Origin of the sequence: Streptomyces sp. CY-1, assembly GCF_047218265.1 — a bacterium.
Lineage (GTDB): Bacteria > Actinomycetota > Actinomycetes > Streptomycetales > Streptomycetaceae > Streptomyces > Streptomyces niphimycinicus.
Genome location: NZ_CP178393.1, coordinates 3,711,971 through 3,822,332, shown reverse-complemented (window position 1 = coordinate 3,822,332; position 110,362 = coordinate 3,711,971). Strand labels below are relative to the sequence as shown.

Here is a 110,362-nt window from a genome sequence, read left to right as displayed (position 1 = left end):
GGGAAGGGGAACGTGGAGGGGCCGTCCATGCGGTGGTTGGCGCCGTTCATGATGAACCGCACCCCTTCGCCCAGCGCGCAGAACTTCCCGATGACCAGCCGCTCGGGCCCGTAGTGGTACAGCACATTGCGGGTCTCGAACGCGGTGGGGTCATCCGGGTCGTCGTAGTACGAGAACTCCCCGACCTCGATCAGCGGCGAGGTGATCAGCGGCTTCAGCAGCACCACCCGTGGCTGCTCGGGCATCGGGTGCAGCACGGTCGGGTCGGCGGGTATGGCCGGCATCGGGCATCGCCCTTCTCGTCCGGGGAGGTTTTCCCGCCATGATCGCAACCTCGGTGCCCGGTGTCGCGTGCATTCCGCTGGGGCGTCGGCGGCGTCGGCGGGAGCGTCCGCGAGCAACCCGACCGTGCTTCCTGGAGTCCTTGAGCGGTGAAGCCTTCGTTCGCATCCGCGTTCGTACCCATAGCCGTGCCCGTTGTCCGTGTCCCCTGTCCGTGACCGCTCGATCCGCCTCGCGAGGTGCCGCCGTGCGTTCGTCCGTTCCCGTCCCCGTCGCCGCCGTGACCATGTCCGTGCTGCTGCTCGCCGGGTGCAGCGAGGGCGGCCACGGGGGCCCGAAGCCGGTCGAGGGGGCCACGAAGGGGGCGGCCGGTGCCTCGCTGGGGGACTTCAACGGCGACGGTTACGACGACTTCGCCACCGCCATCCGCCCCACCAGCGCCTCCCGGGGGCCGCTGCCCGCCCGGCTGGCGGTGGTCTACGGCTCGGCGCACGGCCTCGACCCGCGGCACCGCCTCGTCGTCGACGGCGCCGAGGACGACTACGTCGGACCCCTGCTGCGCACCGATCTCGACGGCGACGGCTTCACCGACCTGGTGACGGCGCGCTTCCGGCACGGGAGTTCGCCGCGCGGCGAGCGGACGGGGGAGACGGTGATATTGCGCGGCGGCCCCCGCGGACTGGCCGCGCCGCGCCCGCTGGCGAGTGGCGCGGCCGGATTTCTGGCCCTTGCCGTCGGGGACTTCGACGGGGACGGTACGGCCGATCTGCTGGCCTCGGCGGCCGACGGCCGGGGTGCGGTACGGATGCTGTACGGGCCGTTCGGCAGCAAGGCGGGCCCCGCCCGTACCACCCCGCTCCCCACCGGCCGGTCCCGCCGCGCGGCACCCGCCACCGCCACCGCCGGGGACTTCGACGGCGACCACCGCACCGATGTGGTGCTGACCTACCGCTACGACGCCACGCAGTCGGAACGGCCGGACCAGCCAGAACGACCCGACCAGCCCGATCAGCCGAATCACCCGGAACCCGACGACACCGCCCCCCTCGACACCCCCGTCGCCCACTACCGCGGCGGCCCCAAGGGCCTGGTCCGGGACAAGCGGCCCGAGGCGCGCCTGGCCCATGCCCTCGGCACGGAGGACGGCCCGCGCGAGCCCGCCGCCGGGGACGCCGACCACGACGGGATCGACGATCTCCTCGCGCCCGGCCAGGGCACCCTCGGCCCCGGGCGGCACCGCGGCTCCGGGCGGCTGACCGTCGTCCACGGCGCCAGGTCCGGCCTGGGCCGGGGGCGTCCGGATCTCACGGTCGATCCGTCCGGGCCGGGCCTGCCCGGCGACGCACGGCGCGGCGATGGCTTCGGCGGCTCCCCGTCCGTCGGCGACATCACCGGCGACGGCCGTCCCGACCTGGTGGTGGCCACCCCGGAGAAGAACTACGGCAACGGCCGGCTCACCCTGCTGCCCGGTTCACGGCGCGGGCACGGCGGCGAGTACGACCCGGCCGCGAGCGCGCCCGAGGGCGACGGCGGGGAGCAGAGCCTGGACCTGGACACCCCGGGGGTGCCCGGCCGCCACACTCCGTACGGCTTCGACGCCTTCGCCCCGCAGCCTCCACTCCTCGACGTCGACGGGGACGGCCACGACGATGTGATCGCCGCCGCGCCCGGCTACGGCCACGGCAGGACGGGTGGCTTCTGGGTCTTCCAGGGGACCGGCCGCGGGCTGTCCACCAGGGACGTACGCTGTTTCACCCCCGCCGACCTGGGCATACGCTTCCGGACCGGCTGACCCGCGGAGCAGCCGTAAGGGCGCCATGGCCCCGGAATAACGGCGGGCGGTGGCGGGGTTACCGTCCATGTGGCATCTGCCGACGTACGGAAGCGGGTAACGCAGGCATGAGCACTAGCACCGTTGAGCTCACCAAGGACAACTTCGACGAGATCGTGTCCGGGAGCGAATTCGTTCTGATCGACTTCTGGGCCTCCTGGTGCGGGCCGTGCCGGATGTTCGCGCCCATCTACGAGAAGGCCGCCGAGCGCCATCAGGATGTGCTGTTCGCCAAGGTCGACACCGAGGCGCAGCCCGAGCTGGCCGCCGCGTTCGACATCCAGTCCATCCCCACGCTGATGATCGTGCGGGAGAACATCGCGGTCTTCTCCCAGCCCGGCGCCCTCCCCGAGCCGGCCCTGGAGGACCTCATCGGCCAGGCCCGCGACCTCGACATGGACAGCGTGCGGGCCTCCATCGCCGCCGCGTCGAACGAGAAGCGGGCCATCGACGAGGAGAAGGAGCAGGCCGCCGCCGGCGACGGGAAGGCATCCGGCAACCGTGGCTGAGCTGGTGCTGATCCGGCACGGCGAAACCGGGTGGAGCCGGTCGCGCAAGCACACGAGCTGGACCGATGTGCCCCTGACACCGCGCGGTGCGGAGCAGGCCCGCGCGCTGCGCCCGCCGCTCGCCGCGCGGAAGATCGGGCTGACCTTGGTCAGCCCGATGGCGCGGGCCATGCACACCGCCCGGCTCGCCGGGCTCGAGGACCTCACGGTCGAGCCCGATCTGCGCGAATGGGACTACGGCGGCTACGAGGGCATCACCACCACCGAGATCCACCGCACCCGCCCCGACTGGAACCTGTGGACCGACGGCGTCCCGCCGGGCGGCCCCGACCACCCCGGGGAGTCGCCCGAGCGGATCGGGGTCCGGGTGGACCGGGTGCTCGACCGGATCGCCCCCGAGCTGGAGGCGGCGGACGGGCCCGATGTGGTGCTGGTGGCGCACGCCCACGTACTGCGGGTGCTCACCGCCCGCCGGCTGGGCCTGCCCCCGTCCGCCGGCGCGCTCTTCCGGCTGGACACCGCGACCGTGAGTCGACTCGGAACTGAGCATGGTCGCCCGGCCGTGGTCGCCTGGAACGTAGGCTCGGAGTCGATCTCCGGGCAGGAGGCGACCGGAAGCGGTGGCACCCCCGCCGGGTGATCACCTCCGACCGTCCACGCAGACCGAGACGCACGTCTCGTCCGGCGCTCCACCACCGACGGGTGGACGTCACCGACAGGAAGCAGGGAACAGCGAGCATGGCTACGACGCGCACCGCGCACACCGTCTGGCAGGGCAATCTGGCCCAGGGCCAGGGGACCGTCACCTTCGACTCCTCCGGCATCGGCGCGCAGCCGGTCTCCTGGCCGTCCCGCGCCGAGCAGGCAGGCGGCAAGACCAGCCCCGAGGAGCTGATCGCGGCGGCCCACTCGAGCTGCTTCTCGATGGCGCTCTCGCACGGCCTCACCCAGGCGGGCAACCCGCCCACCCAGCTCACCACCCAGGCCGAGGTCACCTTCCAGCCCGGCACCGGGATCACCGGCATCCACCTCACCGTCGAGGGCACGGTGGAGGGTCTGGACGAGGCCGCGTTCACCGCGGCTGCCGAGGACGCCAAGAAGAACTGCCCGGTGAGCCAGGCGCTCGCCGGTACGGAGATCACGCTGTCGGCGAAGCTGGCCTGACGTTCTCCATCCGCTGGAGCAGTCCCCAGGTGAACTCCGCCACATAGTGGCGGAGTTCACCCTTTCCCGCCTCCGGTGCGTCGAAGGCCAGCCGCCAGCGGGTGGGCGCCGAGCCCTCCATGGGGCGTGCGGGCGCGAAGGCGCGCGCCACCTCGTCCACCGTGCAGGACCAGGGCACGAGGTCGGCGGCCGTACCCAGCCGCGGCCCGGGCGCGCCCGGAGCGCGCACCAGCCACTCGTTCCACACCGCCCCGTTCGGCGCGGTGAGCACCTCGAACCGCAGATCCGGCCAGAGCGGCATGGACCAGCTCAGCGCCTCGCAGGTCAGATCGCCGATCCGGCGGACGGAGGTGGACTCGGGCGCGCCCAGCACGGAGCGGTAGCGGGCGACCGCCGAGCGCCGTCGCGGCGAGCGCTGCATGGCCTGCCAGCGGCGGTTGGCCTCGCGCATCACCGCCCGCCCGAAGCCCAGCTCGCGCAGCGCGTCCTCGACCAGCCCCGGCTGGTGGTCGGCCATCCGCCGCAGCAGCACGAGGACGAAGGGGAAGGGGGTGGGGAACGAGTCGGGCTGGGGGAACGAGCCGGGTGCGGAATCCATGGCTCCTACTTTGCCGGACCATTGCCGGAGGAAGTCCCCTCCGCATAACCTGTGTTCGCGATACCGGCCACCAGCCGGAATTTCGAACGCTTGCCATCTGACCAGAAGGGGAGGGCGAGCACTATGGGACGCCTGGTGCCCGCGGTGACACGGGCTCTGGACATACTCGAGCTCTTCCTGGACGGAGACGGCACCCTCTCCGCACCCGAGATCACCCGGCGGCTCGGCCTGCCCCGTACGACCGTCCATGAGCTGGTGACCACTCTGGCCGCCCGTTCCTATCTGGTCCAGGTACCCGACCAGCCCGGTCGCTATCGGCTCGGAGTACGGCCGTATCAGCTCGGCAGCCGCTACGCCGAGCAGCTCGACCTGGCCGCCGAGGGCCGGCAGGTGGCCCGGCGCGTCGCGGAGACCTGCGACGAGACCGTGCATGTCGCGATCCTCGAGGGCATGGACGTCATCTATATCGCCAAGGTCGACTCCACCCACGCCGTCCGCATGGTCTCCGCCGCGGGCCGCCGGCTGCCCGCCCACTGCACCTCGGTCGGCAAGATGCTGCTCGCCTCCCTGACGGACGACGCCCTGGACGCGCGGCTGTCCGGCGAGCAGCCGCTGGCCGCGATGACGGACAACAGCATCACCTCCCCCGTCGAACTGCGCCGCCATCTCCTCACCGTGCGCGAGCGCGGCATCGCGGTCGAGCAGCGGGAGTCCAACCCGGATGTGAGCTGCGTGGCGGCTCCGGTACGGGACTCCACGGGCAAGGTGGTCGCGGCGCTGTCCATCTCGGTGCCGACGATCCGCTGGAGCGAGGAGCGCCAGTCCGAGCTGGCGGAGCTGGCGGCCAAGGGCGCGGGAGAGCTGTCGGTACGGCTGGGACATCGGAGGCGGGACATATGAGCACACGGCCGTCGCTCGACATCGCGGTGCGCGCGAGCGCCGTGCTCGGGGAGGGACCCACCTGGGACGCCGCTGCCCGGCGGCTGATCTGGGTGGACATCCTCTCCTCCCGCGTCCACACCTACGACCCCGCCACCGGCCACCGCACCACCCTGGCCACCGAGCAGCATGTCGGCGCGGCCAAGCCCCGCGCGGGCGGCGGTCTGGTGGTCAACCTCCGCGACGGCATCGGGGTGTACGGGGCCGATGGCGGCTTCGACTGGCTGCTGCGCGAGGCGGTCCCCGGCCGCCGTGGCAACGACGCCGCGGTGGCGCCGGACGGCGCGCTCTGGGCGGGCACCATGCGCTACGACGAGACGGCCGGCGGCGGCACGCTCTCCCGGATCGGGGCCGACGGCTCCGCTACGGAGTTCCTGCCGGAGGTGACGGTCAGCAACGGCATCGGCTGGAGCCCGGACGGCCGCCTCATGTACTACATCGACACCCCCACCCGCCGTATCGATGTCTTCGACGTGGACGACGCCGATGGTCCGGTGGTCTCCAGTCGGAGGCCGTTCGCCGAGGTCGAGAAGGGCGCGGGCTTCCCGGACGGGCTGTGCGTGGACGCCGACGGCGCGGTGTGGGTCGCCCTGTGGGACGGCGCCGCGATCCGTCGCTACGCCCCCGACGGGACACTCGATCGGGTGGTGGAGCTTCCGTTCCCGCGCCCCACCGCGTGTGCCTTCGGCGGTGCGGACCTCACCGATCTGTATCTGACCTCGGCACGGGTCGGACTGGGCGCCGCCGCGCCGCCGCTCGCCGGGTCGCTGCTGGTCATCGAGGGTGCGGGGCAGGGTCTTGCGCAGCCCGCGTTCGCCGGCTGAGCGGGGCCGGGCGGGCATCGGCCGCCGGTGGGACAGGGGCTGACGAGGGCTTTCTTACGGTTCTTTGCACAGGATCCTCACACCCCGCGTCCTGCTGACCTACCCGTTGGTCACATAACCTGCCCGGCGAAATGGATTACTGCTCTCCCTGCCGCCGCCATCTCAACGGTGCCGTCTCCTGCCCCGGTTGCGGGACGCCCGCTGGGGAACTCGGCCTGCCCTCCGCCGCATCGGACACGGAGCGCGAGGGCGGGGCCGATACGCCCGGGCCCCGTGCGGAGCGGAGAGCCGACCGGCGTGCGGCGCAGGCGTCCCCCGCCTCCGGGGCCACGCGTGCTTCGCGCCGGAAGCCCAAGCCCCGCCTCATCGGCAGCGGCGCCCGTCGGGCCCGCCGGGGCCGTGGCCGCCGGGTGACGATCATGGCGGCGGTGCTCGGCCCGGTGCTGGCCGCGGTCTTCGTGGCCGAGCTGGCCACCGAGGGGCACTGGCGGGAGTCCTCCCCACCGCCCAGTCGGCAGGAGCCGGTGGCCGACCGCAGCGGCGGCGTGACGGAATCCGCCGAGACGATCGTCCAGGACACGACCGGCCCGAGCGGGCTCCCCTCGGCGGCGGACGGCGAGGACGGAAAGTCGTCCAAGGGCGAGGGCAAGGGCAAGGACGACGGGAAGTCCAAGGACGAGGACGACGACACCTCGCCCGGTCCGGACGGGGGCTCGTCCTCGGACCCGTCCGACGCCACCTCCTCGGCCCCGGGCGGCCCCGGCACGACCCAGGGCCCCACCACGCCGTCGCATCCGGGGTCCACCGCCCCGGCGACCGTCGCACCGACGCCGACCCCGTCGCCCTCGGAGACCTGCAATCGCTTCCTGTGGTGGTGCACCTAGCCGGGCATCCCGGCGCGCTAAGGCTCCGTCTTCGCCACGGCTCTGTCTTCGCTACGCTTCCGCCTTCGTTACGGCGCGACGCCCAGCATCCGCTTGAGCAGATCGCGCAGCACCGTGCGCTCCTCGTCCGAGAGCTCCGCCAGCGGTTCGCGCGCGAAGTCGAGCGAACCCCGGAGCCGGTCCGCGGTTTCCCGGCCCGCGTCGGTGGCGGCGGCCAGCTTGACCCGCCGGTCGGCCGGGTCGAGGCGGCGCTCGGCGAAGCCGCGCGACTCCAGGCGGTCCACGATCCCGGTGACGTTCGACGGCTCGCACTTCAGTTGCTGGGCGAGTCGGCGCATCGGCGTCGGGCCGCGGGACAGCAGGCCCAGCACCCGGGCCTGTGCCCCGGTCAGGGAGTGCTTGGCCGCGGCCTCCTCGTATTCCTGGTGATAACGGGCCACGATGGTGCCGATGAGCTCGACGACCTCGAGGGTCAGCGGGTCGATGCGGGACGTCATGGCAACCAGAGTACCCATTTACTTGACAACATGAAATATTCAGCAGCATGATTGTTTCATCTGCTGAAACGTATGAGAGGCACCTTCCATGTCCGTCATCCCCACCACCGGCCGTGAATGGCACCTGGTCGCCCGCCCCCAGGGGTGGCCGAAGCCGGAGGACTTCGCGCTGCGCGAGGCCCCGATCTCCGAGCCGGGCCCCGGGCAGGCACTGGTCCGCAATCTCTACATGTCGGTGGACCCGTATATGCGCGGGCGCATGAACGACGTGAAGTCGTACACGCCGCCGTTCCAGCTCGACCAGCCGATGGAAGGCGGCGCGGTCGGCAAGGTCATCGCCTCCAACGCGGAGGGGCTCTCCGTCGGCGACCATGTGCTGCACTTCGGCGGCTGGCGTGAGTACGCGACGGTGAGCGCCAAGAGCGCCGTCAAGGTCGACCCCGAGATCGCCCCCCTCCCCGCCTACCTCGGCGTGCTCGGCATGCCCGGTCTCACCGCGTACGCGGGGCTGCTGGAGGTCGCGTCCTTCAAGGAGGGCGACGCGGTCTTCGTCTCGGGTGCGGCCGGTGCGGTCGGCAGCGAGGTCGGCCAGATCGCCAAGCTCAAGGGCGCCTCCCGGGTGATCGGCAGCGCCGGTTCGGACGAGAAGGTCCGGGTACTGCTCGACGAGTACGGCTTCGACGCGGCCTTCAACTACAAGAAGGGCCCGGTCGCCGAGCAGCTCAAGGAGGCCGCGCCCGACGGGATCGACGTCTACTTCGACAACGTCGGCGGCGAGCACCTCGAGGCCGCCATCGGCCGCCTGAAGGTGCACGGCCGGATCACCGTCTGCGGCATGATCTCGCAGTACAACGTCACCGAGCCGCCCGCCGCCCCGCGCAATCTCGCGATGGTCATCGGCAAGCGGCTGCGGATGCAGGGCATGCTGGTCGGGGACCACCAGGCGCTTCAGGGGCAGTTCTTCGAGGAGGTCGGCGGCTGGATCCGCGAGGGCAAGCTGCACTACCGCGAGACCGTCATCAAGGGTGTGGAGAACGGGGTGGACGCCTTCCTCGGCATGCTCCGTGGGGAGAACACCGGCAAGATGATCGTCGCGTTCGAGGACTGACGAACGGAGGACCCGGCGAGGACCCGGGTCACGGATCCGACGCCCCCTGCCACCCGTTGGCAGGGGGCGTCGGCGGGTCGACTACGGCAGCACCACCGTCGTGTGGACATACGGATGGCCCGTGTGCACCGCCATGACCACCTGGACCGCCTGGCGCGGGGTGAACCGCATCGAGGCGTAGGACGTGGCGAGGGCCGGGTGGGTCAAGGGGGCAAGGGTTCGCTCAACAGGTGATGTGCCGGGGTCGGTGGGTACCCGAAGAGATCCGGCGTTCGCCGGAACCGTAAGAGCCGTAGGAGCCGGAAGAGACCGAACGGAAAGGTGGCCCCATGTCCACGATGGCCGGTCCGGAACAGCCTCGGTCCGCCTCGCAGGTGCTGGTGGCGGTGAGCGGAATCTCGCGATACGACGCCGAGGCCGTCTTCGGTGTGCTGCGCATGTGCTACGAGTCCGACGAGGCGACCACGAATCTTCCGCAGGACGTGGGGGAGGGGCGGCCCACGGTGTGGACCTCCGTCTTCGAGGTGGCCGACCCACGCGAACAGCCCCGCCCCGCCTCGCTGACGGCGCCCGTCACCGCCGACCTCCAAGGCGGCCCCCGTCAGGTGCAACAGGTGGCGGACGTCCTGGCCCACGCCTTCGAGGTGCGCGAACAGGGCACGGTGGCGGGCGACCAGGAGCGGGAGCTCCGGCTGAGGCTCTCCAGCACTGGCATCCGCCCGGAGTAGCGAGCGGACGGGAGCGTTCGGCCGGGCGGTGTGGCTGAGCGGCGCTCGGCCGGGCGGTGTGGCTGAGCGGTGTGGTGGTGTGCGGCGCCGTCTCGCGCCTTCGGCGCAATTGAGCAGCGGGGCAGGGGGTGCCGGGCCGGGCCCTCGCCGCCGGCCGCCGGGCCGGTGGGGGCGAGGGCCGGTGGCGGCTTCCCAGGCCGGGGGCTGGGACCGATGCCGGACAGCAGGGGGTTGGGGTACCCCTTGAAAAAACGCTTGATAAATTAGTTGCGCTGTATCAAGCGTTTTTCGGGGGTACCCAGACCCCCACCGGCCGGATGATCGGCGATGCGGCCGTGCCCGAAGGGCCCTGCCTCCGGCAGTCCGGCATCGGTCTCGGCCCCGGCCAAGGGCAGCCGCGACCGGGCCCCGCGTTCACCGGCCGTCAGTCGGCGACGTGTCCCGCGCCCCGGGACCCCGCCGCCGCTGCTCAATTGCGCCGAAGGCGCGAGACGAAACCCGCGCCCGACCGAGCCGCGCACCCCGAACAACGCACCCCCGCCCCGCCATTGACGCACGTGGCGGCGAGATCTTACGGTCTCGTTCGAAGAAACGAGCGCTGGTCGATATGCCGAATAGCCGCGATGTCGCGACGTCGCGGCACCCGAAGAGATGGGCCGCCATGCCGCAGATCCCTTCCGCCCCCGCCTCCGCCCGGTTCACTCTCGACCCCGCCTTCGCCGTCGGCGAGGTCAACCCCCGCCTCTTCGGCTCGTTCGTCGAGCATCTCGGCCGTTGCGTCTACACCGGCATCCATGAGCCGGGCCACCCGGCCGCCGATGAGGCCGGGCTGCGGACCGATGTCCTCGCGCTCATCCGCGAGCTGGGCGTCAGCGTCATCCGGTATCCCGGTGGCAACTTCGTCTCCGGCTACAAGTGGGAGGACGGCGTCGGGCCGGTCGAGTCGCGGCCGCGCAGGCTCGATCTCGCGTGGCGTTCCACCGAGACCAATCGGTTCGGTCTCTCCGAGTACATCGACTTCGTCCGCAAGGTCGACGGCGAGCCCATGATGGCGCTCAACCTCGGCACACGCGGTGTAGCGGAGGCCCTTGAGCTCCAGGAGTACGCGAACCACCCGTCCGGCACCGCTCTCGCCGACCTCCGGATCGGCCACGGCGACAAGGATCCGTACGGTATCGGGCTGTGGTGTCTGGGCAATGAGATGGACGGCCCCTGGCAGACCGGGCACAAGACGGCCGAGGAGTACGGCCGGCTCGCCGCCGAGACCGCCCGCGCGATGCGGCAGATCGACCCGGACGTGGAGCTCGTGGCCTGCGGCAGTTCCAACCAGTCGATGCCGACGTTCGCCACCTGGGAGGCGACGGTCCTGCGGGAGACCTACGACCTGGTCGACCACATCTCCCTGCACGCCTACTACGAGGAGCGCGACGGCGACCGCGATTCCTTCCTCGCCTCGGCCGTGGACATGGAGTCCTTCATCGAGAACGTCGTGGCGACCTGCGATCACATCGGCGCCCGGCTGAAGTCGAAGAAGAAGATCAACCTCTCCTTCGACGAGTGGAACGTCTGGTACCAGACCCACTATCACCACGCCGAGCCGCTCAACTGGGAGGAGGCCCCGCGCCTCCTGGAGGACAACTACTCCGTCACCGACGCCGTCGTGGTCGGCTCGCTGCTGATCGCCCTGCTCCGCCACGCCGACCGCGTCACCGTCGCCTGCCTCGCCCAACTGGTCAACGTCATCGCCCCGATCATGACCGAACCGGGCGGCCCCGCCTGGCGGCAGACCACCTTCTACCCCTTCGCGCAGGCGTCGGCCCATGGGCGGGGGAGGGTGTTGCAGGTCAACGTCGACAGCCCGGCGTATGAGACGGCCGTCTACGGCGAGGTCCCGCTGCTGCACGCCACCGCCGTCCTGGACGAGTCGACCGGTGCGGTGACGGTCTTCGCGGTCAACCGCGACCAGCACCGCCCCCTCCCGCTGGAGATCGCGCTGCATGCCCTGCCGGTGACCCGCGTGGTCGAGCACACCGTCCTCGCCGACGCGGACCCCGAGGCCCGTAACACCCTCACGGCCCCCGAGCGCGTCACCCCGCACCCCGGCGAGGGCACGGCCCTCGCGGACGGCACCCTGCGCACCACGCTCGAGCCGATGTCCTGGAACGTCATCCGCCTGGGGTGAGCGACTGGGCACGGACGGCGTCCGTGAAAGGGCCCCGCCCGGGCATGCCGGGCGGGGCGGGACGGGACGCGGACGGGGAGCGGACGGGGAGCGGGTCAGGCGTCCGGGTCGGCCCCGTCCGTGCCGGTGAGCACGGCACCGGCCCCGTCAACTCTGCTTATGGCCAACTCCCTTGCCATAGAAAGGTGTTGACAGTGTCACAAGCGCTTACTAGCTTCTTCCGGGATGGCTGCTGTCCGCCGGGGCGGTCCTGACCGCACCGCCCGGCGTCAGGGCCCCGCACCCGTCAGAGCCGCACCTTTGGCGATCTCCACCGGCCTTTGTGATCAGCGTGCTTGCCCGCTCGGCCGCGCTCATCGCGCAAGCGATTACCCCTCCCGTGTGGAGATCCTCCGAATGAGAGGACTCCCCTTATGCGCTCGACGCACGACCACGGCACCACGGACGACATCGGTGACATCACCGCTGCCACCAGCACCTTGAGTACCCCCGTCACCGCCCGCAACCGACGCCGACTGACGGCGGTCGCCGCGGGCGTCGCCGCGGCGCTGGCGCTCGGCGGTCTCTCCACGGTCTCCGCCCATGAAGCGGACTCGGCCGACTCCGCACGTTCCGCGAGCACCCGCGCCACCGTGGCGGGCTCCGCCACCGCCGCGCGTCTCTTCGCCGAGACCACCCCCATCGGCTTCGGCGCCGGTACCACGGGCGGTGGAAACGCCGCCGCCACCACCGTGACCTCCCTGGACGCCTTCAAGGCCGCCGTCACCGGCGACCAGGCCAAGGTGGTCAAGGTGTCCGGGCTGTTCTCCCTCACCGGCCAGGTGGACATCGGCTCCAACACCACCGTGCTGGGCGTGGGTTCGGGCTCCGGCTTCACCGGCGGCGGACTGCGGCTGAAGGAGGCGACGAACATCATCGTCCGCAACCTCAACCTCAGCAAGCCACGGAAGCCGTCCGACGCCATCACCGTGCAGAAGTCCACGAGGGTGTGGATCGACCACAACACCCTCTCGGCCGACCGCGACCACGACAAGGACTACTACGACGGTCTGCTGGACATCAGCCACGGCTCCGACAACATCACCGTCTCCTGGAACAGATTCGCCGACCACTTCAAGGGCAGCCTGGTCGGCCACAGTGACAACAACGCGAGCGAGGACACCGGCCACCTCAAGGTGACGTACCACCACAACTGGTTCTCGAACGTCTACTCTCGCATCCCCAGCCTGCGCTTCGGCACCGGCCACTTCTACGACAACTACGTCCAGGGCGCGGAAACCGGTGTGCACTCCCGGATGGGCGCGCAGACGCTGGTGGAGAACAACGTCTTCCGCGACACCGAGGTGGCCGTCACCACCAGCCGGGACAGCGACATCGACGGCTATGCGGTGCTGCGCGGCAACGACCTGGGCGGGGCGGCCACGGAGGTGTCCCGGACCGGCAGCTTCACCACCCCGCCGTACGCGTACACGGCGGAACCCGCGTCCTCCGTCGTGGCGAGCGTCACCGCCCGGGCGGGCGCGGGCAAGCTCTGAGACCCGGATGCGCCCCGCCCGGTCATCAGGACGTACGCACCCGGCCCAGCCGTCGGGACGTACGCACACGGCCCCGCCGTCAGGAGGGCAGCACCCACATGGGGTTGGCGTAGAACCACAGATCGCGCCAGGGATCCGCATCGCCCGGCACATCCATCGCCGGGCCGTGCGGATCCACCGCCGTCCGGTTGCCGTCGGTACCGCGCAGCCGTACGTACAGCGGACGGTCCACGGCGCCGAGGTCGTAGGAGAGCCGCACCGCCCCCGCCGTGCTGCCGGGGGCCGGGCGCCGCGCGGGTCGCCGCGACGGCGCGCGCAGTGCCGCCGTCCAGCACGCTCACGGCACCGAGCCCCGCGCCCAGCAGCCCCTTGTCACCGGTCATCAGCCGAGAGGATGCTCCTTGAGAATCACCGGACGCTTAGCCGTCGCGGCCGCGGTGGCGCTCACGCTCTGCGCGACCGCGACCGCGGTGGCGGACACCGGAACCCACCAGACCACCACCGGCACGTTCAATGTGCTCACCTACAACGTGGCCGGGCTCCCCGAGGGCCTCTCCTCCGGCCACCCCGCCAAGAACACCCCGCTGATATCGCCCCGGCTCGGCGCGTACGACATCGTCAATGCCCAGGAGGACTTCAACTACCACGCCGCGCTCTACGCCGGTGACGACCATCCGTACCGCACCCCCACCAGCGGTGGCGCCGGTTTCGGGGATGGTCTCAACACCCTCTCCGACCTGCCGTACGACGACTTCGAGCGGGTGAAGTGGAGTCGGTGCAACGGCACCGACTGCCTCACCCCGAAGGGCTTCACCCTCGCCCGGGTGCGGTTGGCCGAGGGCGCGTATCTCGACCTGTACAACGTGCACACCAACGCGGGGACGACGGACGCCGATCTCGCCGCGCGCCGCGCCAACATCACCCAGCTCTCCGACTACATCACCGCCAACTCCGCCGGCAACGCGGTGCTCGTCATGGGCGACACCAACACCCGCTACACCCGCGCCGCCGACAACATCCGCGACCTGGCCACCCGTAACGGCCTCACCGACGCGTGGGTGAACCTCGTCCGTGGCGGTTCGGCGCCGCCCGCCGGTTCCGACGCCCTCGTCTGCGACCCCGAGAACGTCACCGACACCTGCGAGGTCGTGGACAAGGTCCTCTACCGCTCCGGCCCGCTGCTCTCGCTCGCCGCCACCCGCTATCACAACGAGCACACGTCCTTCCTCGACGCCGACGGCAAGCCGCTGTCCGACCACTATCCGCACACCGTGGACCTGTTCTGGCGCACCTCCGGGGCCCTGCGGGCCGGCGACCAGTTCGGCGGCCCGCACGGCACGGCCTTCAACGACGCCGACGACCTGACCGCCGCACCGCCCGCGCCCCGCACCCTCACCCTGCGCGGCGGCTCCCGGCTGGACGCGGTGTCCTTGGCCATGGACGGCGGGGCGGCCCTCACCCACGGCGGCACGGGCGGCACCCCGGTCTCCCTCACCCTCGGCCCCGCCGAACACCTCACCTCCGTGACCCTCACCCGGGGCCGGAAGGACGGCCGTACCCGTGTCTTCTCGGCGGCGTTCACCACCGACACGGGCCGTACGGTGAGGGCAGGATCGCCCACCTCGGACACCGCCACCTACACCGCCCCCGCGGGCTGGCGGATCGTGGGCTTCACCGGCCGCGCCGGTGACGAGATCGATAAACTCGGCGTCCTTTTCGCGCCACGCTAGGCCAGTAGGCTTCGGCCCATGCGTGATCTTGTGAATGGCTTCGGTTATCTGATGAAGGGGCAGCGCTGGGCGGCCCGGCACGGGAGATGGTGGGGGTTCGGGATGATTCCCGCCCTGATCACCCTCGTCGGCTACGCGGCGGCCCTCGTCGCCCTCTTCTTCTGGACCGATGACGTCATCGCATGGGCCACGCCCTTCGCCGACGACTGGTCCTCACCCTGGCTCGGCATCTTCCGCGGCGCCCTCACGATCCTCTTCGCCGCCACCTGCCTCTTCCTCGCCGTCCTCACCTTCACCGCCGTCACGCTCCTGGTCGGCCAGCCCTTCTACGAGTCGCTCTCCGAACAGGTCGACCGCTCCGAGGGCGGCGCGGTCCCCGACTCCGGCCTGTCGATCTGGGCGGAGCTGTGGATAGGGCTGCGCGAGGCCATCGCGCTGCTCATCCGCGTCACCCTCTGGAGCGTGCTCTTCTTCGCGCTCGGCTTCATCCCGGGCGTCGGCCAGACCGTGATCCCCGCGCTGGCCTTCTGCGTGACCGGCTTCTTCCTCACCGAGGAACTCACCTCGATCGCCCTGCTGCGCCGCGGAATCCTGCTGAAGGACCGCCGCCGCATGCTCCGCTCCCGCCGCCTCCTCGCCCTGGGCTTCGGCGTCCCCCTGTCCCTCCTCTTCCTCCTCCCCCTGGTCGCGGTCTTCCTGATGCCGGGCGCCGTCGCGGGCGCGACGCTGCTGGTCCGCGATCTGACGGGCGAGGACGAGGACGCGGCGCCGCAGGGCGAGACGGCGGCGGGCCCGCCGGGAGCCTTCAACGGCGCGCCGTAACGACCTGCACCGCGATGGCTAACAGGCCGTCTTGGGCGCGGGCCACCAGTCGGCCTGCTCGACCGGGGTCGCGGCCGAGCCGGTGATCCGCGGGACGACATCGGTCACCGCGGACAGCTCACCGCTCGCGATGGCCTGGTACCACGAGATCCAGCTCTCGATCTGCACTCCGCTGACGCCCAGCCGCCACCGCCGCGCGAACGCTTCCGCCACGGTCTCGGGGACATAGCGGTAGGGCCGCCCGGTGGCCGCGGCGATCCGGCCGACCACTTCCTCAAGGGTGAGCGCCTCGGGCCCGGTGACCTCCAGGGTCGCCCCGTCGTGCTCCGAGCGGGGCCCCTCGTCGAGGGCGACGGCCGTGATCACATCGGCGATGTCGTCGTGGTGCGTTGCGATACGTGGCCGTGGGCGCCGCCCCGAGGAGGGATACGTACAGCACCCGCTCCACCCCGACCGCCATCCCCGCCTCGACCGCGCCGGCGTGCTCCTCCAGCCGCCGCCCCGTGGGGTGCCCCGAGATCAGCACGAGGGTCGACGCCCCCGTGAGCGCGGCGCGCATCGCGCCCGCGTCGGCATACTCGGCCGGACCGCGCCGCTGGGCCCCCGGCAGCTCGGGGATGCGGCCGGGGTCGCGCCCCACGAGCAGTTGCGGAACGCCGCGCTCGGCCAGCCTGGCCGCGATCCGACTGCCCAGCGCCCCGGTGACGCCCGTGACCGCCACTGTGGCGGTGCCTGCTCAGACATGGGCCTTCCTTCCACCGTTCAAGGTACGATGCCTCTCGTACACGGCAGTGGATCACGCATGAAGGTACGATACAAGTCGTACATGGGGGTGGTGGCGCATGACCAGAGAACCCGACGGCCCGGCGGTCGCCCAACTGGACCTGGGCGCCGTACTCTCCGCACTCGCCGACCCCCACCGGCGCCGCATCGTCACGGAGCTCGTGACCGCACCCGAAGACATCGAGCGCTCCTGCTCCTCATTCCAGGCCCCGGTCAGCAAGTCCACGATGACCCACCACTTCAAGGTCCTGTCCGACTCCGGCCTCATCCGCACCACCGACTACGGCAACCGCAAGGGCGTGACCCTCCGCCGCACCGACCTGAACACCCGCTTCCCCGGCCTCCTCGCCCTCCTGGCCTCCGAAGCGACCCCTTAGCCCTGCGGCGCCATCCTCCTCGTCACGCGGCCGCCCGGATGGCGCTCACGTGCGCTTGCCGTCCTGCTCGCCCCACTCCTCGCGAAGAACCCCATAGACGATGGAGTCGCGCCATGCGCCGCGCACGTGGACATGGCCGCGAATGCGTCCTTCTTCCATCAGGCCCGCCGCGAGCAGTGTCTTCTCCGAGGCGACATTGAGAGGGGCCCGGGCCGCCCAGACCCGGTGAAGGCCGAGATCGGCGAAGGCGAGGCCGAGAAGAAGGCCGACTGTCTCCCGTCCGTACCCCACTCCCCAAGTGTCCGGACGCAGGGCGAATCCGATGGTCGCGGCGCTTTGTTGATGGGGGTCCAGCGCAAGGCGGGCAAAGCCCACCAGCTCGCCGCCGCTGCGCGCGGCCACTGCGAGCGCGTACTCGTCGCGCGGGGTCGCCGACGCCGAGGCAATGGAACGCGCGACGATGCCGCCGACTTCGGCACGCGAGCGGGGTGTGAAGCTCAGGTGCTCGGTGGCGTCCGGGCTGCCGTAAATCGCGAGAACGGCATCCACGTCATCGATGGTGAGTTCGCGCAGCGAGAGGCGAGCGTCGTCGCGAAGGACCGGATACATGGCGGGACTCTACCGCTGGCCGTTCAGTTGGGCAGGGCGAGCGCAGGACGGCTACTGAAGACCTCGATCTCCGCACGCAACTCACGCGCCGCGGCGGCGTCCCGGACCATTCCGCGCATCAGCGATGAGCGCACGCGCTGAACGGAGCCGATGATGCCGGCGTTGCGCTGGTTGGGCGGGAGATCGAGTACTGGCTGGACCGCTTCGACGGCTCCGTCCAAGTCGCCCGTGGAGAGGCGAGCGAGAGCCAGGTCCGACTGCGTTCCGGCCAGGTCGCCGAATGCCCAGTACGGGTCGTTGGGGTCGCTGAAGCCATGTACGGCTTCCTCGGCGCGGGCGACGAGATGCGCGTTGCCATCACCGAGCAGTACACACGCTTCGACTTCGTAATAAGCCTGCTTGACCTGCGGAAAAAGGAAGTTCCCGCCAAGTGCGTCCAAGTCGTCCGGCAAGGTGCGTTCCCGCAGGTCCGCTGCGCGGCGGTTCGCCGCGTGGACGGATTCCGCATCGCCCAGCAAGGCTGCTGCTCGCGCTTCCAAGCCCGCCAGCCACACGTTGACACTGCCGCGCAGGTTGCCTCCTGCGGAGGTGCCCTTACGGGCATAGTGCAGGGCGTCCTCGGGGCGGTCAGCCCAATAGGAGATCAATGACTGGAGCCCTCGGACCCATGCGGCCATTCCTTGGTGCTCGGCCTGGTCGGCGCAGACGGCAGCAGTTCGGGCCTGCATCATGGCCGACTGTGGATCACCGAGGTCGTGTGCTGCCTTGGCCAGCATTCCCGACTGGAGCGAAGCGAGAAGGTACAGGTCGCGAATCTGTGAGGGCCTGGCGTGGCCGCTCTCCAGCAGACGGAATGTCTCGTCCTGAATGTGGGTGAGATCATCCAGGATCATTCCAAGGGGGACACGGACGTAGATCTCGGCGATGCGGCGAACCTCGTCCTGGAGATGTGCCAGCGTTTCCTGTCCTACTTCGTTTCGCTCCGCACCGATGGCAAATCGGATTGCGCGCCTTGCGGCCATAGCTGCGTGCCTTTCCATCCAGGGAAGGTCCGCGTCGGGACCGACGCGGAATTCGATGTGCTGCGGGCTGGCGGCGATGTGCCAGCGCTCGGGCGGTACGGGTTCGACCGTGGGAGGTACTTCGGCGAGGAGTTGGGTGATCGGCCGTTTGAAAAGATGGCTGAGTACACGTCGTGCGTCGTTTTGCGGCGTCACCTTCCCGAAGTACCAGCGTTCGAAGGTGCTCTCCGAGAGGGTGAGCGTGGCCAGGGATGACTCTCCTGTCTCCTGGGCCAGACTTCGAGCGGCCAGCCGATACTGATGAGCGAAGGCCGCGTAGTCCTTCCAACCCTGTTCGTCCAACAGGACCCGGAGGAGCGTTGCCATCGAAGCCCCCTTGCGCCGTGGTTCCCAAGCCCGTGTAGCGACGGTACGGCCGTTATTCCCGCGAAGTCGCGTGCTCACCGGTAAGTCAGCGACTCTGACCCAACTCTGACCGGAGTCTGCTCAAAGGCGTTCGTCCGGCCACCCAGAATGACGGCGGTCTGACGGTGGATCTGCACCGGAAGTGGTTGCGACGCTCGGTCCGGTACCTCGTTACGTGCACGAATGACGACTGACCGTAGTCGCCTTGAGGCGTAACAAGACCGCAAGCAAAATGCCTGGAGAGGGCCATGGACCAGCCCGAACGCTTCGTCGTGTCCTGTGCGCGCACACCTCAGCAGGTGGCGCGGTTACGTCGCCTTGGAGCGGCGCATCTCAGATTGTGGGGGCTCCACGACTGCGTTGAGACGGCGAAGCTACTCATCAGCGAGCTTGTCACCAACGCAGTTCGGTATGGAGAGGCGGATGAGATCGGCTTCTCCGTTTCCCGCTGGAGGAACGAACTCCGCATTGAGGTGAGTGACGGCAGTCCCGGCCACCCCATGGTCAAATGCCCGAACCCGGGAGAGGAAAGCGGCCGCGGGATGCTCATCATCGACGCCCTTGCCAAGAATTGGGGTACCAGCCTGGATGGCACCGTCACCTGGTGCACTATTGCCGCGCCGGAACCCATCGCAATGTCGCCGGGCTTCTGGTGCGAGTGGCGCTCGGGTGACGGAACATGGCTTGCCTCGAACGCATCGCCATCGCCGGATTCGGCGATCCACTGGGCGCGCGTTCAAGGGCGCGTCGTCGCGGTCACTTTGGGATTACCCGCCGTCGGCTACTTCTGGGATCTGCTGTCCGATGCGTGGCGTGGGCCCGCGGAGGCCCTGGAGCGGGGCGAGGCTTTCACACTTCGCATGACGGCTGGGCCATACACCTTCATCTGGCATGCACGCCCTGCGGTCTTCCTGCCGATCGCCGAGGGCGCACCGTCTCCCCACCATCCGCGAGGAGCGGCTGTCCTTCCTCCTGAGCGCCCCCATTGAGTCCGCCCACCTTTATGGAGGTTGTCGTGGCCCACACGCCTACCCCGCTCGCCACATCCGATGTCGACTGGACCGCCTTACAGAACTTCGCCGCCCTTCGCGGTCAGTTGAGGGTCTCGTTCGGCCCTCGTTGCAACATCGCCTGCTGGTTCTGCCACAACGAGGGTGATGTCCCGCCCCCGCTGACCCGTGTGGATCGCTCGCGGCAGCCCCGGCCCCGCCGTCTTGACGCCGATGAGTACCTCACCCTGATCACCGCTTTGCTGAGGGCGGGGATGAAGCGGGTCTACTTCACCGGCGGCGAGCCGTTGACCTCGCACCTCGCCCGCCCCGTACTGGCGCGGCTTCCCGAGCCCGGCCCCGATGTCTCGTACACGCTGATCACCAACGGCACCCGTGTCCGCACACATCGGTCATGGCTGGCCAAGACCCACCTGGACAAGGTGAAGGTGTCCTTGCACTACTTCTCCGACGAGTCTCTGCACGCCATCGCGGGGACGCGCGTGGGGATCAAAACGGTCCTCGACGGGATCGAAACAGCACGGGAGATCTTTGAGCGGGTCGAGCTGAATACGCTCCTGCAGAGGGAGAACGCTCATGAGGTCCGACAGATCCTGGACTTCGCGCTGGAGCGGCGGATGCCGGTGCAGTTCATCGAACTCGTCGGTACTGACTTCAATGAGGGCCGAGCCTCCTCGGCGGTGCCCGCTGACGCGATCATCGCGCATCTGCGCACACTCACCGCCGATGAGCACACCGAGGTGGCCGGTGTAGGACAGGGCCGCCGCGTCTTTCGTATCGACGGTGTCGAGATCGACGTCATCCATCGGAACCTGGGCCGCCACCACGTCGGCCAATGTGGAAGCTGCCCACTGCGCTCCAAATGCGGCGAGGGCTTCTGGGCCTTACGGGTTGACCATGACGGCGGCCTTCAGCCCTGCCTGCTTCGCGACGACCTGCGTCTGGACGTAAAGGAGAGCCTGGCCGATCCCGCGCGGCTCGCCGAAGCCGTGGCCCGGCACATCGCTTCGTTCACGGAGGGCACACTGTGAGCCTGCCGTTCGCCTATCAACCCCTCGGCTCGGGCGGACCCCAAGGCCCGTTCGTCGTCCTCGAAGGTGTCTCCGGGATCGGCAAGTCGACGCTTGCCCACGCGCTGACCAAGCGACTCGGCGGGACGGTCCTGCACACTCTGCCCCGCCCGCATTCCGGCTGGTCTGCTGCGGTGAATTCCCGACTTCGCTCCCTGCCGCAGTTCGCCTTCTACCTCTCCGGTCTCCTGCACGCTTCCGATTCGATCCGCCATTGCGGGGCGATCGGGCCGGTGGTCGCCGACCGCTATGTCGCGTCGGTGATCGCGTGTCACGCCGCCGTGCACGGTGTCGAGATTGAGACGGTCGCCACTCTCCTCGAACCTTTCCGCTTCTATCTGGAAACTCCGACGCGCACCTTCTATCTGTGCTGCTCGGAGACGGCTCTTCGGGAGCGGATGGCGAGCAAGGACGATGTGAAGCAGGACGACACAGAACTCTTCGCCGTTCCGGGTCGTCTGGCTCGCCTGCTGATCAACTTCCAGCAGATCGCCGACTCCGATCCCACAGCCGCACTGGTCGACACGGATGGCAGGACGCCCGACGACCTGGCCGACCAGATCATCGATCGGCTGGAGGCGTAGGGTGCTCAACCCCATCGACAGTGCAGCCGCCATTCGTGACGGTGGTGCGGTCGGCCGGTTCCCGGATGAGATCCACGAAGGGGTCGCCTGGTGGATGGGGGCCTGCCTCGTCGTCGTCACCCGAGCTGACCGGATCGTGGTCGCTCACGACGGTCATCCGACCAGCTCCAGGTTTCACGAGCGCTTTTGCCGGGGTGCTGTCAATGCCCGGCACTTCGGCTGCGTTGTTGTGGACCTCCGCGTCACCGACGACTCCGGGGTGATGCGGGCCACGCAGGAATTCGGCGCGGTGTCCGGCGCCCTGATCACCACCACTGGAGACGGCGTCGAGACGGTCAGGATCTCGTTGTACGACGGCGGAGGGCATCCGCTCGGTGAGCAATCCGGTTTGGCTGTCATTCGCGACATGATCGCTGAGGATCGGGTTCCGATTCCCGTCAATGAACAGGCCAGGGGGCGAGTGGAACGGTATCGGTCGCCGGCGAACGGGGGAGGGGCAGCGGAGTGATCAACGCGGCAGAGATCATCCGGGCCGGCACCAGCATTCTGTTCGTCACCCTCGACTCACTGCGGTACGACGTGGCCCGCACCGCGTACGACGACGGTCTCACTCCATATCTGGCGGGCCTGCTACCGGAAGGGGGCTGGGAGCGTCGGCACACCCCTGGCAGCTTCACGCTCCCGGCACACATGGCGTTCTTCTCCGGCTTCCTGCCCAAGCTGCCACAGCCCGAGCAACCGCCACGCCTGTGGGAATGCCGTCCGCCCGCCTTCAAAGCCGTCGCCGAGGAGACGTTCGTCTTCGAAGCCCCGAACCTCCTTCGTGGCCTTGCCGGACATGGCTATCGAAGCGTCTGCGTGGGCGGCGTCACGTACTTTTCGCGCGAGACACCGCTTGGTTCCGTCCTGCCCGACCTGTTCGACGAGGATCACTGGCGTCCCGAGTTCTGCTCCCCGGAGAGGGATTCGACCCGGCACCAGGTCGACGGTGCCCTGGCGGTCGCCGAGAGGTACGACCATCGTCCGCTATTTCTCTTCGTCAATGTCTCGGCCACCCACGTCCCCCACGGTCACTACATCGGCGAGAGCCGCGACACCTGCGCCTCGCAGCGTGCCGCACTCGCGTACGCGGACGAACACCTCGGACGGCTGATCACCGTGCTCACGGCGGAGCAACGCTGGTTGATCATCATGTGCGCCGATCACGGCGACGCCTTCGGCGATGACGGATTTCATGGCCGGGGGATCGCTCATCCCGTCGTGATGAACGTGCCGTACGCGGCGATGGTGCGATGATGGCCGCTACGCTCGCCGGCCATGAGCGACGATATCCAGGGGCATGGGCCGGTCCGTGACGCCTCTGTCGTGGTGGCCCGCGACGCCGATGGGCTGGTGGCCGTGTTGAGCGCGGATTTCCCCCGCCATGGCGGTGAGTATCTGTTCCTGCCGGGCGGGCGCAGGGAGGCGGAGGAAACGGCGGAGGAGTGTGCGCGGCGGGAGTTGCGGGAGGAGGCGGGGGTCATGGCGGAAACGTGGCGTTCGCTGGGGTCGTATGCGATGACCCTCGGCTCCACGGCGCGTGTGCATGTTTTCGAGGCCCGGCGGCTGACCGTCGGGCCTCAGGAACTCACCCCTGCTGAGCAGGACTTCAAGCTTTCGTGGTGGTCGATGGGGGATGCGATCGACGCGGTCGGGCAGGGCCGCTTTCTGCTTCCGGCTGGGCCCTTGGCCCTGTTGCTCGCCGATCGAGGGACCGGGGCGTCAGCGGGTCGTGGTCGCGACCACGGTGAGGATTGAGCGGACCTGGGCCGTGATGGCTTCGCGGTTGTGGACGAAGTCGGGGTCGGTGATCTGGCCCGTGGTGGGGTTGGTGTTGCCCGGGCCGAACTGGAGGACCGGGGTGTGGAGATGGCCGCCCGGGGCCTTCAGGGCGACCGCGTCGCGCAGCAGGGTGGCGCGGTAGGCGATCTCGTTGGAGAGGTAGTCGCCGCCACCGCCCGCGCGGGCCGTCGAGCCGGGGGTCGGGCCGTTCGGCCGGACCACCGGGGTTGTGGCGCCCGCCGGGATCTCGGTGACCTCGGTGTGGTCGTAGACGGGGGCGGGGCCGGTGTTCGCCGTGACGATCTTCTCGTGGGGGAGGGTGGTCGTCGTCCACTGGGGCTGGGGGTTCGGGGTCGGTACGCCGGACGGGATGGGCACGGTCTCGGTCCGGGAGATGTTCGCGTTGTCGGGGTAGCCGCCCCGCCAGGCGCCGTTGGTGCGCTCGACGTCGAAGCGGCCCACTCGGCCCTGGCTCACCGTCATGAACGCGTCCACCCGGCGCGGGCCCGACCGGAAGGCGGGCAGCAGGGTCCGCTCGACCGTGCCGTCCGCGAAGTCCGCCCAGCGGACGGGGAAGACGGTGGTCTCGACGCGGGCCGGGCCGTTGTCCGTACGGATCGTCGTGCCATCCAGGGCGAGCGCAGCCGCGCCCGACGGGTTGGAGCGGCGTACGTCGGCGTCCAGTTGGAACGGGTCGAAGCCGGTGACCACGATGCGCTTGATGTGCTTACCGGCGGGGAGGTCGAGCGAGTCCTGCCCGCGTGAGGTGCGCTCCAGCGTGGTGAGGAGCGCGGCGCGACGGGCGTCGGGGAGCGGGAAGCCCGGCTGCCACTGGCCGAGTGCGCGGGTCATGCCGAGCCGCGCCCAGTACAGCGGCCGGTCGTCGTCCCTGCTGAGGTCGCCGCCCGCGGGGCCCCGGCCCTGTACGCGGTCCACGGCCCGCTGCCATAGGGCCCGGCCCTCGCGGGTGATCAGGCGCTCGGCTTCCGTGGCGGAGTGCGTCTGCGCGAGGGCCCTGGCGAAGTCGGGTGCCACCTTGTCGAAACCGCTGCGGCGCAGGATCTCCTGGGGCGCGGCCTGGTCGAGGCGCTGCTCCTCGACCGTGGGTGTGGCGGTGGTGGTGGCGGCTTTCGGCGCGGCCACGGCGGGGGTGGCGACGGCCAGGGAGACGGCGGCCACGGCGATCAGGGTGCGTATCGGTCTCATGCGGGATGTCTCTCGGGTGGGTATGACGGGGCCCGCCCCGCGCTCCGATCGGGAGCGCGGGGCGGGCGGATGAGGCAGGAGCCGAAATCTCAGCGGGTCGAGAACGAGTGCACCGTCGTCGACCGGTACGTCTGTCCCGGCCGCAGCACCGTCGACGGGAACGACGGCTGGTTGGGCGAGTCCGGGAAGTGCTGGGTCTCCAGGGCGAAGGCGTCGCCCTGCCGGTAGACCTTCCCCGATGTGCCCGCGAACGTTCCGGTCAGGAAGTTGCCGGTGTAGAACTGCACACCGGGCTCGGTCGTGGCGATCCGCATCACCCGGCCGGACTCCGGCTCGGTCACCGTCAGGAAGTGCTCGGGACGGCTGGTGATGCCCTTGTCCAGTACGAAGTTGTGGTCGATGCCCTGCCCGTAGAGCACCTGCTGGTGCGCCTCCCGGATGTCCCGGCCGATCTCCTTGGCGCGGCGGAAGTCGAACGGGGTCCCGGCCACCCTGGCGAGTTCGCCGGTGGGGATGAGGGTCTTGTCGACCGGGGTGTAGCGGGCGGCGGCGATCTCCAGCCGGTGGTTGTAGACGGAGCCGCTGCCCTCCCCGGCCAGGTTGTAGTACGTGTGGTTGGTGAGGTTGACGACCGTGGCCTTGTCGGTCGTGGCCTCGTAGTCGATGCGGAAGTCGCCCTCCGCCGTGAGCGTGTAGTCCACGCGCACGGTGAGCGTGCCGGGGTAGCCCATCTCGCCGTCGGGGCTGATCCGGCGCAGGGTGAGCCCCACGTCCGCGCCCTTGCGGAACGCCGCCACGGACCAGACGTGCTTGTCGAAGCCCTTGTCGCCGCCGTGCAGGCTGTTCGGCCCGTCGTTGATCGGCAGTTGGTACTTCTCGCCGTCCAGCGTGAAGGTGCCGCGGGCGATGCGGTTGCCGTAACGGCCGATGAGGGCGCCGAAGTACGGGCTGTTGGCGACGTAGGAGTCCAGGTCGTCGAAGCCGAGCGACACATTGGCGCGGCGGCCGTGCCGGTCGGGGATCTCCAGGCTCTGGACGATGCCGCCGTAGCTGAGCACGCGCAGCCGGGTGCGGCCGTTCTCGATCGTCCAGCGGTCGACGTCCGTGCCGTCCGCGAGCGTGCCGAAGTGTTCCTTCACCGCGCCTCCCTTGCCCGCGGAGTCTCCCCCGCTGCCCGCGGAGTCTCCTCCGCTCTTCGCGTGGGCGGTGCCGGTCGTGGCGGCCGATGCCGCCAGTCCGGCCGCCGCCGCAGCCGTGATCACCGTGCGTCTGCTCGTGGTCATATGCGGCTCCCTAAGGCTAGATCCAAGAGGGACTGCTGACGGGTTATGACCCGGCGGCTGACGGGTCATAACCCCGCGGTGGACGGGTTACGACCCGACCTTGCGCTTGTTCCAGACATCGAAGCCGACCGCCGCCAGCAGCACCAGACCCTTGATCACCTGCTGGTAGTCGGTGCCGATGCCGACCAGCGACATACCGTTGTTGAGCACGCCGAGCACCAGACCACCGATGATCGCGCCGAGCACCGTGCCCACACCGCCGCTGGCCGAGGCGCCGCCGATGAACGCGGCGGCGATGGCCTCCAGCTCGAAGTTGAGGCCCGCGCTGGGGGTGGCGGAGCCCAGCCGGGCGGCGAAGACCAGACCGGCGAGGGCGGCCAGCACACCCATGTTGACGAAGACCATGAAGGTGACGCGCTTGTCCCGGACACCCGACAGCTTGGCCGCCGGCTGGTTGCCGCCGAGGGCGTACACATGGCGGCCGACCACGGTGTTGCGCATCACGAAGCTGAAGATGACGAAGAGACAGGCCAGGATCAGCAGCCCGTACGGCGCCCCGTGCCAACTGGACAGCGTCATGGTGAACGCCATCACGGCGGCCACGATCGCCGCGCACTTGACGAAGAAGAGGCCGAGCGGCACCACGTCCAGCTCATAGGCGGCCCGCTGCTGCCGGGCACGCCACTCCTGCCAGACGGCGGCGGCGCAGACGACGAGGCCGATCACCATCGTGGGGTTGTGGTACTGCGTGTACGGGCCCATCTCCGGGATGAAGCCGGTGCTCATCTTCTCGAAGCCGTCGGGGAACGGCGACAGGGACTGACCGTCCAGCAGGATCTGGGTGCCGCCGCGGAAGGCCAGCATTCCGGCCAGGGTGACGATGAAGGACGGAATGCCTATATAGGCGATCCAGAAGCCCTGCCAGGCTCCGGCCGCCGCACCGAGCAGCAGACAGAGGACGACCGCGAGGCCCCACGGCATATCGTGTTTGATCATCATGACGCCGGCCGCGGCGCCGATGAAGGCGACCAGCGAGCCGACCGACAGATCGATATGCCCCGCGATGATCACGATCATCATGCCGATCGCGAGGATGAGGATATAGCCGTTCTGCTGCACCAGGTTGGTGACGTTCAGCGGCCGCAGCAGGATGTCGTCCGACCAGATCTGGAAGATGACGATGATCAGGGCGAGCGCGACCAGCATTCCGTACTGCCGCATATTGGACCGCAGGCCCTGTAGCAGCAGCGTCCCGACGCTGGGCGAGCCCTCGGCCGGCGGTGGGGCCGGGCTCTCGGTCTTCTGGGTGGCCGTGCTCATCCTTCGTCTCCTCTGTCCCTCGTCATGTGGCGCATCAGAACTTCCTGGCTCGCCTCGTCCCGGGGAACCTCCCCGGTCAGCCGCCCGGCCGCCATCGTGTAGATCCGGTCGCACATCCCCAGCAGCTCGCCCAGCTCGGAGGAGATGAAGATGACGGCCTTGCCCTGGGCCGCGAGGTCGTTGATGACCGTGTAGATCTCGTACTTGGCCCCGACGTCGATGCCACGCGTGGGCTCGTCGAGGATGAGCACCTCGGGACCCGCGAAGATCCACTTACTGAGGACGACCTTCTGCTGGTTGCCGCCGCTGAGCCGGCCGACCCGCTCGAAGACCGTGGGGGCCTTGATGTTCATCGTCGTGCGGAACCGCTCGGCGACCCGTGACTCCTCGTGCTCGTTGACCACGCCGCGGCGTGCCACCTTCGTCAGCGAGGAGAGCGAGACATTGCGGCTGATGGTGTCGTCGAGGTTGAGCCCGTACGTCTTGCGGTCCTCGGTGACATACGCGATGCCGTGGTCGATCGCCTCCGGCACGGTGCGGGTACGGACCTCCTGGCCGTCCCGGAACACCCGGCCGCCCGCGTAGCGCCCGTATGCCCGGCCGAAGACGCTCATGGCGAGTTCGGTGCGGCCGGCGCCCATCAGCCCGGCGATGCCGACGATCTCACCGCGCCGTACGTTCAGCGACACCGCGTCCACGACCTTGCGCTGCTGGTCGATGGGGTGGTGGACGGTCCAGTCCTCGATGGCCAGGGCCACTTCGGAGGCGTCCTCGCCCTCGTACCGGGTGCGGTCGGGGAAGCGGTGGTCCAGGTCGCGGCCGACCATGCCGCGGATGATGCGGTCCTCGGAGACCTCGGGGTCGGCCTCGGGGGTCTCCCGGACGGTCAGGGTTTCGATGGTCTGGCCGTCGCGCAGGATGGTGACGGAGTCGGCGACGCGGCGGATCTCACCCAGCTTATGGGAGATCAGGATGCAGGAGATGCCCTGCGCCTTGAACTCCAGCAGCAGATCGAGGAGTTTTCCGCTGTCCTCGTCGTTGAGCGCCGCGGTCGGCTCGTCCAGGATGAGCAGCTTGACTTCCTTGGAGAGCGCCTTGGCGATTTCCACCAACTGCTGTTTGCCCACGCCGATATCGGTGACGCGGGTCTGCGGCGAATCCGTCAGACCGACCCGCTTCAGCAGGGCGGTGGCGTGCCGAAGAGTTTCGTTCCAACTGATGAGGCCGCGCCGGGAGTGCTCATTGCCCAGGAAGATGTTCTCGGCGATGGACAGATAGGGGATCAGGGCCAGTTCCTGATGGATGATGACGATGCCGCGCTGCTCGCTCGCGCGGATGTCCTTGAAGGCGCACGCCTCGCCCTCGAAGAGGATCTCGCCGTCGTAGCTGCCATGCGGATGGACGCCGCTGACCACCTTCATCAGGGTGGACTTGCCCGCGCCGTTCTCCCCGCACAGGGCGTGGATCTCGCCCTTGCGGATATGGAGATTGACATCGGAGAGCGCCTTGACACCGGGGAAGGTCTTGGTGATGGAGCGCAATTCGAGAATGGTGCTCATAGCCCGGAACCGCCCTACTTTAGCTGCGACGCGGTGTAGTAACCCTGGTCGACCAGTACCTGTGTGTTGGACTTGTCGACGCTGACCGGGTTGAGCAGAAAGGTCGGCACGACCTTTTCGCCGTTGTCGTACGACTTGGTGTCGTTGACCGGGGGCTTTCCGCCGGTCAGCTCCGCCTTGGCCATATCGACCGTGGCCTTCGCCAGCTTGCGGGTGTCCTTGTAGATGGTCTGCGTCTGCTGGCCCCGGATGATGGACTTCACGGAGGCCAGCTCGGCGTCCTGCCCGGTCACCACCGGATACGGCTTGGCCTTGGTGCCGTAGCCGACGCCCTTGAGCGCCGAGAGGATGCCGATGGACATGCCGTCGTACGGCGAGAGCACGGCGTCGACATCGCGGCTGCTGTACGCCTTGTTGAGCAGGTCCTCCATGCGGTCCTGGGCGGCGCTTCCGCTCCACTTCTCGGTGTAGAGCTGGTTGAGACTGGTCTGCTTGGAGCGGACGACCAGTTCGCCCTTGTCCATGTACGGCTTGAGGACGCTCATCGCGCCGTTGAAGAAGTACTTGGTGTTGTTGTCGTCGGAGGACCCGGCGAACAGCTCCATGGAGAACGGGCCCTTGCGGCCCTTGGACAGCCCCAGCTTGTCGGCGATGTACTGGCCCTGGAGCCGGCCGACCTTCTCGTTGTCGAAGGTCGCGTAGTAGTCGACGTTCTTGGTGCCCAGGAGCAGCCGGTCGTAGGAGATCACCGGGATATTGGCCTCATGGGCCTGCTTCAGGACGTCGGAGAGCGCCCCGCCGTTGATCGGCGCGACCACCAGCAGCCGGTGGCCCTTGGTGATCATGTTTTCGAGCTGGGCCACCTGGGTGCGTACGTCGTCCTCGCCGTACTGGAGGTCCGTCTTGTAGCCCGCCGCCTGGAACTGCTTGGCCATGTTCCGGCCGTCGGCGATCCATCGCTCGGAGGACTTCGTCGGCATCGCGATACCGATCGTTCCTCCCCGTTCCTTGCTCTTGTACCGGCTGCCGCCGACCGCCTCCTGGCCGCAGGCCGTGGCCGTCAGCGAGAGCGCGAGGAGGCCGGCGCCTATCGCCGCGGCTCGTGCTCCTCTTACCGTGCGCATGGTGTTGGGGTCCTTCCCTGGGGCGTCGTTGCGTCAGGAATTCAAGGGGGCCGGATCGGCGGTGAAACGCCGCAGCGGACCCGGCAGCCGGGAGCCGAGCGGGGACATCCCGCCGTCCGCGCCCAGCCGGCCCAGCAGGTCGAGCACGAGCCGCCCGCGGCGCACCCGCTCACGGGCGCTGCCCAGCGCCACGTCCCGCAACTGGGCGCCGTAGGGGTAGATCCCCGGGGATTTGCTGAGCCCGAACTTCAGATAGATGGGGGCACCGCGCCGGATCAGCTCCGCCGCGTCATAGAGCCGGACATAGCCACCGAGGTCGTCCGGGGCCTCGACATAGAAGTCCATCGGGGCCCGGGAGACCCGGCGGATCTCGGTGAGGTGCTCCAGCGTGAGGTCCGACGGGATGTTGATGGAGTCGGCCCCGAGCTGCTCGTACACCGCGAACGAGGCCGGGTTGACCGGGCCGACCAGCGCGGACAGCTTGAAGGTGGTGTCCGCGGGCAGCTCGCCGCGCTCCCGCAGCCGGTTCAGCAGCCACAGCACCCCCTCGTCGGCGACCAGCAGGCACTTCACGCCCAGCGAGACCGCGCGCAGCGCGTCCTCCACACATCCGGCCACCGCGTCATGGCCACGGGCGCGCAGGCCGCCGCCGCCGGAGTCGGAGCGGGTGGCGGCGCCGATGTCCCAGGTGCCGCGGGGGCCGGTGAACAGGCACAGCTCGGCGTTCCGCTCGGCGCAGGACTCCACCATCTCGGTGATCTCGGCATCGGTGAGCATCCATACGCCGCTGCCCTGGCTGATCCGGTGGATCGGCACATCGAGCCGCCCGGCCTCCTTGAACACGGTGGCCAGCGCCTCCGGACCCTCGACGGACGGGATCTCGGTGCGCCAGGTGCCGCCGTCGGGGAAGGTGTGCGCGGAGGCGTCGGCGGGGTCGGGGGCGGGCGTGGCGTGGCCGAGCGAGGCGAGGGCCGCGTCGGCGGGGCGGCGGGGGCCGGGAGTGGTGGGTGAGGCGGCGGTCACGGTGCTCCCTGTGGAGTGATGGCCGGTGGTTCGGCGTCCGGCTGGTGCTGCCCAGGACATCGTTGTCCGGGTGGGGCTGGGTGGATGACTAGAGACGGTCCGGGAGGCTGGTGGGAGGACGGGAGACGGGTGCGGGAGGCGTGCCACATGTGCTGATCGCGGCCCTTGCTAGTCGAGGCCCTGCGGACGCAGCAGCACCTTGCCGACGGCCGGATCGCCGCTGCCGACCAGCTCGATCGCGGCGGCGAAGTCGGTGAGCGGCAGCTCATGGGTGATCAGCGGCCGCAGGGTCAGCAGCCCGGCGTCGAAGACCCGTACGGCGTGCGACCAGGCGGCGGGCGGGGCCCCGAAGACGGTCTGCACCTCGATCTGGCGGACCACCAGATCGGTGGGGTCCAGCCCCTCGGCGCCCGCCGCCGGGATGCCGGTGAGCACCAGCCGGCCGCCCCGGCGCAGCAGCGAGGCGGAGCTACGGGCGGCGGAGGCCGATCCGGCGGTCTCGATGACCACGTCGTAGCCCGAGAGGTGGTCGGACAACTGGTCCCGGGTGCGGAAGTCGGTGGCGCCGAAGTCCAGCGACAGTTGCTCCCGGTCCGGGCGGGTGCCCACCACCAGCAGCCGCGCGGGGGAGACGGCGGCGAGGAACTGTACGGCGATCATGCCGAGAGTGCCGGTGCCGACCACCGCGACCCGCTCACCGGGCCGGGCCCGGGCCTTGAGCGCGGCGGCGGCGATACAGGCGGCGGGCTCCAGCAGGGCGGCCGCGCCCAGGTCGGCGTCGTCGGACAGCGGGTGCAGCAGCCGGGCCGGCAGGGTCAGGGTGTCGGCCATCGCCCCGGGCTGGGTGAAGCCGGTCTCCTCGTACCCGGCCGTGCACAAGGTGGTGTCCCCGGCGTGACAGCGGTCGCACACCTGGCAGTTGCGGAACCCCTCGCCGACGACCTTACGGCCGACGAGCGCCTCCGGGACGCCCGCGCCGACCGCCTCGACCGTCCCGGACCACTCATGGCCGGGGGTGACGGGATAGCGGACGTAACCCTCGGGCCGGTTCCCCTGGTACAGCTCGCGGTCGCTGCCGCAGATCCCGGAGGCGTGGACGCGCACCCGGGCGTCACGAGGGCCGGGTTCGGCGATCGCCCGGCTCTCCAGCCGGTGGCTGCCGGGATTGTCGAGCACCAGGACGTCTTGCACCAGGGTGTCCTCCGTGCGGCTCATATCAGCGGCTCCCCTCGGTACCGCGCGTCTCCGGCCGGTTCTGGCCCCGGCCCCCCGGCCCCTGAGCGAGGCGCGTGCCGACGGGGCGAAGCCGGGCGGCCCCGGCCACGGGCGGCCGTATCTTGACGGCGGCGCCACGTTCCACGGCGCTCATTCGCCTCGCCCCCCGGAGGGATTCCGCTTCTCCCAGCCCTCGGCCCACAGGTCGAAACGGGCCTGCTGCTGGGGGAATTCGGCCGCCGCCTCGGCGTCCAGCTCCACGCCGAGACCGGGCTCGTGGGAGAGCTGGAAGTAGCCGTCCACGACCTGCGGGGCGCCCTTGACCACCTTCTTGATCTCCGCGTCGGCGAAGTCGTTGAAGTGCTCCAGGATCTTGAAGTTCGGGGTGCAGCCGGCGAGCTGGAGCGATGCGGCGGTCAGCACCGAGCCGCCCACGTTGTGCGGCGCGATCAGTACGTAGTGCGTCTCGGCCGTCGCGGCCAGCTTGCGCGCCTCGCCGATGCCGCCGATATGGCCGACGTCGGGCTGGATGATGTCGGCGGCCTGCGACTCGAACAGCTCGCGGAACTCGATGCGGTCGTGGATGCGCTCTCCCGTGGCGATCGGCAGGCGCGTCTTCTCCGCGACCTTCGCCAGCGCCTTGAGGTTCTCCGGCGGCACCGGCTCCTCCAGCCACGACGGATGGAACCGCTCCAGCTCCCCGGCGATACGGACGGCGGTCGCCGGGCTGAACCGCCCGTGCATCTCCACCAGCAGCTCGGCCTCCGGCCCGATCGCGTCCCTCACGGCCTCCACGAGGGAGATCGAATGCAGGGTCTCCGCGTGGTCCAGCTCGAAGTGGCCGGTGCCGAACGGGTCCAGCTTCAGCGCCCGGTAGCCGCGCTCGACCACGGTGGAGGCCGCCTTGTGGAACGCCTCGGGGGTGCGCTCGACGGTGTACCAGCCGTTGGCGTACGCCTTGACCTTGTCCGTCACCTTTCCGCCGAGCAACTGCCAGACGGGCACCCCGAGCGCCTTGCCCTTGATGTCCCAGCAGGCCATCTCCACACAGGCGATCCCGGACATCACGATCTCGCCCGCCCGGCCGTAGTCGCCGTACTTCATCCGCCGGACCAGGTCCTCCACCGCGAACGGGTCCGATCCGGCGAGGTGGTTGAGCTCGGCCTCGCGCAGATAGCCCAGCAGCGCGTCGGTCCGTCCGAGCATGCGGGTCTCGCCGACGCCGGTGATCCCCTCGTCCGTGTGGACCTGCACATAGGTGAGGTTGCGCCAGGGGGTGCCGACGACATGCGTACTGATACCGGTGATGCGCACAGCAATCGACCCTTCGCGATGTTCGATATTTCGTCACACGTTCGAAATCTTGGCGTGACCGTAGTCAGCCCCCGTCAGGGGTGTCAATGGTTGTGCGTCGAATGACATTCGAACGTGACGAACCATCATGACCGATCAAGAACCATCATGACCGATCAGCTCACTGGACAACATGGGTCCAGGGATGTTCGTTGCTGTGCTGGTGCGAGGACTAGGCGGTTCGCTGGGCCTCGACCAGCACCTCGCCCGCCGTCGTCCGGTCGTACAGAACCGACCGCCCCGCCCGGCGCCGCCGCACCAGACGGGCCTCGCGCAGGACGCGCAGATGGCGGCCGACCGAGCCCAGGGTCTGACCGGTCAGGGCCACCAGATGGGTGGTGCTCTTCGGGGTGTCGAGCAGCACCAGGACGCTCGCGCGGGCCGGGCCGAGAAGGCGGGCCAGGGAGTCCGGGGCCGGGGGAGGGCCGGGGGTGGTCAGGGCGCCGGCGCAGGGGTAGATCACGGCGTAGCGGTGCGGCGCGTCCCAGGAGACCCAGCCGGTGGCGGGGGTGACGGGGACGAGGAGCAACTGGGCGCCGTGGACCGCGCGGGGCGGGTTGTCATGGGCGTTGATCCGCAACCGGCTGCCGCCCAGCCACCGCATCTCCGGCCGCAGGCCGTCCAGCGTCGCCGCCCAGCCGCCCTGGCTCACCTGGCCGGTGCGCGCCACCACATCGGCCTCGATGATCCGGCGGCGGCGCGGCCAGGAGGGCCTTACGGCTTCCGTCCACACCCACTCCAGCAGCTCCGCGAGCCGCCCCGGCAGATCGTCGCGGCACAGCGCGGCCGGGAGCGGGGAGCGGCCGAGTGAGACGGTGAGGTCGCGGCGCGCGGCGGCGGGGGATGTGGCACGCATCCGGGCCAGCTCCTCCTCGAAGGACGGCTCGCCCTCGCCCGGCGTCTGGGTGAGGAAGTCCGCGAGCCAGGCCCGGCCCAGCGCGGCCCGGACGAGCAGCGCGGTGACCGGGTCACCGGCCAACCGCGCCCGGTAGGCGGGCAGATGGGCGTCGAGCCAGGCCCGCTCGCCCGGGTGCGCGGCGCTCGCCCGCTCCAGGGTGACCAGGGCCGCGGTGGTCTCGGCCAGGGCGGAGCGGACGAACCGGCTGCGCGCGAGCGTATCCGCGTCGACCAGCCACAGCCCCATCGGCCACCCCCGCCGTCACCGCGTCGTTCCGCGTCGTTCCGCGTCGTTCCGCGTGGTTTCGCGTCCGCGCGAAACATTAACGCCAGCGCGCGGAGACTCCCGAGCCTGAAGGCCATGCGCACCTATTCGGAAGTGTTCCGGACCCCGGAGTTCACCCCGCTGTTCCTGATCTCCGCCACCCAGGTGGCCGCCTCGACCGCGAGCGGGCTCGCCCTCGGCACCCTGGTCTACGCGGCGACCGGCTCACCGCTGCTCTCGGCGCTCAGCATGTTCGGCCCCTCGCTCGCCCAAGTGGCGGGCGCGCTGGCGCTGCTGTCGGCGGCCGACCGGCTGCCGCCGCGCACCGCGCTGTCCGGGCTGGCGGTGCTCTTCGCCCTGGGAACCGCCGCGTTGGCCCTCCCCGGGCTGCCCGTGGCGGCCGTCTTCGGCCTCGTGTTCGGGATGGGCGCCGCGGCGGCCCTCGGTGGCGCCGTCCGCTATGGACTGCTCACCGAGATCCTGCCCAAGGAGGGCTATCTGCTGGGCCGTTCGGTGATCAACATGTCGGGCGGCACAATGCAGATCGGCGGCTACGCGGCCGGTGGCCTCCTGGTGACCGCCCTCTCGGCACGAGGCACCCTGCTCACCGCCGCCGCGCTGTATCTGCTGGCCGCGGGCGTCGCCCGATTCGGCCTGAGCGGGCGTCCGGCCCGGGCCGGCGGACGGCCCTCGGTCACCCAGACCTGGCGGGTCAACGCCCGGCTGTGGTCCTCCGCGCCCCGGCGCCACGTCTATTACGCGCTCTGGGTGCCCAACGGGCTGATCGTCGGCTGTGAATCCCTCTTCGTGCCCTACGCGCCCCGGCACGCCGGACTGCTCTTCGCCGCCGGTTCCCTCGGCATGCTGATGGGGGATCTCCTCACCGGACGGCTGCTGCCACCGCACCGGCGGGAGCGGCTCGCGGCGCCCCTGCGGCTGCTGCTCGCCGTGCCGTATCTGGTCTTCGCCCCGCATCCGCCGCTGCCCCTCGCGCTGGCCGCCGTCGCCCTCGCCTCGATCGGCTTCTCGGCCACGCTGCCGCTCCAGCAGCGGCTGATGGCCCTGACCCCGGACGCGATGAGCGGCCAGGCCCTGGGGCTGCACTCCTCCGGGATGCTCACCATGCAGGGCGTCTCCGCCGCCCTCGCGGGGGCGCTGGCCCAGCCCACCTCGCCGGCCGTGGCGATGGCCGCGATGGCGGCGGCCTCGGTCGCCGTCACGCTGGCCCTGGCCCCGGGGCTGCGGGGCGATCCGGCGGCGCCGCGCCAAGTGGACGCGTCCACGGGGCGGTTCGAGGAGGCGGCCCCGGAGGAACGAGCACCGTAAGAGCGCTTCGGAGGACGGTAAGGGCGCGCCGCGCGAACACCGTAAGGGCGCCGCCGGGTCAACCGGCTGCCCGGTGGCCACCCGTTGGGCGGTGCCGGACACGCCGCCCGGGGGTGAGATTCCCCCGGGGGGGTTCTTGCCCCCGGTAGCTGTACGGGGAAATGAGCACTCGCTCTCCGCCCCAGGAGGTATGTACGTCCATGCGCAACCGCCGCGCCCTCGGCGCCCTCACCGTTCTCCTCATGGCGGCTCCGGCCGCCCATGCCATGCCCGCCGGGCCCAACCGCCCGGAGCTGCGCCCCGACTCGGGCCTGGCCGGCCGGGGAGAGCTGCCCGACCGGCCCCGGCTGCCCCTGCCCTGGACCGACGATCTGGCCATCGACCGCACCGGGGACGTCACTCCGGACGGGGCCGTCACGCTGTACGGCAGCTACCGGTGTGTCCGGGGAGAGTCGGAGAACCCGCGGGCCAGCGTGCTCGTCACGCTCACCCAGGGCCGGGAGCGGCACGGCCTCGGCGGCCACAGCGCGGTCTGCGACGGACAGCGGCACCGCTGGGTGATCGACGCGGCGGACGTGGGGTCGTACGAGCCGGGGTCGGCGCAGGCCGAGGGCACGCTGCTGAGGTTCGACACCGTCGGCGTCTCCGCCGCCGACACCGCCTTCGTACCGCTGCCGAGGAACGCGGTCGGGGTCGAGCGGGAGGTCAGGCTGGTGGCGGACCACGGCTGAGCCGCCGTCACGAGACGGCCCGCACGCGAAGTCCGCAGGGCGGGACGTCACCCCTCGGCCGCTTCGTCTCCCTGTCCCAGCAGGGAGACGAAGGCCCGGAAGAGGGCGGGCATGTCCACCGCGTCCCGGTCGTGCAGCCACTGGAACTGGAGTCCGTCCATCACCGCCACCACCAGCGGCGCGGCGGCCTCGGGGGTGAGCCCACCGGGAAGCCGGTCGCCGAACTCGCCGCGCAGGGTGGCCGCCATGTCGGCGCGCACGTTCTCATAGCGCTGGGTGAAGAAGCCGCGTGCGGGGTGCTCGTCGGTGACGCTCTCGCCGAGGAGCGCCGAGAAGGTCTGGACGATGCCGGGCCGCATCGCGTTGTACTCCACCAGCGAGGCGAGCAGGTCCAGCGGCCATACGTCGCCGCCGTCGCGCCTCGCGGAGCCGGTGTCCCACTGGTCGCGCTCCTTGAGCACGGCGATGAGCAGGGAGTCCTTGGTGGGGAAGTAGTGGAGCAGCCCCTGTTGGGTGAGCCCCACCCGCTCGGCGACCGCGCCGAGGGTCGCGCCCCGGTAGCCGCGCTCGGCGATCACTTCGAGCGCGGACCGGACGATCTCCGCCCGCCGTTCCGCACCGCGTCGGGTACCGCGCTCCATCGCCCTGTCCATCCTCGTACCGTAGAGCATGTTTGATTACGAATCGATAACGGTACCTACCTGGTGACAGGTAGTCGGGTCCAGGATGGCCCCGGACGAGGACCGGGCAGGACCCGCACCGGGAGGGGCGAGCGATGGCGGACGCGATCGGCGAGGACGGCACGGCGGAGGCCGTGGAGAAGGCCCTCGGCCTGCTGGATCTGGACACCAAGGCGCGGCTGTTGTCCGGGCAGGACATGTGGAGCCTGCCCGCCGTTCCGGCGATCGGGCTGCGCTCGCTGGTGATGTCGGACGGCCCGATCGGCGTCCGCGGCGTCCACTGGACCGCCGACGACCCCTCCATCGCCCTGCCCAGCCCCACCGCGCTCGCCGCCACCTGGGACCCCGAGCTGGCCCGGCGGGCGGGGCGGCTGCTCGCACAGGAGGCGCGGCGCAAGGGCGTCCATGTGCTGCTCGCGCCCACGGTCAATCTGCACCGCTCCCCGCTGGGCGGGCGGCACTTCGAGGCGTACAGCGAGGATCCGTATCTCACCGGCGAGATCGGCACCGGCTATGTGACGGGTGTGCAGGACGGCGGAGTGGGCACCACCGTCAAGCACTTCGTGGCCAACGACGCCGAGACCGAGCGCTTCACCGTCGACAACGAGATCGGTGCGCGGGCGCTGCGCGAGCTGTATCTCGCCCCCTTCGAAGCCATCGTCAAGAACGCCCGCCCCTGGGGCATCATGGCCGCCTACAACGGGGTCAACGGCTCGACCATGACCGAGCACCGTGAGCTCCAGCAGGGGGTGCTGCGCGCGGAGTGGGGCTTCGACGGCTTCATCGTCTCCGACTGGCTGGCGGCCCGCGACACCGTGCGCGGGCTCAAGGGCGGGCTGGATGTCGCGATGCCCGGCCCGCGGACCGTCTACGGCGAGGCGCTGGCCGCCGCGGTGCGGGACGGCCGGGTGACCGAGGCGGAGCTGGACGAGGCGGTGCGCCGGCTGCTCACCCTGGCCGCCCGGGTCGGCGTGCTGGACGGCGCGGCCCCGGCCGTCGCCCCCGCCGACCGGCCCGGCCCGATCGACGGGGAGGCGCTGGCCCGCGAGATCGCCCGGCGGTCCTTCGTGCTGCTGCGGAACGAGGGCGCGGACGGCCGGGGCGCGGTGCTGCCCCTCGACGCCGGTGCCCCCGGCGGGGTGCGGTCGCTGGCCCTGATCGGGGCGGCGGCGCGCGACGCCCGGGTGCTGGGCGGCGGCTCGGCGGTGGTCTTCCCCGACCATGTGGTCTCACCGCTCGACGGGCTGCGGGCCGCCCTGCCGCCGGAGGCCCGGTTCAACTACGCGGTGGGCGCCGACCCCACCGACGAACTCACCCCCGCCGCCCAGGGGTTCGAGCTGCGGGCCGTGGTCCGGGCCGCCGACGGGCGGGTGCTCGGCGAATCCCGGCTGCCCGGCGGACAGGTGCAGTGGATCAGCGACTTCCCCGAGGGCGTGAGCTACGAGGAGCTGCACACCGTCGAGACGGTCGGCACCTTCACCCCGCGCGAGAGCGGCGCGCACTCCTTCGGCACCCGGGGGCTGGGCGGCCTCCGGCTGGTCGTGGACGGAAAGGTGCTCTTCGAGGGGGAGCAGCTCCCGCCGGACGGCGGCGACCCCTTCGAGGCGTTCATGGGCTCGCCGGTGCCCCGGGGCCAGGTGGAACTGACGGCGGGCGCACCGGTGGAGGTCAGCCTCACCTGTGCGGTGGCCCGCCCCGAGGAGGCCCTTCTCGACGCCGTCTGCTTCAGCCTGCTGCACCGGGCCCCGGAGCGGGACGCGGAGGAGCTGCTCCGGGAGGCCGTCGCCGCGGCCTCGGCGGCCGAGGTGGCCGTGGTGGTGGTCGCCACCACCGAGCGGGTCGAGAGCGAGGGGTTCGACCGCGGGCATCTGCGGCTGCCGGGCCGTCAGGACGAGCTGGTGCGCCGGGTCGCCGCCACCGGCACCCCCACCGTGGTGGTGGTCAACGCGGGCTCGCCCGTCGAGATGGCTTGGCGGGAGGAGGTCGCCGCGGTGCTGCTGAGCTGGTTCCCGGGCCAGGAGGCGGGCGCCGCGCTCGCCGATGTCCTGCTGGGCGCGGAGGAGCCCGGCGGACGGCTGCCCACGACCTGGCCCGAGCGGCTGGAGGACGCCCCGGTCAGCGCGGTGACGCCGAGCGAGGGCCGACTGGTCTACGACGAGGGCGTGTTCATCGGCTACCGCGCGTGGGAGCGGCGGGCGGGGATCGCTCCGGCGTACTGGTTCGGGCATGGCCTCGGCTATACGGACTGGGCCTACGAGGCGATGGACTTCACCCCGGGGGCGGTTAGGGGAGCGCTGGGAACGGTGACGGTACGGGTCCGCAACACCGGGTCCCGGGCGGGGCGCGAGGTCGTGCAGCTCTATCTCACCGTGCCCGAGGGCGACGGCGGGGGCGACGGCGAGGAGCGGCCGGTGCGGCGCCTCGCGGGCTTCGCCTCGGTCACGGCGGGCCCGGGGGAGACGGCGGAGGTGTCCATCCCCGTGCCCCGCCGGGCGGCGGAGATCTGGGACGAGACGGAGGGCGCCTGGCGCCTGATCCCCGGCACCTATGCGGCAGAAGCAGGCCGCAGCGTAGCCGACCGCCGTCTATCGGCCCCGGTCCCGGTGCGAACGACGGCCTGAGCCCGCCCGGCGCGTGCCGCCCCTGCGGCCCGGGGGCCGCGTGGGGCGTACACCCGCCTGCGCCACCCGCCCCGGTGGGGCCACACCACGCCTGAGGCGGTGGGGCCCACCCGGGTTGATGTGGATCCGTGCCCCGGCCGCTGGGACTACCCCCGCCCGGTGTGTGGTGGGGTGCTCCCGGGTGGTTCCGTGGGGCTGTCTTCGTCCGAGGCGGTGGGGCGGCCCGGCGCGTGGTGTGGGTCCGTGTCCCGGCCGTTGGGGCTGGCCTGCCCGGTGTGTGGTGGGGTGCTGCCGGGTGGTTCCGTGGGGCTGTCTTCGTCCGAGGCGGTGGGGCGGCCCGGCGCGTGGTGCGGATCCGTGCCCCGGCCGCTGGGCTACCCCTGCCCGGCGTGCGGCGAGGCTGCTCGCGTCCGCCGGGCCAGTGCACCTCGCCCGGCTCGGTGGGGTGCCCCCTTACCCGGTCGGGCAGACTGCGTGGGGCGTCCCTTCACCCGGTCGGGCAGACCGCGTGGGGCGCCCCCTCACCCGGTCGGGCAGACCGCCCGCGCCCCCGGCCCCGGCCCCCGGCCGGGAGCCGGGGGCCGCGGCTCGGGGTCAGGACGCGGAAGCGGTAATGCGGCGGTACGCCATCTCGGCGAGCTGCTGCTGGCCCGCCTTGCTGGGGTGGAACCAGTCCCACTTGCTGAGCTGGGACGTGGTGAAGCGGTATTCATGCACCGCCGGGTCGTACCGGCACAGCACATCGCGCCCGCAGACGTCCTTCAGCACCTTGTTGTACTCCGTCACCCGGTCCGCCACCCGCTGGCGGCGGTCGTTGGAGGCGGCGTCCAGGTGCTCGGAGTTCTTCAGCATCGACGGGCAGATGCCCAGCTTCCAGATCTGCCTGCCGAAGACGTTCTTCCGCCCCTCCGACCACAGCCGCTTCAGATCCGGCACGCTGGCCACATACACCTGGGTCTTCGGCAGGTCACGGCGGAGCCGGGTGAGCGCCGAGGTGAAGGTGGAGCGGAACTGCTCGGTGGAGGTCATCTCGTCGACCGAGTCCCGGCAGGCGTCATTGGCGCCGATCATCACGGTGATCAGCTTCGGCTTGCGGGCCGCGGCCGCCTCGATCTGGCCGGGGAGATCGGCCACGACCGCGCCGGTCTTGGCGAAATTCCAGCTATGGGTGCCCGAGCGGGCGGAGGTGGCGGGCAGCAGCCGCTGGGCGAGGCTCTGCACATCGGTGCCGGTGGACCAGGACACCTCGGGGCAGTCGGAGAGCACCGAACAGGCGTCGAAGCCACGGGTGATGGAGTCGCCCAGGGAGGCGATCGAGCTGGGCCGGGTGTTCCAGACGACCGTCCGCTTGGCGCCGGGGGTCTTCCCGGCACGGGTCGGACCGTGCCGGGACGGGTCGTCCGAGCTGCCGAAACAGCCCGCCGAACTCAGCACGGCGGCGGTGGTGAACAGCACCACGCCGGCGCGCCCGGCAGTGCGCCCGGCCGTGCGCCGGCCGGTGCGCGAAGTGGTGCGCGGGGTCGGGCGCACGACCGTACGCATGGTCGAGGAAGCGGCCGCCGATCGCTTCCGGCGTGTCGCGCTGACCCGCATGGCTGTTCCCCCTCCGGCTGTTGGGTGATATCTATCCGGACCGACGGTACGTCACTCCTCCGGCTGGCTCGCACGGTACGTTTTTCTTGTGTCCGATGAGCGTCATCCCGGCGACATTGGCGCGCTATGCGGTACCAGCACATTACTCCCCGTCACATCCTGTCCACTTTCTAGAGAATTCTGCACGATAAATTTCACTGAAGGTGACGTCGAGACTGGTGTGGGAGTGATCACTAGGGCAGAATGTGATCCGATGTCCCGGGCGGGACCGGTACGGGCGCGAGGCCGCTGGGGAAGGCGCACCTCGAACCGCACAGGAGGCACCGGTGACGACACGTGGAGTTCTGTATGTGCACTCCGCTCCGCGCGCGCTGTGCCCGCATGTCGAATGGGCCATCGCGGGCGTCCTCGGCGTGCGTGTCACCCTCGACTGGATCAAGCAACCCGCCGCGAACGGCACCTGGCGGGCCGAGTTCTCCTGGCAGGGTGAGGTCGGCACGGCCTCCAAAATGGCGTCCGCACTCCGCGGCTGGCATCTGCTGCGCTTCGAGGTGACCGCCGAGCCCTGCGCCACCGCCGAGGGCGAGCGCTACAGCTCCACCCCCGAGCTGGGCATCTTCCACGCCGTCACCGGAATGCACGGCGACATCCTGATCCCCGAGGACCGGCTGCGCGCCGCCCTCGCCCGTTCCGTCCGCGGCGAGAGCGACCTCGAGGCGGAGATCGCCAAGCTGCTCGGCAAGCCCTGGGACGACGAGCTGGAGCCGTTCCGCTACGCGGGTGAGGGCGCCCCCGTCCGCTGGCTGCACCAGGTCGTCTGAGTGGCTGACGCGCCGCCACCCCTTTGTCCCGGAGCACACTTCAGGTCTTAGCGTGGCGGCATGACCGAACAACTCCCGGCAACGTCCGTCGCGGTCCTCGGCACCGGCATCATGGGCTCCGGCATGGCCCGCAACCTCGCCCGCTCCGGGCTCGACGTCCGTGCGTGGAACCGCACCCGGTCCAAGGCCGAGCCGCTCGGCCAGGACGGCGTACGCGTCACCGACACCCCGGCCGAGGCCGCGGACGGTGCCGATGTCGTTCTGACGATCCTCTACGACGGCGCCGCGGCCCTCGAGACGATGCGGCAGGCCGCCCCCGCGCTGCGCCCCGGGACCGTATGGGCGCAGGCCACCACGGCGGGGCTGGAGGCGATGGAATCGCTCACCGCGTTCGCCCGAGAGAAGGACCTCGTCCTCATCGACTCGCCCGTCCTCGGCACCAAGCAGCCCGCGCGGAGCGGACAGCTTCTGGTGCTGGCCGCGGGCCCACAACCCGTCCGCCCGGTGGTCTGGCCGGTTTTCGACGCCATCGGCAGCCGTACGGTGTGGGTCGGCGACAGCGCGGAGGGCGCCGCCGCCACCCGGCTCAAGCTGGTGCTCAACAGTTGGGTCCTCAATATCACCCACGCCACCGCCGAGGCGGCCGCCCTCGCCAAGGGGCTGGGTGTGGACTTTCAGGGCTTCCTGGACGGGGTGGAGGGCGGACCGCTGGACAACGGCTATATGCGGGTCAAGTCGGGTCAGCTCTTCCGGGGCGACCTCGAACCCAGCTTCGCGACCAGGACCGCCGAGAAGGACGCCCGGCTGATCGTGGAGGCCGGAGAGCGCGCCGGAGTGCGGCTGGACCTGGCGGCCGCGGGCCAGGAGCGGTTCCGCCGCGCCATCGAGGCGGGCCATGGCGACGAGGACATGGTGGCCTCGTACTTCGCCAGCTTCGACGGCGAGGCCCCCTGACATACGAACGGCCCACATACGAACTCCCACACATGAACGGCCCGCCCCCGGCCGGAGCCGGAGGCGGGCCACACCCGCGTATCAGCGCGTCAGACCGCGCGGAAGGCCAGCACCACATTGTGGCCGCCGAAGCCGAACGAGTCGTTCAGCGCCACGATCGGGCCCTCGGCCGGAAGCGCCCGCGCCTCGCCGGTCACGACGTCCGCGTCCGCCTCCGGGTCGAGCGAGCCGATGTTGATCGTCGGCGGGGCCAGCCGGTGGTACAGCGCGAGCACGCTGGCCACCGTCTCCACACCGCCCGCGCCGCCGAGCAGATGGCCCGTCATGGACTTGGTGGCGGAGACCGCCATGTGGTCCACGTCGTTGCCGAACACCTTGCGCAGCGCCTTGATCTCCGCCAGGTCGCCCTGCGGCGTCGAGGTCGCGTGCGCGTTGACGTGCGCGATCTCGGTACCGCTGATGCCGGTGTTCTCCACCAGGTTCTGGAGCGCGTTCCCGATGCCGTTGCCGGACGGCTCCGGCTGGGTGATGTGGTGGGCGTCGGCCGAGATGCCCTGGCCGATGGCCTGCGCGTACACCCGGGCGCCGCGCGCCGCGGCGTGCTCCGCCGACTCCAGGACGATGGCGCCCGAGCCCTCGCCCATCACAAAGCCGTTGCGGTCGACGTCGAAGGGGCGCGAGGCGCCCTGCGGGTCGTCGTTGTTCTTGGACATCGCCATCATGTTGCCGAAGGCGACCATGGGCAGCGGGTGGATGGACGCCTCGGTGCCGCCCGCGACGACCACATCGGCGCGGCCGGTGCGGATCATCTCGATGGCGTAGCCGATGGCCTCGGCGCCGGACGCGCACGCGCTCACCGGAGTGTGCGCGCCCGCACGGGCGCCCAGGTCGATGCTGACGTTCGCCGCCGGGCTGTTGGGCATCAGCATCGGCACGGTGTGCGGGGAGACCTTGCGGACGCCCTTCTCGCGGAGCACGTCGTACTGGTCGAGCAGGGTGGTCACCCCGCCGATGCCGGAGGCCACGACCGCGCCGAGCCGGTCGGGGTCGACCGACGGGTCCTCGCCCGCCCGGGCGGTGAAGCCCGCGTCCGCCCATGCCTCACGGGCCGCGATCAGGGCGAACTGCGCCGACCGGTCGAGCTTGCGGGCCTGCGGGCGAGGGATGATGGTGCCCGGCTCCACCGCGATCTTCGCGGCGATGCGGACCGGCAACTCGGCCGACCATTCCTCCTCCAGGAGGTTCACGCCGGACCGGCCGGCCAGCAGGGCCTCCCAGGTCGTCGAGGCGTCGCCACCCAGCGGCGTCGTGGCACCAACACCGGTGACGACCACGGTGCGATTGGTCGAGTTCACAGGAATTCCTACTCCACGTGTAGAAGGTGCTGGACCCGCCACCGCATGGGTGGCGACAACGGCCTTGAGGGGGCTCAGCCCTGGTGCTTGAGGATGTAGTCGACGGCGTCGCCGACGGTCTTGAGGTTCTTGACGTCGTCGTCCGGGATCTTCACGTCGAAGCGCTCCTCGGCGGCGACGACCACCTCGACCATGGACAGCGAGTCGACGTCCAGGTCGTCGGTGAAGGACTTGTCCAGCAGGACGTCCTCGGTCGGGATACCGGCGATCTCGTTGACGATCTCGGCGAGACCTTCGAGGATCTCTTCCTGAGTGGCGGCCATTGCGGCGCTCCTTCTTCGGTGTGTTGCGGTGGTGGCGCAGCGTCCGACTTCTGCCGAGCTGCGTGGATATGGACTATGGAGCCTAAGGGAGGGTAACGACCGTCGCTGCGTAGACGAGACCCGCTCCGAATCCGATGACGAGCGCGGTGTCGCCGCTCTTCGCCTGCCCCGTCGCCAACAGCCGCTCCATGGCGAGCGGAATGGAGGCGGCCGAGGTGTTGCCGGTGGTCTCCACATCACGGGCGACCGTGACGTGCTCCGGCAGCTTGAGGGTTTTGATCATCGAGTCGATGATCCGCATATTGGCCTGGTGGGGGATGAACGCGTCGAGGTCCTCCGGGGCGACCCCGGCCTCGTCCAGGGCCTGCTGGGCGACCTTCGCCATCTCGTAGACGGCCCAGCGGAAGACCGCCTGGCCCTCCTGGCGCAGCGCCGGGTAGCGCACCTCGGCGGAGTCCTGGTCGCGGTAGACGTCCCAGGGCAGCGTCTGGGTGATGGTGTCGGACTTGTCGCCCTCCGAGCCCCAGACGGTCGGGCCGATCGCGGGCTCCTTGGAGGGGCCGACCACCACGGCGCCGGCGCCGTCGCCGAACAGGAAGGCCGTCGCACGGTCCTCCAGGTCGGTCAGGTCCGAAAGCCGCTCGACGCCGATGACCAGCACATGCTCCGCGCTGCCGTCGGTGATCATGCCCTTGGCGAGGGTCAGCCCGTAGCCGAAGCCGGCACAGCCCGCCGAGATGTCGAAGGCGGCCGGCTTGCCGGTGCCCAGCAGATGCGCGATCTCGGTCGCGATCGCCGGGGTCTGCTTGAAGTGCGAGACCGTCGAGACGATCACGGCGCCGATCTGCTCCGGGCTCAGGCCGGCGTCGGCGATGGCCTTGCCGCCCGCCTCCACGGACATGGCGGCGACCGTCTCATCCGGACCGGCCCAGTGCCGGGTGGCGATGCCCGAGCGGGAACGGATCCACTCGTCGGAGGAGTCGATGTGCTTGAGGATCTCCTCGTTGGGCACCACCCGGGTCGGACGGTAGCCACCGACGCCGAGAATGCGCGCGTACGGGGCGCCCTTACTGGGCTTGATCTTCGCGGTCATGCTTCTCGGAGCTCCTCTTCGGCCGGTGTGGCGAGGGCGGGAATGGCGTGCTCCTCGATCAGCGCACGGGCCGCGTCGAGATCGTCCGGAGTCTTCAGCGCCAGGTTGGTGACGCCCGGCAGCGCACGCTTGGCGATGCCGGTGAGCGTGCCGCCCGGGGCCACCTCGATCAGCGCGGTGGCGCCCAGCTCCTGGAAGGTCTCCATGCACAGGTCCCAGCGCACCGGGTTGGACACCTGGGCGACCATGCGCTCGATCACCCCGGCTCCGGACGCCACGACCCCGCCGTCCCGGTTGGAGACGTAAGCGGTGCGCGGATCGGCCACCGGAACGCCCGCGACCAGGGCCTCGAGGGCGGCGACCGCCGGGGTCATATGCTCGGTGTGGAACGCGCCGGCCACCTTGAGCGGTACGACGCGGCGCACCCCCTCGGGCTTGTCCGCGGCCAGCGCCGCCAACTGCTCGGCGGTGCCCGCTGCCACGATCTGCCCGGCCCCGTTGACGTTCGCCGGGGTCAGCCCGTGCTTGTCGAGATGGGCGACGACCTCGTCCTGCTCACCACCCAGTATGGCGGCCATTCCGGTCTCGGTGCGGCTCGCGGCCTCCGCCATGGCGAGCCCGCGCCTGCGGACCAGCACCATGGCCGCCTCGTCGGTGAGTACGCCCGCGGCCACGGCCGCGGTGATCTCGCCGACGCTGTGGCCCGCGACCGCGCCGATACGGCTCGGCAGCCCCGCGAGACCGGTCGCGCCCTCGATGCCCTCGCCGAACAGCGCGTGGGCGGAGACCAGACCGGCGGCCACCAGCAGCGGCTGGGCCACCGCGGTGTCGCGGATCTCCTCCTCGTCGGCCTTGGTGCCGTAGTGGATGAGGTCCAGCCCGGACACGGCCGACCACCACGTCAGGCGTTCGGTGACGCCGGGCAGGTCGAGCCAGGGGGTGAGGAAGCCGGGCTTTTGAGCGCCCTGGCCGGGAGCGACGAGTACGAGCACTCTCACACTCTCTCTTGTGGATGGTCCGACTCGCCCGTGAGGACAAGGACGAAGAACCGTCAGGGGAATTGTGGAGGTCCAACAAACGGTCAGGGCAATATGTTCGCGTCGGCGAGACGGCCCAGGATCAGGGCTATGCGCAGAGTAAACGCCGACCTGACGTCGGAAGGTGACCATCCGGTGACGTCCGTCACACGTCGTAGCCGGTAGCGGACGGTGTTCGGGTGAACGAAGAGCATCCGGGCCGCCCCCTCCAGACTGCTCGCCTGTTCGAGGTACACACTCAGTGTCTCGAGCAGTGCCGACCCGGCTTCCTCCAGCGGTCTGTAGATCTCCTCCACCAACTGCTCACGGGCAGCGGGGTCCCCGGCCATCGCGCGCTCGGGCAGCAGATCGTCCGCGAGCACCGGACGGGGCGCGTCCGGCCAGGCGGTGCACGCCTTCAGCCCGGCCGCCGCCGCCCCCGCCGAGCGGGTCGCGGCCAGCAGGTCGGAGACCACCGGACCGGCCACCACCGGACCCGGGGCATACGGCCCGATCAGCGCCTTCGCCGCCTGGAGCGGATTGTCCGAACCGCCCGCGACCACCACCAGCCGGTCGCCCAGCACCCCGGTGAGGACTTGCAGCTTGGCGTGGCGGGCGGCCCGCCGGATCGCCTCGACCGTCAGCTCGCTGTCCCCGTCGGGCGCGGTGCCCAGCACCACGCACACATGCTCGGGGGAGTTCCAGCCGAGCGCCGCGGCGCGGGACAGCGCCCCCTCGTCCGCCTCCCCGGACAGCACCGCGTTGACCACCAGCGACTCCAGCCGGGCGTCCCAGGCACCGCGCGCCTCGGCGGCCTGCGCGTACACCTGGGCGGTGGCGAAGGCGATCTCCCGCGCGTACACCAGCAGCGCCTCGCGCAGCACCGACTCATCGCCCGGGGCCGCCACGTCGTCGATCGCCGACTCCATGACCTCGATGGTCGTGCGGACCATCTCCACGGTCTGCCGCAGGGTGATCGCCCGGGTCAGCTCGCGCGGGGCGGTGCCGAACACATCGGTACTGATCGCCTGGGGTGCCTCGGGGTGGCGAAACCATTCGGTGAAGGCCGCGATGCCCGCCTGTGCCACCAGCCCGATCCAGGAGCGGTTCTCGGGCGGCATCGCGCGGTACCACGGCAACTGCTCGTCCATGCGCGCGATGGCGTTGGCGGCGAGCTTCCCGGAGGACTTCTCCAGGCGGCGCAGGGTGGCACTGTGCGGATGCGGGGTGTTCGAGGCTGGTTCAGGCACGAGGACAAGACTGCCTTATCGGATGGTGAGCGCTGGGGGCGGGAGGCTACGCGGGGGTAGGGACGGGGCCGGGGCGGACGGGTCGGGGCGCACTACCGTGGACCGGGTGATGTGGATACAGCGGTCCGGTGCACGGTATCCGGGTGGGGACGGCGCGGGCATCGAGACGCGCCACGCCTTTTCCTTCTCTGGGTACTACGACCCCGGCAACGTGCGGTTCGGGTCCCTCGTCGCCTGCAACGAGGAGCGGCTCGCCCCCGGTGCGGGCTTCGCCGAGCATCCGCACCGCGATATGGAGATCGTCACCTGGGTCGTCGAGGGCGAGCTCACCCACGAGGACTCCACCGGTGCGCGGACCGTGGTGCGCCCCGGCGATGTGCAGCGGCTCAGCGCCGGAAGCGGAGTGCGTCACACCGAGCGCAACGCGGGCGCGGAACCGCTCACCTTTGTCCAGATGTGGCTGGTGCCGGGCCCGGGCGCCGCGACGGAGCCCGGGTACGAGGTGGTACGCGGCATCGCCGACGGCACCCCGTACGCACTGGAGCGCACCGAGGCGGTGCTGCATGTGCGGCGGCTGGCGGACGGCGAGCGCACCGCGCTGCCGGACGCGCCGTGGGTGTACGCACACGCGGTGCGCGGCGCGGCGCGGATCGAGGGGGAGGGACTCGGACCCGGCGACGCGGCCCGGATCACGGGTGCCGAGGGTCTGGAGGCACGCGCCGAGGGCCCCGCCGAGCTGCTGATCTGGGAGCTGCGCGCGGAGCCGGTCTACGGCTGAGGGGCTTACGGCCGAGGGGTCCTACGCGGTCAGCTCGGTCAGGACCGCGTCGGTGAGCGTCGGCCAGACCTCGACCGCCCAGGGGCCGAAGGCCCGGTCGGTCAGGGTGACGCAGGCGGCGCGGGCGTCCGGGTCGACCCACAGGAACGTCCCGGACTGGCCGAAGTGTCCGAAGGTGCGGGGCGAGGAGGTGGCGCCGGTCCAGTGCGGCGACTTGCCGTCGCGTATCTCGAAGCCGAGTCCCCAGTCGTTGGGCCGCTGATGTCCGTAGCCGGGCAGCACACCCGTGAGACCCGGGTGGACCACGGAGGTGGCCTCGGCCAGCGTCTCGGCCGCCAGCAGCCGCGGGGCCTGGAGCTCCGCCGCGAAGCGCACCAGGTCGTCCACGGTCGAGACGCCGTCCTTGGCGGGCGAGCCGGTCAGCTCGGTGGCGGTCATGCCGAGCGGCTCCAGCACCGCCTGGCGCAGATACTCCGGGAACGGGATGTCCGTGGCCTTGGCGATGTGATCGCCCAGCACCTCGAACCCGGCGTTGGAGTAGAGCCGGCGATTGCCCGGCGCGGCGACCGAGCGGTGCTCGTCGAAGGCGAGCCCGGAGGTGTGCGCCAGCAGATGGCGCACCGTGGAGCCCTCGGGGCCGGCCGGTTCGTCCAGCTCCACCGCGCCCTCCTCGACGGCGAGCAGCGCGGCGTAGGCGGCGAGCGGCTTGGTGACCGAGGCGAGGGGGAAGCGATGGCCGGTCGGGCCGTACGATCCGGCCAGGGTGCCGTCCGCGCGTACGACGGCGGCCGCCGCCGTCGGGACCGGCCAGTTCTCGATCATCCGCAGGCTCTCCATGCCCCAGAGCCTAGTGGCGGGGGCCGCGCGGACTCACGGCACCCAAGGTTCCGCCAAATCTTCCCTTGCTTGGAGTGCACTCCAAGTCAATAGCGTTGAAGACGTCGATGAGGCGTGCGGCTCTGCGACCTGCGAGAGGTGAATCGGCATGACCCTGATGGAGAGCGCCCCGGTGAAGGTACGCACCTGTGCGGGGCGGGGCGGGCGCCCCCGGCCCAGCGGGCGGGACGGCTACACGATCAGTGAGGTGGTCGCCCATACCGGGCTGACGGCGCACACCCTGCGCTGGTACGAGCGGATCGGGCTGATGCCGCATGTGGACCGTACGCACACCGGCCAGCGCCGCTTCACCAACCGCGACCTGGACTGGCTCGACCTCGTCGGCAAGCTGCGGCTGACCGGGATGCCGGTCGCGGACATGGTCCGCTACGCCGAGCTGGTGCGCGAGGGCGAGCACACCTTCGCCGAGCGTGAGGAGCTGCTGACCACGCACCGCGCGAATGTGCGGGAGCGGATCGCCGAGCTCCAGAGCACGCTCGAAGTCCTCGACTACAAGATCGATGTCTACGCTGACGCCCGACGGGCGTCGGAGAGGTTTGACCCCGTATGAGCAACAGCACCAATCAGACCATCGCGACCGTCGGCCTGGGGACCGGCGGACCGGAGGTCGGCGTCCAGGGCCTGGGCTGCATGGGTATGAGCTGGGCCTATGGACCGACCCATGACGAGGCGGAGGCACGGGCCACGCTGGAGCGGGCCCTGGAGCTGGGCGTCACGCTCTTCGACACCGCCGATGCCTACGGCTCCGGGCGGAACGAGGAGTTCATCTCCCCCTTCGTCCGGGCCCACCGGGACCGGATCACCCTGGCCACCAAGTTCGCCATCGAGCGCGACGAGAGCGATCCGTTCGGCAACCAGCGGATCCGCAACGACCGCCCGTACCTCCGCCGGGCCATCGAGGGCAGCCTGCGGCGGCTGGCGGTCGACCATGTCGACCTGTACTACATGCACCGGCGCAACCCCGAGGTGCCGCTGGAGGAGAGCGTCGGCGCCATGGCCGAGCTGGTGGCCGAGGGGAAGGTCAAGCACCTCGGGCTGAGCGAGGTCACGGCCAAGGAGCTGCGCGCGGCGCACGCGGTGCATCCGATCGCGGCGGTGCAGTCGGAGTGGTCGCTGTTCAGCCGCGATGTGGAGGACGGCGGAGCGAACAGCGTCGCCGCCACCGCCGCCGAGCTGGGCGTCGCCCTCGTCCCGTACTCGCCGCTCGGCCGCGGCTTCCTCACCGGCTCCTTCGTCCAGGCCGAGCAGGAGCTGGGCGAGGGCGACTTCCGCCGCCGGCAGCCCCGCTTCACCGGCGACAACGCGGCCGTCAACGCCGCGCTGCTGGAGCCGATCCGCAAGATCGCCAAGGCGCGCGGGGCCACGCTCGCCCAGATCGCGCTGGCCTGGGCGCAGCAGCGGGCCCAGGTCCACGGGCTCGCCGTGGTGCCGATCCCCGGCACCCGCACCCGCGCCCGGATCGAGCAGAACACCGGCGCGACCCGGATCGAGCTGAGCGCGGACGAGCTGGCCGCGCTGGAGCCGATCGCCGGACAGGTGGCGGGCGCCCGCTACGCCGATATGAGCGCGACGAGCGCGGGCCGGGAGTAGCTGCGCTCGGCTCAGCGGCGCGGGTTCGGCGGCAGCCACCGCCGGCGTGGTCGTCACACACCGAGTGACGACCACGGCGGCGGGGCGTCGCGGCACGTCTGGTGGGTCCGGCGCGTCGCAGCACCCCGGCGGGTCGCGCGCGTCGCCTCGCCCGAGCCCCCGTCCGGGCGGTCCGGTGCGAAGAAAACGGTCCGGTGCGAAGGTACGGGTACAGCGCGGTCCCCGCGCGATGGCCGCGGTCAGATGAGGCCGTGGCGGCAGTCCGGCCCCGTGCCCGGACTGCCGCCGTCCTCCTCGGCGCATTGCACATCGTCGAAGTCCCCGAGCGCGATCCGCGAGAAGTTGCGCAGCGAGTCGGTCCCCGGCGCGAAGTAGCCGGTGTGGCCATGGGCGCTCTCGGAGGAGACCACCCGGGCCCCGAAGGACGGATCGGTCGGGTCCTCGCCATGGCCAAGGCCCAGGAAGTCATAGCCGGTCACCCGCCGGATCCAGTCGGTGCGGTCCCGCGCCGCCCAGACCCGGGCCCCGGTGCGCAAGCCGTCGGCGCTGTCCGCGCGCATCCCCGGGCTGCCCAGCACCACCAGGTCGGAGACGCGGGCGCGGTCCATCGCGGAGGCGGCGAGACCGCAGACCACCGAGCCGTAGCTGTGGCAGAAGACGGCGGGCGGGGCGTCGGCGGTGGCCGCGGTGGTCACGGCGAGCCCCGCGAGGAACCGGTCCAGGCGGGGCGCGCCCGCCTTGGCCAGCCGGCTGGTGGCGGCGTCCGGGCCCAGCCCGGCCGGGGTCGTATAGCCGACCCAGGCGATGACGGCGGTCGGGGTGGCGGGCGCGTCCTCGGCCATCCGCGCCCGCAGCGACCGCGCCATCCCGGCCGGGGCGCCGTACGGGTCGCCCGTGCGGTCGAAGGCGTCCAGGTCGATGTCCGAGCCCGGCACGATCACGGCGGTGCGCCGGGCCCTCGCCAAGTCCCCGTACACCTCCGCCACTTGGCCGCGCCCCCGCGGATCGAAGGCGAGGATCCGGCGGCCGGGTGCGAGCAGCGCCGCGTATCGCTCGGCGAGCGCGCTCGCGGGGTCGGCCTTCCGCTCCTTGTGCCAGGCGGCCCGGATCGCCCGGGAGTTGGCCTCGTACCGCAGGCTCGGCGGTGCGCCGTCCAGATTGCCGACCACGTCGGGATGCCGGATGACCAGCGCCTTCCGCTGGACGTCGGTGAGCCGGTCGAAGAACCGGGCGATCTCGGCGGGCGAGGTGGCCGCCGGATCGGGCAGTTCGCGCCCGGCCCCGCCCAGCGAATGGTCCGCCAGCCAGGCGGCGGTGCCGGGCGGCGGGCCGGTGATGGCCTGCTCCTCGTGGGCCACGGTCCAGCCTGCCGTCCCCGCCATGACGGTGATGGTGAGCGCCGCGGTGATCAGGCGTCGTGCGTAGTGCCTGGTGCGTAGCGTCTGGGACATGGCCGGGGCTTCCCCTCTTCCCTCAGCGGTTTCGTCGGTGAACGGAGGGAAAGGTAGAGAGCCGTCGGGTGGCGGTACGTCACACCCCGGTGCCAAGTGGGATGTCATACCCCAGTAGGGGGTTGAGCGATATCGGCTGGTCCGGACAGCGAGAAGCCCCTGCCGTCCGGATGTGGGGAATGGAACGACAGGGGCGAGAGGGGATTGACGGGTAGCTCGTGGCTACTGCCAGGTGAGGCGCTGTCCATCGGATTCCACGTGCAGCCTCAGCCGCTCGGCGGGCGGCCTGTCGGCATGGTGCCACTGCCTGATCTGGTCGCTGATGGAGTCCCACAGGCGGGCTGGGCCGCCCTGGCGGACCATCCATCGCCCGTCGTCCTCGAACACGGCTGCCCACGCTCCGGCCTCCACGTCGATGATGACGTGTTCGTCTCGGCCGTTGCGGGACAGCGTGAAGCGCTGGGCCTGTGGCGCCGCGAACTGCGCGACGAACCGCACTGTCCAGTCGTCCAGTACGTCACCGCCGATGTCCGTCGGCATGGCTTCCCCCGAGTCGAGATCCGGCAGTGTTCCCAGAGCCGGAGGAGTGTGGGGCCGCGCGAGCATGAATGAGACTTTTCCGCCAAGAACAGGGCCACTTGCTGTTCCGTCTTCCGCCACGGTCAGGCGTACCAGCTCAGACGCGTTCATCCACCCGCAGACAGTCACGAGGATCTCGCCTCCTACGCGGGTCTGAGTGATCCACTCCGAGGGGACTGTGTGCACTCCACATGTCGCGATCACGCGGTCATAGGGGGCGCTGTCCTCATGACCGGACAATCCGTTACCGACAATCAAGTCAGGCCAGTAACCGAGTCCACCCAGGGCCATACCAGCGTGAGCGGAAATATCCGCGTCCACCTCAACTGACGTCACATTATCCCCACCGGCCACATGCGAAAGAAGCGCCGTTGAGTAACCCGTTCCAGTGCCGATTTCGAGTACACGGGTGCCCTCATCTACGTGCAGCTCTTCGAGCATGCGGACCACGAGACTCGGGAGGGTGGAAGACGAGGAGGGGCGGTGCGAGATACGGCCCTCGATTTGACGCGGGGTCACCGACTCCGCAACCTGGGTGGTCAGCGTGTCATCCTCGTAGACGCGGCGTAGCCGTTCGGGATTGTCGGCGAGAAACACGGGGCGGTACCAGCCCTCGTTTTCGTATTCGAACCACCCATCAGATAGAAATGCTTCGCGGGGAACAGCCATCATGGCGGCTTCCCATTCCGAACTTCGCAATGCTCCGGATTCGGTAAGTTGCCGCGCGAGAGCCGCCCGCAGCCTCTCAGAGGAAAAGTCGTCGGTCATGCGTTACTCTCTCCGTTCTCCAACAGATCGGCGATAGCTGCCGTGATGGGAAGTCCCGCCGCATCTTCGAGCCACGCCCATTGTCCATTCGGGTTGCATTCGAGAAACCACCATGTGCCGTCTGTGGTTACCGCGAAATCGAATGCTCCGAAGCTGAGCCCGAAACGAGCGAGGAACCGAACCAGTGTGCGCCGCATGCCGTCCGGGCACCGGATCGGTTCGTACGTAAGGTTCCGGTATTCGGCGCGCCAGTCGAGCACGCCAGGCGGGGCGGTAATCTGTGCGCAGAAAACCTGTTCACCAACAACAACCGCCCGTACATCGAAATCCTTGGGAACCTGAGCCTGAAACAGATGCGCGCAATGGCGTACCGCGTTGTCTACCTCGTCGGGATCAACGGATGATGCCCAAATACCGGCAGGCTCACCCTCAATGTCGTAGGCACCTGCGTGCATCGGTTTATAGATAGTGGGTTGCTCCGAGGCAAACGACTTTGCCTCGGCTGGATCACTTGTTATGAGAGTGGTGGGAACGCTGAACCCCACTTTCATTGCTGCTGCAAGTTGTGCGGGCTTGTACTCGGCTCGAGCGATGGCTTGGGGATGGCTGAGGTAAAGGCAGCCAGGAAGGGAGGACAGAACTCCGCCGAGTCCACGTCGGTTTTCCTGAGCCATAAAGCGCGCTGTTTGATCGTCTCGATTCGGTGTGTAACTGCTCGGGCGCCGATGGTACAGCGAGCGAATGCTTCCCAGCTCTGCCGTCCGCTCGCCAACGCGGAGTTGCCCGCCCCAACCGTCCGGACTCAACCGGGCTGTAAGAACGCAGGAGTCAGGGAAATCGCGACCGGGATCGAATCGTAGGACGGGCGCCCGGCGCCGGTTTAACTCCGTGATGACCAAATCTGCAGTGGGGTCCTCATATTCGGTGGCGACCAGCACCGGGTACCCGTTCATCTCTTACGACTGCCCTTCGTCCTGCTCGGCGTCGTGGCCGGTGTCAGAGTCCATCTTGCCGTCTTTGGACACCTGTGTGGGCGGGTAGGTGTTGACGGACGTCCCGTGTTTGCCGAGTTCCACAGGAGTCGGCATGCCGTCACCACCCACCCATCGGCCCGTCTGTGTTCGCGGGTCGATTCCCACATACCGCCACGGGGAACGCTCCCCATTCTGCAGCGGAGCCATGCGGCTAATGCCCCACGGAATCGGCGCTGCCGACTCCGCCCTGACAGAGTTACTGGCCAATGTCCCTCCAAGATCGTTGGTGCTGGTACTTGGAGCCCATCCCACCACAACAGCGGGAGAGCTTCGTCTCCCTTCGGCCAGTGTGCATATGCCGAGAGGAGGAACCCCGCACCGGTGTCGTCGATTGAAGACGTGGGCCGGAGCGGGGAGTCGCTCGGTGTGTACGCGTCTTCCCTGCTGCCTCTAATCCGACCAGGGAGTCGCAATCGCCATATTTGAAGGGCGACTGACCAGATCACGGCAACACATCTCGATGGGATACAAGCCGTTCAGTGCGCGGCACAGCGACGCGTGATGTAACTCCGCCTCAGCCAGTGTCAGCTCCAACTGGTAGAGGGCTCTGCCCAAACCAGGCCGTGAGAGCCAGAGTTTCAGTGCCACGCCCTTTTCTGTGCGGACAAAGCGCTCTGCGGGATCGAACTCAATTCCATACGAGTCATAGTCTGGAATCTCCATCTCTTGCTCCTCGCGCACTTCCTTCATCACCTAGGCTTGTAAATCTGCTCTTGACAGTTCGGGCAGTGCGTCGCCCCCGGCGGAAATGGGCCCTCATGCAGGCACGTCTTCGGTTCCTCGGACGGCTTCGGGGGCTCAGGGGGCTTCAACTTCCTCACTGCCCGCCCCCTTTCGAATAGCGGCGGTGATTCGACGTGCGTCGTCAGCCTTAAGGCGGGCAACCTCAAGCCACGCCGAGCGACGGTTGGGCGAGAAAATCCAGATATCCAGATTCACGCCAATACCAGCCATAGCCTCGCGAAAATCCTTCATGGCCTGCGTCGCATCGCTCACCCGATCGTCACTCACCCGACCACACCCCCCGTGTGCGGGCGCACCACACGACGCACGCGAGCGCACCCGCCCACCATGGGTGCGTCCGGGGGCATGGGCACCAACGGGCGCGTTGGTGCCACCGGAGGCATGGGCACCGAGTTGGGCACCCGGGGCAACACCAGTGTGGGCCGGTCCAACGGCCGATACGGGGGCAGCGAATCGCCGCACCGATGCCTACCGCGACCACGCCGTAACGGGCCGCGTACCGCCTTCCAAAGCCTTGAGATACGTTGGCTCACGCCAGCGCTCCCTTCCGAGCCTGGCCACGCCCCCGGACCGCTCGCAGCGCGGTTGCGGGGGTCCTTCGTGGCTGTCCAGTTGTCGACTTCGCCCCGTAGTGGGGCGTGTCGACACTTGCGCTGAACATCGGTTGAGTCCATCCCACGGTCCTATAGGGCAGCCCTATATTTGAGACATGGGAGACGATCCCGGGGCCCTCTGGTCCCATCCGCAACTAGCGGCAGCCGTCCTCAGCGAAGATTGGGGCGCTGTCTTTCGCGCGTATCGGAAGCTCACCGGCCTCAGCCAATCGAGGCTCGGGGAACGCGTCGGGCTGGTCCAGCCTGACGTGTCGGATATCGAACGCGGGCGTCGTCAGGTGACCTCCGTAGAGGTTCGACAACGCATCGTGGAGGGGCTGGGCATACCCTCCCGTCTCCAAACGGCAGCCGCCACCACCAGCAGAGCCCCCGTCGCGAGCCTGACGCTATCCGGCCCCGCTCCCGACGAAGACCTATTGGCTCGTGTGACGAGCGTGGTTGACTCCGCTCACCGCGTGGACGCTCCCACCCTGGATTGGCTTGATGGGTTGCTTGCCACACACCGCCGAGCCGAAGACCGAATTGGGGCCCGGCCGCTTGTCGACGTGATGCGCCAGCAACTCCGCACGGTCGTCGACATGTACTCAGGCGCACGCGGCCCCCTCGTCAACCGTGTGGTCCGGCTGGCTTCCGAACACGCGCAATTCCTGGCATGGATGGCACAGGATCAGGCAGAGACAGCCGCTGCTCTCGCCTGGTACGACCGCTCACACGAATGGGCGTTGGAAGCTGGAGACGCCAATATGGCCGCCACGACGCTCAGCATGAAGGCGCACATGGCGTGGTCAGGCGGGCGCGGCGGCCGGTGCGTACGACTCGCTGAGGCTGCCCGCTGGTCGGCCCCGGGCACATCGCTGGGTGTGCAAGGTATGGCCGCTCAGATGGCTGCAAGGGGGTACGCCCTCGACGGTGAGGCTGACAGCGCCCGCCGCATGCTGGATGAGGCACAGGGGCTCATTAGCCAGGCGTCCGAGCATCCCGAGGATGAGCCCGTGTGGATGTACTTCTACGACGAAACATGGTTCACCCTGCAACGCGGCATGGCGGCTATGCATCTGCGTGACTGGCGAACTGCCGTCGAACACATCACGGTTGGGCTCGACGCGTTGCCAGACGAGTACCGCCGTGACAAGACCTGGTATCGCTCCTGTCTCGCACATGCGCTTGCTGAGATGGGTGAGTCAACTCAAGCCGCCTCTGTGGCTATGGCGAGCATCCCCGACGCTGCCGCTGTCGGCCGCCCACATTCGTGGAACGAGTTGCACGCCATGGCCGCTGTGCTGCTGCGCCGAGGGGCGAAAGAGAGTCAACAGACCATCGCAATGCTTCGCGAGTACGACTGAAGAATGGCCAGTTCCACGAACGGCTAACTGATTCAGCGGCTGCAACAACGGCCACCCTCCGTCACACCACAGAGGGTGGCCGTTGTCACAGCCAGTCATGGTGGCCGTCCGTGCGTGGACGGTTACAGGGTGGGTCAGACAGGGAGGCCCATCACTTAACCCCGTACCCCCAGTAGGGGGTCGCGGCCCGGCCCGGGTCACTGACCGGGCGTCACCAGGCCCGATTCATAAGCGAAGATCACTGCCTGGGCGCGGTCGCGCAGGCCCAGCTTGGCCAGCACCCGGCCGATATGCGTCTTCACGGTCTGCTCCGCGAGCACCAGTGACTCGGCGATCTCCTGGTTGGACAGACCCCGCGCGATCAGCTCCAGCACCTCGGTCTCACGCGGCGTCAGCCCGCTGCGCCGGGCGGACGGGCCGTCGCGGCGCGGGGCCGGGCGCTGGCGGGCGAAGTCGGCGATCAGCCGGCGGGTGACGGACGGGGCGAGCAGCGCCTCGCCCGCCGCCACCACCCGGACCGCGGAGATCAGATCGGCCGGCGGGGCGTCCTTGAGCAGAAAACCGCTGGCCCCGGCGCGCAGCGCCTCGTAGACGTAGTCGTCCACATCGAAGGTGGTGAGCATCAGGACCTTGGGCCGGTGGATGACCCCGCGCGGCGGGTCCAGCAACCGCCGGGCCGCCTCGAGCCCGTCCATCTCGGGCATCCGGACGTCCATCAGCACCACATCGGGGTGGGCCCGGCGGCTGACCTCCACACCCTCCCGCCCGTCCGGCGCCTCGCCGACGACGTCGATATCGCTCTGCGCGGCGAGCAGGGCGGCGAACCCGGCCCGCACCATCGCCTGGTCGTCGACGATGATCACCTTGATGGTCATGACGGGTCCGTCTCTTCGAGGTCTACCAGGGGGAGCCGGGCCGCGACGCGGAAGCCGCCGTCGGGAAGCGGGCCGGTGTCGAGCATGCCGCCGACGAGCCGTACGCGCTCGACCATGCCGACGAGGCCATGGCCGGTGCCGCTGGTCTCCAGGGGCTTGGTGGGCGCGCTGACCGGCGGGCCGTTGACCACCAGCAGGGTCAGCGCCGAGCGGTCCTCGGCCGCCGAGATGGCCACCCGGGTGGCGGCACCCGGTGCGTGCCGCACCACGTTGGCCAGCGCCTCCTGCACGATGCGGTACGCGGACAGCCCGACGGCCTGCGGCAGCGGTTCGAGCTCGGCCACCTCGTCCGCGATGGTCAGCGTGGTCGGTATACCGGCCCGTACCGTCGCCTCGACCAGTTGCGGCACCTGCCGCAGCCCCGGCTGCGGCGCCCGCTCGCCGCGGGTCTCCTCGCTGCGCAACACGCCCAGCAGCCGCCGCATTTCGGCGAGGGACTCCCGGGCGGTGGCGGCGATGGTGGAGAACTCCCGCTCCGCCTCGGCCGGCAGACCACCGATCCGGTACGGGGCGCTGTCGGCCTGCACGGTGATCACGGACATATGGTGGGCGACCACGTCGTGCAGCTCGCGGGCGATCCGGGTGCGCTCCTCCAGCAGGGTGCGATGGGCCCGTTCGGCCTCGCTGATCGTCTCCTGCTCGGCCAGCCGCCGCTGGGCGTCGCCGCGCTCCCGCAGCGCCCCGGCGACCAGCAGCACCACTCCGCCGAGCACGAACAGCACCACATTGCTGCCGTTGCTCTTGTCCGGGAAGGCCATGCCGAGCGACAGTCCGGCGGTGCCGGTGACCAGCCACACCGCCACCAGGGTGCGGCGCGGTTCGCGCAGCGCGAGGGCCAGCAGCAGGAAGAGATAGCCGATGATGGGGCCCGGCAGCCAGGGCCACACCCGGTTCTCCAGGTGGTCGGCGGTGCCGAGCACCACGAAGGCGCAGACGATGTCGGAGAGGAAGACGATCCACCACGCCTGGAGGGGACGGGTGACGGACAGCAGCAGCGGGGTGGTCTGGACGATGGCGATCAGCGTGGCCACGCCGCCGCCCACCCCGTAGTCGCCCGAGAGGACCTGGGCGGAAGTGGGGACCAGGATCGTGGTGAGGATCATCGCCACGCCGTACGGCACCCGGCGCAGCCAGCGCCGGGGCGACTGGGCGAACAGCGGTGTCGCCGGATAGCTGGGGGTGACCAGGGCCCGGGCGAGGCCGCCCGCCTGCCGCCGGGCGGCCTTGGGCAGGCTCTCGTGCGCGGTGGAGGAGGCGGCCGTGGAGGAGGCGGCGCCGGACGCCGGGCCGGCGGCCGGGCCGGAGGAGGGACCGGACACTTACAGCTCCGCCAGCAGCTCGGCCTTCTTCGCGCTGAACTCGTCGTCGGTCAGCAGCCCGGCCGTGTGCAGCTCGCCCAGATGACGGATGCGCTCGGCGATGTCCGCGGGGTCGCGGCGCGGGGCGGCGGCCCGGTTCGGGCTCGGGGCGCCCTCGGTGCACGGGACCGGGGAGGAGGCCCGTATCGCCTCCAGGACGGCCGCGGCGAACGGCAGCGACTGGTGGACGAGGCCGTAGCCCATCCCGAACACGACGGCCGCCGGGTCCTGGTCGGGGCGGCCGGCGGGCTCGTCCTCGGCGGAGCGCCGCAGCAGCCGCAGATAGCCGTGGCCACCGCCCTTGGGGGCGGCCTTGCCGGTGCCGTTCCTGGCCGTGCCGTCCTTGGCGGAACCGCCTTTGGTGGAACTGCCCTTGGCCGAAGCGCCTTTGACGGAGCCCTCCTTGGGGGCGGTGCCCGCCGAGCCCCGGCTCTCCGGGGACCGCCACTCCACACCGGTCAGCTCGTCGATCCGGAACCGCTGGTCCCCGACCTTCCACTTCTCCGAGGAGGCGCCGGTCCAGAACCAGCGGAAGGAGATCGCCTTGCCGTCGAAGGACGCCTTGCCGTCGTACGCCTTGAAGGACAGCGGCGCCGGGGGCACGGCCACCAGATGCGTCTCGGCGGGGATGTCCGCGTCCGGGCAGAGGGACTCGCGTATCCGCTCGGCGTAGTAGTCCGCGAGCGTCTCCCGCTCGGCCGGCAGCACCAGGCGGTACGGGTCGTACGCCTCCTTGAGCTGGCCGTCGGCGGCGTCCATCAGGGGGTCGGCGCCTGGTCTTGGCACGGCGCGCAGCACCACCGTTCCCCGTTTGCCGACAGCCAGCTCCACTCCGGACAGCGCCTCGAAGGGGATGCGGCGTTCGCCGAGCGCCTGGAGCAGCTTCGGCGTGCGGATCCCCCGTTCGAAGCGGATGAGCATGGAGTCGGTGTCGAACTCCCAGACGGTCTGAAAACCGGCCAGTACATCACCCATGCGGCTCATCGTATGCGGCGGCGGCCCGCCCGTCCCCCCTCTGAGGCTACGCGCGTCACTAGAGTTTCCGGTGTTTGCGCCGGCCGTCAGCGTAGCCCCGCGGTGCAGTCGTCGCCGTTGCCGCAGCTCACGGACTGGACGGCGCCGATTCCCACCCGGGCGAAGTTGTCCAGGCTGGTCGTGCCCGGTTCGAAGTATCCGGCGTGTCCATCCGCCCCGTCCGCGGAGAGCAGCCGGGCGCCGAAGCCCGAGGAGACCGGGTCCGCGCCATGGCCGAGCCCGCCGACCTCCAGATGCGGAATGTCCCCGATCCAGTCGCCGGAGTCGCGCATCGCCCACACCCGGGCGCTGGTCCCCAGGTCGGAGACGTGGTCGGCGCGCATCCCGGGGCTGCCGGCCACCGCGATATCGGTGACCTTGGGCGGCAGATCGCGGGCGGCGACCCCGCACACCACCGAGCCGTAGCTGTGGCACATCAGCGAGACCCGGGAGAGCGCGGGCAGCGCGTCGACCAGTGCGCGCAGCCGCACCGCGCCCTGGGCGGCCAGCTTGCCGGTGGCCGCGTCCATGCCGATCCCGGCGGGGGAGGTGTAGTCGGCCCAGGCGATGACGGCGGTCTTGGCGTCCGGGGCGTCGGCCCGCTCGTTCTCGTAGAGCGCGCGGGCCATCCCGACCGTGGCGGTGTACGGGCGCCCGGACTTCTGGAAGGTCAGGATGTCGGTGTCCACACCCGGCACCACGATCGAGACCCGGTTGGCGTGGGCGAGGTCGCCGAAGACCTCGGCGGCCCGTCCGGCGCCCGACGGATCGAAGGAGAGGATCTGCCGCCCCGGGCCCAGCAGGTCCTGGTAGCGGTTCATCCGGCGGGTCGCGTCCGAGCGGCCCATCGGGGTGAGCCGGGCGTCGTGCATCCGCTTGCGCTCATCGCTGCGCGCCTGGGTCAGGGCGACGCGGTTGGCCCGGAACCGCAGGTCCACCGGCGCGCCGTTGAGATTGCCCACGGCCAGCGGATAGCGCCGCACCAGGCGGTCGGTCTGGGCCTTGGTGAGCGAGTCGAACCAGCGGCCGAGGGCGCGCGGCGAGCCGTACGGATCGGGCAGCGCGCGGCCGCCGAGCGATCCATGGCGCCAGGCGCTGATCGACGCGGAGAGCGCGTCCGGGGCTCCTCGGTGGCTCCGTACGGCCGTCCACCCGGTGGTGGCGAGGAGAACGAACACCACCGCCAGCGCGAGCAGGGCGCGCCAAGCGGTGGAACCGGGGGAGGGGGAGCCGAGCTCCGAGAAGGAAGTCACCGCGGCACACCCTAGGAGAAGCGCGGTGCCAGGTGCCAAATGCCGTGATTCATCTCACGTTTGACAACGGGAATTCCTGGGAGCTATGTCGGAATTGATGCTATTTATCCCACTGTTCGGCGAGGGTGGGGCCCACGTAATCAAGATGGAACGCGGTGAGGTCTCGCAAAGTGACCATGCTGTCCTCCTCGCCCTCGCCCCATAGCTTCCCGGACACCCGGATCACTCCGCTGAACATCGCGACCACCAGCCGCGGCCGGGGGTCGGCGTCGATGTCCAGCCCCTCGCGGCGGGCGATCTCGCTCGCCAGCCGCTCCTCCATCTCGGCGGTGCGGCGCAGATGGACGGCCAGCAGGCTCGGCGTCGACTCGATCACCCGGTACATCCGCATATGGAGCTCCGGCGGCACCATCTGCTCGATCGCCTCCCCGATGCTCCCCCAGGCGTCGAGCACCGCGCCGCGCAGCGCGGCCAGCGGCGCCTCGTCCGCGGGGCGCCCGCACAGGGCGGCGAAGAAGTGGCACTCGGCCGACTCCTGGCTGGCGAAGGCGACCTCCTCCTTGTTGGCGAAGTACCGGAAGAAGGTGCGCTGGGAGACCTCGACCGCCTCGGCGATCTCGTCGACCGTCGTGTGCTCGTATCCCTGACGGGTGAACAACTCCAGCGCGGAGCGCACCAGGGCGTTCCGCGTCCGCTGCTTCTTGCGCTCGCGCAGCCCGGGCGGTGGTGGCGTCTTCTGGTCCGCCACTGCCTCGTCCGTTGTCACCTATCGGCTCGCTTTCTGTCGGCTCGGGGGCCGCGTTGCGGCTGCTCAGAATACCTGTGACGGAAACGTCAGTTACCGGCGGATGAATCGGTTTGTCAATTGTCAGACGCTGACATTAGTGTCCGGTCATGACCTCTTCGACCGCCGTCGCCGATTCGGCGCCGGAACCTCCCATAACCGAGGCCCCCAAGGGGCTTCGGGGTCATCCATGGCTGACGCTCCTCACCGTCGCCCTCGGCGTGACGATGGTCGCCCTCGACGGCACGATCGTCGCCATCGCCAACCCGGCCATCCAGAAGGACCTCGGCGCCTCGCTCGCCGATGTCCAGTGGATCACCAACGGCTATCTGCTGGCCCTCGCCGTCGCGCTGATCACGGCGGGCAAGCTGGGTGACCGCTTCGGCCACCGCCAGACCTTCCTGATCGGCGTCATCGGCTTCGCCATCTCCTCGGCCGCCATCGGCTTCTCCGGCGAGGTGTCCCTCGTCGTGGTGTTCCGGGTGCTCCAGGGCCTGTGCGGCGCGCTGCTGATGCCCGCGGCGCTCGGGCTGCTGCGCGCCACCTTCCCCGCCGAGAAGCTCAACATGGCGATCGGCATCTGGGGCGCGGTCATCGGCGCCTCCACCGCCGCCGGCCCCATCGTCGGCGGACTGCTCGTCGAGCATGTCAACTGGCAGTCGGTCTTCTTCATCAACGCGCCCGTCGGCGTGCTGGCGCTGGTCCTCGGCCTGCTGCTGCTGGTCGACCACCGCGCCGAGAAGGCCCCGCGCTCCTTCGACCTCCCCGGCATCGTGCTGCTCTCCGGTGCGATGTTCTGCCTCATCTGGGCGCTGATCAACGCCGCCGACTGGCACTGGACCGACCAGCGCACGCTGCTCTTCCTGGGCCTCGCGGTGGTCTGCTTCGCCGTCTTCGTCTTCTGGGAGAGCCGGACGCGGGAGCCGCTGCTGCCGCTGAGCATGTTCCGTTCGGTGGCGCTGAGCGCGGGCACCGTGCTGATGGTGCTGATGGCCTTCGGCTTCATGGGCGGGTTGTTCTTCGTCACCTTCTACCTTCAGAACGTGCACGGGCTGAGCCCCGTCGACAGCGGGCTGCGGCTGCTGCCGCTCACCGCGATGATGATCGTCGCCTCGCCGCTGGCCGGTGCGCTGATCACCAAGTTCGGGCCGCGGATGCCGCTGGTGAGCTCCATGGTGATCACCGCCGTCTCGATGTTCGGCCTCTCCCGGCTGGACGTGAACAGCGGCGGCCTCGAGATGTCCATCTGGTTCGCCCTGCTCGGCCTCGGCCTCGGCCCGGTGATGGTCGGCGCCACCGAGGTCATCGTCGGCAACGCCCCGATCCAGCACGCCGGTGTGGCCGGCGGCCTCCAGCAGGCCGCGATGCAGGTCGGCGGCAGCCTCGGTACGGCCGTTCTGGGCGCGGTCATGGCGGGCAGGGTGGACAACACGCTGCCGCAGAAGTGGGCCGACGCGGGGCTGCCGCCGATGCCCGAGGGCGCGGAGTCCAAGGCGTCGGACGCCGTCGAGGTCGGCATCGCGCCGGTTGCCAAGGGCACTCCGCCGGAGATCGCGGGGAAGATCACGGCCGTCGCGCATGACACCTTCGTGTCAGGGATGGGGCTCGCCTTCACGGTGGCCGCTGTCGTCTCGGTGGTCGCGGCGCTGGTCGCGAGCTTCACCAAGCGCGGCGAGAACGCGGAGGCGGCCGGCGGGAGCGTTCACATCTGACCCCTCGTGGTCAACCCCCTATCAGGGTGGACCTTGATCGACCCCATGGTGGCGAACGGGAGTTGGCGGACACGCTGGCTCCCGTTCTGTTCTTTCCACCTGTTTTTCGACACGGGGAGTGAAGCGCAATGCGCAAGATCATCAAGACCGCCGTCTCGGCTCTGGCCCTCACGGCGGCCCTCACGGCGACTGTCGCCGCCACCCCTGCCTCGGCGGCGACGGCCACGTCGGCCACGTCGGCCACGTCGGCCACGTCGGCCACGTCGGCCACGTCGGCCACGTCGGCCACGTCGGCGCGGGCCGCCGTCGCGCCACCGCGGCTGGGGAACTGCGCCGCCGGTCAGCTCTGCCTGTGGCGGAGCGGCGGCTTCACGGGGGCCCGCCAGACCCATGAACTGGCCGGTGTCGACATCGAAAGCTGTGTCCCCCTGCCGTCCGGCACGAGCGCGGCCTCGCTGGCGAACCGGACGGGCCGTCCGGTGACGGCGTATCAGAGCGGGGAGTGCGCCGAGACAGCCGAGTTCCGCACCTACCCCACGGGCTCCTGGGCCCCCGAAACCCCGTACCAGGTACGGGCCTTCAAGATCTGGGAACGCTGACCCGACACCACGCGCGCCGACCGGTGCCTGGGTGTTTCCCCTACCCGCCCCTTCCCGAACCGGGGGCTCCGCCCCTGGACCCCGGGCGTCCTGTGGGTGTGTGCTCAGGCGCCTTTCGGAGGGTGATGGGTGGTCCGGCCGCCCGTCTGTGGGGCGGGCCGCGATCGGGTGCGGCTGCGCGGTCTCGCCTGGCACCGGTCGGGTGGTCGTGGTCGGTCCGGGGTGTGGGTGTTTCCCCTACCCGCCCCTTCCCGAACCGGAGGCTCCGCCCCTGGACCCCGGGGCCCTTGCGGGCGTGTGCTCACGCGCTTCTCGGACGGTGGCGGGTGGTCCCACCGCTATCCGCGGGGCGGCTGCTCCGGTCGGCTCCGCCGCCCCCGGGCCCGGCCGAAGCGGCAGGCCCGGCGCCCGGGTCGGGGCGGGGGCGAGGCCCCTGGGGCCGAGGGTGCGGGGGTGCGGGGCGGAGCCCCTGGGGCCGGGCGGGGGCGTCGCCCCCGCAATCAACCGCCCGTCCGCTCGGGGCGGAGCCCAGGGCAGACAGGGCCCCGAGGCACACGAAAACGCGGGGGCGGGCTGGGAATCCAGCCCGCCCCCGCGTCGGGGTCGCCGCCGTCGCAGATGGCTTGCGCGTCGGGGTCGCCGCCGTCGTGGACGGTTACCGCGTCACGGCTATCCGCCGTCGTAGACGGTTGCGCGTCACGGCTCCCCGCCGTCGTAGACGGTTGCGCGTCACGGCTCCCCGCCGTCGTAGACGGTTGCGCGTCACGGCTATCCGCCGTCGCAGACGGCTATCCGCCGTCGCAGACGGCTACGCGTCGCCGCCCGCCGGGCCCGGATCCGCCGCGGCCACGTCCAGGAGCTGGTAGCGGTCGATCGCCTGCTTCAGGGCGGAGCGGTCGATCTTGCCGTCGCGGGCCAGTTCCGTCAGCACGCCGAGCACGATCGACTCGGCGTCGATGTGGAAGAAGCGCCGGGCCGCGCCGCGGGTGTCGGCGAAGCCGAAGCCGTCCGCGCCCAGGGACTGGTACGTGCCGGGGACCCAGCGCGCGATCTGGTCGGGAACCGCGCGCATCCAGTCGGAGACGGCCACCTTCGGGCCCTCCGCGTCCGCCAGCTTGCGGGTGACGTACGGGACGCGCTGCTCCTCCTCCGGGTGGAGCAGGTTGTGCTCCTCCGTCTCGACGGCGTCGCGGCGCAGCTCGTTCCAGGAGGTGGCCGACCAGACGTCCGCCTTGACGTTCCAGTCCTCGGCGAGGATGCGCTGGGCCTCGATGGCCCACGGCACCGCGACACCGGAGGCGAGGATCTGCGCCGGGATGGCGCCCTGCTCGCCCTGCCGGTAGCGGTAGAGGCCCTTGAGGATGCCCTCGCGGTCCACGTTCTCCGGCTCGGCGGGGTGCTTGATCGGCTCGTTGTAGACGGTGAGGTAGTAGAAGACGTCCTCACTGTTCTCGCCGTACATCCGGCGCAGACCGTCCTGGACGATATGGGCGATCTCGAAGCCGTACGCCGGGTCGTACGCGACGACCGCCGGGTTGGTCGAGGCCAGCAACTGGGAGTGGCCGTCCGCGTGCTGGAGACCCTCACCGGTCAGGGTCGTACGACCGGCGGTCGCGCCCAGGACGAACCCGCGCGCAAGCTGGTCGGCCATCTGCCAGAACTGGTCACCGGTGCGCTGGAAGCCGAACATCGAGTAGAAGACGTAGACCGGGATCAGCGGCTCGCCATGCGTGGCGTACGCGGAGCCCGCCGCGATCAGCGAGGCCGTACAGCCCGCCTCGGAGATGCCGTCGTGCAGCATCTGCCCGGTCGGCGACTCCTTGTAGGCCAGCAGCAGCTCACGGTCGACCGACTCGTAGGTCTGGCCCAGCGGGGAGTAGATCTTCGCCGAGGGGAAGAGCGAGTCCATGCCGAAGGTGCGGTACTCGTCGGGCGCGATCGGCACGAACCGCTTGCCGATCTCCTTGTCCCGCATCAGGTCCTTCAGCAGCCGCACAAACGCCATGGTGGTGGCGATCTGCTGCTGGCCGGTGCCCTTCTTGAGCGCGGCGTAGGTCTTGTCGCCCGGCAACTGGAGCGGCTTGGCGCGCACGACACGGGTCGGCGCGTAGCCGCCCAGCGCCTTGCGGCGGTCGTGCATGTACTGGATCTCCTCCGAGTCCCGGCCCGGGTGGTAGTACGGCGGCAGGCCGGACTCCAGCTCCTGGTCCGGGATCGGCAGGTGCAGCCGGTCGCGGAAGCGCTTGAGGTCGTCGACCGTCAGCTTCTTCATCTGGTGGGTCGCGTTGCGGCCCTCGAAGTTCGGGCCGAGGGTCCAGCCCTTGACGGTCTGCGCGAGGATCACCGTCGGCTGGCCCTTGTGGGCCTTGGCCGCCGCATACGCCGCGTAGATCTTCTTGTGGTCGTGACCGCCGCGGCCCAGGTGCAGGATCTGGTCGTCGGTCATGCCCTCGACCATCTTGCGCAGCCGCTGGTCGTCGCCGAAGAAGTGGTCCCGGATGTAGCCACCGGTCTCGGTCGCGTACGTCTGGAACTGACCGTCCGGGGTGGTGTTCAGCTTGTTGACCAGGATCCCGTCCCGGTCCTGCGCCAGCAGCGGGTCCCAGGTGCGGTCCCACACCAGCTTGATCACATTCCAGCCGGCGCCGCGGAACTGCGACTCCAGCTCCTGGATGATCTTGCCGTTGCCGCGCACCGGGCCGTCGAGCCGCTGGAGGTTGCAGTTGACCACGAAGGTCAGGTTGTCCAGGCCCTCACGCGCGGCCAGGGAGAGCTGGCCGAGCGACTCCGGCTCGTCCATCTCGCCGTCGCCCAGGAACGCCCAGACGTGGGAGTTGGAGGTGTCGGCGACGCCGCGCGCCTCCATATAGCGGTTCATCCGCGCCTGGAAGATCGCGCCGAGCGGGCCCAGGCCCATGGAGACCGTGGGGAACTCCCAGAAGTCCGGCATCGACCGCGGGTGCGGATAGCTGGACAGCGCGTGACCGAGCTTGGACTTCTCCTGACGGAACCCGTCCAGGTGGTCCTCGGTCAGGCGGTCCAGCAGGAAGGCCCGGGCGTAGATGCCGGGAGAGGCATGGCCCTGGAAGAAGATCTGGTCGCCACTGTCGTGGTCCTTGCCGCGGAAGAAGTGGTTGAAGCCCACGTCGTACAGCGAGGCGGAGGAGGCGAAGGTGGCGATGTGGCCACCGACCCCGATCCCCGGACGCTGCGCCCGGGAGACCATCACCGCCGCGTTCCAGCGGGTCGCGTTGAGGACCTTGCGCTCGATCTCCTCGTTGCCGGGGAAGAACGGCTCGCTCTTGGTGGCGATGGTGTTGACGTAGTCCGTGCTGCGCATCTCGGGCACGGCGACACGCTTCTCGCGGGCGCGCTCGATCAGGCGAAGCATCAGGTAGCGGGCACGTTCCCGGCCTCGCTCATCGACGGCTGCGTCGAGCGAGTCGAGCCATTCCTGGGTCTCTTCGGGATCGAAGTCCGGGACCTGGCTGGGAAGGCCGCCAATGATGATCGGGTTGCGATCGGATCCGGAAGCCACGCTATTCCTTCGCTTTTCGGTCGTGCTGTGCACGCACATGGATTCGTGCTCTGCTGCTGTAGCGCCGTTGTCCATCGTGTACCTCGGGTACGGGATACGTCACCTCTACCGAGTGGTAACCATCACCAGGTGAGACGGGCGCTCCGGCGGCCGTTCGGCGTGCGACGGCCGAATCGCAACCTTACGCCCACGACCGGGGTCGTCTGCGTACGGCCGTTCGGCGCCGGGGCGGCGTAAGGTGGCTAGACACACACGTAAGCCGGACATCCTCGGGCAATCCGGTCGGCCGCGCGCCGTTGCGTGTCGTTCCTCCATGATGGGAGTTGCGGCGACACGTCAACGTTTGGGCGGGATCGCTGGCCGGGTACTTGCGCGATCCGCCCGGCCCGTGTGGACTACGCCCAAGCCCTCGCGTACGCGCGCGGGGCCCCCACAGACTCGAAGAGTGAATGCAAGATGACAGGAGGCAATCCGTGAGCGCGACCGCGGACCACGCGGAGGAGCGGACCAACCCTGCCGCGAGGCTGGGTTTTCAGCCCGAACAGGTGGTCCAGGAGATCGGCTACGACGACGATGTCGACCAGGAGCTCCGCGAGTCCATCGAGGAGATCACCGGCCAGGAGCTCGTCGACGAGGAGTACGACGATGTGGCCGATGCCGTTGTGCTGTGGTTCCGAGAGGACGACGGCGATCTGACGGACGCGCTGGTGGACGCCATCCAGATGATCGACGACGGCGCACCGGTCTGGCTGCTGACGCCCAAGACCGGCCGTGACGGCTATGTCGAGCCGAGCGATATCAATGAGGCCGCGACCACCGCGGGCCTGTCCCAGACCAAGAGCTTCAACGCGGGCAAGGACTGGACGGGCAGCCGTCTGGTCACGCCGAAGGCCGCTCGTAGCGGCAAGCGCTGAGACTCGGCGGATCCACACCTCAGAGCCCCCCTCCGTGCCCTTTCGGAGGGGGGCTCTGCACGGCAGGCCCTGTCCGGGCGGTCTTCGAGGGCCCGCGACGCCAGCTACGGCCCTCGCCGCGTTGTCGGAGTCGCCCGAGTGCGCCCAGCACGAGGGCGATCCTCCGCCTTGCGATGGACCGCATCCGACGCCGCGGGCTGATCCTCGAAGACCGCCCGGACAGGGCCTAGGCTGGACGCGCACCACATGATCATTCGAACGTGATCTTCCGGACGTGAGCGAAGGGATGTCCCCATGGCGATAGAGGTCGGTGCGAAGGCCCCCGACTTTCAGCTCAAGAACCAGCACGGCGAGTCGGTCAGGCTCGCCGACTTCCGGGGCGAGAAGAACGTCGTGCTGCTCTTCTACCCGTTCGCCTTCACCGGCGTCTGCACCGGCGAGCTGTGCGCGCTCCGCGACGAGCTGCCGACGTTCGTCAACGACGAGGTCCAGTTGCTGGCGGTCTCCAATGACTCGCCCTTCAGCCTGCGGGTCTTCGCCGAGCAGGAGGGGCTGGAGTACCCCCTGCTGTCGGACTTCTGGCCGCACGGCGAGACCAGCCGCGCCTACGGCGTCTTCGACGAGGACAAGGGCTGCGCGGTGCGCGGCACCTTCGTGATCGACAAGGAGGGCGTGGTGCGCTGGACGATCGTCAACGGCCTGCCCGACGCGCGGGACCTGAACGACTACGTCAAGGCCCTCGAAACCCTGTAGTAGCCGGGAACCGCTCACTAGGATCGACGCGTTGATCCTGATGGGAAACCTTTGATGAAGGGGCACGCAGTGCTCCTGACGAACCTTTTTGGGAGGACTCGTGGGAGTCAGCCTCAGCAAGGGCGGCAATGTCTCGCTGACCAAGGAAGCCCCGAACCTGACCGCGGTCGTCGTGGGTCTGGGCTGGGACGCCCGCACCACCACGGGCACGGACTTCGACCTCGACGCCAGCGCCCTGCTGACGAACGCCGAGGGCAAGGTCGGCAACGACCAGAACTTCGTCTTCTTCAACAACCTCAAGAGCCCCGACGGCTCCGTGGAGCACACCGGTGACAACATCACCGGTGAGGGCGAGGGCGACGACGAACAGATCAAGGTGAACCTGGCGGGCGTCCCCGCCGATGTCGCCAAGATCGTCTTCCCGGTGTCGATCTACGACGCCGAGACCCGGCAGCAGAGCTTCGGCCAGGTGCGCAACGCCTTCATCCGCGTGGTGAACCAGGCCGACGGCAATGAGCTGGCCCGCTACGACCTCTCCGAGGACGCCTCGACCGAGACCGCCATGGTCTTCGGCGAGCTGTACCGGAACGGGGCGGAGTGGAAGTTCCGCGCCATCGGCCAGGGGTACGCCTCGGGCCTGCGCGGTATCGCGCAGGACTTCGGCGTCAACGTCTGAGCGAGCTGTCGAGCGCCATCGAGGGCCGTCACCGGCCGTCCAAGGCTGTTCAGGGCCCGTGCGAGGCCATATCCGGCCTGCGCGCGAGGCCATTCCGGCGCCGCACCCCCGCGCCCCAGCGGCAGGGGTGCGGCGCCGGACGCGCATCACCCACGCACCACGGGGAGGAATCAGCATCATGGGCGTCACACTCGCCAAGGGGGGCAATGTCTCCCTCTCCAAAGCCGCTCCGAATCTCACACATGTGCTCATCGGCCTGGGCTGGGACGCGCGCTCCACCACCGGAGCGCCGTTCGACCTCGACGCCAGCGCGCTGCTGTGCCAGTCGGGGCGGGTGCTCGGCGATGAGTACTTCATCTTCTACAACAACCTCAAGAGCCCCGAGGGCTCCGTCGAGCACACCGGCGACAACCTCACCGGTGAGGGCGAGGGGGACGATGAGTCCCTGCTGATCGATCTGGTCAAGGTCCCGGCCGGGGTCGACAAGATCGTCTTCCCGGTCTCGATCCATGACGCCGATGCCAGGCGCCAGACGTTCGGGCAGGTCAGCAACGCCTTCATCCGGGTGGTGAACCAGGCGGACGGCCAGGAGCTGGCCCGCTACGACCTCTCCGAGGACGCCTCGGGCGAGACCGCGATGATCTTTGGCGAGGTCTATCGCTATGGGGGCGAGTGGAAGTTCAGGGCCGTGGGGCAGGGGTACGCGTCGGGTCTGCGCGGCATCGCTCTAGACTTCGGAGTCAACGTTTCGTAAAGCCGCGTAATAGCGCGCGGGGGAGACCTTACGACGAAGGATTGGGTAGGCAGTGCTCCTCAAAACCTTTGGTTGGTCGTTCGCCGTCACGGTGATCGGTCTGGCCCTGGCCGGCGTCCTCTGGGGGTGGAAGGGGCTCGCGATCGTCGGGATCCTCTCGATCCTGGAGATCTCGCTCTCATTCGACAACGCGGTCATCAACGCGGGCATCCTCCGCAAGATGAACGCCTTCTGGCAGAAGATCTTCCTGACGGTCGGCATTCTGATCGCCGTCTTCGGTATGCGTCTGGTCTTCCCGGTGATCATCGTCGCCATCACGGCGAAGCTGAGTCCCGTCGAGGCCGTCGATCTCGCGATCAACGACAAGGACAAGTACGAGCACCTGGTCACGGCGGCGCATCCGGCGATCGCGGCCTTCGGCGGGATCTTCCTGCTGATGATCTTCCTCGACTTCATCTTCGAGGAGCGGGACATCAGGTGGCTGGGGTGGCTGGAGAAGCCGCTCGCCAAGCTGGGCCGGCTGGACACGTTCTCGATCGTCGTCGCGCTGGTCGTGCTGCTGATCTCCGCCACCACCGTGGCCACCGACGTGGCCCACGGCGGCGGTGACAAGAGCGCCACCGTCCTGCTGGCGGGCGTCGCCGGTCTGGTCACCTACTTGATCGTCGGCGGCATCTCCAGCTACTTCGAGGACAAACTCGAAGAGGAGGACGAGGACGACGACGAGGCCGACGAGGCCAAGGGCGCGGACGAGAGCGGCGAGGAGACCAAGAGCGCCGCGAACGCCCAGCTCAACGGCAGCGGTGGCAGCGGCGGCCGGGGCTCCGGCGGGGCCTCCGTGGCCGGCCTCGCCGGTAAGGCCGCGTTCTTCCTGTTCCTCTACCTCGAGGTCATCGACGCGTCCTTCTCCTTCGACGGGGTCATCGGCGCCTTCGCGATCACCAACGACATCTTCGAGATGGCGCTGGGTCTGGGCATCGGCGCCATGTACATCCGGTCGCTGACCGTCTTCCTGGTCCGCAGGGGCACCCTGGACGACTACGTCTACCTGGAGCACGGCGCGCACTACGCGATCGGCGCGCTCGCCGCGATCCTGCTGGTCACGATCAAGTACGAGATCAACGAGGTCATCACCGGCCTGGTGGGCGTGGTGCTGATCGGCGCCTCGTACTGGTCCTCGGTCGTGCGCAACCGCCGGGAGGCGGCCGAAGGCGAGGGCTCGGAGAGCAAGACGGAAGTCACGTCCGGAGTCTGAGTCCGGAGTCTGAGTCCGGAGTCCGGGTCCGGCCGAAGTCACCTCCGGAGTCCGACCTCCGGGAGTGTGACGCGGCGGCGTTTGAGGAACGCTCTGAGCGGGGCGGCCGAGGTCTTCCGACCTCCCGGCCGCCCCGCGGCAGTTGATCGGCTTTGAGCTTTGAGGCAGTGGAGCCACGAAGGGTGGGGGTGCGCACCATGGCGTTCTGGAGCAACTGGGGACGGTCCGCGTGGCGTGAGTTCGAGAGCGGCGACGCGTCCGGTGTGGTCGAGCTGACCAAGCGGCAATCGACGATCTCGCTGACCAAGCAGGGAGCCGCCAGCGGCAATCTGCGGATCAATCTCTCCTGGCAGATGCGCACCTCGGACTTCAACAGCAGGGCGGGGCGCGGCTCGCTGCGCCACCCCCTGCGGATGTTCAAGCCCGAGCCGGTGCAGGCGCAGGGGCCCGCGATGGTCAATGTCGACCTCGACCTCGCGGTGATGTACGAACTGAAGAGCGGCGCCAAGGGCGTGGTGCAGCCGCTCGGCGAGTTCTTCGGCAATCTCAACGAGGCGCCGTACATCAAGCTCAGCGGGGACGACCGGTTCGGCTCCGGATCCGGCGAGACGGTCTACGTCAACATGGACCACAAGGACGACATCAAGCGACTGCTCGTCTTCGTCTACATCTACGACGGCACCCCCGCCTTCGACCGCACCCACGGCCTGGTCACCCTCTATCCGAGCAATGGGCCGCGGGTGGAGATCGCGCTCGACGAGCGGGCCCCGCAGGCCCGCTCCTGCGCCGTGGTGCTGATCGAGAACGTCAAGGGCGAGATGATGGTCCGCCGCGAGGTGAAGTACGTCTACGGCTTCCAGGCGGAGCTGGACCGGCTGTACGGCTGGGGCCTCCAGTGGGGCCGGGGCTACAAGTCCAAGGTGTGACGGCGGGGGCAGGGTGCGGCCCTGCCCCCCATCCGTTCCGGAGTTATCTGTTCTGGAACTGCGGCCCCTGCGGCGGCAGGACGAAATGCGGGTCCGGCACCTGGACGGGGATCGGCAGCGGGGGCGGCGCCACCGGCCCCGTCGGCTGCACCTGCTGCGGATAGCCGTACGCGGGCGGCTGCGGATAGCCGTACGTCTGCTGCTGGGGCGGATAGCCGTAGCCGGGCTGCGCCGGGGGCTGGCCGGGCGGCTGCGGATACCCCGCGGCCGGGGCCTGCTGCGGCGGCGGTGGCGGGGCCTGCGGCGGCACATAGCCGAAGCCGCTGTCGCCGTGTGCCGTGGGGGGCTGCATGGGCTGGGTGCGGTGCGGGTCCCAGGGGTCGGGCGACGCCGCGTGCGGATAGCCGTACGCCGGGGCCGGGGCCGGGGCCGGGGCGTGGGGCCGGGTCGGTGCGTCGGACGACGACGGGGGCGGCGTGCCGGGGGCCGCAGGGGGCGCGTGAGTGGCGGCGGCCGCGGGGGTCGCGGGTGTTGCGGTGGCCGGGGGCTCGGGGGCGGGAGCGGTCAGCGGCTCCGGAGCGCCGGCGCGTCAGCGGCTCGGGAGCGGGGGTGGGAGCAGGAGCGGGGGTGGGAGTGGCCGGGGGCTCTGGAGCGGCACCGCCTTCCGGCCCGGCCGGGGCCGCGGCTCCCTCGCCGTCCGAGCCGCCCGCGGCCTCGCCGTCCTCCACGGAGATCCCGTACTGCGTGGCCAGGCCGACCAGCCCCGTCTCATAGCCCTGCCCCAGGGCCCGGAACTTCCAGGTGTCGCCGCGCCGGTAGAGCTCACCGCAGATCAGCGCGGCCTCCTTACCGGTCTCCGGCAGCACCGCGAAGATCGCGATCGGCTCGGCGTCCGCCTCGCGCGGCGCACCGGACGAGGCGTCGTAGAGCAGCAGGCTCAGATCCCTCACCTGTCCGAAGGTGCCGCCGTCGGCGGACGCGGCGAGCACCAGCCGGCGCACCCCGGACTCCAGCCCGGAGAACTCGGCCTCGATGGTGTCCGTCAGCGCGCCCTGGTTCGGCTTCTTGGGGAGGTGCCGGACCAGCCCCGAGGGGTGGTTCGGCTGGTTGTAGAAGACGAAGTCCTCGTCCGAGCGCACCCGGTCGTCCGCGTCCAGCAGCAGCGCCGAGGCGTCCACGTCGGGTACGTCCGTGCCGGGGGTCCAGCGCAACACCGCGCGTATGGCCGTGGCCTCCAGCGGGATGTTCGATCCCTTCAGCATCGCCTGCGTCATGGCGGCAATCCTGCCTTCCCAGTGGGTCCTGGGACAACGCAGGGTGCGGGGCGGGTGGTGGCGGGGAGGTGGTACGGGGCGGCAGGGCGGGTATGCCGGACACCATGCGGACGCACATGGGTTACGTGATTTTCACGCCCTTGGGGAACTTTTGACCCAGGGCCGCACGTACGATTATCGGCCAACCGCGGGTCAGTGTGGCCGAGGCGGCGTACCGGCAGTACGGGGAGTTAGATGCGGCATTTCGGACATCTGCCGGATGAGGTGCGGGCGAACGTCTTTCATCAGGAGCCCGGCGAATTCAGCGTGGACTCGCCCGCCCGGACGCTGGCCGTCGCGCTCGGCGCGACCCTGTACTGCCCCGCGACCCGGCCCAAGCTCGCCGAGGACATCGTCAAACAGGCAGGTCGCGGCGTGGTGTCCATGGTGCTCTGCCTGGAGGACTCCATAGACGACGCCGAGGTGCCGGGGGCGGAGGAGAACCTCATACGGCAGTTCGCGAAGCTGTCCGAGCTCGGCCCCGGCACCCCGCTGCCGCTGCTCTTCATCCGGGTCCGCACCCCCGAGCAGATCGTCGATCTTCTCACCCGGTTCGGAGCGGGTGTGCGGCTGCTGTCCGGATTCGTACTGCCGAAGTTCACCGAGGAGCGCGGCGGGGCCTTTCTCGAGGCGCTGATGTCGGCCGAAAACGCCCAGGTGGCCGAGGCATTGGGCGGACGGCGGCTCTTCGCGATGCCGGTTCTCGAATCGCCGGAGCTGATGCACCGCGAGACGCGCACCGACACCCTGAGCGGCATCAGCCGGATTGTCGACAAGTACCGCGAGCGGGTGCTGGCGCTGCGCCTCGGGGTCACCGATCTCTGCTCGGCGTACGGGCTGCGCAGGGCGCCGGACATGACCGCGTACGACGTCCAGCTCATCGCGTCCGTGATCGCGGACGTGGTGAACATGCTGGGGCGGGCCGACGGCACGGGCTTCACGATCACCGGGCCGGTGTGGGAGTACTTCAAACCCCATGAGCGGATGTTCAAACCGCAGCTACGGATCAGCCCCTTCAGCAGCGGCCGCGCCGAATCCCTGCGCACCGCGCTGATCGAGCACCACATGGACGGGCTGCTGCGCGAGATCGAGCTGGACCGCGCCAACGGATTGCAGGGCAAGACCTGCATCCACCCCACCCATGTGGCCCCCGTGCACGCGCTGTCCGTCGTCAGCCACGAGGAGTTCAGCGACGCGGTGGACATCCTGGAGCCCCAGCGCGACGGGGGCGGTGTGCTGCGTTCCTCGTACACCAACAAAATGAACGAGGTGAAGCCGCACCGGGCATGGGCCGAGCGGACCCTGCGGCGCGCGGAGGTCTTCGGGGTGGCCCGGGAGGATGTGAGTTTCGTGGAACTGCTGGCGGCGAGCCTGCGGACGTAGAGCGAACGAACCGGGCCCGGGACGGACCCCGGGGACCCCGGACGAGCGACGATGGAAACGAGGCGCAGGGCGGCGTGAGCGTGGGCAACGTGTGGTCGGGACAGTGGGTCGCGGACCGGCTGGGAGTACGGCTGGACGGCGGCCGGGGGGCTGAGGCGCGCCGGGCTGGCGAGGTGCGCCGGGACGGCGAGGAGTCTCGGGGCGGCGAGGTGCGCCGGGACGGTGAGGTGCTCCGCGACGGCGGCGACGACGGTCATGGCGGTGACGGCGCGCGGGGCGGCGAGGGCGTCAGCGGCGGGAACGGCGACGGTCGGGGTGGCGAGGGCGTCAGCGGCGGGGGCCGCCTCAGCGGCCGGGACGACGACGGTCGGGACCGCGAGGGCGTCAGCGGCCGGAACGACGGCGGCCTGGGCGGCGACAGCGTCAGCGGCCTGGGCGGCGACGGTGGCGCCGAGCTGCGCGAGCTGCTGGGTCTCGCCCTGCGGCGCAACCCCAAGCGGGCGCATCTGCTGGTCTCCAACGTGCTCGGCAAGCATGTCCCGCAGCGCCCCGCCATCGTCCACGACGCGGGCGTACGGCTCGGCCGCCGGGTGCGCGAGCTGCTGGGCGACGAGGCGGCGGCGCGCGCGGTGGTGCTCGGGTACGCCGAGACCGCCACCGGCCTCGGCCACAGCGTCGCCGACGGGCTCGCCCTCGCCCCGTACCTCCACTCCACCCGACGCCCGGTTCCGGGCGTCGCCACGGTGGGCGGCTTCGAGGAGGAGCACAGCCACGCCACCTCCCATCTGCTGCTCCCCGAGGACCCCGGGCTCCTGGCCTCGACGGGCCCCCTGGTCCTCGTGGACGACGAGTTCTCCACGGGCCGTACGGTCCTGAACACCATCGCCGCCCTCCACCGCCGCTTCCCCCGTGACCACTATGTGGTGGTGGCGCTGGTGGACATGCGCTCGTCCGAGGACCGCGCCCGCCTGGACGCCTTCGCGGCCGACCTGGGCGCCCGCGTCGACCTGGTCGCCGCCGCGGCCGGAGTGGTGCACCTCCCCGACGACGTCCTGGAACGCGGCGCGAAGCTGGTGGCCGCACACGAGGCAGCCGCCCCGGACCACGAGGTCGCCCCCACCTCCACGGCACCTCCGGCTGGCGCCGCGCCCTCGGCGCCTCTGGTGGGCGCTGCCTCCTCGACACCTCCGGTGGGCGCCGTGCCCTCGGCGCCTCTGGTGGGCGCTGCTTCCACGGCACCTCCGGCTGGCGCCGCGCCCTCGGCGCCTCTGGTGGGCGCTGCCTCCTCGGCACCTCCGGTGGGCGCCGTCTCTGCGGCACCCTCGGCTGGCGCTGCCCCGTCGGCGCCTCCGGTGGGCGCTGCCCCGTCGGCGCCTCTGGTGGGCGCTGCCTCCTCGGCGCCTCCGGTGGGCGCCGTGCCCTCGGCGCCTCTGGTGGGCGCTGCTTCCACGGCACCTCCGGCTGGCGCCGTCTCCTCGGCGCCTCCGGTGGGCGCTGCCTCCTCGGCGCCTCCGGTGGGCGCTGCCTCCTCGGCGCCTCCGGTGGGCGCTGCCTCCTCGGCACCCCCGGCGGGCGCCGCCCCCACGGCACTCCCGGCAGGCGTCGCCCCCGACGCGGGTCCGGCCGTGGTCCGTGTGGATCTCGGCTGGCCCGAAGGGCTCCCGGACGGCGGCCGCCACGGCTTCACCCCCGCCCACCGCGCCCGCCTCGAAGCGGCCCTCCCCGCCATGGCCACCCGCCTCGCGAACGCGCTGGCGCAAGCGCCGGAGCACTCGGCCGCGCCTGTCGACGGTGCCCCGATGTCGCCCAAGGGGCACGCGACACCTGCTCCGGACGGCCTGGCCGACGACGCCCAGGCGGCCCCGGGGGGCCATGCCGTGCCGGACCACCGAGCCACGCCCGCCGGGGACGGGCTCCGGGGCCGGGGCGATGCCCCGGAGGGAGCGACGGGCGGCCGGGGCACGCACCCGGCCGCGCCCGCCGATGGCGCCCCGGCCGCGCCCGCCGATGGCGCCCCGGCCGCGCCCGCCGATGGCGCCCCGGCCGCGCCCGCCGACGGCGCCCCGGCCGCGCCCGCCGATGGCGCCCCGGCCGCGCCCGCCGATGGCGCCCCGGCGGCTCCCGGGGGACACGCCGCGCCAGGCCACCCGACCTCGCCCGCCGACGACCCCGCCGTGGCCCCGCGAAGGACCGTGCCCGCCCCGGTCGGGCCGGGTCAGGTCGATGGTGCCCGCGCCACCGTCCCGACCCGGCCCCGGCCGCCCCGCCGCCGCGTCCTCGTCCTCGGGTTCGAGGAGCTGATGTACGCGCCGCTGCGTATCGCGAAGGCGCTCGACGACGTCCTCGACGGCGTCGAGGACGTCGAGGTGCGGTATTCGACGACCACCCGCTCGCCCGTGCTCGCCGTCGACGATCCCGGGTACGCCATCCGCACCCGGCTGACGTTCCCCGCGCACGACGAGCCCGCCGACGGCCCCGGGCCGCGTTACGCCTACAACGTGGCGCCCGGTGCCGATCCGGGCCGCCGCTTCGACGCCGTCGTCGCCATCGTCGACTCGACCGCCGACACGCCCGCGCTGCACGCCCCCGGCGGGCTGCTCGCCGCGTTGAGCGCGCACACGGACCGACTGGTCCTGGCCGTCGTGCCGGCGTATCGCCCCCAGACCCCACCCACCCCCCGCACCCCCCGCACCGTCCCCGAACGACAGGCCCCGCCCATGCACCAACCGTCGTACGAGCCCCTGCGCGGACCGGACTTCTCGTCCTACGCGCCCGAAGAGGTCGGCTGGCTGCTCCAGGACTTCTCGCACGTCACCCTCGAAGCGCCCACCGAGGAGCGGGAGGAGGCGATCCAGAGCGGGGGCGCGCACTACGCCGAGTCGCTGCCCGTGGAGTACCAGCCGAACGAGCGCTACCAGGCGCTCTTCCGGGCCGCCCTCGACGCCTCCGCCGCCCGGATCGCCCGTGCCGTCGGCGCGGTCACCGAGACCGTGCTCGCCGAGCGCTCCCCGCGTCCCGTCCTCGTCTCGCTCGCCCGCGCCGGCACCCCCGTCGGGGTGCTGATGCGCCGCTGGGCGCACCACGCCCATGGGCTCGACCTCCCCCACTACGCGGTCTCCATCGTGCGCGGCCGCGGTATCGACACCGCCGCGCTGCGCTGGCTGGCGGACCACCACGACCCCGCCGACGTCGTCTTCGTCGACGGCTGGACCGGTAAGGGCGCCATCACCCGCGAGCTGTCGGACGCCCTCGCCCCGTACCCGGACTTCGATCCGCGGATCGCGGTCCTCGCCGACCCCGGCCGCTGTGTGGACACCTACGGCACCCGGGACGACTTCCTCGTCCCCTCCGCATGCCTCAACTCGACCGTCTCCGGGCTGATATCGCGCACGGTGCTCCGCGCCGACCTCGTCGGCCCGAACGACTTCCACGGCGCGAAGTACTACCGCGAACTCGCCGGTTCCGATGTCTCCGGATACTTCCTCGACACCGTCTCGGGCCGCTTCGCGGAGGTCGCCGAGGCCGCCATGGCCGACGCCGGGCAGCTCGCGGCCACCGACCGCAGCCCCACCTGGGAGGGATGGGCCGCGGTGGAGCGGATCAGCCAGGAGTACGGCATCCACGACGTGAACCTCGTCAAGCCGGGCGTCGGCGAGACCACCCGGGTGCTGCTGCGCCGCGTCCCGTGGAAGATCCTCGCCCAGCGCGGCGCGGGCGCCGACCTGGACCATGTGCGGCTGCTCGCCGAGCAGCGCGGAGTGCCGGTCGAGGAGATCGACGGGCTTCCGTACACCTGCGTCGGGCTGATCCACCCGCGCTACACCCGGGGCGCCACCGGGGCCGACGGAAAAGCAGTAACCGCAGCAGGCACCACAGGCACCACAGGCACAGCAGGCACAGCAAACACAGCAGGCACAGCAGACACCACAGACACGGCACACGAGGCGAACACGGCGGGCATCGCCAACAGAGACGAAAGAACGGTGGCCGCGCGATGAGCGTCCTGGTGGCAAGCGATCTCGACCGCACCCTGATCTACTCCGCGGCCGCGCTCGGCCTCGACATGCCGGACGCCCAGGCCCCGCGGCTGCTGTGCGTCGAGACGTACGAGGGCCGACCGCTGTCATACATGACCGAGACCGCCGCCGGGCTGCTCGCCGAGCTGGTCCGCACCTCCGTCTTCGTCCCCGCGACCACCCGCACCGTCGAGCAGTACCGCCGCATCCGCCTCCCCGGCCCCGCCTCCCGCTTCGCGATCTGCGCCAACGGCGGCCAACTGCTGGTGAACGGCGAGCCCGACGCCGACTGGAACCAGCGGGTCCGTACCACCCTCGGCGACCAGTGCGCCCCCCTGGCGGAGGTGCGCGCCCACCTCAGCGCCACCGCCGACCCCGCCTGGCTGCTCAAGGAGCGGGTGGCCGAGGAGCTGTTCGCCTATCTCGTGGTCGAACGGGAGCTGCTGCCCCAGGAGTACGTCAAGGAACTCACGCAGTGGGCCGAGCCGCGCGGCTGGACGGTCTCCCTACAGGGCCGCAAGATCTACGCCGTGCCCAAGCCGCTCACCAAGAGCGCGGCCGTCGCCGAGATCAGGAACCGTACCGGAGCGGACGAGGTGCTCGCCGCGGGCGATTCGCTGCTCGACACCGATCTACTGCTCGCGGCCGACCGCGCCTGGCGCCCCGGCCACGGCGAACTGGCCGACGCCGGCTGGACGGCACCCCAGGTGACCGTGGTCGAGGAGACGGGCGTCGCGGCGGGCGAGGCCATCGTCCGCGCCCTGGGCGAACGCTCCTCCGTCACCTGGGCGCGCGCCCGCAGCCAGGTCATCCGCGCCGTCTCCCGTGGCCGGGACTGATCCGTCACCCCTCCACCCCTCCACCCGCTCCACCCGCCCAGGGCCCCCTTCGGAACCTCTCGCGCTGTCGTGACGCCGGGCTACAGTCACCACAGGCACGACAGTCACCACTTTCGGCGTGTACGACCGCGCCCGGGAAGCCGAGCAGACCGAAGGGGGCCGCGATGGCCGAGAGCAAGAGCACACCGATCACGGCCGAGCTGTACGACTACGTCCTGCGGCACAATCCGCCGCTCGACCCCGTACTGCGCGAGCTGGTCGAGGTCACCCACCGCGACCTGCCCGGGCAGGCCGGGATGCAGTCCGCCGAGGAGCAGGCCCCACTGCTGGCCTTCCTGGTCCGGCTGACCGGCGCCCGCCACATCGTCGAGGTCGGCACCTTCACCGGCTTCTCCGCGCTGGCCATGGCCCAGGCGTTGCCCGCCGACGGCAGGCTGATCGCCTGTGACGTGTCGGAGGAGTGGACGGCGTACGGGCGGAAGGCGTGGGCCAAGGCCGGTGTCGAGGCCCGCATCGACCTGCGGATCGCACCCGCGCTGGACACTCTGCGCGCGATGCCCGCCGAGCCCCATATCGATCTCGCCTATCTCGACGCGGACAAGCCGAACTACATCCCGTACTGGGAGGAGCTGGTCCCGCGGATGAACCCCGGCGGTCTGATCGTCGCGGACAACGTGTTCTACCACGGGTCCGTCACGGCCTCGGCGCCGTCGACCGCGGGCGCCGCGATCCAGGAGTTCAACGATCATGTGGCGGCGGACGTCCGGATGGAGGCGGTCATGCTCACGGTCGCCGACGGCCTGACGCTCGCGCGCCGCCTCGGCTGAGGCGGCGGGGCCGGACCGCGTCACGGAGGCCGGGCCGACCGCGGTCACGGGCGTCGCGGGGCCGGGCCGACCGCGTCAGCGAGAGCGGGGGCGCCGCAGGAACCGGGCCCAGCGGCGGCTCCCGGGCTTGTCCGTGGGCTCGGCGCCGCCGGGCTGATCCAGCTTGCCCCACTTACCGGGCGGCTGACCGCGCCGTTCGCCCGACTCCTCGGCGGGCTCACGGCGCTCAGCGGACTCACGGCCTCCCGCTGCCCCCGCACCGGCCGTAAGGGGCCCGCCACCGGCCGGAAGGGGCCCACCCGGGGCGCCCGGCCCGCCCGGCCCGCCCGGGACTCCAGGCGTGAGCGGAGTGCCCGGCGGGGCGGCCGTGCCGGTCTGCTCGGCGGCGCGCCCGCGCGCGGCGATCAGCTCCCGGGCGTGGACGGCCTCGCGTTCGGCCTGCTCGGGGTGGCGGGTGACCCAGTACGGATTGTCATGCGGCAGCCCGCCGCTGACCCGTCCGTACATGCCGAACCACATCAGCAGCAGCCCCACCACAAAGCTGAACAGCACGTTCGGCATCCGGAACGCCAGGAAGTTGAACGTGGTCTCCAGCACCGCGAGATTGATGAACCCGCTCAGCAGGAAGAGGATCCCGAGCACCAGGTTGAGCGTCGAGGCGAAGTTGCCGCCGATGACCATGCCGACGAACAGCAGCAGCCCGATGACGATGGAGAGCACGCTCAGCGAGCCGTTGGTGTTCAGCCCGGCGACCGTGGCGCCGCCGATGTCGAAGAAGCCGACCTGGTCGATCAGGCCCAGGATGCCGAAGGCGACGAGCACCAGCCCCATGAGCCCGGCGCCGACGCGATAGAACTTGCTCAGCCGGTGATCGACCGGCAGATGCTCATCGAGCGAGGTGTGCGCGCCGATCCGCTCCGGGAAGTGCCGTGCGACTCCGGCGGGATGAGGACCGATGGGGGAGGGGCGGCCCATAGCCATCTCCGGCCTCCTTCTGCTGGCGCCGGACCTCGGCTGCGCGCTGCTCGCACTGCTCGCGCTCTTCGCGGTCGAGGCGGTACCCGCGGACGCCACGCCACCGTCGCGTACGCGACATACGCGCGGCACGGGTACGTACCTCCCAGGATCCGCCCCCGCCCCCGTCGGCTCAACCGCAGCTCAGCACGGGCTCACCCTCAGCCGCAGCAGCCGCCCCCACAGCAGCCGCCACCGCCACCGCCAGCGGACGGCGGCCGGGCCGACGAGACGGAGGAGGAGGACGAGGCACCGGTGACGGCCACGGTGGACAGCAGCTTCACCGTGTCGCCGTGCCCGTCCGGGCAGGACGCGGGAGCGGAGGACTCGGCCATGGGCCGGTTCAGCTCAAAGGTGGTGCCGCAGGCGCGGCAGCGGTACTCGTAGCGAGGCATGGCAGGAGCATAACCACCGCACCGCAGGTCAGCCCCCCGAACGACAGGGCCCCTGGCACACGGGCTCAGTGCCCGCCGCCCCGCTCCTCCCGAATCCCCTGGACGACCCGGGCGGCGGTCTGCCGTACGGCCTCCGTCTCGGAGAGGAAGTGCCACCAGTCCGGGTGCCGCCCCTCCAGCCCCGCGATGGCCCGCTCCAGGCGCTCCACGGCGTCGTCCAGCGGGCGGGCGTGGCGCGGATCGGGCGTGGAGCGCCCGGCCATGGCCAGCCGCTGGGCGTCGCGGATCGCGAACCGGGTGCGCTCGATCTCCTTCTGCTGGTCGAACGACACCTCGTCCAGCCGCCGCAGCCGGTCCCCGGCGGCCGAGACGGCCTCGTCCGTACTGTTCAGCAGCGCCCTTACGGTGGCCAGCAGCGCGGTGGCGTCCGGCCAGCGCTGCTCCTCGCGAGCCGCCTGCGCCTCCTTGAGCTTCTCCTCGGCCTGCGCCACATCCCGCGCCGCCTGCGCGGGGACCGTCTGGAGATCCTGCCAGCAGGCCGCGCTGTAGCGGCGGCGCAGCTCGCTGAGGACGGGCTCGACCCCGGCGGCCCGTGTGGTGATCGCCTGGGCGCGGGTGCGCAGCGACACCAGCCGCTTGTCGATCTCCGCCGACCGCTCCGGCAGCCGCTCGGCCTCCCCGCGCACCGCCTCCGCCCTGCGCAGCACATCGTCGGCACGCCGCAGGGTCTCCTGCACACCGTGCTGCCCGGCCCCCTGGTTGAGCTTGGTCAACTCCGGCGACAGCGCCGCCAGCCGGGCCGCCAGATCGTCCGCCCGCAGCCCCGACGCACGCACCGCGTCCAGCGCGTTACTCGCCGCGAGCAGCGCCTGCCGGGCCCGCTCCACCGCCGGCGCCAGCCGCGCCAGCCGCGTCTCGGCCTGCTCCAGCAGCGGCCCCAGCCCCTGCGCGAACCGGTCCAGATCCGCCTTGGTGCGCTCCAGCGCGTCCTTCGCCCTGGTCAGATCGGTGCGGGCCCGGGAGGCCGTCGCCGAGTCCAGATCGTCCCGATCCAGATCATGCGCGTCCACCGCCGTGATGTAGTCCCGGCTGACCTGGTCGATCCGCTGCCCCAGCGCCGAGAAGTCGGCCGCCGTCCGGCGCGCGGCGGGCGAATCGTCCACGGCGGTGATCGTCTCGATGGAGATCCGCAGATCCCGCTGCGCCGTGTCCAGCTCATAGAACGCCGCCGCGGCGGCGTCCTTGGCCGCCTGCGCCTCGGCCCGCTGACTCTCCCCCCGCCCCCCGAACCACCGCCGCCCCCCGCTCCCACCAGCGAACGAAAACGCCCCCACCACCGCCAGCAACGGCACCGGCAGCAACATCAGCCCGAGTACAGAGGGACGGCGCGAACGACGCCCCCGGGCTCCCGGACGCGCAGACTCCCGCGATGGACGCGCAGACCCTGTAGATGTCGCCGCCACTACCCGCTCCCGATGGATCGCCCAGGTCCGAATGTCATTCTCCCACCCGACACTGACGAGCACAGCGCTCCGTTCGGTTCGCGATCTGCGGACTTCTCTCCCCCGAGCCCCAGATGCAGGCCCCTCCCCGGCCCCTTCACGATTGCGGCACCACCCGGGGGACCCTGTAGGCTGACAGCTCCCCCAGGGCGCATAGCTCAGCGGTAGAGCGCTGCCCTTACAAGGCAGATGTCGGCGGTTCGAACCCGTCTGCGCCCACAGCGATCGACCAGCAACGGAGCCCCGCACCGAGATCGGTACGGGGCTTTCGCGTGGCCGAATGGGAGCACCTGCTCACCGGCTCATCCCGCCCCGCCGTCGAGCAGCCAGTGGTAGCGCAGCCGCAGGGCCCGCTCGGTGCTGGCCGCCACCGTGCAGAGCCCGAGGACGACGTTGCCCCAGGCCGGTAGGTCGATGGGCGAGGTGAAGGTGCCGATGTACTGGGAGAGGCCCTCCGGGGCCCGGGTGATCTGTTCGGCGAGTTGGAGGATCAGCAGTACCAGGCCGATGGCGAGCGCGAGCACCGAGAGGAAGCCGATCCAGCGGCTCAGTGCGGGGTGCGACCGGTCGAGGCGGGCGCGGCGGCCTTCGGCGGAGGCGGGGTCCGGGGTGAGTTGGTGTTCGGCCCGCTCGGCGGTGACGTAGTGGCAGCGCTTGAGCCCGAAGGTGCTCGCCCTTACTTCGACGGTGCCGCCCTGGACGGGGAAGACGGCGGGGACCTTGGACTCGGCGTGATGCCTGCCATCGAGGTAGAGGTGGGCCATGACCTTGCCGGACGACTGATTCTGGTGCCTGACATCGATGGCGTAGACCGTCTGCCGGCCGTCGTCGTTCATCAGCCGGAGGTAGAACAGTGCCCGGGAAAGCATCTGCCACCAGCGGAAACGCTTCAGTGCGCGCCCGTCCCCTGGCTTGACCCGCTGCACCGCCCGGCGATGGCGCAGTTCCTTGAACATGACTCGACCCCCGTTACTCGCTCGGCTCCGCCGCGCAGGCGAGGTCCCGCGCCGGGCGCTGTCCGGTGGTCAGGAAGGCCGTCACCGCGTCGTTCGCGCAGATGTTGGGGCCGAACGGATAGACGCCGTGCCCGCCCTGGTCGGCCGTCACCATCGTGGCCCGCTTCCCGAACGCGTGCCGCAGCTTCCGGGCGCCGGCCAGCGGGGTACCGGGGTCGCGCTCGTTCTGCACCATGAGCACGTTCGACGGGCCCCGGTCGCCGATGCGCACCGGCGGCTCGACCCGCTTGTCCGGCCAGAACGCGCACGGTCCGATACCGGCCGAGGACCCGCCCAGCATGGGGTGCCTCAGCCGGTCGACGGCGACATTCCGCTGGTACTCCCGGACCGTTTCCGGCCAGCGATTGTCGCCGCATATCACCGAGAAACGGGCGGACATGAAGTTCTCCATGTTCGCCAACGGGGGGTTGGGCGGCGTCGGCCGGTCCGTGTCGAGCGCCTGCCAGGTCTTGGCCAGTTGGGGCATGTTCGCATCGCTGTAGAGGGCGTCGAAGGTGATCCCGCGGAACAGGTTCCCGTCGTAGCCCTGGACCGGTTTCGCCTCCAACCGCTTCGCGAGGTCGAAGAATTTCGCGGTCACCTGCCCCGGTGTGGTGCCCAGACCGTACTCGGGGTGCGCGGCCACGAACGCCGCGAAGTCCGGGAACCGGTCCTCCAGCCCACGGGCGAACAACCGCGTGGCCGTGACGTCGTAACCGCCGGGGCCCAGGTTGCTGTCGAGTACGATCCGGTCGCCGCGGCCCGGGAACATCGTCGTGTACACCGCACCGAGGTAGGTGCCGTAGGAGGCGCCGAGGTACGAGAGCTTCCGCTCGCCCAGCGCCGCCCGGATCCGGTCCATGTCGCGCGCGGTGTTCGCGGTGGTGGTGTGCGGCAGCATCCACGCCGTCCGGGAGGTGGCGCACTGCCCGGCGATGGTCCGTGCGTTCCCCGCCTCCCGCGCGACATCGGCCGCGGTGTGCGCGTACGGCGGGAGGTTGCCGCGTTGCTGCTGCTCCGGCGTCAGATCGCAGGTCACCGGCGTGCTGCGGCCGACGCCGCGCGGGTCGAAGCCGATCACGTCGTAGGAGTCCAGCACCTTCCGCGGCAGCCCTGAGGCGGCAAGAACGGCCGGGTAGCCCAGCCCCGTGATGCCGGGGCCGCCTGGACTGGTCAGCAGTACGCCGCGGCGCTGCGACGGTTTCTCGCTCGCCAGCCGGGAGATCGCGATCTCGATCTGCCGACCATCCGGATCCCGGTAGTCCAGGGGGACTTCGAGCGTCGCGCATTCGAGGCGGGATGAGATGGCCTTCTCCAGGTGGGATGAGGCGGCCTTCTCCGAGCACGGGCCCCACCGCACGGTGTCCGGCGTCGCCGCCGCCACCGGCACTCCCGGGATCGCGGTGGCCGCCAGGGAGGTTGCCGCCACCGCGGTGGCGGCGAGGGCGAGGGACAGGGTTCTGCGCATGTGAAGGTCCTCCTGAGGGGTGCATGGGGTGTACGGGGTGCACGGGGTACGCGGGACGCGTGGGGCGCGCTTTACCGGCCCGGCTCAGCTCAGCTCAGCCCAGCCCAGCCCAGCCCAGCCCAGCCCGGCCCGGCTCAGCCCGGCTCAGCCCGGCCCAGTCCGGCCCGGCTCAGCCCGGCCCGGTATCCGGCTTTTGCCCGATATCCGCCCTCTGTCGGGTATGTGCCCAGCTACCGAGCACCATCGCCACGAGCGCGACGCATCCGAGGAGGATCAACTGGCCGGTACGTCCGCCAGGGGTCCAGTTGACGATGCCCCACAGCACCTCGGAGTCCTGGTCGAGCACATCGCGGATCACCGTTTGGGCGGCCAGGGCTGTGATCACCAACCCGATCGCCTCAACGGCCACATAGCCACCCCTGCGCATCGCGTTTCTCCGTCCCCGTCTCGTGTCCGGCTGTCTCGGCACGTGACCGAGTCTGTTCGGGCGGACGCGGCCCGCACATCGGCCCGGCGGCTCGAACCGTCTGCGACCACGGACGAGGTGCCGATTCGACTCTGGTCGAGGTCGCCCCCGCCCCTGGGCTGATTCACCGGCCGTACGGTCTCGCGATAATGAGCAGGTGAACACGGACGTCGCGCCACGGCTCGGGTGGTGGCAGCAGACCTGGCGGCTGGCGGCGGCAGCGGCAGCGGGCATACCGATCTGGCTCTCCACCGGTGTGGTGCTGCGGACACAGACGGGCGAAACCAGCGCGTGGTTCCTCATCGGTGATCCGCTGGTGGCTCTCGGCTGCCTGACGGTGCTGGTGTGGCGGCGGCGGTTTCCGCTCGCCGTCGCCCTGACGGTCGCGATCGCCTCGACCGCGTCGGCACTCGCCTCCGGCGCCGCGTTTCTGGCGCTGGTCTCGATCTCCACGCTTCGCCGTCCGGTGGAGAGCGGAGTCGTCGGGCTGGCCTTCGTGACCGCGTCACAACTCTCCGGCGGGCTCTACCCGGTCCAGCGCTCGGCCCACTCATGGTGGCTCGAACTCACCTTCCCGGCGCTGATCGCGGGCATCGCGGTGGCCGTGGGCATGGCCATCGGCGCGCGCCGTGTCGAACTGCGGTCGTTGCGGGACCGGGCGGAGAGCGCGGAACGGGAGCAGAGCGCGCGGGCGGCGCAGGCACGCGCCCTGGAGCGCAACCGGATCGCCCGCGAGATGCACGATGTGCTCGCGCACCGGATCTCCCTGGTCGCCATGCAGGCCGGAGTGCTGGGTCACCGCGGCGACCTCACCGCCGAGGAGAACCGCGTGCTGGTCCGTGGCATCGCCGACGGCTCCCACCAAGCCCTGGAAGAGCTACGGGATGTCCTCGGTGTGCTCCGGGCCGACCCGGGCCGCCCGGAACCGCCGCAACCCTCCCTCGACCGAATCCCCGACCTGGTGGCCGACGCCCGTACATCGGGACTGGACGTCACGCTCACCACCACCGTGACGGGAGTTCCGTCCGACGTCGTCGGACGAACCTGCTACCGGATCGTCCAAGAAGGCTTGACCAACGCCGCCAAACACGCCCCCGGCGCCTCCGTACGCATCGCCGTCGAAGGAACCGCTGGCGACACACTCAACGTCAGCGTGCACAACTCCCCGGCCACCAGGGCGACCGCGCAGCCACCGGCATCGGGATTCGGCCTGCTCGGTCTCACCGAACGAATCGACCTCGCCGGCGGAAAGCTCAACCACCACCGCACGGCCGACAACGGATATCTCCTCACCGCGCAACTACCCTGGCCGAACCCCACCCACGAAAAGAGAACCTGAGTGGACAGCGAGCGGGAACCGGTGCGTGTCGTCGTCGTCGACGACGAACAACTGGTGCGCATGGCGCTGCGCCTCGTCATCGACGGCGAACCGGATCTGACCGTCGTCGGGGAGGCGGCCGACGGGGACGCGGCGATCGCCATCGTGGACGAGCTGCGGCCGGACGTCGTACTGATGGACGTACGGATGCCCGGCCGCGACGGTCTCAGTACGACGCGGGAACTCCTCACCCGACCGGTGCCGCCGCGGGTGCTCATGCTGACCACCTTCGACTCCGACGATCTCGTGCTCGGCGCACTGCGCGCCGGAGCACTCGGGTTCGTCCTCAAGGACACCCAACCGCCGCAGATCCTCGACGCGGTGCGGACCGTCGCGGACGGCAACCCCGTGCTGTCTCCGGCGGCCACGGCGCGCGTGATCGCCGCGGCCACCGGCCCGCGGTCCACCCACGCGCGCGACTCCTCCCGCGAAGCCGCACGGAAGCAACTGTCCGCCCTGACCGAACGAGAACGCCAAACGGCTCAGGCCATCGCGGACGGACTGGGCAACCCCGAGATCGCCCAGCGGCTGCGCATCAGCGTCGCGACCGTCAAAGCCCACACCAGCAGCCTGTTCGCCAAGCTGGCGGTCGAGAACCGGGTACAGATCGCCCTCCTGGTCCGCGACGCGGAGGAATGACCCTGACCCGCGGACAGCGGGTGGCCGAAGCAGCTCAGGGACCAGCACACGTCTCGGGCGCACTCGTGAGCCGTAGGTCCCAGCCGACCGGACCCTGCCCGTCCTCACGTCGGACCAGGAGCGGGGAATGGACCTCGGGGGCAGGGCGCCCCGCTGCCTCCCACTCGGCGAGCCAGCCGCGCAGGACTGTCAGAGACGGTGAGTCGCGATGGTCAGCGAGGATCATGCCGTCCTGCTGAATCACCGCCACGGTTGCCGGAGTCGAGTGTCCGAGCGCCCACAGGTCCGGCCGTAGGCCGGCCATGGTCAGATACGGGTTGCCCTTGGCCGCGACGAAGGTGCGCCAGGATGGCCAGTGCACTTCGGGCCCACCGTAAGGCTCGGTGTGCGCGTCTTTCAGCAGCCGGTCCAGGGTGGTGCGGGCACCGCTGTTCCGCCAGTTGTCCTTCTCCCGCCAGGCGACGGAGATCCAGGAGGGCGCGGGCACGCGATTCTCCCAGTCCACCCACCGCCCGGGCAGATCGAGATTCCCCTTCGGCGAGGCGGTCGCCTCGATGTATCCGCCGGTGAAGATGGCCTCCACGGTCGGTTGGCCGTCACGGACACAGATTTTGGCGACGACAGTCATGTTGGGCACAGGCAAGACCGGCAGCGGGGCCACCATCAGCCCGCCGTCGACCATCTGGCTCACCCATGCCTCGGGGAGCAGCGGCGGCGTGCACCAGGCCACCATCCGGTCGTACGGGGCCCGGTCCGGGAACCCGGCCGTGCCGTCGGCGGTGTAGCAGCGGATTTTACGCAGGCCCCGCTGATGGTGGATGAGGTTGGCCCAGCGAGTCAGGTAGTGGTCGATGTCGAGGCTGGTCACCTGACCGGTGTGCCCGACGAGCTGGGCGAGGAGGGCGCCGGAGTAGCCGGAGCCGGTGCCGAACTCGGCCACGTTCATGCCTGGGTGGACGTCGAGTGTGGTCAGCTCGCGGTGGATCACCTGGGGATTGGAGCGGTGCGGGGTGGCGCCGCGGCCTTCGTGGTGGGTGTAGTGGCGTTCGGGGACGAGCTCGGCGACATCGGCGATGGTGGTCACGATTCGCTCCTTCGAGGCGACGAGGGCACTTGTTTGCGAACAACTGCTCCGGGCGAGTGGGGGACACGCGGCCTGCGCCCGGGCAGCGGGTCAGATCGTCAGAGCGGTGTGGTGGTGCCACCCAGCGGCGGTGTACTCGCCGACCGGCCCATGGCCGGGCAGCTCGGCCCAGGCGTGGTACTCGACCGGCGGCGGGGAGAACCGCACACCCAGGCACCAGTTCAGCCGGCGGCCGAGTAGCGCGGCTGCCAGGACCGCGCCGAGCGAGGTCTCCATGCACGCGGCCCGCCCCGGCCACAAGCGGCCGACGTGCCTGACCGCCATGACCAGGACGTCGGCTTGGGTGGCAGCCAGGTGTCGGTGGCCGATCCGCCGTGCCCGGCGGACCGCACGCACGGTGAAGCGGAAAGGAAGCCGCAAGAGCAGCAGAGCCAGCGCGAGGCCCGCGGCTGCGGCGCAGCGCTCCAGGAAGGTTCCGATGCGGGTGGTGGAGTACGCCTCCATGCTCGTCATCGCCACCACCCCCACCGGTGGCGACGGCGTGCGGGCTCGGCGACGGCGAGTCCCAGGGCGGTGAGGGCGTGAGCGACGGTGCGGACGTCGTTGGTGGCCTGAGCGGCGCCGATGTCGTAGCGAGTGGCGTACTGCTCGGCCGCCTGGTCCTCGGTGGTGGAGGCCAGCAGAAGCATGACAGCGGCGGCTGCGGTGGGAGTCAGATGAGCCCAGCGGCCGGTGCGCTCGTCGAGGATGGCGCCGCCTTCGTCGGCGAGCACCACATGGGCGCCCTCACGCAGATGCCACATGGCCGACCACCTCCCACCATGAGGCGGCGGTGGTGGTCTCCATCTGACGCAGCCAGACCTCGGCGCTGACGGCGAGGTGCAGGGCGCCCTGGGCGGTCGCCTGTCCGGCTGCCGCGCGCCGCAGCATGCGTTCCACGGGAGGCTGGGTGATCAGTCCGGAGGCAGAGAGGCGGGAGGACGGGCCGAGCAGACAGGCGAGGACCGCCGTGTGCCGGGTGAGTCCTGCGTAGGCGAGCGCGTTGAAGCCGCCCTTGGTCAATCGGGTCAGGACGAAGTCTGGGAGGACACCGGTGTGGGCGAACGCCTCCCCCAGCAGCGGCTTGTATCGGCCTGGCGCGCCGCGCTGCTCGGCGGGGACGGCCAGGCAGGCCCGGATAACTTCGTTGTCCAGGAAGGGGGCGGCGATCTCTATGCCGTGATCAGCGCGGGCGAGTTCGCCTAGGCCGCTGGTGTCTGCCCCGACCCTCGCGAGGTCCTGCCGATCCGTCCACGCAGCCAGGTGCCGGGGTTCCTCGGGCAGTTCGCTGGAGGCGGCATCCAGGGCCTCGGCGAGTTGGTGGCGCACCTCGGGGCTCATCCAGTCAGCGGTGGCCAGCAGCGGTGTCCAGGCGATGGGGCGTTCTGCCTGTGGCACCCAGGCGCGGGGAGCCTGGCGCAGTTCGGTGGCAGTGTTCCGCCAGGCGTCGGCCAGGCCGGTGCGCGAGGCCGGGCGGGCGCGCCGCAGCACAGTCAGTGGGGAGACGCGCCGCAGCCGAGCATGGGCGTGGGCGTGCGCGAGGGCCCGGCGGTGCTGGCGGTCGCGCAGCAGATCGGACAGGTAGGAGGAGGGCGCGGACAGTACGGCGTCCCCAGCCGCTCCGGTGAAGTGCACGGCCGCCGGTTGGTGTTGGGCGACCGCCTCCAGCACGGCCCGTTTGATGCAGGCCGTGACCGCATACGCGTGAGGCGTGTCGGTCAGGGGCAGTGTGGACAGATCGTCCAGGCCGCTGTAGTACACGGTCTTGTCACAGCCAGGCACTGTGTGATGGGTGAGGTCCGGTACCGCAGCCGCGGTGCGCACTGCATAGGCGAGGTCGTCATCCCTCAGCCGGGCATCGGCGAACGTGACTGCGGTGACGGGCCCGCGGCGGGCAGCCAGGCATACCAGCGTTGTGGAGTCCAGCCCGGCCAGGTCCGCACTCACCGCTCGTGTGCCGTCCAGGCGCGTATCGACCGCTTCGCTCAGCGCAGCCCGTACCAGCGGGGCGGCATCGGGAAGGTTCAACGGTTGGTAGTTGGCCGGCTCGTAGCGGACGGTGTTCGCCCCGTCGGGGGTGATCAGCAGCAGGCGGCCGGTCGGTACGCGGCTCACTGCGCGGAACAGGCTCCGTTGCCCCAAGACATCCGGCTGGGCCAGGGCCAGGTGAGCGGCGAGAGCGGTTGGATCGAACGGTGCCCCATCCAGCGCGGCCAGCGCCCCGGCCGATGTTGACCACCACGTTCCTGTGCCCTCTGCCCGCCAGTACACCGGGTGCTGCCCGGCGAGATCGCCGATCACTACCAGGGATTCGCCGCTGCGCGCGATCGTGAGATAGGAGCCGGGCCAGCAGGTCAGCGCGGTCCAGTCCCTCGCCCGCACGGTCCTCAGCGCGTGGTGCAGTTGTTGGCCGTCGGCGCCGCAGTCACCGATGACTGCCAGTGCCAGCGGGCCGGAGCCTGCTGATCGGACGTGGTCGGTGGGCCAGTCAACGGTCCACACTGCGTCCAGGCCCAGTACGGGCTTTCTGTTCCTCGGTAGCCGATCGTGTCGGCCCGCTCCGTACCATCCTGTGCTCCACCGCACCAGCCGCCTGCTCTCGTCGCTATCGCTCTTGCTGGTCGAAACGGAGCGGGCGCCGGGCTGCTGGCGGCCGTGCCCCAACACGGACCTCATCGAAGCCCCGGCGCCCGTTCAGGTCCGGAGCCCGGGGCCGGGCCGCGGTGCACACCCGCCCGGCCCCAGGCAGCCGATGGATCAGGCGTTCTTGTATTGGGTGTCGTCGGCGGTGTCGAAGTTGTTCGTGCCCAACGTCACCTCGACGACGTCACCGGCGTTCAGGACGATCGGAGCGGTGTATACGGGAGCGGTGGACTGTGTGTTCATGATTCCTGCCTCCATGGTGTTCCGTCCCTCGCACCCGGGAATGGGCGCGTTGTGGACGTCGTACCTGGCCATGCGGCCGGGGATGGGGGAGCCGTTTGTTCCCCGACCGCCTGACCCTGACGGCTGGTCAACTCGGAGCGTGACGGCGGCGGTACGGTGTTGGGCAGGCAAAGCGGTATATCGGGTATACGGGGCAGGTACTCATGACCAAGCGGACGCCGAATCACCGGCTGAGGAACCTCGTCGCCGAGTGCGGGCTGACGTACGAGGCCCTGGCCAAGGAAGTGCGCGCAGTGGCCGCCGAGTGCGGGACGGCGTTACGAACCAACAAGTCGACCATCGAGCACTGGGTCAGCGGCGCCGTCCCCGCAGGCGATACCGGCCGCTATCTCGCCGTAGCACTCTCCCGTCGGCTCGGCCGCCTGCTGACCCTTCACGATCTGGGCCTCGGGGCGTACGAAGAGGAGGATGACAGCCTCGGACTGTCCCTCGGCGAGGATCCGCTGGACGCCCTGCTACCGATGTGGAGGCACGAATTGGACCGGCGCCGCTTCCTCAGCACCTCCGCCTACTCGGTCGCCGCCGCCGGTCTGCCGCTGTCGTATGTCCGGGAGATCGCCGACCGCACCTCGGCCGCCCGGGCCGGCCAGACCATCGGCATGGGTGAAGTCGCCGCGGTCCGCGACATGGTGCGACTTTTCTCCGAGATGGACGAACGCCACGGCGGGCAGCACGGCCGCAGCGCCCTGGTCCAGTACCTGCGCGACGATGTCGCCCCGCTGTGCCGAGGCCGGTTCCATAGCGACGAGATTCGTCGGCAGATGCTCTCCGCCGCCGGCCGGGGCGTGCACCTGCTCGGCTGGAAGTCCTATGACGCGGGGCAGCAGGGGCTGGCCCAGCGCTACTACCTTCAGTCCTACGCGCTCGCCGTCGAGTCCGGCATTCCCGGGCACGACGGGTTCGTGATGCGCACGATGGCCATGCAGGGGCTCAAGCTGCACCGGCCCGAGCACTGTCAGGCCCTTGCCGAGACCGGGCTCAACCGGGCCAAGGGCAAGGTGGACGTGCAGACCGAATCCCTCTTCCGCGTGGTGCACGCCCACACCCTGGCCAAGTCCCGGCAGCGGCGAGCGGCCGTCACCGAGGCAGAGCGGGCGCGTACGCTCCTGGCCGCGGACTGCGGGGACGAGGTGCCGTTCTGGGCTCTTGCCTGGGGCCCGCCCGCAGCGTCCGTCTACTCGCGCAATGCGAAGGTTTATGAGACGTTGGGCGATCGGAAGACGGCAGCGGAGCAGTACGCGCGGGCCGCCGCGTCCCGCCCGGAAGGCTATGCGCGAATCGTCGCCCTCGATTTGGTGGCGAGCGCCGAGATGCAACTCAAGAGCGGCGGCATCGAGCAGGCGTGTGCCACCTGGAACAGAGCGATGGACCATATGGACGGGGTGCGGTCCGTCCGCACCCGCAAGGCCGTGAATCGCATGCGCGGCGACCTGGCTCGCTTCCGGGCCCGAGGCGTCCGCTGTGCGGCTGAGCTGGATGAGCGGGCTGTCGAGTTCCTCACCGCGACGTGATCGCCATCAGACCAGCGGCTTATGACCAAGCGTGGACGCCGCCGACAGACTCGTCGAACTCCAGCCGACGCGGAGCACGCCAAGCTCGGCGACCTCGGTGGGCTTGAGCCCCACGGACCCGAGCGGAACCCGTAGGGTTCCCCCATGGTGACTGCGACTGTCCGAGAGTGGAACGACGAGGAAGGCTGGGGCGTGCTCGACTCGCCCGAGACGCCGGGCGGTTGCTTCGGCCACTTCTCCGATGTCCAGGCGACCGGCTTCCGCACCCTGTCGCCCGGACAGCAGGTGGACCTCGAGTGGGAAGCCCCCGGCTTCAAGCAGGACGGGTACGACTACCGCGCGGTGACCATCGTGCCTCGATCCGGCTGACCGCCACACGGCACCGTCGCCCGGGGCGCGATTCGTCCGTCCGGTCGGGGCCGCTTCCCCGTACGCGGGCTGTCCGGGCCGCCGCCGCGGGCCGCGCTTGACTTCGAGCGCACTCGAATTCATAGCGTGCGGCCATGAGCGACAGCACCACACCACAGCACAAGATCGGTTCGGGTTTCGGCCCCCGGAGCACCGCCGACGACGTCCTCGCGGGAATCGACCTCACCGGTCGGCTCGCCCTGGTCACGGGCGGCTACTCGGGTATCGGCATCGAGACCACGCGCGCACTGACGAAGGCCGGCGCCCGTGTCGTGGTCCCGGCCCGCCGGGTCGGCGCGGCGCGGGAGGGCCTGGCCGGGATCGACGGGGTCGAGGTGGACGAGCTGGACCTCGGCGACCTGGACAGCGTGCGCGCCTTCGCCGAGCGGTTCCTCGCCTCGGGCCGGACCCTGGACATCGTCATCGACAGCGCGGGGATCATGGCCTGCCCCGAGACCCGGGTCGGGCCGGGCTGGGAGGCCCAGTTCGCCACCAACCACCTCGGCCACTTCGCCCTCGTCAACCGCCTGTGGCCGGCGATCGAACCGGGCGGCGCCCGCGTCGTCTCGGTCTCCTCCACCGGCCACCATGCCTCCCCCATCCGCTGGGACGACGTCCACTGGCGCGAGGGCTACGACAAGTGGGAGGCGTACGGCCAGGCCAAGACGGCGAACGTGCTGTTCGCCGTGCACCTCGACCGCCTCGGCCGGGAGCGGGGTGTGCGGGCCTTCGCGCTGCACCCCGGTGGCATCCTCACTCCGCTTCAGCGGCATCTGGCGAAGCACGAGATGGTGGAGCGGGGCTGGATCGACGAGGACGGCAACCTGCTCCACCCCGAGGTGTTCAAGACACCGGAGCAGGGTGCGGCCACGCAGGTGTGGGCGGCGACCTCGCCCCAGCTCAACGGCATGGGCGGGGTCTACCTGGACGACTGCGACATCGCCGAGCCCGCCCCGGCGGACGAGTCCCGGGTCGGCGTCAAGGAGTGGGCCACGGACCCGGAGCAGGCCGCTCGCCTGTGGGCACTGTCCGCCGAGCTGACCGGGGTGGACGCGTTCGCCGCCTGAGACCCGAGAGGTGTGTGGTCGGCGAGGCTCGGGCGTGGGTCCGGGCTCGGATGCGGGCGCGGGCGCGGGCTCGGGCGTGGGGGCAGGCGTGGGCGCCGCCCTCGGCGTCACGCCGCTCGATCCGTGAGGATCGCGCCGACCACCACCCCGAAGAGGTGCTCGGCGCGCGCCTCGAGCCCGGGCTGGTCGCCGAGCCAGGCGAGCGACGAGGCCAGGGCGAAGAGGTCGGCGCCGTCGATGTCGGTCCGCGCCACGCCCTCGGCCTGGGCGCGGGTGAGGAGCCGAGTGCCGGCCCCGCGCATCGTGACGCAGGAGGTGTGGAGCGCGGACTCGGGGTCCTCGATCGCCTTCACCATCGCCGTCACCACCCCGCGATAGTTCTTCGTGCACGCGACGAAGTCGCGCAGCCACAACATCACCGCGTCCTGGGGCGAGCTGGTCGTCTCGACATCCGCCGCCCGCGCCGTCAGCTCGTCGAAGCTCGTGCGGAGCAGGGCCTCGAGCAGTGCCTCCCGGGTCGGGAAGTGACGCAACAGCGTCGCCAGCCCGACCCCGGCCCGGCGGGCGATATCGCGCATCGACGCATCGACGCCCTGCTCGGTGATGACGGCGCCGGCGACGGCCAGCAGACGGTCATGGTTGGCCTGGGCATCCGCCCTCATCTGCCCTCCCTTGAATATCCGGATCACTGACCCGTATAGTCGGATCACTGGTCCGGAAAAACGGATCTGTGGTTCACTTAGTTTACCCCTCGGGGAGACGCGGGAGAGAGCTGTGCCCACACAGACCATGAAGGCGATCCGGCTGCATGAGTTCGGCGGCCCCCAGGTGCTGCGTCACGAGGAGGCGCCCGTTCCCGAACCGGGGCCGGGCGAGGTGCTCGTCCGCGTACACGCGGTCGGCATCAACCCTCCTGACTGGTACGCCCGCGAGGGGATGCCCAACGTACCGGCCGAGCTGAAGCCCCCGATGAATCTCCCCCTGATCCCGGGGACGGACGTCTCGGGCGTCGTGGAAGCCGTCGCGCCGGACGTCGCCGACGGCGAGGGTTTCGCGGTCGGGGACGAGGTGTTCGGCCTGCTGCGCTTCCCCACCGCGCTCCAGGCCGGTGCGTACGCCGAGTACGTCACCGCTCCGGCGTCCGACTTCGCCCGCAAGCCGGCCGGCGTCGACCACGCGCACGCCGCCGCCCTGGCCATGTCGGGGTTGACGGCGTGGCAGTTCCTGATCGAGCTCGGGCACGACCACCCCTCGCCGTTCCAGGCGGCCCAGCACCGTCCGATGGCACTCGACAGCGAGAAGACGGTGCTGGTCAACGGCGCCGCCGGTGGCGTGGGGCACCTCGCTCTCCAACTGGCCAAGTGGAAGGGGGCCCGCGTCATCGCCGTGGCCTCCGGCGCCCACGAGACGTTCCTGCGCGAGCTGGGCGCCGACGAGTTCATCAACTACACCAAGGAGCGGCCCGAGGACGTCGTCCGTGACATCGACCTCGTCCTGGACAATGTCGGTGGCCCCGACAGCAGGCGCTTCCTGCGCACCCTCAAGCGCGGTGGGTCCCTCTATCCGGTGTACTTCGGCGAGTTCGACGACGAGGAGAACGCGAGGCTGGGCGTCACGGTCACGGCCGCCCAGGTCCGCTCGAACGGCGCGCAGCTCGCCGAGATCGGGCGCCTGCTCGCGGACGGCACGATCCGCGTGGTGATCGACAGCACCTTCCCGCTCGCGGACGCCCGTGCGGCGCATGAGCGAGCCGCCCGGGGACACCTCCAGGGCAAGATCGTGCTGACCGTCGCATGAGCGCGAAGGCCGCCCCCGGCTCCCGCTACGCCTTCGCCCTGGACCGGCAGCATCTGGAGGCTCTGGGAGCCGTGCTGACCGAGGACGCCTCCAAGCCAACGGCTACAGATACTCGCCGTAGAAGGCCGTCAGGCGTTCAATCGCCTGGTCGACGTAGCGGGGCTCGTCGTACATCTCGTAGTGCCCGGCGCCTTCGACGATGAGCAGATCGATGGGGTTGGGGGCCAGCTTCCACAGCTTCATACCCGCCTCGTACTGGCCGGTGTTCCCCTGGCGCCCCGCGACGATCACCTGGAGCGGTTGGGTGAGCAGTGGGTCGACGAGGTGGAAGGCGTCGTAGCCGAGGAGCAGCGAGTCGCTGCGGCGAAGGCGACGATTGGTCGAGTGCTCGCTGCCGCCTCTTGGTGTTCGGTAGTACGTGATGGCCTGAGTGGTGTCGATGTCGGTGAATCCGGCCGCCGCCGCGTCCTCGAGGGTGTCCGGCAGCCAGTTGACCCGCTCGAGGTCCTGCCCGATGACCTCCCGCGTCCGCGCCGCAGCAAGATCGTCGAGTGCCGCGGCAGGGCCATCGGGAGAGAAGCCGGGCCCGCGCCAGGACTCGCCCATGTTGCCGGCGACGACGGTGGCGATCGCCTTGATGCGGTGATCGGTGCGAGCCGTGTGCACGGCGTAGCCGCCACCGGCGCAGATGCCGAGCGCGCCGATCCGCTGTGGATCGATGCCGGGGATGGTGCTCAGTTCGTCGATCGCGTAGGAGATGTCCTCGCCGCGACGGTAAGGATCCTCGAGGTCGCGCGGCTGTCCACCGCTCTGTCCTTGATGGGCTGGGTCGAAGGTGAGCGCGGCGAAGCCGTTCTCGGCGAGTCGGGACGCGTAGTTCGCGCCGATCTGCTCCTTGACGCTGCTCCCTGGCGTGGCGAGCACGACCGCGGCCTGGGGTTTTGTGGCGTCGAAGCCCTCCGGGAGGTAGAGATCGGCGGCGAGCTCTATGGCGCCGCGAGGGATGGAGATGTGCTGTGGCACGAGGGGTCAGCGCCTTCCGCGTAGAATCCTTCGGAGCTGTTCGGTTTCCAGCTAGTTCCAAACCGAACTAGCTCAAGTCCGTACCGTACCTCAAGGAATCCCATGCCGACGGATGACGCCGCTGAGCTGTGGAAGTTGAATCAACGACTTCTGACCAGGGTCATGAACGCCGCCGCCCCGCAGCTCGAAGAGCTGGGCCTCGAGACGAAGGAGTTCTTCGTCCTCGACGAGGTGGACGCATGCAAGTACCCGGCCGAGCTCACCCGGAAGCTGATGCTCCCGAAGGCGAGCGTCACGACGTACCTGCGGAACCTCGTCGACCGCGGGCTGGTGCGCAGAGAGATCGACGAGAGCGACTTGCGCCGCCATCGCCTCATGACCACTCCGGAGGGGCGGCGAGTGCGCGCCAAGGCTCTCGAGGCTCTTGCCTCGGAGTTCTCCACGATGATGGCGCGGCTCGACGAACGGGATCAGTCCGAACTGCGTCGGATGCTGCTGAGGCTTCTCGAGACCGAATAGGCAAAACGCGTCGGGTCCGCTCGTCGAGGGCGCGCCGGAGGTGCGGGCCGCCGACGCGATGTCGGCCTGGCGAACTGGCCTACGGGGCGACTCCCGTGCCGCCGCACCGATTGCACGGCACGGCGTAGAGCGCCCCGTCGGCCGCGACGAACACGGTGGCCGCGAGCCGTCGCGGGCGCTGAGCCGTACCCCGTCGCCGTCGGTGGCCCGCCCAGCATCCGCAGGCGTCATCCGGGAGTTCGTCGGGCGCCTGGAACTGGCCCGCGAATCGCACGATCTCGACCGCCCGAGGGTTTACCCATTGTGACACGGTGGTCACCTCCTGCTGTCGAGAGTACGGACGGTGTGTGCGGGTGTCAGCGCTTTCCGCCGGGTCGCCAAGCGGTCGCGACGAGTCTTCTGGGCGGGGTTCCGGCCCGGAGGAGCCGTAGCGGGCGCGGAAGCCTGGGTGCCGGATTTGGTTTCAAGTGAAACCGTATCGAACGGATGAATGACTGTAATGTGGCCTCATGACCACCGATGTTTCGCCCCAGCCCACCGCCTCGCGTGCGACCGGTCGCGCCGGGGATGCCTCGCCGTTCGCTCTCGGGTTGCTGTTGCGCCGGGCGCACTGGCGGGCGGCTGCCGTGATGGCGGAGGCGCTTCGGCCGCTCGGCATCGAGTTGCGGCATTTCGCCGTGCTGATCGTGCTGGTCGACTCCGGGCCCACGGTGCAGCGGGATCTGGCGGCGGCGACGGGGTCGGACAAGGCGGGGATCATGCGGGTCGTGGACGACCTGGAGCGTAAGGGGCTGGTCGTACGGAAGGCCGTTCCGGGGGATCGGCGGGTGCGGGCGGTGGAGATCACGCCTCAGGGTGCGGAGCTTTTCGACGCGGCCCATGTGGCGGCGGAGCCGCTGGCCGAGCGGCTGGTCGCCGAGCTGGGGGACGGTGAGCCCGAGCAGTTGATGGATCTGCTGAACCGGTTCGCCTATCCGGCGGAGGAAGGCGCGTAGGTGCGTCTGTGTGACGGTTGCCCCGCGTGGGCGCGGTTCGCCGTCGCCCGGCGGGGCTGTCCTCGCGCCTCTGTTCTTGCGCGCGGGGGGCGAGGACGCCGCGTGACCGCCTGGGGCTCGGCGTCACGCGGCGCCCAACGTCCGGCACGGCACGCTACGCGGCGAGCCGCTTCGCGAGGTCCATGGCCTTGGCGGTCGCGTCCTCGAAGGCGCGCTCTCGGGATGCCTCGTAGAGGGGGATCAGGTCGGACATGGCCGGGTTGCGGGGGGCCATGGTGAGCTCCGGGACGATGAAGTCGAGGTCCAGGCCGAGGGTGCGCTTGAGGACGGCCTCCAGGTAGTTCTGCACATAGTCGAAGCCCTCGCGCGGGGTGCCCGGTCCGTAGGAGCCGCCACGGCTGGCGACGACGACGACCGGCGTGCCCTCGGCGGAGGGGGACTCGCCCGCGGTGCGGCCGAGCAGGAGCACGTTGTCCAGCCATGCCTTGAGGGTCGAGGGGATCGAGAAGTTGTGCATGGGGGCGCCGATCAGGACGGCGTCCGCCTGCTCCAGCTCCTCCATGAGCTTCTCGCGCGCGGCGAACGCCGTGGACTGCTCCGGGGTGCGCTCGGACGGGGCGGTGTAACCGGCTGACCAGGCGGCGGCGGTCATGTACGGGACGGGATTGGCGGCGAGGTCGCGGTAGAGCACCGTGCCCTCCGGGTGCTGCTCCTCCCATGCCTTGCGGAAGGCGGCCGTGACCGAACGGGACGAGGACGCCTCGCCCGGAAGCACGGACGAGTCGATGTGCAGCAGCGTGACCATGAACTTTCTCCAAGAGTGACGCCCGAGGCGGGGAGCCCGGGGCAGGACTGGGCATTGGCGCTCGACGATAGTCAAATGCGAGATAGTATTGAATGATACTGTCGTGAGTGTAACGGAGAGCGTCCCGTTGCGGCGGGTTGGGCAGAGGGGAGATGGGCGATCTTGGACGTCTACGAGGCGGTCACGAGCCGACGGGCAGTGCGTGGGTTCACCGACCAGCCCGTCCCGAGAGAGGTGCTGGAGCGGGTGCTGTCCGCGGCGGCCTGGGCGCCGTCCGGATCGAACATTCAGCCATGGAACATCTACGTGGTGACCGGTGGGCCGCTCGCCGAGCTCAAAAAGCGGGCCGGTGAGCGTCTGGATGCGGGCGAGCCCTGGGACGAGGCGGAGTACGAGCAGTACCCGCCCGAGTTGAAGTCCCCGTACGGCGAGCGCCGATCCGCCTTCGGCAAGCAGCGCTACGGGGAACTCGGCGTCGCGCGCGAGGACCTCGAGGCGCGCCAGCGGGCCGCCTCCGCGAACTGGCGGTGTTTCGGCGCGCCCGCCGCACTGTTCTGCTATATCGACCGCGGCCTGGGCCCGGCCCAGTGGTCCGACGTCGGTATGTATCTTCAGACCGTCATGCTGCTGCTGCGCGCCGAGGGGCTGCACAGTTGCCCGCAGATGGCATGGGCGAAGTTCCACAAGAGCGTCGCGGAGATCGTTTCGCCGCCGGATGAGCTGATGCTCTTCTGCGGCATGTCGATCGGGTACGAGGACGTCTCGCAGGGTGGTGGTCGTACGGGGCGGGCGCCACTCGATGAGACGGTCAGGTTCATCGACGGTTGCTGAGGGGCCTCAGCCCCCGAGGGGTCCTCGGGCGGGGGCCTCAGGTGTTCCCGGGGTCCGAGGGACCGCCGTGCGGCCCCGCCCTACGGTGTCGTCAGCCACGCGCTGACGCGCGTCATCGCCGAGGGGCCCGACGTATCGGCCACGTCCTGCGCCAGATCGGCGATCGAGACGGCGCGCAGCGCCGCTCGCCAGGCCGCGTCCGCCCCGGACATCGCGCGGGCGATCGGGCACGGTGTGGTGCAGGACTCGGCGGGGGTCGCCAGCGGGCCCCGTTGGCGGATCTCCGTGCAGGTGAACGCCGCGGCGGGGCCGTCGACCGCTTCGACCACATCGAGCACCGTGATCGACGCGGGCTCCCGGGTGAGTGTGTAGCCACCCGCCTTGCCCTGGACCGAGCGCACCAGCCCGGCCCGGGAGAGCGCCTGTAGCTGTTTGGCCAGGTAGCTGGCCGAGACATCGTGGAACTCCGCCAGCTTGGTCGCGGGGACGGGCTCCTCGACGGACGTGAGCACGACGCAGCAGTGCAGGGCCCACTCGACTCCGCCGGACATCTTCACGCGACCACTGTAATCAGCCCGTCTACTCGGACAACTTGTGTCCGCGTATTGTCTCGGACAAGATGTGTCCGAGTTTGGTGGATGCCGCGCTCACGGGTATCCATATGCCGTATTTCGGACGTCATCCCAGCGAAAGGCATGTCATGAAGTTCGCAGTCATCGGCGGTACCGGGCTGATCGGGTCGCAGGTCGTCAAGAATCTGAACGCCGCCGGGCATGAGGCGGTACCGCACTCGCAGTCCACCGGAGTCGACGTCATCACCGGCCAGGGGCTGGACGAGGCGGTGGCGGGAGCCGATGTCGTCGTCAACCTGACCAACTCGCCGACCTTCGACGACGCCTCCCCGGCCTTCTTCCGGACCTCGATGGACAACCTGCTGGCCGCGGCCCAGCGGGGCGGCGTCGGCCACTTCGTCATCCTCTCGATCGTCGGCGTGGACCAGGTGCCGGAGCTGGACTACTACCGGGCCAAGGCGCTCCAGGAGGAGATCCTCGCGGCCGGGCCGGTCCCGTACTCGATCGTCCGGGCCACGCAGTTCATGGAGTTCATCGACGCCGCCATGTCCTGGACCTCCGACGACGAGACCGTCCGGCTGCCCGCCACGCCGATCCAGCCCATCGCCGCCAAGGACGTGGCCGCCGCGGTGGCGGAGGTCGCCGCGGGCGCCCCGTTGCGTGGCATCCACAACATCGGAGGCCCCGAGGTCTTCTCCCTGGACGAGCTGGGCCGGATCACCCTTACCCACCAGGGCGACGAACGCACCGTCGTCACCGACCCCACCGCCGGTATGTTCGCCGCCGTCAAGGGCGACGTTCTCACCGACAAGGGCGCCCACCTCGCCCCCACCCGCTACACCGACTGGCTCTCCTGACGACGACCCACTCGCGCCCCCTCGAGCGCGCGGACCGCGGACGGGGGGCGCCGCTCAACCGAACGCCGACGGGGGCGCCCGCTCAACCGAACGCCGACGGGGGCGCCGCTCAGCCGAACGCCGCCAGGGAGACCGGCTGCCACTCCCGCCATGTCTTCAGGCGCTCCTCGTACAGATCGGCGACATCGGGGAAGGACTTGCCGAGGAAGACCCTCAGCGGGGGCCGCTCCGCGTCGACGATCCGGAGAATCGCCTCGCGGGTCGCGTGCGGGTCGCCGACCTCGAAATCCACCGCGGTGGCCTCGTGGACCTCGGCGTAGTCGGGGTGCCGCTCACTGTGCCGGGCCCCGCGCGCCAGCCAGTCGGTGGCATAGGGGCCGGGCTCGACGTTGGTGATATGGATGCCGAAGGCGGCCACTTCTTGCGCCAGGGACTCCGACAATCCCTCAAGGGCCCATTTGGAGGCGTGGTACGCGCCGATACCGGGGAAGGCCCGTACCCCGCCCTCGCTCGTCACCTGGAGGATCCGTCCCGATCGCTGCGCCCGCATAAGGGGCAGAACGGCCTGCGTGACCCACACCGCACCCAGGAAGTTGGTCTCCATCTGGGCCCGGAGCTCGTCCTCGGTCAACTCCTCGACCATGCCGAAATGCCCGTAGCCGGCGTTGTTCACCGCGATGTCCAGCGAACCGAAACGCGCATGGGCGCGCCGCACCGCCGCATGGACCGCGGCCCGGTCGGTGACGTCGAGCCGCAACGGCAGCACCGCATCCCCGTACCGCTCGACCAGGGGGGTGAGGTGGCCGATGTCCCGGGCCGTCGCCGCGACGTGATCGCCGCGTTCCAGCGCGGCGTCCGCCCACTCGCGGCCGAACCCCCTCGAGCTGCCCGTGATGAACCATGTCTTCGCCATGATGATCGGTGCTCCCTATGGGGTGGCTTGTCTGCTGTCGCCCCTCCATCGTGCGGCTGGTCAAGGCATTCCACCAGCGATGGTCCGGCATGGGAGACATGCGGTTTCGGAATGTGTGAGGATGGCGGCATGGCCGAGCTGTCCCTCACCGGTCTGCGCGTCGTCCAGGCCGTGGTCGACACCGGATCGTTCACCGCCGCGGCCGACGCACTCGGATACACCCAGTCGGCGGTGTCCCGTCAGGTGGCGGCGGTGGAAGCCGCCGCGGGCGCACCGCTGTTCGTCCGGGGCGCCCGCGGGGTGACCCCCTCACCTGCGGGGATGGTGCTCGCCCGGCGGGCCGCCACGGTCCTCAGCGAGATCGACGCCATCAGCGCGGACCTCGCCGGGCTGACGGACCACATCACCGGACGCGTCTCCATCGCGGCCTTCCCCTCGGCCGCCGCCGTGCTCGTCCCCAGGACACTGGCCCGGCTGCGCGACGACCACCCGGCGCTGATCGTCGAGTTCGGCGAGGCGTCCTCGCCCACCCAGCTTCGCCAACTCCGCGCCCATCGCATCGACGTCGCGGTGATCGGCGTGGGAGCGGATCTGCCCGGCTACGAATTCGAGGGGCTGCGCCGCGATCTGCTCCTCGAAGGCGGGCCGCTGCTCGCCGTCCCCGCGAACCACCGGTTCGCCGGTCGCGGGACCATCCCGGTGACCGAGCTGAGGGACGAGCCCTGGATCGTCGGCAAGGGCCTGCGCGACGACCCCCAGTTCGGTGCCTGGCCCACCCTCGACCACCCGCGGATCGCCTACGCCGCCCGCGAATGGCCCACCCGCCTCGGCCTCGTCGCCACCGGTCTCGGCATCGCCGTACTCCCGGAAGTGGCCGCCGCCGCGATCCCCGCGGGTGTCCGTACCGTCCGAGTCGACGACCCGGCCTGGCTCGGCCGGGCGGTGGTCGCCGTCACGGCCCGCGACCGCTCTCCCGAGGTGACGGCCACCCTGGAGGCGCTGCGCCACGAGGCCGCACGGCTTCGTACGGCACCCTGACGCCGGGCCGCGACCGTGCGGGCACAAGCCAGCGCCCCCGGGGATTGGCGCGGGGGCGCGAGCGGGCTCGACCGCAGCGAGAGGCCACACCTGGGGAGAGGGGGCTCGCGCTCGGCATGGGTCGAACCTGGTTGTGACGGTAGGCCCGTGATGCTGTGTGTGTCACGGGTCGCGCACAAGACCGCCCGTATGAGGTCCTGACCCGCATGGCCCGCCGGACCGTGATCGGCATGGGCCGGTCGGCCGGGCGGGCGTTCATCGAGGGCGGTGGTTTCCTGGGCCGGGTGGGCTCTGCGGTCGCCGGTCCGCCGCGGGGCGGGTGGTCGCGCTCCGGCCGTCCCTGGGGCTTCGTGGCCTACGGCGGCCGTCGCCCGCTCCGTTGAGCGGGATCAGCGACTCCAAGGTGGAGCCCCGCACCCAGGCGCCGAGGAGGTTCCGGTGCATGGCGACGATCTCGTGCTTCACCGCGAGCCTCTCCGCGTCCCGGGTGAAGTCGCAGGTGGCGACGAACACCGCTACGTCCGCGGCGTGTTCGGCCTTCGCGGTGCCGAGGAACTTCTGCATATCGCCGCTCGGCACGGTGCGATGGGGGGCGTAGTGCTTGCACTGGATCACCAGCCGGCGTCCGTCCGGCATCCGGCCGACGACATCGGCGCCCAGGTCACCCGACTTCCCGGAGACGACGACCTGGGTGCAGCCGTCCCGGCGGCACAGCTCCGCGACGTACCGTTCGAACCGCTGCCAGGTCATGGCGTCGACCTCGGCCATGGACCGCTCACGTGCCGCGGTCTCCTCCTCGGTCTGCCAGGCGCGGTGCTCCGCCACGGTGCGCAGATGCGTTCGCCGCAGCCACCAGGCGATGCCGCCGAGCAGTCCCACGAGGACCAGCCCGACGATGTACGGCCACACGGTCTTCCAGGCCAGGGCCAGCGCGAGGACCAGCACCGCGCCGCCGCTCCAGGCCGTGCGGCCCTGCCGTGCCCTGGCCCGCCGTAACGCCGCTTTACGTCGCCGTTGCCATTGCCGTCGCCCTCGCCGTAGCCCCTGTCGTCGTACGGCCATCGCGCCCGCCCCCTGTCGGCTCGTTTCCCGGCAGTCTCGGGAATGGCGGGACCGGCCCGCAAGACCGCCTTATGGGCCGCCGGACCGGGTCTGCCGTGGGCGAATCTGCTGCGGGCCGAGATTCCTTACCGCGCAAGCGAATTGGGGCGATGGTGAAAGGACCGCGGCGGTGTGGGTCGCGGTACTCACAGGCGGCACTCACAGGGAGGTCCGATGGGAACATTCGGAGCATTCGCCACCGGCTGGGAGCCGGGATCGATTCCGCGAGCCTCGGAGGGGGAAACGGCTCCCACGCGGTTCGACGATCACCTTGCCTCGCAACTGCTGACCCAGCGCATCGTCTTTCTCGGGACGCAGGTGGACGAGGTGTCCGCGAACCGGGTGTGCGCGCAGATGCTGCTGCTGTCGGCCGAGGATCCGCGGTCGGACATCAGCCTCTACATCAACAGCCCGGGCGGTTCGGTGACGGCGGGGCTGGCGATCTACGACACGATGCGGCTGATTCCCAACGACGTGTCCACGCTCACCATGGGATTCGCCGCGAGCATGGGGCAGTTTCTGCTCACCGTCGGAGCGCCGGGAAAGCGCTACGCACTGCCGAATTCCCGCATCATGATGCATCAGCCGTCCGCCGGTATCGGCGGGAGCACGGCCGATATCGCGATTCAGGCCGAGAACCTCGAATTCATGAAGCGGTCGATCGAGCGCATCACCGCGGAACACACCGGACAGAGCGTGGAGACGATTTCGCGCGACGGCGACCGCGACCGGTGGTTCACGGCGGAGCAGGCGAAGGAGTACGGAATGGTCGACCGGGTCCTGGAGTCCCTCGCGGACGTACGGCCGGCCGGAGCGCGACGCAGGATGGGGATCTGACATGGGGCAGTACACGATTCCGACGGTCGTCGAGCGCACCACGCAGGGGGAGCGGGCGTACGACATCTACAGCCGGCTGCTGTCCGAGCGGATCATCTTCCTCGGCACGGAGATCGACGACGGCGTGGCCAACGTCGTCATCGCGCAACTGCTCCACCTCGAATCGTCGAGCTCGGAGCAGGAGATCGCGATCTACATCAACTCACCGGGCGGCTCCTTCACCTCGCTGATGGCGATCTACGACACGATGACGTTCGTGTCCGCGCCCATCTCGACGTTCTGCGTAGGGCAGGCGGCCTCGACCGCGGCGGTGCTGCTGGCCGGGGGAGACCCCGGGCGGCGGTTCGTACTGGAGCATGCCCGGGTGCTGCTGGGGCAGCCGGTGAGCGGTGGTCAGCAGGGCACGGTCTCGGACCTCAGCCTCCAGGCCAAGGAGATGCTCCGGATCCGCTCGCAGGTCGAGGAGGTGCTCGCGCGCCATACGCCCCACGACGCCGCCACGCTCCGCGCCGACATGGACCGCGACAAGGTCTTCACGGCGCGGGAGGCGGTGACGTACGGGCTCGCCGACGAGGTACTGAGCCGGCGGGCGGGCAGGGGGTTCTGAGGGGCGGACAGTGAGTGTCCCGGAAGCGGGGCGTCAGGCGGCGGTGTCTTAGACGGCGGTGTCTCAGGCGGCCAGCCGTACCTCGCCCTGCCGCCCCGCGTGCCGGGACCCACGGTCCGTGACGGAGGTGACGGAGGCGTCGGAGGTGACCGAGGTGACCGAGGTGACGGACGTGAGGGACGCGACCGACACCGCCGCGCCGTCGCGCCGCCGCCGCGGCCCGGAGACGAGACGGATCAGCTCGCCCTGCGCCATGGCGAGGAGGTCGGCGAGGCTGAGCCCGAGCGCGCGGGCGGCGGCCGCGAGGACCTCGGACGACGCCTCCTTGCGACCCCGTTCGAGTTCGGAGAGATACGGCATCGAGATCCGGGCCGCCTCGGCCACGTCCTTGAGCGTGCGCTGCTGAGCGAGCCGCTCGCGCCGCAGCACGCCCCCGACGAGATCCCGCAGCAGGGGCTCCTTCACCGGCTCCCGGCCGGGCTGCTCCCGCCGGACCGGGCCGCCAGGGACAGCCGGGGCCGCCGGAACGGCGGGACCCGCCGCGGCGGCTCCGGCGGCCCCGGCGGTGGCTCCCGCCTGGGGCACC

110 protein-coding genes, 1 tRNA gene and 1 pseudogene (2 of these 112 cut by a window edge) are annotated in these 110,362 nt (G+C 70.4%); 55 read left to right on the top strand and 57 right to left on the bottom strand.

The annotated features are described in order from the left end of the window. Positions 1–284 carry the start of a CatB-related O-acetyltransferase gene (locus ACK1X7_RS16645; protein ID WP_382945729.1) on the bottom strand. It extends 358 nt beyond the left edge of the window, so the window shows 284 of its 642 coding nt (coding positions 1–284); its start codon is at positions 282–284; the stop codon falls past the left edge of the window. A 245-nt stretch (positions 285–529) separates the two neighbouring features. Between ACK1X7_RS16645 and ACK1X7_RS16640 the strand changes: the two genes are divergently transcribed. The 4 genes from ACK1X7_RS16640 to ACK1X7_RS16625 all read left to right on the top strand — a co-directional run bounded on the left by ACK1X7_RS16640 (position 530) and on the right by ACK1X7_RS16625 (position 3,786). After that, a complete protein-coding gene (locus tag ACK1X7_RS16640; protein ID WP_413115260.1) occupies positions 530–2,074 on the top strand; it encodes an FG-GAP and VCBS repeat-containing protein in 1,545 nt (514 codons plus the stop codon). Between the two features lie 107 nt (positions 2,075–2,181). Further along, positions 2,182–2,622: a thioredoxin gene (gene trxA, locus ACK1X7_RS16635; RefSeq protein WP_385143650.1), complete on the top strand. Its 441-nt coding sequence runs from the start codon at positions 2,182–2,184 to the stop codon at positions 2,620–2,622. Beyond that, positions 2,615–3,262, top strand: a complete 648-nt coding sequence (locus tag ACK1X7_RS16630) for a histidine phosphatase family protein (RefSeq protein ID WP_385143652.1) — start codon at positions 2,615–2,617, stop codon at positions 3,260–3,262. Before trxA ends, ACK1X7_RS16630 begins: the two co-directional genes overlap by 8 nt. 98 nt (positions 3,263–3,360) lie before the next feature. Then, positions 3,361–3,786 (top strand): OsmC family peroxiredoxin, encoded by a 426-nt coding sequence (locus ACK1X7_RS16625; protein WP_216344105.1) that lies wholly within the window; start codon positions 3,361–3,363, stop codon positions 3,784–3,786. Here ACK1X7_RS16625 and ACK1X7_RS16620 read toward each other — a convergent pair. Beyond that, positions 3,761–4,384, bottom strand: coding sequence for a hypothetical protein (locus tag ACK1X7_RS16620; protein ID WP_413115259.1), 624 nt, complete (start codon positions 4,382–4,384; stop codon positions 3,761–3,763). The genes ACK1X7_RS16625 and ACK1X7_RS16620 overlap by 26 nt on opposite strands. 123 nt (positions 4,385–4,507) lie before the next feature. Between ACK1X7_RS16620 and ACK1X7_RS16615 the strand changes: the two genes are divergently transcribed. From ACK1X7_RS16615 to ACK1X7_RS16605, 3 genes are all read left to right on the top strand, one after another. Further along, the gene (locus tag ACK1X7_RS16615; RefSeq protein WP_385143656.1) at positions 4,508–5,284 is read left to right on the top strand and encodes an IclR family transcriptional regulator; all 777 of its coding nucleotides are present in this window, start codon (positions 4,508–4,510) and stop codon (positions 5,282–5,284) included. Beyond that, the gene (locus ACK1X7_RS16610) at positions 5,281–6,147 is read left to right on the top strand and encodes an SMP-30/gluconolactonase/LRE family protein (RefSeq protein WP_385143658.1); all 867 of its coding nucleotides are present in this window, start codon (positions 5,281–5,283) and stop codon (positions 6,145–6,147) included. The genes ACK1X7_RS16615 and ACK1X7_RS16610 overlap by 4 nt, the downstream gene beginning before the upstream one ends. 131 nt (positions 6,148–6,278) lie before the next feature. Beyond that, the gene (locus ACK1X7_RS16605) at positions 6,279–7,031 is read left to right on the top strand and encodes an SCO2400 family protein (protein ID WP_413115258.1); all 753 of its coding nucleotides are present in this window, start codon (positions 6,279–6,281) and stop codon (positions 7,029–7,031) included. Positions 7,032–7,099: 68 nt separating this feature from the next. Here ACK1X7_RS16605 and ACK1X7_RS16600 read toward each other — a convergent pair whose 3' ends face one another. After that, complete coding sequence (locus ACK1X7_RS16600) at positions 7,100–7,528, bottom strand: MarR family winged helix-turn-helix transcriptional regulator (protein ID WP_382945749.1); 429 nt, start codon at positions 7,526–7,528, stop codon at positions 7,100–7,102. Between the two features lie 88 nt (positions 7,529–7,616). Between ACK1X7_RS16600 and ACK1X7_RS16595 the strand changes: the two genes are divergently transcribed. Then, positions 7,617–8,636: an NADP-dependent oxidoreductase gene (locus tag ACK1X7_RS16595; RefSeq protein WP_385143662.1), complete on the top strand. Its 1,020-nt coding sequence runs from the start codon at positions 7,617–7,619 to the stop codon at positions 8,634–8,636. A gap of 81 nt (positions 8,637–8,717) precedes the next feature. On the opposite strand, the gene ACK1X7_RS16590 is transcribed toward ACK1X7_RS16595, so the two are convergent. After that, positions 8,718–8,843, bottom strand: coding sequence for a hypothetical protein (locus ACK1X7_RS16590; protein WP_390793361.1), 126 nt, complete (start codon positions 8,841–8,843; stop codon positions 8,718–8,720). A 122-nt stretch (positions 8,844–8,965) separates the two neighbouring features. On the opposite strand from ACK1X7_RS16590, the gene ACK1X7_RS16585 reads away from it, so the two are divergent. From ACK1X7_RS16585 to ACK1X7_RS16575, 3 genes are all read left to right on the top strand, one after another. Next, positions 8,966–9,364 carry a hypothetical protein gene (locus tag ACK1X7_RS16585; RefSeq protein WP_390793362.1) on the top strand — a complete coding sequence of 133 codons (399 nt, stop codon included), beginning with the start codon at positions 8,966–8,968 and terminating at the stop codon, positions 9,362–9,364. A 661-nt stretch (positions 9,365–10,025) separates the two neighbouring features. After that, entirely contained in the window at positions 10,026–11,546 is a 1,521-nt protein-coding gene (locus ACK1X7_RS16580; RefSeq protein ID WP_413115257.1) for an alpha-N-arabinofuranosidase, read from the top strand. 413 nt (positions 11,547–11,959) lie between these two features. Beyond that, positions 11,960–13,081: a pectate lyase family protein gene (locus tag ACK1X7_RS16575; RefSeq protein ID WP_413115256.1), complete on the top strand. Its 1,122-nt coding sequence runs from the start codon at positions 11,960–11,962 to the stop codon at positions 13,079–13,081. Between the two features lie 79 nt (positions 13,082–13,160). Here the strand turns inward: ACK1X7_RS16575 and ACK1X7_RS16570 are convergent. Continuing rightward, positions 13,161–13,352 (bottom strand): annotated as a pseudogene (locus ACK1X7_RS16570) (histidinol-phosphatase); the annotation flags it as partial. Between the two features lie 130 nt (positions 13,353–13,482). On the opposite strand from ACK1X7_RS16570, the gene ACK1X7_RS16565 reads away from it, so the two are divergent. Both ACK1X7_RS16565 and ACK1X7_RS16560 read left to right on the top strand, forming a co-directional pair. After that, positions 13,483–14,811 (top strand): jacalin-like lectin, encoded by a 1,329-nt coding sequence (locus tag ACK1X7_RS16565; protein ID WP_413115255.1) that lies wholly within the window; start codon positions 13,483–13,485, stop codon positions 14,809–14,811. 18 nt (positions 14,812–14,829) lie between these two features. Then, on the top strand, positions 14,830–15,633 hold the full coding sequence (locus ACK1X7_RS16560; protein WP_385143669.1) for an EI24 domain-containing protein: 804 nt from the start codon (positions 14,830–14,832) through the stop codon (positions 15,631–15,633). An 18-nt stretch (positions 15,634–15,651) separates the two neighbouring features. On the opposite strand, the gene ACK1X7_RS16555 is transcribed toward ACK1X7_RS16560, so the two are convergent. Together ACK1X7_RS16555 and ACK1X7_RS16550 are read right to left on the bottom strand one after the other, a co-directional pair. After that, positions 15,652–15,999, bottom strand: coding sequence for a hypothetical protein (locus tag ACK1X7_RS16555; protein ID WP_390793391.1), 348 nt, complete (start codon positions 15,997–15,999; stop codon positions 15,652–15,654). Beyond that, entirely contained in the window at positions 15,908–16,354 is a 447-nt protein-coding gene (locus ACK1X7_RS16550; protein ID WP_390793365.1) for an NAD(P)H-binding protein, read from the bottom strand. The genes ACK1X7_RS16555 and ACK1X7_RS16550 overlap by 92 nt, the downstream gene beginning before the upstream one ends. Before the next feature lie 121 nt (positions 16,355–16,475). On the opposite strand from ACK1X7_RS16550, the gene ACK1X7_RS16545 reads away from it, so the two are divergent. Then, on the top strand, positions 16,476–16,793 hold the full coding sequence (locus tag ACK1X7_RS16545) for an ArsR/SmtB family transcription factor (RefSeq protein ID WP_390793366.1): 318 nt from the start codon (positions 16,476–16,478) through the stop codon (positions 16,791–16,793). A gap of 45 nt (positions 16,794–16,838) precedes the next feature. Here the strand turns inward: ACK1X7_RS16545 and ACK1X7_RS16540 are convergent, their stop codons facing one another. Continuing rightward, positions 16,839–17,402, bottom strand: a complete 564-nt coding sequence (locus ACK1X7_RS16540) for a GNAT family N-acetyltransferase (protein WP_361496962.1) — start codon at positions 17,400–17,402, stop codon at positions 16,839–16,841. A gap of 23 nt (positions 17,403–17,425) precedes the next feature. Next, the gene (locus ACK1X7_RS16535) at positions 17,426–18,790 is read right to left on the bottom strand and encodes a hypothetical protein (protein WP_413115254.1); all 1,365 of its coding nucleotides are present in this window, start codon (positions 18,788–18,790) and stop codon (positions 17,426–17,428) included. A gap of 287 nt (positions 18,791–19,077) precedes the next feature. On the opposite strand from ACK1X7_RS16535, the gene ACK1X7_RS16530 reads away from it, so the two are divergent. From ACK1X7_RS16530 to ACK1X7_RS16505, 6 genes are read left to right on the top strand one after another with little or no spacing between them, the layout of a single operon-like run. Then, entirely contained in the window at positions 19,078–19,818 is a 741-nt protein-coding gene (locus ACK1X7_RS16530) for an ATP-binding protein (protein WP_390793368.1), read from the top strand. Between the two features lie 26 nt (positions 19,819–19,844). Continuing rightward, positions 19,845–20,870 (top strand): radical SAM protein, encoded by a 1,026-nt coding sequence (locus ACK1X7_RS16525; RefSeq protein ID WP_390793369.1) that lies wholly within the window; start codon positions 19,845–19,847, stop codon positions 20,868–20,870. Continuing rightward, positions 20,867–21,493 (top strand): dTMP kinase, encoded by a 627-nt coding sequence (locus ACK1X7_RS16520; RefSeq protein WP_390793370.1) that lies wholly within the window; start codon positions 20,867–20,869, stop codon positions 21,491–21,493. The genes ACK1X7_RS16525 and ACK1X7_RS16520 overlap by 4 nt, the downstream gene beginning before the upstream one ends. A gap of 1 nt (position 21,494) precedes the next feature. Then, positions 21,495–22,001 carry a hypothetical protein gene (locus ACK1X7_RS16515; RefSeq protein WP_413115253.1) on the top strand — a complete coding sequence of 169 codons (507 nt, stop codon included), beginning with the start codon at positions 21,495–21,497 and terminating at the stop codon, positions 21,999–22,001. Continuing rightward, complete coding sequence (locus tag ACK1X7_RS16510) at positions 21,998–22,789, top strand: STM4013/SEN3800 family hydrolase (RefSeq protein ID WP_390793372.1); 792 nt, start codon at positions 21,998–22,000, stop codon at positions 22,787–22,789. Before ACK1X7_RS16515 ends, ACK1X7_RS16510 begins: the two co-directional genes overlap by 4 nt. 21 nt (positions 22,790–22,810) lie before the next feature. Then, the gene (locus ACK1X7_RS16505; RefSeq protein WP_413115252.1) at positions 22,811–23,290 is read left to right on the top strand and encodes an NUDIX domain-containing protein; all 480 of its coding nucleotides are present in this window, start codon (positions 22,811–22,813) and stop codon (positions 23,288–23,290) included. On the opposite strand, the gene ACK1X7_RS16500 is transcribed toward ACK1X7_RS16505, so the two are convergent. From ACK1X7_RS16500 to ACK1X7_RS16460, 9 genes are all read right to left on the bottom strand, one after another. Beyond that, positions 23,255–24,520, bottom strand: coding sequence for a pyroglutamyl peptidase (locus tag ACK1X7_RS16500; RefSeq protein WP_413115251.1), 1,266 nt, complete (start codon positions 24,518–24,520; stop codon positions 23,255–23,257). The genes ACK1X7_RS16505 and ACK1X7_RS16500 overlap by 36 nt on opposite strands. Positions 24,521–24,609: 89 nt before the next feature. Beyond that, positions 24,610–25,803, bottom strand: a complete 1,194-nt coding sequence (locus tag ACK1X7_RS16495; protein WP_413115250.1) for an aldose epimerase family protein — start codon at positions 25,801–25,803, stop codon at positions 24,610–24,612. An 87-nt stretch (positions 25,804–25,890) separates the two neighbouring features. Then, on the bottom strand, positions 25,891–27,123 hold the full coding sequence (gene mmsB, locus ACK1X7_RS16490; RefSeq protein WP_385143675.1) for a multiple monosaccharide ABC transporter permease: 1,233 nt from the start codon (positions 27,121–27,123) through the stop codon (positions 25,891–25,893). Next, the gene (gene mmsA / locus ACK1X7_RS16485; protein ID WP_385143677.1) at positions 27,120–28,682 is read right to left on the bottom strand and encodes a multiple monosaccharide ABC transporter ATP-binding protein; all 1,563 of its coding nucleotides are present in this window, start codon (positions 28,680–28,682) and stop codon (positions 27,120–27,122) included. The genes mmsB and mmsA overlap by 4 nt, the downstream gene beginning before the upstream one ends. A gap of 14 nt (positions 28,683–28,696) precedes the next feature. Beyond that, positions 28,697–29,806, bottom strand: coding sequence for a multiple monosaccharide ABC transporter substrate-binding protein (gene chvE, locus ACK1X7_RS16480; RefSeq protein ID WP_413115249.1), 1,110 nt, complete (start codon positions 29,804–29,806; stop codon positions 28,697–28,699). A 33-nt stretch (positions 29,807–29,839) separates the two neighbouring features. After that, positions 29,840–30,829, bottom strand: a complete 990-nt coding sequence (locus ACK1X7_RS16475) for a hypothetical protein (RefSeq protein WP_413115248.1) — start codon at positions 30,827–30,829, stop codon at positions 29,840–29,842. A gap of 168 nt (positions 30,830–30,997) precedes the next feature. Continuing rightward, positions 30,998–32,044, bottom strand: a complete 1,047-nt coding sequence (locus tag ACK1X7_RS16470) for a zinc-dependent alcohol dehydrogenase (protein WP_385143683.1) — start codon at positions 32,042–32,044, stop codon at positions 30,998–31,000. Between the two features lie 150 nt (positions 32,045–32,194). Continuing rightward, positions 32,195–33,358 (bottom strand): mandelate racemase/muconate lactonizing enzyme family protein, encoded by a 1,164-nt coding sequence (locus ACK1X7_RS16465; protein WP_398160161.1) that lies wholly within the window; start codon positions 33,356–33,358, stop codon positions 32,195–32,197. Positions 33,359–33,569: 211 nt separating this feature from the next. Continuing rightward, positions 33,570–34,541 carry a transcriptional regulator gene (locus tag ACK1X7_RS16460; protein WP_385143687.1) on the bottom strand — a complete coding sequence of 324 codons (972 nt, stop codon included), beginning with the start codon at positions 34,539–34,541 and terminating at the stop codon, positions 33,570–33,572. Positions 34,542–34,655: 114 nt separating this feature from the next. Here ACK1X7_RS16460 and ACK1X7_RS16455 point away from each other — a divergent pair, with 114 nt between their 5' ends. Next, positions 34,656–35,885 (top strand): MFS transporter, encoded by a 1,230-nt coding sequence (locus tag ACK1X7_RS16455; protein ID WP_413115247.1) that lies wholly within the window; start codon positions 34,656–34,658, stop codon positions 35,883–35,885. Positions 35,886–36,085: 200 nt separating this feature from the next. Then, on the top strand, positions 36,086–36,616 hold the full coding sequence (locus ACK1X7_RS16450; protein WP_385143691.1) for a DUF6299 family protein: 531 nt from the start codon (positions 36,086–36,088) through the stop codon (positions 36,614–36,616). 47 nt (positions 36,617–36,663) lie between these two features. Here the strand turns inward: ACK1X7_RS16450 and ACK1X7_RS16445 are convergent, their stop codons facing one another. Further along, positions 36,664–37,269, bottom strand: coding sequence for a TetR/AcrR family transcriptional regulator (locus ACK1X7_RS16445; RefSeq protein WP_385143693.1), 606 nt, complete (start codon positions 37,267–37,269; stop codon positions 36,664–36,666). 122 nt (positions 37,270–37,391) lie between these two features. Between ACK1X7_RS16445 and ACK1X7_RS16440 the strand changes: the two genes are divergently transcribed. Further along, a complete protein-coding gene (locus tag ACK1X7_RS16440; RefSeq protein ID WP_413115246.1) occupies positions 37,392–39,917 on the top strand; it encodes a glycoside hydrolase family 3 protein in 2,526 nt (841 codons plus the stop codon). A 594-nt stretch (positions 39,918–40,511) separates the two neighbouring features. Here the strand turns inward: ACK1X7_RS16440 and ACK1X7_RS16435 are convergent. Beyond that, complete coding sequence (locus ACK1X7_RS16435; protein WP_385143697.1) at positions 40,512–41,510, bottom strand: SGNH/GDSL hydrolase family protein; 999 nt, start codon at positions 41,508–41,510, stop codon at positions 40,512–40,514. 326 nt (positions 41,511–41,836) lie between these two features. Here ACK1X7_RS16435 and ACK1X7_RS16430 point away from each other — a divergent pair, with 326 nt between their 5' ends. Continuing rightward, on the top strand, positions 41,837–42,331 hold the full coding sequence (locus ACK1X7_RS16430) for a DUF3145 domain-containing protein (RefSeq protein ID WP_059147850.1): 495 nt from the start codon (positions 41,837–41,839) through the stop codon (positions 42,329–42,331). 60 nt (positions 42,332–42,391) lie between these two features. Then, entirely contained in the window at positions 42,392–43,285 is an 894-nt protein-coding gene (locus tag ACK1X7_RS16425) for an NAD(P)-dependent oxidoreductase (protein WP_385143699.1), read from the top strand. A gap of 89 nt (positions 43,286–43,374) precedes the next feature. Here the strand turns inward: ACK1X7_RS16425 and ACK1X7_RS16420 are convergent, their stop codons facing one another. From ACK1X7_RS16420 to ACK1X7_RS16400, 5 genes are all read right to left on the bottom strand, one after another. Beyond that, positions 43,375–44,640, bottom strand: coding sequence for a beta-ketoacyl-[acyl-carrier-protein] synthase family protein (locus tag ACK1X7_RS16420; RefSeq protein WP_385143701.1), 1,266 nt, complete (start codon positions 44,638–44,640; stop codon positions 43,375–43,377). 74 nt (positions 44,641–44,714) lie between these two features. Further along, complete coding sequence (locus tag ACK1X7_RS16415; RefSeq protein ID WP_020871568.1) at positions 44,715–44,963, bottom strand: acyl carrier protein; 249 nt, start codon at positions 44,961–44,963, stop codon at positions 44,715–44,717. A gap of 82 nt (positions 44,964–45,045) precedes the next feature. Then, positions 45,046–46,056 carry a ketoacyl-ACP synthase III gene (locus ACK1X7_RS16410; RefSeq protein WP_390794781.1) on the bottom strand — a complete coding sequence of 337 codons (1,011 nt, stop codon included), beginning with the start codon at positions 46,054–46,056 and terminating at the stop codon, positions 45,046–45,048. Continuing rightward, the gene (locus ACK1X7_RS16405) at positions 46,053–47,048 is read right to left on the bottom strand and encodes an ACP S-malonyltransferase (protein WP_385143711.1); all 996 of its coding nucleotides are present in this window, start codon (positions 47,046–47,048) and stop codon (positions 46,053–46,055) included. Before ACK1X7_RS16405 ends, ACK1X7_RS16410 begins: the two co-directional genes overlap by 4 nt. Positions 47,049–47,137: 89 nt before the next feature. Further along, the gene (locus ACK1X7_RS16400; RefSeq protein ID WP_020871571.1) at positions 47,138–48,322 is read right to left on the bottom strand and encodes a PucR family transcriptional regulator; all 1,185 of its coding nucleotides are present in this window, start codon (positions 48,320–48,322) and stop codon (positions 47,138–47,140) included. Positions 48,323–48,431: 109 nt separating this feature from the next. On the opposite strand from ACK1X7_RS16400, the gene ACK1X7_RS16395 reads away from it, so the two are divergent. Next, positions 48,432–49,100: a pirin family protein gene (locus tag ACK1X7_RS16395; RefSeq protein ID WP_385143713.1), complete on the top strand. Its 669-nt coding sequence runs from the start codon at positions 48,432–48,434 to the stop codon at positions 49,098–49,100. Positions 49,101–49,121: 21 nt separating this feature from the next. On the opposite strand, the gene ACK1X7_RS16390 is transcribed toward ACK1X7_RS16395, so the two are convergent. Beyond that, a complete protein-coding gene (locus tag ACK1X7_RS16390) occupies positions 49,122–49,937 on the bottom strand; it encodes a serine hydrolase domain-containing protein (protein WP_413115245.1) in 816 nt (271 codons plus the stop codon). A 148-nt stretch (positions 49,938–50,085) separates the two neighbouring features. Here ACK1X7_RS16390 and ACK1X7_RS16385 point away from each other — a divergent pair, with 148 nt between their 5' ends. Next, positions 50,086–50,547, top strand: a complete 462-nt coding sequence (locus tag ACK1X7_RS16385; protein WP_398160164.1) for a MerR family transcriptional regulator — start codon at positions 50,086–50,088, stop codon at positions 50,545–50,547. After that, positions 50,544–51,587, top strand: a complete 1,044-nt coding sequence (locus tag ACK1X7_RS16380; protein ID WP_390794782.1) for an aldo/keto reductase — start codon at positions 50,544–50,546, stop codon at positions 51,585–51,587. Before ACK1X7_RS16385 ends, ACK1X7_RS16380 begins: the two co-directional genes overlap by 4 nt. A gap of 239 nt (positions 51,588–51,826) precedes the next feature. Here ACK1X7_RS16380 and ACK1X7_RS16375 read toward each other — a convergent pair whose 3' ends face one another. From ACK1X7_RS16375 to ACK1X7_RS16350, 6 genes are all read right to left on the bottom strand, one after another. Further along, positions 51,827–53,038, bottom strand: coding sequence for an alpha/beta hydrolase (locus ACK1X7_RS16375; RefSeq protein ID WP_413115244.1), 1,212 nt, complete (start codon positions 53,036–53,038; stop codon positions 51,827–51,829). Positions 53,039–53,260: 222 nt separating this feature from the next. Continuing rightward, positions 53,261–54,385, bottom strand: a complete 1,125-nt coding sequence (gene tgmC, locus ACK1X7_RS16370) for an ATP-grasp peptide maturase system methyltransferase (protein WP_390794784.1) — start codon at positions 54,383–54,385, stop codon at positions 53,261–53,263. Then, positions 54,382–55,338, bottom strand: a complete 957-nt coding sequence (tgmB, locus tag ACK1X7_RS16365) for an ATP-grasp ribosomal peptide maturase (RefSeq protein WP_413115243.1) — start codon at positions 55,336–55,338, stop codon at positions 54,382–54,384. Before tgmB ends, tgmC begins: the two co-directional genes overlap by 4 nt. 3 nt (positions 55,339–55,341) lie before the next feature. Continuing rightward, entirely contained in the window at positions 55,342–55,671 is a 330-nt protein-coding gene (tgmA, locus tag ACK1X7_RS16360; RefSeq protein WP_413115242.1) for a putative ATP-grasp-modified RiPP, read from the bottom strand. Positions 55,672–55,809: 138 nt separating this feature from the next. Continuing rightward, positions 55,810–56,109 (bottom strand): hypothetical protein, encoded by a 300-nt coding sequence (locus tag ACK1X7_RS16355; protein WP_390794787.1) that lies wholly within the window; start codon positions 56,107–56,109, stop codon positions 55,810–55,812. 108 nt (positions 56,110–56,217) lie between these two features. After that, positions 56,218–56,430 (bottom strand): hypothetical protein, encoded by a 213-nt coding sequence (locus ACK1X7_RS16350; RefSeq protein ID WP_390794788.1) that lies wholly within the window; start codon positions 56,428–56,430, stop codon positions 56,218–56,220. A 442-nt stretch (positions 56,431–56,872) separates the two neighbouring features. Between ACK1X7_RS16350 and ACK1X7_RS16345 the strand changes: the two genes are divergently transcribed. Then, the gene (locus ACK1X7_RS16345) at positions 56,873–58,120 is read left to right on the top strand and encodes a helix-turn-helix domain-containing protein (RefSeq protein ID WP_390794789.1); all 1,248 of its coding nucleotides are present in this window, start codon (positions 56,873–56,875) and stop codon (positions 58,118–58,120) included. 197 nt (positions 58,121–58,317) lie between these two features. On the opposite strand, the gene ACK1X7_RS16340 is transcribed toward ACK1X7_RS16345, so the two are convergent. The 5 genes from ACK1X7_RS16340 to ACK1X7_RS16320 form a co-directional block, all read right to left on the bottom strand. Further along, a complete protein-coding gene (locus tag ACK1X7_RS16340; RefSeq protein WP_385155714.1) occupies positions 58,318–58,995 on the bottom strand; it encodes a response regulator in 678 nt (225 codons plus the stop codon). Further along, positions 58,992–60,374: a sensor histidine kinase gene (locus tag ACK1X7_RS16335; protein WP_385155717.1), complete on the bottom strand. Its 1,383-nt coding sequence runs from the start codon at positions 60,372–60,374 to the stop codon at positions 58,992–58,994. The genes ACK1X7_RS16340 and ACK1X7_RS16335 overlap by 4 nt, the downstream gene beginning before the upstream one ends. Beyond that, positions 60,375–61,388: a DUF4429 domain-containing protein gene (locus ACK1X7_RS16330; RefSeq protein WP_385155720.1), complete on the bottom strand. Its 1,014-nt coding sequence runs from the start codon at positions 61,386–61,388 to the stop codon at positions 60,375–60,377. It lies immediately after the preceding gene. A gap of 86 nt (positions 61,389–61,474) precedes the next feature. Continuing rightward, entirely contained in the window at positions 61,475–62,680 is a 1,206-nt protein-coding gene (locus ACK1X7_RS16325; protein ID WP_385155723.1) for an alpha/beta hydrolase, read from the bottom strand. A gap of 100 nt (positions 62,681–62,780) precedes the next feature. Next, positions 62,781–63,428 carry a TetR family transcriptional regulator gene (locus ACK1X7_RS16320; RefSeq protein WP_385155726.1) on the bottom strand — a complete coding sequence of 216 codons (648 nt, stop codon included), beginning with the start codon at positions 63,426–63,428 and terminating at the stop codon, positions 62,781–62,783. Positions 63,429–63,574: 146 nt separating this feature from the next. Here ACK1X7_RS16320 and ACK1X7_RS16315 point away from each other — a divergent pair, with 146 nt between their 5' ends. Further along, the gene (locus tag ACK1X7_RS16315; RefSeq protein WP_385155728.1) at positions 63,575–65,176 is read left to right on the top strand and encodes an MFS transporter; all 1,602 of its coding nucleotides are present in this window, start codon (positions 63,575–63,577) and stop codon (positions 65,174–65,176) included. Between the two features lie 128 nt (positions 65,177–65,304). Continuing rightward, positions 65,305–65,775, top strand: coding sequence for a peptidase inhibitor family I36 protein (locus ACK1X7_RS16310; protein ID WP_413115241.1), 471 nt, complete (start codon positions 65,305–65,307; stop codon positions 65,773–65,775). A gap of 808 nt (positions 65,776–66,583) precedes the next feature. Here ACK1X7_RS16310 and aceE read toward each other — a convergent pair. Then, positions 66,584–69,313, bottom strand: a complete 2,730-nt coding sequence (aceE, locus tag ACK1X7_RS16305) for a pyruvate dehydrogenase (acetyl-transferring), homodimeric type (RefSeq protein WP_361510126.1) — start codon at positions 69,311–69,313, stop codon at positions 66,584–66,586. A gap of 473 nt (positions 69,314–69,786) precedes the next feature. On the opposite strand from aceE, the gene ACK1X7_RS16300 reads away from it, so the two are divergent. From ACK1X7_RS16300 to ACK1X7_RS16275, 6 genes are all read left to right on the top strand, one after another. Next, the gene (locus ACK1X7_RS16300; RefSeq protein WP_014060347.1) at positions 69,787–70,227 is read left to right on the top strand and encodes a DUF3052 domain-containing protein; all 441 of its coding nucleotides are present in this window, start codon (positions 69,787–69,789) and stop codon (positions 70,225–70,227) included. 294 nt (positions 70,228–70,521) lie between these two features. After that, the gene (locus ACK1X7_RS16295) at positions 70,522–70,980 is read left to right on the top strand and encodes a peroxiredoxin (protein WP_216346020.1); all 459 of its coding nucleotides are present in this window, start codon (positions 70,522–70,524) and stop codon (positions 70,978–70,980) included. A gap of 100 nt (positions 70,981–71,080) precedes the next feature. Next, on the top strand, positions 71,081–71,656 hold the full coding sequence (locus ACK1X7_RS16290) for a TerD family protein (protein WP_009718272.1): 576 nt from the start codon (positions 71,081–71,083) through the stop codon (positions 71,654–71,656). 178 nt (positions 71,657–71,834) lie between these two features. Beyond that, on the top strand, positions 71,835–72,410 hold the full coding sequence (locus ACK1X7_RS16285) for a TerD family protein (RefSeq protein ID WP_216346021.1): 576 nt from the start codon (positions 71,835–71,837) through the stop codon (positions 72,408–72,410). Between the two features lie 52 nt (positions 72,411–72,462). Continuing rightward, positions 72,463–73,665, top strand: coding sequence for a DUF475 domain-containing protein (locus tag ACK1X7_RS16280; RefSeq protein WP_385154126.1), 1,203 nt, complete (start codon positions 72,463–72,465; stop codon positions 73,663–73,665). 197 nt (positions 73,666–73,862) lie between these two features. Continuing rightward, on the top strand, positions 73,863–74,591 hold the full coding sequence (locus tag ACK1X7_RS16275; RefSeq protein ID WP_385154134.1) for a TerD family protein: 729 nt from the start codon (positions 73,863–73,865) through the stop codon (positions 74,589–74,591). On the opposite strand, the gene ACK1X7_RS16270 is transcribed toward ACK1X7_RS16275, so the two are convergent. Beyond that, positions 74,573–75,865, bottom strand: coding sequence for a TerD family protein (locus tag ACK1X7_RS16270; RefSeq protein ID WP_413115240.1), 1,293 nt, complete (start codon positions 75,863–75,865; stop codon positions 74,573–74,575). The genes ACK1X7_RS16275 and ACK1X7_RS16270 overlap by 19 nt on opposite strands. A gap of 234 nt (positions 75,866–76,099) precedes the next feature. On the opposite strand from ACK1X7_RS16270, the gene ACK1X7_RS16265 reads away from it, so the two are divergent. From ACK1X7_RS16265 to ACK1X7_RS16250, 4 genes are all read left to right on the top strand, one after another. Continuing rightward, positions 76,100–77,287 carry an HpcH/HpaI aldolase/citrate lyase family protein gene (locus tag ACK1X7_RS16265; RefSeq protein WP_385154131.1) on the top strand — a complete coding sequence of 396 codons (1,188 nt, stop codon included), beginning with the start codon at positions 76,100–76,102 and terminating at the stop codon, positions 77,285–77,287. A gap of 407 nt (positions 77,288–77,694) precedes the next feature. Then, a complete protein-coding gene (locus tag ACK1X7_RS16260) occupies positions 77,695–81,285 on the top strand; it encodes a phosphoribosyltransferase domain-containing protein (RefSeq protein ID WP_413116881.1) in 3,591 nt (1,196 codons plus the stop codon). Beyond that, positions 81,282–82,142 carry an HAD family hydrolase gene (locus tag ACK1X7_RS16255; protein WP_385144019.1) on the top strand — a complete coding sequence of 287 codons (861 nt, stop codon included), beginning with the start codon at positions 81,282–81,284 and terminating at the stop codon, positions 82,140–82,142. The genes ACK1X7_RS16260 and ACK1X7_RS16255 overlap by 4 nt, the downstream gene beginning before the upstream one ends. 164 nt (positions 82,143–82,306) lie before the next feature. Next, complete coding sequence (locus ACK1X7_RS16250; RefSeq protein ID WP_385144017.1) at positions 82,307–82,969, top strand: O-methyltransferase; 663 nt, start codon at positions 82,307–82,309, stop codon at positions 82,967–82,969. A gap of 75 nt (positions 82,970–83,044) precedes the next feature. On the opposite strand, the gene ACK1X7_RS16245 is transcribed toward ACK1X7_RS16250, so the two are convergent. From ACK1X7_RS16245 to ACK1X7_RS16235, 3 genes are all read right to left on the bottom strand, one after another. Then, on the bottom strand, positions 83,045–83,950 hold the full coding sequence (locus tag ACK1X7_RS16245; protein ID WP_413115239.1) for a DUF4383 domain-containing protein: 906 nt from the start codon (positions 83,948–83,950) through the stop codon (positions 83,045–83,047). A gap of 194 nt (positions 83,951–84,144) precedes the next feature. Continuing rightward, positions 84,145–84,378: an FmdB family zinc ribbon protein gene (locus tag ACK1X7_RS16240; RefSeq protein ID WP_385144013.1), complete on the bottom strand. Its 234-nt coding sequence runs from the start codon at positions 84,376–84,378 to the stop codon at positions 84,145–84,147. A 65-nt stretch (positions 84,379–84,443) separates the two neighbouring features. Beyond that, positions 84,444–85,742 (bottom strand): hypothetical protein, encoded by a 1,299-nt coding sequence (locus ACK1X7_RS16235; protein WP_383138647.1) that lies wholly within the window; start codon positions 85,740–85,742, stop codon positions 84,444–84,446. A 285-nt stretch (positions 85,743–86,027) separates the two neighbouring features. On the opposite strand from ACK1X7_RS16235, the gene ACK1X7_RS16230 reads away from it, so the two are divergent. Then, positions 86,028–86,099, top strand: a tRNA-Val gene (locus ACK1X7_RS16230). 83 nt (positions 86,100–86,182) lie between these two features. Here the strand turns inward: ACK1X7_RS16230 and ACK1X7_RS16225 are convergent. The 3 genes from ACK1X7_RS16225 to ACK1X7_RS16215 all read right to left on the bottom strand — a co-directional run bounded on the left by ACK1X7_RS16225 (position 86,183) and on the right by ACK1X7_RS16215 (position 88,752). After that, entirely contained in the window at positions 86,183–86,836 is a 654-nt protein-coding gene (locus tag ACK1X7_RS16225; protein WP_390794793.1) for a hypothetical protein, read from the bottom strand. A gap of 13 nt (positions 86,837–86,849) precedes the next feature. Beyond that, positions 86,850–88,343 carry an alpha/beta hydrolase gene (locus tag ACK1X7_RS16220; protein WP_390794794.1) on the bottom strand — a complete coding sequence of 498 codons (1,494 nt, stop codon included), beginning with the start codon at positions 88,341–88,343 and terminating at the stop codon, positions 86,850–86,852. Positions 88,344–88,512: 169 nt separating this feature from the next. Then, entirely contained in the window at positions 88,513–88,752 is a 240-nt protein-coding gene (locus ACK1X7_RS16215) for a hypothetical protein (protein ID WP_390794795.1), read from the bottom strand. A gap of 214 nt (positions 88,753–88,966) precedes the next feature. Here ACK1X7_RS16215 and ACK1X7_RS16210 point away from each other — a divergent pair, with 214 nt between their 5' ends. Both ACK1X7_RS16210 and ACK1X7_RS16205 read left to right on the top strand, forming a co-directional pair. Next, complete coding sequence (locus ACK1X7_RS16210; RefSeq protein ID WP_385144005.1) at positions 88,967–90,148, top strand: sensor histidine kinase; 1,182 nt, start codon at positions 88,967–88,969, stop codon at positions 90,146–90,148. After that, positions 90,149–90,826, top strand: a complete 678-nt coding sequence (locus tag ACK1X7_RS16205) for a response regulator transcription factor (protein ID WP_361501836.1) — start codon at positions 90,149–90,151, stop codon at positions 90,824–90,826. It begins immediately after the preceding gene. A 34-nt stretch (positions 90,827–90,860) separates the two neighbouring features. Here ACK1X7_RS16205 and ACK1X7_RS16200 read toward each other — a convergent pair whose 3' ends face one another. The 5 genes from ACK1X7_RS16200 to ACK1X7_RS16180 form a co-directional block, all read right to left on the bottom strand. After that, on the bottom strand, positions 90,861–91,910 hold the full coding sequence (locus ACK1X7_RS16200; protein WP_413115238.1) for a protein-L-isoaspartate O-methyltransferase family protein: 1,050 nt from the start codon (positions 91,908–91,910) through the stop codon (positions 90,861–90,863). A 90-nt stretch (positions 91,911–92,000) separates the two neighbouring features. Next, positions 92,001–92,423 (bottom strand): lasso peptide biosynthesis B2 protein, encoded by a 423-nt coding sequence (locus ACK1X7_RS16195; protein ID WP_385144003.1) that lies wholly within the window; start codon positions 92,421–92,423, stop codon positions 92,001–92,003. Beyond that, the gene (locus ACK1X7_RS16190; RefSeq protein WP_413115237.1) at positions 92,420–92,713 is read right to left on the bottom strand and encodes a PqqD family peptide modification chaperone; all 294 of its coding nucleotides are present in this window, start codon (positions 92,711–92,713) and stop codon (positions 92,420–92,422) included. Before ACK1X7_RS16190 ends, ACK1X7_RS16195 begins: the two co-directional genes overlap by 4 nt. Continuing rightward, positions 92,697–94,625 (bottom strand): albusnodin/ikarugamycin family macrolactam cyclase, encoded by a 1,929-nt coding sequence (locus tag ACK1X7_RS16185; RefSeq protein WP_413115236.1) that lies wholly within the window; start codon positions 94,623–94,625, stop codon positions 92,697–92,699. The genes ACK1X7_RS16190 and ACK1X7_RS16185 overlap by 17 nt, the downstream gene beginning before the upstream one ends. 81 nt (positions 94,626–94,706) lie before the next feature. Continuing rightward, positions 94,707–94,835 carry a lasso RiPP family leader peptide-containing protein gene (locus tag ACK1X7_RS16180; protein ID WP_383138661.1) on the bottom strand — a complete coding sequence of 43 codons (129 nt, stop codon included), beginning with the start codon at positions 94,833–94,835 and terminating at the stop codon, positions 94,707–94,709. A gap of 203 nt (positions 94,836–95,038) precedes the next feature. Between ACK1X7_RS16180 and ACK1X7_RS16175 the strand changes: the two genes are divergently transcribed. The 3 genes from ACK1X7_RS16175 to ACK1X7_RS16165 all read left to right on the top strand — a co-directional run bounded on the left by ACK1X7_RS16175 (position 95,039) and on the right by ACK1X7_RS16165 (position 97,881). Beyond that, entirely contained in the window at positions 95,039–96,406 is a 1,368-nt protein-coding gene (locus ACK1X7_RS16175; protein ID WP_385143998.1) for a hypothetical protein, read from the top strand. Between the two features lie 144 nt (positions 96,407–96,550). Beyond that, the gene (locus ACK1X7_RS16170; protein WP_385143996.1) at positions 96,551–96,775 is read left to right on the top strand and encodes a cold-shock protein; all 225 of its coding nucleotides are present in this window, start codon (positions 96,551–96,553) and stop codon (positions 96,773–96,775) included. 134 nt (positions 96,776–96,909) lie between these two features. Beyond that, positions 96,910–97,881, top strand: coding sequence for an SDR family NAD(P)-dependent oxidoreductase (locus tag ACK1X7_RS16165; protein WP_413115235.1), 972 nt, complete (start codon positions 96,910–96,912; stop codon positions 97,879–97,881). A gap of 107 nt (positions 97,882–97,988) precedes the next feature. Here ACK1X7_RS16165 and ACK1X7_RS16160 read toward each other — a convergent pair whose 3' ends face one another. Continuing rightward, positions 97,989–98,543, bottom strand: coding sequence for a TetR/AcrR family transcriptional regulator (locus tag ACK1X7_RS16160; RefSeq protein WP_398160171.1), 555 nt, complete (start codon positions 98,541–98,543; stop codon positions 97,989–97,991). 112 nt (positions 98,544–98,655) lie between these two features. Between ACK1X7_RS16160 and ACK1X7_RS16155 the strand changes: the two genes are divergently transcribed. Then, on the top strand, positions 98,656–99,678 hold the full coding sequence (locus tag ACK1X7_RS16155; protein ID WP_413115234.1) for an NADP-dependent oxidoreductase: 1,023 nt from the start codon (positions 98,656–98,658) through the stop codon (positions 99,676–99,678). Positions 99,679–99,780: 102 nt separating this feature from the next. Here ACK1X7_RS16155 and ACK1X7_RS16150 read toward each other — a convergent pair whose 3' ends face one another. Further along, positions 99,781–100,701 (bottom strand): alpha/beta hydrolase, encoded by a 921-nt coding sequence (locus ACK1X7_RS16150; protein ID WP_385143988.1) that lies wholly within the window; start codon positions 100,699–100,701, stop codon positions 99,781–99,783. 102 nt (positions 100,702–100,803) lie between these two features. On the opposite strand from ACK1X7_RS16150, the gene ACK1X7_RS16145 reads away from it, so the two are divergent. Next, entirely contained in the window at positions 100,804–101,220 is a 417-nt protein-coding gene (locus tag ACK1X7_RS16145; protein WP_385110723.1) for a MarR family winged helix-turn-helix transcriptional regulator, read from the top strand. 509 nt (positions 101,221–101,729) lie between these two features. Then, positions 101,730–102,215, top strand: coding sequence for a MarR family winged helix-turn-helix transcriptional regulator (locus ACK1X7_RS16140; RefSeq protein ID WP_413115233.1), 486 nt, complete (start codon positions 101,730–101,732; stop codon positions 102,213–102,215). A gap of 154 nt (positions 102,216–102,369) precedes the next feature. Here the strand turns inward: ACK1X7_RS16140 and ACK1X7_RS16135 are convergent, their stop codons facing one another. Then, complete coding sequence (locus ACK1X7_RS16135; protein WP_413115232.1) at positions 102,370–103,020, bottom strand: FMN-dependent NADH-azoreductase; 651 nt, start codon at positions 103,018–103,020, stop codon at positions 102,370–102,372. A 162-nt stretch (positions 103,021–103,182) separates the two neighbouring features. Here ACK1X7_RS16135 and ACK1X7_RS16130 point away from each other — a divergent pair, with 162 nt between their 5' ends. Next, the gene (locus tag ACK1X7_RS16130; protein ID WP_390794805.1) at positions 103,183–103,851 is read left to right on the top strand and encodes a nitroreductase; all 669 of its coding nucleotides are present in this window, start codon (positions 103,183–103,185) and stop codon (positions 103,849–103,851) included. Between the two features lie 80 nt (positions 103,852–103,931). On the opposite strand, the gene ACK1X7_RS16125 is transcribed toward ACK1X7_RS16130, so the two are convergent. Continuing rightward, on the bottom strand, positions 103,932–104,402 hold the full coding sequence (locus ACK1X7_RS16125) for an RrF2 family transcriptional regulator (protein ID WP_385144025.1): 471 nt from the start codon (positions 104,400–104,402) through the stop codon (positions 103,932–103,934). Between the two features lie 149 nt (positions 104,403–104,551). Between ACK1X7_RS16125 and ACK1X7_RS16120 the strand changes: the two genes are divergently transcribed. Further along, a complete protein-coding gene (locus ACK1X7_RS16120) occupies positions 104,552–105,280 on the top strand; it encodes an SDR family oxidoreductase (RefSeq protein WP_390794806.1) in 729 nt (242 codons plus the stop codon). Positions 105,281–105,389: 109 nt separating this feature from the next. On the opposite strand, the gene ACK1X7_RS16115 is transcribed toward ACK1X7_RS16120, so the two are convergent. After that, positions 105,390–106,193, bottom strand: a complete 804-nt coding sequence (locus tag ACK1X7_RS16115) for an SDR family NAD(P)-dependent oxidoreductase (RefSeq protein WP_385143978.1) — start codon at positions 106,191–106,193, stop codon at positions 105,390–105,392. Positions 106,194–106,322: 129 nt separating this feature from the next. On the opposite strand from ACK1X7_RS16115, the gene ACK1X7_RS16110 reads away from it, so the two are divergent. Next, complete coding sequence (locus ACK1X7_RS16110) at positions 106,323–107,231, top strand: LysR family transcriptional regulator (RefSeq protein ID WP_413115231.1); 909 nt, start codon at positions 106,323–106,325, stop codon at positions 107,229–107,231. A 255-nt stretch (positions 107,232–107,486) separates the two neighbouring features. Here the strand turns inward: ACK1X7_RS16110 and ACK1X7_RS16105 are convergent, their stop codons facing one another. Beyond that, positions 107,487–108,173, bottom strand: coding sequence for a restriction endonuclease (locus ACK1X7_RS16105; protein WP_413116880.1), 687 nt, complete (start codon positions 108,171–108,173; stop codon positions 107,487–107,489). A gap of 333 nt (positions 108,174–108,506) precedes the next feature. Between ACK1X7_RS16105 and ACK1X7_RS16100 the strand changes: the two genes are divergently transcribed. Both ACK1X7_RS16100 and ACK1X7_RS16095 read left to right on the top strand, forming a co-directional pair. Then, on the top strand, positions 108,507–109,169 hold the full coding sequence (locus ACK1X7_RS16100; protein WP_385143974.1) for an ATP-dependent Clp protease proteolytic subunit: 663 nt from the start codon (positions 108,507–108,509) through the stop codon (positions 109,167–109,169). Between the two features lies 1 nt (position 109,170). Then, positions 109,171–109,776, top strand: coding sequence for a ClpP family protease (locus tag ACK1X7_RS16095; protein ID WP_014060295.1), 606 nt, complete (start codon positions 109,171–109,173; stop codon positions 109,774–109,776). Between the two features lie 63 nt (positions 109,777–109,839). Here the strand turns inward: ACK1X7_RS16095 and ACK1X7_RS16090 are convergent, their stop codons facing one another. After that, positions 109,840–110,362: the 3' portion of a helix-turn-helix domain-containing protein gene (locus ACK1X7_RS16090; protein ID WP_385143972.1), read on the bottom strand. The gene runs 62 nt beyond the window's last position; 523 of the gene's 585 nt are visible here — the last part of the coding sequence; its start codon lies off the right edge, out of view; it ends in the stop codon at positions 109,840–109,842.

Excerpts from the sequence above, each read along its gene's own strand:
- ACK1X7_RS16495 (WP_413115250.1), bottom strand. The coding sequence starts at position 25,803 with ATGACCACGAGCAGACGCACGGTGATCACGGCTGCGGCGGCGGCCGGA.
- ACK1X7_RS16330 (WP_385155720.1), bottom strand. The coding sequence starts at position 61,388 with ATGGGTGATGTACTGGCCGGTTTTCAGACCGTCTGGGAGTTCGACACC.
- ACK1X7_RS16545 (WP_390793366.1), top strand. The coding sequence starts at position 16,476 with ATGACCAGAGAACCCGACGGCCCGGCGGTCGCCCAACTGGACCTGGGC.
- ACK1X7_RS16100 (WP_385143974.1), top strand. The coding sequence starts at position 108,507 with ATGGGAACATTCGGAGCATTCGCCACCGGCTGGGAGCCGGGATCGATT.
- tgmC (WP_390794784.1), bottom strand. The coding sequence starts at position 54,385 with ATGACCGACGACTTTTCCTCTGAGAGGCTGCGGGCGGCTCTCGCGCGG.
- mmsB (WP_385143675.1), bottom strand. The coding sequence starts at position 27,123 with ATGAGCACGGCCACCCAGAAGACCGAGAGCCCGGCCCCACCGCCGGCC.
- trxA (WP_385143650.1), top strand. The coding sequence starts at position 2,182 with ATGAGCACTAGCACCGTTGAGCTCACCAAGGACAACTTCGACGAGATC.
- ACK1X7_RS16220 (WP_390794794.1), bottom strand. The coding sequence starts at position 88,343 with ATGCGCAGAACCCTGTCCCTCGCCCTCGCCGCCACCGCGGTGGCGGCA.
- ACK1X7_RS16470 (WP_385143683.1), bottom strand. The coding sequence starts at position 32,044 with ATGAGCCGCACGGAGGACACCCTGGTGCAAGACGTCCTGGTGCTCGAC.
- tgmB (WP_413115243.1), bottom strand. The coding sequence starts at position 55,338 with ATGAACGGGTACCCGGTGCTGGTCGCCACCGAATATGAGGACCCCACT.
- ACK1X7_RS16385 (WP_398160164.1), top strand. The coding sequence starts at position 50,086 with ATGACCCTGATGGAGAGCGCCCCGGTGAAGGTACGCACCTGTGCGGGG.
- ACK1X7_RS16295 (WP_216346020.1), top strand. The coding sequence starts at position 70,522 with ATGGCGATAGAGGTCGGTGCGAAGGCCCCCGACTTTCAGCTCAAGAAC.
- ACK1X7_RS16505 (WP_413115252.1), top strand. The coding sequence starts at position 22,811 with ATGAGCGACGATATCCAGGGGCATGGGCCGGTCCGTGACGCCTCTGTC.
- ACK1X7_RS16395 (WP_385143713.1), top strand. The coding sequence starts at position 48,432 with ATGTGGATACAGCGGTCCGGTGCACGGTATCCGGGTGGGGACGGCGCG.
- ACK1X7_RS16425 (WP_385143699.1), top strand. The coding sequence starts at position 42,392 with ATGACCGAACAACTCCCGGCAACGTCCGTCGCGGTCCTCGGCACCGGC.
- ACK1X7_RS16460 (WP_385143687.1), bottom strand. The coding sequence starts at position 34,541 with ATGGGGCTGTGGCTGGTCGACGCGGATACGCTCGCGCGCAGCCGGTTC.
- ACK1X7_RS16435 (WP_385143697.1), bottom strand. The coding sequence starts at position 41,510 with ATGCGGGTCAGCGCGACACGCCGGAAGCGATCGGCGGCCGCTTCCTCG.
- ACK1X7_RS16115 (WP_385143978.1), bottom strand. The coding sequence starts at position 106,193 with ATGGCGAAGACATGGTTCATCACGGGCAGCTCGAGGGGGTTCGGCCGC.
- ACK1X7_RS16605 (WP_413115258.1), top strand. The coding sequence starts at position 6,279 with ATGGATTACTGCTCTCCCTGCCGCCGCCATCTCAACGGTGCCGTCTCC.
- ACK1X7_RS16165 (WP_413115235.1), top strand. The coding sequence starts at position 96,910 with ATGAGCGACAGCACCACACCACAGCACAAGATCGGTTCGGGTTTCGGC.
- ACK1X7_RS16240 (WP_385144013.1), bottom strand. The coding sequence starts at position 84,378 with ATGCCTCGCTACGAGTACCGCTGCCGCGCCTGCGGCACCACCTTTGAG.
- ACK1X7_RS16180 (WP_383138661.1), bottom strand. The coding sequence starts at position 94,835 with ATGAACACACAGTCCACCGCTCCCGTATACACCGCTCCGATCGTCCTG.
- ACK1X7_RS16355 (WP_390794787.1), bottom strand. The coding sequence starts at position 56,109 with ATGAAGGAAGTGCGCGAGGAGCAAGAGATGGAGATTCCAGACTATGAC.
- ACK1X7_RS16110 (WP_413115231.1), top strand. The coding sequence starts at position 106,323 with ATGGCCGAGCTGTCCCTCACCGGTCTGCGCGTCGTCCAGGCCGTGGTC.
- mmsA (WP_385143677.1), bottom strand. The coding sequence starts at position 28,682 with ATGAGCACCATTCTCGAATTGCGCTCCATCACCAAGACCTTCCCCGGT.
- ACK1X7_RS16450 (WP_385143691.1), top strand. The coding sequence starts at position 36,086 with ATGCGCAACCGCCGCGCCCTCGGCGCCCTCACCGTTCTCCTCATGGCG.
- ACK1X7_RS16375 (WP_413115244.1), bottom strand. The coding sequence starts at position 53,038 with ATGTCCCAGACGCTACGCACCAGGCACTACGCACGACGCCTGATCACC.
- ACK1X7_RS16270 (WP_413115240.1), bottom strand. The coding sequence starts at position 75,865 with ATGACGCAGGCGATGCTGAAGGGATCGAACATCCCGCTGGAGGCCACG.
- ACK1X7_RS16190 (WP_413115237.1), bottom strand. The coding sequence starts at position 92,713 with ATGTGGCATCTGCGTGAGGGCGCCCATGTGGTGCTCGCCGACGAAGGC.
- ACK1X7_RS16135 (WP_413115232.1), bottom strand. The coding sequence starts at position 103,020 with ATGGTCACGCTGCTGCACATCGACTCGTCCGTGCTTCCGGGCGAGGCG.
- ACK1X7_RS16255 (WP_385144019.1), top strand. The coding sequence starts at position 81,282 with ATGAGCGTCCTGGTGGCAAGCGATCTCGACCGCACCCTGATCTACTCC.
- ACK1X7_RS16125 (WP_385144025.1), bottom strand. The coding sequence starts at position 104,402 with ATGTCCGGCGGAGTCGAGTGGGCCCTGCACTGCTGCGTCGTGCTCACG.
- ACK1X7_RS16160 (WP_398160171.1), bottom strand. The coding sequence starts at position 98,543 with ATGAGGGCGGATGCCCAGGCCAACCATGACCGTCTGCTGGCCGTCGCC.
- ACK1X7_RS16445 (WP_385143693.1), bottom strand. The coding sequence starts at position 37,269 with ATGGACAGGGCGATGGAGCGCGGTACCCGACGCGGTGCGGAACGGCGG.
- ACK1X7_RS16345 (WP_390794789.1), top strand. The coding sequence starts at position 56,873 with ATGGGAGACGATCCCGGGGCCCTCTGGTCCCATCCGCAACTAGCGGCA.
- ACK1X7_RS16175 (WP_385143998.1), top strand. The coding sequence starts at position 95,039 with ATGACCAAGCGGACGCCGAATCACCGGCTGAGGAACCTCGTCGCCGAG.
- ACK1X7_RS16170 (WP_385143996.1), top strand. The coding sequence starts at position 96,551 with ATGGTGACTGCGACTGTCCGAGAGTGGAACGACGAGGAAGGCTGGGGC.
- ACK1X7_RS16315 (WP_385155728.1), top strand. The coding sequence starts at position 63,575 with ATGACCTCTTCGACCGCCGTCGCCGATTCGGCGCCGGAACCTCCCATA.
- ACK1X7_RS16380 (WP_390794782.1), top strand. The coding sequence starts at position 50,544 with ATGAGCAACAGCACCAATCAGACCATCGCGACCGTCGGCCTGGGGACC.
- ACK1X7_RS16580 (WP_413115257.1), top strand. The coding sequence starts at position 10,026 with ATGCCGCAGATCCCTTCCGCCCCCGCCTCCGCCCGGTTCACTCTCGAC.
- ACK1X7_RS16415 (WP_020871568.1), bottom strand. The coding sequence starts at position 44,963 with ATGGCCGCCACTCAGGAAGAGATCCTCGAAGGTCTCGCCGAGATCGTC.
- ACK1X7_RS16455 (WP_413115247.1), top strand. The coding sequence starts at position 34,656 with ATGCGCACCTATTCGGAAGTGTTCCGGACCCCGGAGTTCACCCCGCTG.
- ACK1X7_RS16575 (WP_413115256.1), top strand. The coding sequence starts at position 11,960 with ATGCGCTCGACGCACGACCACGGCACCACGGACGACATCGGTGACATC.
- ACK1X7_RS16265 (WP_385154131.1), top strand. The coding sequence starts at position 76,100 with ATGCGGCATTTCGGACATCTGCCGGATGAGGTGCGGGCGAACGTCTTT.
- ACK1X7_RS16540 (WP_361496962.1), bottom strand. The coding sequence starts at position 17,402 with ATGTATCCGGTCCTTCGCGACGACGCTCGCCTCTCGCTGCGCGAACTC.
- ACK1X7_RS16095 (WP_014060295.1), top strand. The coding sequence starts at position 109,171 with ATGGGGCAGTACACGATTCCGACGGTCGTCGAGCGCACCACGCAGGGG.
- ACK1X7_RS16530 (WP_390793368.1), top strand. The coding sequence starts at position 19,078 with ATGGACCAGCCCGAACGCTTCGTCGTGTCCTGTGCGCGCACACCTCAG.
- ACK1X7_RS16560 (WP_385143669.1), top strand. The coding sequence starts at position 14,830 with ATGCGTGATCTTGTGAATGGCTTCGGTTATCTGATGAAGGGGCAGCGC.
- ACK1X7_RS16120 (WP_390794806.1), top strand. The coding sequence starts at position 104,552 with ATGAAGTTCGCAGTCATCGGCGGTACCGGGCTGATCGGGTCGCAGGTC.
- ACK1X7_RS16595 (WP_385143662.1), top strand. The coding sequence starts at position 7,617 with ATGTCCGTCATCCCCACCACCGGCCGTGAATGGCACCTGGTCGCCCGC.
- chvE (WP_413115249.1), bottom strand. The coding sequence starts at position 29,806 with ATGCGCACGGTAAGAGGAGCACGAGCCGCGGCGATAGGCGCCGGCCTC.
- ACK1X7_RS16250 (WP_385144017.1), top strand. The coding sequence starts at position 82,307 with ATGGCCGAGAGCAAGAGCACACCGATCACGGCCGAGCTGTACGACTAC.
- ACK1X7_RS16410 (WP_390794781.1), bottom strand. The coding sequence starts at position 46,056 with ATGACCGCGAAGATCAAGCCCAGTAAGGGCGCCCCGTACGCGCGCATT.
- ACK1X7_RS16600 (WP_382945749.1), bottom strand. The coding sequence starts at position 7,528 with ATGACGTCCCGCATCGACCCGCTGACCCTCGAGGTCGTCGAGCTCATC.
- ACK1X7_RS16585 (WP_390793362.1), top strand. The coding sequence starts at position 8,966 with ATGTCCACGATGGCCGGTCCGGAACAGCCTCGGTCCGCCTCGCAGGTG.
- ACK1X7_RS16145 (WP_385110723.1), top strand. The coding sequence starts at position 100,804 with ATGCCGACGGATGACGCCGCTGAGCTGTGGAAGTTGAATCAACGACTT.
- ACK1X7_RS16535 (WP_413115254.1), bottom strand. The coding sequence starts at position 18,790 with ATGGCAACGCTCCTCCGGGTCCTGTTGGACGAACAGGGTTGGAAGGAC.
- ACK1X7_RS16500 (WP_413115251.1), bottom strand. The coding sequence starts at position 24,520 with ATGAGACCGATACGCACCCTGATCGCCGTGGCCGCCGTCTCCCTGGCC.
- ACK1X7_RS16340 (WP_385155714.1), bottom strand. The coding sequence starts at position 58,995 with ATGACCATCAAGGTGATCATCGTCGACGACCAGGCGATGGTGCGGGCC.
- ACK1X7_RS16440 (WP_413115246.1), top strand. The coding sequence starts at position 37,392 with ATGGCGGACGCGATCGGCGAGGACGGCACGGCGGAGGCCGTGGAGAAG.
- ACK1X7_RS16615 (WP_385143656.1), top strand. The coding sequence starts at position 4,508 with ATGGGACGCCTGGTGCCCGCGGTGACACGGGCTCTGGACATACTCGAG.
- ACK1X7_RS16625 (WP_216344105.1), top strand. The coding sequence starts at position 3,361 with ATGGCTACGACGCGCACCGCGCACACCGTCTGGCAGGGCAATCTGGCC.
- ACK1X7_RS16390 (WP_413115245.1), bottom strand. The coding sequence starts at position 49,937 with ATGGAGAGCCTGCGGATGATCGAGAACTGGCCGGTCCCGACGGCGGCG.
- ACK1X7_RS16235 (WP_383138647.1), bottom strand. The coding sequence starts at position 85,742 with ATGTTGCTGCCGGTGCCGTTGCTGGCGGTGGTGGGGGCGTTTTCGTTC.
- ACK1X7_RS16195 (WP_385144003.1), bottom strand. The coding sequence starts at position 92,423 with ATGACGAGCATGGAGGCGTACTCCACCACCCGCATCGGAACCTTCCTG.
- ACK1X7_RS16275 (WP_385154134.1), top strand. The coding sequence starts at position 73,863 with ATGGCGTTCTGGAGCAACTGGGGACGGTCCGCGTGGCGTGAGTTCGAG.
- ACK1X7_RS16310 (WP_413115241.1), top strand. The coding sequence starts at position 65,305 with ATGCGCAAGATCATCAAGACCGCCGTCTCGGCTCTGGCCCTCACGGCG.
- ACK1X7_RS16185 (WP_413115236.1), bottom strand. The coding sequence starts at position 94,625 with ATGAGGTCCGTGTTGGGGCACGGCCGCCAGCAGCCCGGCGCCCGCTCC.
- ACK1X7_RS16620 (WP_413115259.1), bottom strand. The coding sequence starts at position 4,384 with ATGGATTCCGCACCCGGCTCGTTCCCCCAGCCCGACTCGTTCCCCACC.
- ACK1X7_RS16610 (WP_385143658.1), top strand. The coding sequence starts at position 5,281 with ATGAGCACACGGCCGTCGCTCGACATCGCGGTGCGCGCGAGCGCCGTG.
- ACK1X7_RS16285 (WP_216346021.1), top strand. The coding sequence starts at position 71,835 with ATGGGCGTCACACTCGCCAAGGGGGGCAATGTCTCCCTCTCCAAAGCC.
- ACK1X7_RS16245 (WP_413115239.1), bottom strand. The coding sequence starts at position 83,950 with ATGGCTATGGGCCGCCCCTCCCCCATCGGTCCTCATCCCGCCGGAGTC.
- ACK1X7_RS16225 (WP_390794793.1), bottom strand. The coding sequence starts at position 86,836 with ATGTTCAAGGAACTGCGCCATCGCCGGGCGGTGCAGCGGGTCAAGCCA.
- ACK1X7_RS16140 (WP_413115233.1), top strand. The coding sequence starts at position 101,730 with ATGACCACCGATGTTTCGCCCCAGCCCACCGCCTCGCGTGCGACCGGT.